Raw genomic sequence first — 115,343 nt, 5'->3', positions numbered from 1 at the left:
CCGGCGGAACCCGTGTACCAGCTCCAGCCGCCGCGACCTGCAAAAGCGCCCTCACCATAGACATCGGCGGTCACCACATAAGGTTCGACCCGATAGGTTTCGGACGATGCCGCGTCGAGCGCATGGTTGACCGGGTTGAGCAGCTTGAAGCAGTTCCACGCCTCCTGCGCACGCCCCTGCTTGGCAAGGGCAAGCACTACCCAGGTCGCCGCGTGGGTATATTGTCCGCCGTTTTCGCGCACACCCGGCGGATATCCCTTGATATAACCCGGATCATGCGGCGCCCGCGAGAATGGCGGGGTGAACAGACGGATGATACCGGCCTTTTCATCGACCAGATGCTCAATGACGGCGTCCATCGCCTGCCGTGACCGGCCTTCTTCACCCTCGCCGGAAAGAACGCTCCAGCTCTGGCCAAGTGAATCGATCTGGCATTCCTCGCTGGTGGCGGAACCGAGCGGCGTGCCGTCATCGAAATAACCGCGACGGTAGTAGCTGCCGTCCCAACCCGCAGTTTCGAGAGCATTGCGAAGCTTTTCGCGATGCGCCGACCACCTGCCGGCACGGCCTGTATCACCGCGCTTTTCGGCGATCGCTATGAAATCGCGAAGCGCTCCGGCCAGGAACCAGCCAAGCCAGACACTGGTGCCCTTGCCGCCGATGCCGACACGGTTCATGCCGTCGTTCCAGTCACCGCCGAGGATCAGCGGCAGACCGTTTTCGCCGGTGCGATGGATCGCGAGATCAAGCGCCAGAGCCGCGTGTTCGTAGAGGCTAGCGGATTTGTCGCTCGTCTCCGGCTGGAAGAAGGCATCGTGCTGCCCCGGCATCAATGCCGGTCCCTTGATGAAGGGGATGCTTTCATCAAGGATGGCCGCATCGCCCGTAGCTGAGACGTACTGATTGATCGCATAAGCGAGCCAGACCACGTCATCAGAGATCGTCGTGCGGACACCTGCACCGGTCAAAGGCAGCCACCAATGCTGGACATCACCTTCAGCAAACTGGCGGCCTGCCGCACGCAGGATCTGCTTGCGAGCGAGATCCGGCTGGTAGAGCAGGAATGCCAGCGTGTCCTGAAGCTGGTCACGGAAGCCGAAGGCGCCGCTCGACTGATAGAAGGCCGTGCGCGCCAGGATGCGGCACGCCAGCGCCTGATAGGGCAACCAGCTATTGACCATGTGGTTGAAGCCGGCATCGGGCGTGGTAACCTGCAACTGGCCGGTAAAGCCAGTCCAGAACGCCTTGCTGCCCTCCAGCACCGACTGGAAATCCGCCGCGCGGACTTGTTCGACCAGCGTTGCCGCCTCCTCCGCATTGTCGGCATCGCCGAGAATGAAGGTCATATGCCGTTCTTCGCCCGGCTTCAGATGGATTTCCTGCATCAAGGCGGCGCAGGGATCGCCGTCCACCTCGGTGCTGCCACTGAGCGCCGCACCAGACACAATGCCCTGCGGAGCCTGTGCAGAACCGAAGCGGCCGATGAATTCACGGCGGCTGGTGGTGAAGCCGCTTGCCTCGCTGTCGAGCGTCAGGAAGGCAGTGCGGGTGCTATAGTCGATGCTGTAAGGGTTGGAAGCAAAAATCGCATTGCTGCCGGCATCGTGCCTGCTCAGGATGAACGGCGCAGATTTCTGGCCATTATTGCCCAGCACCCATTCCACATAAGCATAGACTTTCAGGCGGCGGCTTTTCGAACCCTTGTTGCGTACGATGAGCTGCGAGAACTTGACCGGCTTTTCACGGTCTACCGTCTGCGTCACCTCGACTTCAAGCTTATCCGTCTTGCCGGTCATTACGGAGTAACCGAGACCGTGACGGGTTTCGAACAGGGATTCCGGATCACGCGAAAGGGCAGCACAGGGCGTATAGAGCTTTCCTGTTTCCACATCGGCAACATAGAAGGCCTCGCCCGGCCGGTTGATGACCGGATCGTTGCTCCAGGGTGTCAGCTGATAGTCACGGGAATTGCGGCTCCAGGTGAAACCAGCGCCTTCCGCCGACACATGGAAGCCGAAACTTTCGTTCGAGATGACGTTGATCCAAGGATGCGGCGTGGATTGCCCACCATGCAGGCGCACGACATATTCCTCTCCGCTTTTGGCGAAACCACCAAAACCGTTCCAGAAATCGAGATCGCCCGCATCCTCGACAGCCTCAGCGACGGGGAACGCAGGCACCGGCAGGCGAGCCTGCGCGGCCTCAGTCGCGCCGTCAGGACCGCGATGCGCCGCAAAAAGCGACACGGCGCGGTTGATCTGGTCGACAATCTTGCCATTCCGCACATGCAGCACGACACGGGAGGCCGCCAGAAGCGCGCTCCAGGTCTCTTCGTCCATCAAGTCGCGGCGAACGGAGAACACATGCGGCCTACCACCATCGGCGGGATTGATGCGACGCTGTGCCTCGGAAATATGATCCAGCGCATGCTGCATATCCTGTGCATACGACGCGGCCCGTTCGTTGACGATGACGAGATCGAAGATCACGCCGCGCGAACGCAGATATTCGTGGGCGCTGAGCGCCTCACGGGCAATATCCATGTCCATATCGTCGTTGATACGCAGGCTGAAGATCGGGAAATCGCCCGAAATGGCAAGCGGCCAAAGCGCCCGCTGCGAAGCGAGGCCCGTTTTCAGCGTTTCCGAATCCGCGCGCAGATGCATGTCCGGATAGGTCAGATAACGGCCGAGATGCTGGAAAGCGGCGGCCTGCTGCGAAGTGACACCCACATGGCGCATCTGCACCTGCGTGCGCGTCCATGCATGCACGAGTTCATGGGCAAATGCGTCCGGATGGCGATAACGATCGATCGCCTTGTCGACTTCCTCGCGGCTCGGCGCGGCAATCGTCCAGAAAATCACGCTCACCTTCTTGCCGGCCGGTACGCGCACAGTGCGGCGCAACGACAGGATTGGATCGAGCGTGAAGCCGTCGGTGTTGGAAAGCGTGGCACCCGTATCGAATGCAGCCGCTTCACCGAGCGATCGGCCGCGGCCGATGAACTTGGCACGGTCCGTCTCGAACTCCGTCGGGCGCGATGGGCCGGCGTTATCGGCAGCAAGATGCGCGATGATCGTTCCGGGCTCATTCGGGCTGCGGCGGTTACGCCAGGCGCGGATGACATCGCCGCGCCGGCCGATCTCCGTCTGCACGAACATGCGCGAGAATAGCGGATGGGCGTTGTCGTCGTCTTCCGACGCAATAACCGGCTCCATATAGGAGGTCACTTCAATGTAGCGATCCTCGGAACCGACATTGAGCAGCGTGACGCGGCGGCCATCGGCATCGTGCTCGGTGGCGACGATGCATTCAACGACGCTCTGCAGATCGCCGACATTCTTGTGGAATTCGGCCTTGTCGTCGGTGAAGATCGTCTTGGTCTTTTCGCCTTCGATGACACGCGGCTCAGCCGTCGCACTCCACCATTGTCCATTGGTGGTATCGCGCAGGAAGATGAAGGTTCCCCAACGATCTTCGGTCGGGTCGGCCTTCCAGCGGGAAATCGCCTGACCGTTCCATTTCGAATATCCCGCACCCGTTGAGGTGAGCATCGTCGAATAATGGCCGTTCGACAGGAACACCACTTCGCGGTCGCGCACGGCCGGGTCGGCGATGGAGCGCACTTCCGCACGCAGCAGGTCTGCCTGTTCCTTGCCGGGGGTTTCCGGCTCGTATTTGGCGCTCATGACAGGCACTTCGCGCGGTGCCTTTTCCTGCAACAGGAGTTCGGCCGCCTCGATTACCGGGTCGGAATGGAATAGTTCGCGCAACACACCGTCAAAGGCGACGTTGGCGACAGCCGCGATCGACATGCCGTGGTGGTGGGCATAATAGTTGTAGACCACCGCGCAGACCTTGCCGTCAGGCACACGTGTCGGCGTGAAATCCACGGCATCATGGAAGCCGTACTGTCCAAGCGCGCCAAGCTTGCGCAGCTTGTCGAGGTTTTCCAGCGCACCGTCAGGATCGTACTGGCTGGCGAGGATCGACGCATAGGGCGCGATGACAGCATTCTGGCCGAGACCGCGCTTGAGGCCAAGCGTCGGCACACCGAAGTTGGTGTACTGGTAGTTCATGTTGTGATCGCGGGCATTGAACGCCGCTTCGGAAATGCCCCATGGCGTGCCGAGACGGCGGCCGTGGTTCATCTGTTCCTTGACGATCAGATTGTTGGTCTGGTTGAGAATGCCACCCTGACGCTCCTGCATGACGAGCGGAGGCATCAGATATTCGAACATCGAACCCGACCAGGAGACCAACGCGCCCTGCGCACCGATCGGCACGACCTGGCGGCCAAGACGGTACCAGTGCTCGGTCGGCAGATCGCCCTTGGCGATGGCAAACAGGCTGGTCAGGCGGCATTCGGACGCCAGAAGGTCGTAGCAGGCCTCGTCCAGTTCCTTGCTTTCGACGCGGTAGCCGATCGACAGAAGACGGCGGTCCTTGCGATAAAGGAACGTGAAATCCATCGAGAAAGCGAGGTTGCGGCTGCGGTCGCGCAGCGATGCAAGACGCTGGCGTAGCGGCTCCATATTGGTGAGGTCGATGGCGCTGTCTGAAATATGCGCCTCGCAGCAATCCACGAGCAATTGCGCCCAGCGGGTCACTTCCGCGCTCTGCGCAGACTTCACTTCGTGATCGACATTGGTAGCGAGCTTCTGGATGTCGCGCGCGAGTACCGCAAGATTGATGACGCGGATCGATGCGAATTCATGCTCGCGCTTGACCGAGGCAAGAGCGTTCGAAAAACCGATGATGCGTTCTTCGAGGCGGCGATGCAGCGGACGCAGGTTCTTGCGGTCGTCAGGCAGCGCTTTCAGCGTTTCGCGCAGAATACCGGCGAGATCGCCGATACCGTCGAGATTACCCTGAAGATGCGCGGAAGGCGCTTCTGCCCACTGGCGGCAGGCAGACGAAACCGCAATCAGGTGACCGGCGAGATTACCGCTGTCCACCGCCGAAACGTAACGGGGGCCAAGTGTCTGCAGCGTGTCCGTATGGTACCAGTTGTAGAGATGGCCGCGATGTTTCTCCATCTTCTCGACGGTCTGGATCGTGTTCTCGATCCGCTCCAGCGTATCGGCAAAGCTGATCCAGCCAAACTGGCGCGCCGAAATGATGGAAAGCAGGTAAACGCCGATATTGGTAGGCGATGTACGCGAGGCAACAATCGGCTCCGGCGTTTCCTGGAAGTTGTCCGGCGGCAGGTGGTTTTCCTGCGGCGTCACGAAGGCTTCGTAATAACGCCATGTGCGACGCGCGATCTTGCGAAGCTCGAAAGAGACGTGTTCCGAAACGAACAGCCGGTCTTCGGTTTCCGCCGACTGGCTGACATACCAGGCAACGGCGGGAGACAGAACCCAGAGCAGAGTAAAGGGAATGCCGATCAGGAAGGCATTGTCACCGGGCAGCGCCGCAAACAACAGGCCGAGCATGGCCACAACAGGCGCATGCCACATCTGGCGGAAATAATAGGTGATGCCGCCCTGGGCGCTAGACTGCATGCTGGCAGCGGTGCGCCATTCCAGCATCAGCTTGTGGCTGACGAGCAGACGGTAGAGCGAACGGACAATTGCATCCGTCATCATGCAGGCAGAATCGGCAATGAAGACGATACGCAGCGCAACCTGCGCATTGGTGGCGCGGATTTCCGACCAGATGGTGTGGAAATGGGCCTGCGGCACGATATCAGTGGAGCGCGGCACGAGGCCGGAAAGCAGCGAGAGCGTCGGAGCGACGAACAGCGAGAAGATCAGCAGGATCTGCCAGATCAGCGCACCGAGCGGGTCCATGAAATACCAGCCGAGGATCGAGGCAAAGAACCAGGCAATTGGCGTCAGCGAACGGCGCAGGTTATCGACCATCTTCCACCGGCCGATCGCGGTAACACCACGGGCGCGGTCGAGAATATAGGGAAGCAGCTGCCAGTCGCCACGCGCCCAGCGATGCTGGCGCGAGACTTCCACCTCGTAGCGGGTCGGGAAATCCTCGACCAGTTCCACATCGGTCACCAGCGCGCAGCGCGCAAAGGATCCTTCGAGCAAATCATGGCTGAGGATGGAGTTTTCCTCGATCCGGCCCTTAAGCGCCGCCTCGAAGGCATCCACGTCGTAAAGACCCTTGCCGGTGAAGGTGCCTTCGGAGGTCAGGTCCTGATAAACGTCGGAAACGGTGAAGACGTAAGGGTCGATACCGCGATTGATCGAGAAGACACGCTGGAAGACGGAGGCATCCTTGCCCGTCGTCAGCGAAGGCGTAACGCGCGGCTGCAACAGGCCATAACCTTCAACCACACGTCCCGAGACCGGATCGATGACGGGGCGGTTGATCGGGTGATGCATCTTGCCGACGAGCTTGGTCACCGCATCGCGCATCAGGCGCGTATCGGCATCAAGCGTCATGACGTATTTGACATCGGCCGGCACGATATTGGCGCCACCGAGGAATGTCGTGTCCTTGTCGCCGCGCAGCAGCATGTTCAGTTCATGCAGCTTGCCACGCTTACGCTCCCAGCCCATCCAGCAGCCTTCGGACGGGTTGTAGATGCGGCGGCGGTGCAGCAGGTAGAAACGCGTCTTGCCATCGAAGGCATAACGGCTGTTCAGCGCCGCCAGTTCGCGCTTGGCATATTCGAGAATCTCGAGATCGTCGCCGGACTGCTCATATTGGGCATCGCGCCAGTCGCTGACCAGCGCGAAATAAATCTCGCCATGCGGATTGGCGAGATAATGCACCTCGATATTGCGCATCATCTCGTCGACGCTGTCGCGGCTGGTCAACATGCAGGGCACGGCAACAAGCGTGCGGGCGTCCTGTGGAATACCGTTCTTGAACTCGTATCCCACCAAACGGAACGGCTTCACGAAGAAAGTGACGAGCGTGTTGAACAGACCGGTCGCGCCTTCCGAAGCAGGCAATGCAAACATCAAGAGGAATGCGGTCACCACATACCAGGGCATGCCCGCTTCGGCCAGGAACCAGCCGACGGCAAGCATGACGAGCGCGGTGATGAGAAACACTGGCGCCGCAATTGCGAGCCAGTTGAACTTGCGCATTGACCGGACGATATGCTGCGAGACCAGCGGCCTGTAAGCGAGCACCTTTTCAAGCTCGAACCGGCGCTCGCCGACGAGTACGGAGCCGACATTGACGCGATGGTTTTCAGACACCTCGGCAGGCTCGCCGGATCTCGCCATTTCCACGGCGGCACGCGCGACCTCTACCTCTGTCTTGGGGGAGCGACGCGCCAGAAGCTCGATCGTGTTGCGATAGGTGTTGCGAGAACCGAAATCGAGAATCTCGTAATCGGTTTCCTCGCGCAGAACCTTGTCGATATGGCTGACTTCCTCGAACCACACCGACCATTCGGTATCGTCGATTTCCCTCAGGCTCTTGACGATATTGCCCATCGTCACATTGCCGGAGGCCAGCCGGTTGTGTTCCGACATCATGACGTTTTCAGCGTCGGTGCCCGCAGCATGCAGGCGTTCTTCAAGCCAGGCCACCGCAAAACCCGAAGTCTGCGAGCCGTTTCTGAGGCGATAGAGGAACTGCGTCGCAAAGGTTGGGTCATCGACCAGCGAATCGACCTGCTTGAGAAGTGCCGCGGACGCTTCCGCATCGTTCAGGCGAATGATTTCGTCGACGACTTCATTCGCCTTCTGGCGCATGCGGCGCGAGCGTTCCACGCGAATGGAGATGCGGCGAAGATTTTCGATGAGGACAAAACGGATGATGGAGGGCAGCGCCCACAATTCGCCGATCTGCAGCGTCTTCGACGTCTGGTAGCCATCCACCAGCGCCGTCATATTCTCGCGCGAGACCGTGCTGTGGGTATGGGCGACATAAAGCCAGCCGAGGGCCATGACCCGCGGGATCGTCACGCCGCCCACCGTCATTGTCGGCAGCTGGCGATAGAACTTGCGAGGAAAATCGCGGCGGACTTCTTGGATCGCCTCTTCGATGACGTAGTGGTTGTCGAGCAGCCATTCCGCCGCCGGCGTTATCGTCGCGCCATTTTCCGCGTCGACGGCCGTTGTGCGGTAGACCCGCAGGATTTCCTTCTCGTTCTCACGGTGGCGCTCGAAGAAGTCGAACTCCATGAAGCCGGGAAGGGTATCGGCACCGTCGCGCGAAAGCGCGGCACCGGCATCATGCAGTTCCTCGACCGTCATATAGGACGCGCGGATCGAATCATTGTGATCGATCTGCTTCGTCTCGGAATCACGGGCGGCGGCGGTCGGGGTAATATGAAATGACATCGGCTCGTATTCTGAACTTTATGGAGAATTGTTCGACTTGACCGGCGTTTCGTCCGTGGCGGGAATACGCACGAAATCGGGCCACGCTATATTTATGACTTATCCTGAACCTTCGGTGAACCGGATCAGACGTTGTGTGCAACGCATCGTCAAACGGCGAATATCCGCAAGCACGGCGTTTTGCTGCGCGATCCCTCCGAGCATGCAAAGCCGGGGATCTCTGCGGAGAATGGATTTTCGACGACAGGAAAATTTCGCCCTATGGCCCGGCAATGCCGTTCCAACCGGATTTCGCACCTTCCCCCACGGCGAAAATTGTTCGCGCAACGTCAGATAGTCCCCCTTTGACACCTGAAGGGCAACGCGAGGCCGAGAAGGCCTGCGCCACATCCGAAACGCTAATGCCCCAGGACGTCTATAGTTCCATGCCACCTGTCGCGATACGATGCAAGCGATGAATTTCAAGGCATTCCGGCTCCGGCAACGCCCCTTACATGCCCGCGTATATGCTGCTATGAAATTTGCAAAAAGCGCTGGAAAAAAGCGGCGTAACCAGGGACTTCGAAAATGACCAGACAGACCGCAAACATTGCCTCCTTCGCCAACCATATGCCGGATGTGGTGGCAATCCGCCGCCACCTGCACCGGCATCCCGAAATCGGTCTTTCCGAATTCCAGACCTCGGATTTCATTGCCGGGCAGCTGGTGGAAATGGGTTACGAAGTAACGCGCGGACTTGCCGGAACCGGTATCGTCGCCACGCTCCGCAATGGCGACAGTGCCCGCACGCTCGGCATTCGCGCCGATATCGATGCCCTGCCGATCCGTGAGGAAACTGGAGCGGAATATGCAAGCGCCAATGATGGCGTCATGCATGCTTGCGGCCATGACGGACACACGGCCATGCTCCTGGGAGCCGCGAAGATCATCGCCGAACGCAGGAATTTCGATGGGACCCTGCATCTGATCTTCCAGCCGGCGGAGGAGAATTTCGGCGGCGCCCGCATCATGATCGAGGACGGACTGTTCGACCGCTTCCCATGCGATGCGGTTTTTGCCCTCCATAACGATCCCGGCGTACCCTTCGGACAATTCGTCCTGCGCGACGGCCCGATCCTTGCCGCCGTCGATGAATGCAGGATCACCGTCAACGGATATGGCGGCCACGGCGCCGAACCGCAGGATGCGGCCGACCCTATCGTTGCGGGCGCCAGTATCATCATGGCCTTGCAGACGGTGGTGTCCCGTAACATCCATCCGCAACTATCGGCGGTCGTCACTGTTGGCGCATTTCATGCTGGCGTTGCGAGCAACGTCATTCCCGAGAAGGCGGAAATGCTGCTCACCATCCGTTCCTTTGACGCGGGTGTGCGCGACGAACTGGAAAAGCGTATCCGGGCGATAGCCGAAGGCCAGGCGGCCAGCTATGGCATGAGTGTCACGCTCGATTACGAGCGCGGCTACAATGCGACAGTCAACCACAAGGCGGAAACGGACTATGTCGCCGGTCTGGCCCGTCGTTTTGCCGGGGCGGAAAAGGTGGTTGAAATGCAGCGCCCGTCCATGGGCGCGGAAGACTTCGCCTACATGCTTGAAAAACGGCCCGGCTGCTACTTTTTCCTCGGCACCGCGCGCACCGAAAACGACCCGCCGCTGCACCATCCGAAATTCGACTTCAACGACGATATCCTGCCAATCGGAACCGCCTTCTGGGTCGATCTGGCGGAGGATTATCTGAAGGTGTGAATGAATATAAAAAGGCCGGTCGGAGGAGCGACCGGCCTTTTTTTCTCAAGTTTCCTGATGAGAAAATCTGGGAGGATCAGGGAACGAGACCGAGTATGACCGCCGCGACAAAAGCCACGCACACGCCGACAAGAGCCGCGTGAACCGAATCTCTCCAGTTTCGCTGCGACTGGGGCTGCGAGACAAAGTCTTTTGCTTTTCCGGCCTTGGAATAAGACATTGTACAACTCCCTTCCCTGCTCGGCCCGTCAAAGCGGGCACTGCTTATTTCCCGTAAAGAATAGCTTTATTCCCCACTGTTTCAGTAGAGATAAAATTCCATAAGTTCGGCGCATTGGGAAAAATACGGATCGCGACTTGCCGCCGGACAAGCATCAATCTACCCATTGCGCAGGATCAACGTCGCAGACGGCATTTCCGTTCAAAATCATTGGCAGGCTCGGATAAGGACCATGACGGATATAGACGCCATCATCATAGGAGCCGGGGTGATCGGACTGGCGACGGCCCGCGAGCTGGCGATGCGTGGTCTTTCCGTCATCATCCTCGAAGGCGAAAAGGAATTCGGTTCCGCCACCTCTTCGCGCAACAGCGAGGTTATTCACGCCGGGCTTTATTATCCTGAAGGCAGCCTCAAGGCACGCCTTTGCGTTGAAGGCAGGGAGCGGCTTTATACGTTCTGCCAGAGCCATGGCGTTTCGCACCGCCGCTGCGGCAAACTCATCGTGGCAGCGAACGCGGACGAGACGGCTCTCTTGGCGACCCTCAAGGAAAAGGGTAACGCCAATGGCTGCGACGACCTCGAACTGGTCGATGCCACGCAGGCGCTGTCGCTCGAGCCTGCGCTCAACTGCGTAGCGGCCCTGCTTTCACCTTCGACCGGCATCATTGATAGCCATGGTTATATGCTGGCGCTGCTCGGCGACGCGCAAGACCACGGCGCAGCCCTCGCCCTGAATGCACCATTCGAAAGGGCGGAAGCGACCGGCAACGGTTTCCGCGTTCACGTTGGCGGCAAGGAACCTCTCAGCCTGACATGCCGGCTACTCGTCAACTCCGCCGGCCTTCTGGCACCGCTCGCGGCAAAACAGATCGAGGGATTGCCGAAGCACACGATCCCGGAGGCGCGTTTCGCCAAAGGCAGCTATTTTTCGCTGACCGGCAAGTCGCCTTTTTCACGGCTCATCTACCCCGCTCCGCACACCCACGGCCTTGGCGTGCACCTGACGCTGGATCTTGCCGGTCAGGCCCGTTTCGGGCCGGATGTGGAGTGGGTCGACACCATTGATTATGCCGTCGATCCCCGCCGCATGGAGGGTTTTGGCGACGCGATCCGCCGCTATTGGCCGGGCCTGCCAGAACACGCGCTGATCCCGGCCTATTCGGGCATCCGGCCGAAGATTTCAGGACCCGACGAACCAGCCATGGATTTTCGCATCGACGGGCCGGAAACCCACGGACTTGCCGGTCTCGTCAATCTTTTCGGCATCGAAAGCCCCGGCCTCACCGCCTCGCTGGCGATGGCCAACGAGGTTGCGGCACGGCTCTCGAGGCCTGATCCCACCTGATCTCAGCCGAAACGGGACAGCGCGCTCGCCATGATCTCCGGATCGACATTGCCGCCGGAGGCGACCGCAATCACCGTTTCGCTCTCCAGCTCCTTGCCGTGAAACAGCGCCGCCGCCAAGGCCACCGCGCCGCCCGGCTCGACGACGACTTTCAGCCTGTTGAAGGCGAGAACCATGGCCCGCAGTGCTTCCTCTTCGGTCACGGCAATGCCTTTTCCGCAAAGCCCAACCATAATCGGGAAGGTGATGTTACCGGGCTGAGGCGTGACGATTGCATCGCAGATCGAACCGGAAGTCGTTGCATTCCGCTCGATCCTGCCCGCTGCGAGTGAGCGCGCCACATCGTCGAACCGCTCCGGTTCTGACGTCCTGACCTTGTAGTTCGGCGCTTTCGCCGCAAGGGCAAGGGAGATGCCGGATGTAAGGCCGCCGCCGCCGCAGGGCACGAGAACCTCGGCCGCATCGATACCGAGTTCCAAGCCCTGTTCGGCGATTTCCAGCCCGACAGTCCCCTGCCCTGCAATCACCAGCGGTTCGTCGTAGGGCCTGATCAGGGTCAGTCCGCGCTCGCTCGACAGGCGGCCGCCAATGGCGTCGCGATCGTCATTCGCCCGGTCGTAGAGCACCACTTCCGCACCATAGTCGCGGGTATTGTCGATTTTGATTTTTGGTGCATCGGACGGCATGATGATGACGGAAGGCACGCCGTGCAGACGAGCAGCAAGCGCGACGCCCTGCGCATGGTTGCCCGAGGAAAAGGCGATCACGCCACGGGCGCGCACATCGGCCGGCAGACCGGATACCGCCGACCAGCCGCCGCGAAATTTGAACGAACCCGTTCTTTGCAGGCACTCGGCCTTCACGAACAGCTTTCGCCCGGCAATCTCATCCAGAAAATGCGACGACAGAAGCGGTGTCCGCACCGCATGTTCGCCGATGCGCTGGCGCGCTGCCTCAATCATCGAAATATCTGTCATGCCCTGCCCCTGTAATGCGGATGTTGGGTGTACATTAGGAGGTCGCAATTAATAGTGAAACCGGCTGGACAAGAAAAATCCCCGGTCTTGGCCGGGGATCTTTCGTCATGCGCTTGCAAATGAATGGTCAGTGGTTGTGCCGGGGCATCTTCTCGGCAATCCGGCGGAAATCCGCGGCCCCTTCCAGAACCGCACCGTCCGAAAGCTGGGTCACCGATTGACGATAGATGCGCTGCCAGGGCGTGGCATCCGCAGGAACCGCAGGAATGCCATCGGCCTTGCGGGCAGCAAGCTCTGCATCCGGTACCAACGCGTCGCACTTGCCCTGATTGAAGTCGATGCGGATCACGTCACCCGTGCGAAGCCATGCCAGCCCTCCACCGGCGGCACTTTCTGGCGAGGCATTGAGGATCGACGGGCTATCCGCGGTTCCCGATTGCCGGCCGTCGCCGATTGTCGGCAGGCTGGTGATGCCTTTTTTCAACAGCGCGTCCGGCGGCTGCATGTTGACGACCTCAGCCGAACCCGGCCAGCCGAGCGGTCCGGCCCCGCGAATGACGAGAATAGTGCGCTCATCGATATCGAGAGAAGGATCGTTGATACGGGCGTGATAGTCTTCCGAACCATCGAAAACCACACATTTGCCCTCGAAAATCCCCTCACGACCCGGCTCGCTCAGATAACGCTGCCGAAATTCCGCCGAAATCACGCTCGTCTTCATGATGGCGAAATCGAACAGATTGCCCTTGAGGACAAGGAAACCGGCCCGTTCCTTGAGCGGCTTATCGTAAGGCAGTATCACATCGCGGTCGGTCGATTCCCGCCCGTCCAGATTTTCCGCCACGGTCTTGCCGGTCACGGTCGGACAGCTCCCGTCAAGCTTGCCTGCCTTCAGAAGCTCCCACATGATGGCGGGCGTACCGCCGGCACGGTGATATTTCTCGCCCAGCCATTTTCCGGCGGGCTGGACATTGGCGATGAGCGGAATGTCATAACCGTGAACCTGCCAATCTTCCTCGCGAAGTTCGACGCCCGCATGTTTCGCCATCGCCGCCAGATGCGGCTGGGCATTTGTCGAACCGCCGATCGCCGAATTGACGCGGATCGCGTTCAAAAACGCCTCGCGCGTCATGATATCCGAAGGCTTGATATTCTCGACGACCAGTTCGACGGCGCGGCGGCCGGTGCGATAGGCCATCTGGCCGCGTTCGCGGTAAGCGGCCGGGATTGCGCCGCAGCCGGTCAGCGACATGCCGAGCGCTTCGGCAATGGCATTCATGGTAGAGGCCGTGCCCATGGTGTTGCAGTGACCGACCGAAGGAGCGGATTCGAGCGCCGCCTGCAGGAATTCCTCGCGGGTGATTTCGCCGGCGCCGTATTTGCGGCGCATGCGCCAGATGACCGTGCCGGAACCAACCAGATCGCCGTCATGATATCCGTCGAGCATCGGCCCGCCGGATAAGACGATAGCCGGAATATCAACCGTGCTTGCCGCCATCAGCGCCGAAGGCGTGGTCTTGTCGCAGCCCGTGGTCAACACGACGCCATCGAGCGGATAACCGTAAAGCACTTCCACCAGGCTGAGATAGGCAAGATTGCGGTCAAGTGCCGCTGTCGGTCGCTTGCAGTTTTCGAACATCGGATGGGTCGGAAACTCGATGGGGATACCGCCCGCATCACGGATACCATCGCGCACCCGCTTGACCAGCTCGACATGGACGCGGTTGCAGGGCGTCAGGTCGCTGCCGCTCTGCGCGATGCCGATGACCGGCTTGCCGGAACGCAGCTCTTCCGGCGTCACGCCATAATTCATGAAGCGCTCCAGATAGAGCGCCGTCATGTCGAGATGGTCAGGGTTGTCGAACCAGTCCTGGGATCGCAGCCGCCGCACGGGTGTCTTGTCGTCGCTCATGAGACCGCCTCAGCCCTGTTCCCGGTTGTTGAGTTTTTCGAGGTAAAGCAGGATACCGCTATGGTCGATATCGGCTCCACCATCGCTGACGAAATCATCGAACTCCCGCGTTACCTGCTGGGTCAAAGGCAACGTCAGGGACAAATCCTTCGCCGTCGCCAGCACCCCGTTCAGATCCTTGAGCTGGAACTTGGAGGGTCCGCCTGGCGCGAAATCGCGCTTCACCATGCGTTCGCCGTGCAATTCCAATATCCGGCTTTCGGCAAAACCGCCACGTATGGCGTTACGGAACCCTTCGCGGGATGCCCCGCCCGCTTCCACAAGCATCATCGCCTCGGCAACCGCGCCGATGGTGATGGCGACGATCTGCTGGTTTGCGAGTTTGCAAAGCTGGCCCGCACCGGAGGGGCCGACATAGGTGAGCCTGCCCATCGGCGCGAAGAAATCCGAAAGACCAGAGATCAGCGCCTCATCGCCACCGGCCATGATCGCGAGCGTACCCGCCGTTGCGCCCGGCACACCGCCGGAGACCGGCGCATCGACATGATGAATGCCCATTGCCCGTAGCCGGGAGGAGTGTTCGCGCGCAATAGGCGGCGCAATAGAGCTGCTGTCGATGACAACAGCGCCTTTTTCCAGCGCTTCGGCCACACCCGCCTCGAACAGCACCTCGCCCACGGCTTTGCCATCGCTCAGCATGGTGATGACGATATCGGCACCCCTGGCGGCTTCGGCCGGCGATGCCGCGAGAACCGCGCCATCGGCAACCAGCGCCTCAGCCTTTTCGACGCTGCGGTTCCACACCGCAACCGAAAAGCCCGCGCCCAGCAGACGCCGGGCCATCGGCCCGCCCATCAGGCCTGTGCCGATAAAGGCAACCGACCGCTTTTTCTCCTCCCCGCCGACACTCATTTCAGTGAACCTCCCAGTTCGTCCTCGATATGAACCTGAATGATCTCTTCGAAGGAGCTTTCAGCCGTAAAGCCAAGTTCACGGGCGCGCTTTGCTTCGAAACCGGGCGCCCAGCCTTCGCACATGCGCATGATCATCTCATTCGGCTCGCGGCGAATGAGGGCAACGGCCTTTTCGCCCGCAACCTTGCGCAGTGCTTCAATCTGTTCGCCAACGGTGGCGCTGAGGCCGGGCATGGACAGGTTGCGGCGCGGACCGACCTTTTCCACGTCGATCGTCGCACCATGAAGAAGGAAACCAACAGCGGAACGCGGCGAAGCGTGCCAATGGCGAATGCTTTCCGGCACCGGCAGAACCGCTTCCTGACCAACCAGCGGCTCGCGCAGGATGTTGGAGAAGAAGCCGGAAGCGGCCGCATTCGGCTTGCCGGGGCGAATGCAGATCGTCGGCAGGCGAATGCCGATACCGTCGAAGAAACCGCGACGGCTATAGTCGGAGAGCAGCAGCTCGCAGATCGCTTTCTGCGTGCCGTAGCTGGTCAGCGGCGTGGTGTGGAACTCATCCGGAATCGGATAGGGGAGCGGCGCACCGAATACGGCGATCGACGAGGTGAAGACCACGCGCGGCTTGTAACCGTCCTTGCCGTTGGCAATGCGGATGGCGTCGAAGAGATAACGCGTGCCATCGAGATTGATACGGTAGCCCTTGTCGAAATCAAGTTCGGCTTCACCGGATACGATGGCAGCAAGATGAAAGATCACATCGGGGCGGGCTTCGACCAGCTTTTCGGCTTCGCCCGGCGCGGACAGATCGGCTGCGCGCGCATCAACCGCACCGGAGAAGCCGGCGGGCGCTTCAGGCTGAAACACGTCGATAAGCGTGAATCTGTCAATCGACTTGCCGCCAAGCGATCCATCCTTGACGAGACGCTGCGTCAGCTTACGGCCAACCATGCCTGCAGCACCGATGATTGCAATATGCATATCTTCCTCCTCTTTGGCCCGGTCATTCTCCCGAGACCGAAAAAACATCATCGGCTCGTGAACCGATAAATTAGCTTGTAAGGTTGTCTGATAACCTTATATGGTTTGATTGAAAATAGTATTTTTTCACAAACCGGCAAAAGCAAGGGCGAAAGACCTTTGCCCGGATATTTTAGGGCGGATTGGACGGAGAGGGTGGAATGACGATCGTGAGCGAACACGATATCGAGGAATTGCGGTTCTCGCTGAAGAACAGGCTGGGCGAGGCATTGCTGCTGACATCGCAGGAAGACATGCTGCGCTATTGCCGCGACTGGCATGGCGACGTCACCAGTTCGGCGGTAGCCGTCATCCGCCCCCGTTCAACCAAGGAAGTCTCCGATACGGTTCGCGCCTGCGCCGAACTCGGTCTCGCCATCATCCCTCAGGGCGGCAATACCGGGCTGGTGCTCGGCGGCATTCCCGATGAGCCAAAGCGTCAGGTCGTGCTGAGCCTCGAGCGCATGAACGCCATCCGCACCATAGACAGCGACGATTTTTCGGCTGTCGTTGAAGCCGGCTGCATTCTGTCGGAATTCAAGGATGCGGTTCAGGACAAGGGAATGTTCTTTCCGCTGTCGCTCGGCGCGCAGGGCAGCTGCCGCATCGGCGGCAACGTCTCCACCAATGCTGGCGGCATCAACGTTCTGCGTTACGGCATGACCCGCGAACTGGTGCTGGGTCTCGAAGTGGTATTGCCTGATGGCACCATCTGGAATGGCCTGTCGACGCTGCGTAAGGACAATCGTGGCATTGACCTGAAGCAGCTTTTCATCGGCGCGGAAGGAACACTCGGCATCATCACGGCCGTGTCCGTAAAGCTCTACCCCAATCCAGAACATGTCGAGACGGCACTGCTCGGCCTCAATTCGCTGGATGACGCCATCAAGCTTTATCGCCGCGCCCGCCGCGAATGCTGCGACCTGATGTCCGCCTTCGAATTCATGCCGCCCGTCGCCTTCACGCTCGCAATCGAAGCAATCCCTGACCTTAAAATGCCGATCGCCGGAGATTATCCGGCCTATGTGCTGATGGAAATTTCCGGCTCGGGGCTAGTAGACACTGCCGACCTGATGGGACGGTTCCTCGAGGGCGTCATGGAAGACGGTCTGGTGCTGGACGGCGTCATCGCCTCCTCGCGAGCACAGGCGCAATCGCTGTGGCTTTTCCGCGAGGGCATGAACGAGGGTCAGGCGCTGCGCGGCAGCCATATGCGCACCGATATTTCCGTGCCGCTGTCAAAACTTGCGGCGTTCGTGGCCGAAGCAGAGGCTGAACTGGCGGAAAAACTGCCGGAATGCCTGGCGGTTTCCTATGGCCATGTCGGAGACGGCAACGTCCATCTCAACGTGCTGCCGCCAAACGGAGCAACGCCGCAGGAGCGCGAAACCTTCATCTACAAATCGAAAACCCTCGTCAACGAAGTCCTTGACCGTTACGTCGGCAGCATCAGCGCCGAGCACGGCATCGGCCGCCTGAAACGCTCTGATTTCGAAAGCCGGCTATCTGATGTGCAGCGCCGGATGATCACGGGTTTGAAAAATGCCTTTGACCCCGATTTGCGGATGAATCCCGGTTGCCAGATAACCCTGCAACCGGATAGCTAATCGAGAAACAGCAAAGGCGGCGGAATACGCCGCCTCTGAAAACCCCGCTGACGGCGAAGGAGGAAGTCGCCTGCTGCGGGAAAAAACGGACCAATCGTTTCTGTGGAACGGGAGCAATCATGACGCTGGAGTTCAGTCAGATACATCGCAACGATCATCTGCCGGGCCGGATCGCCGCGGAGATCGCCCGCGAAATCAATGATTCGAAACTCGGGCCGGGCGACAGGCTGCCGACGGAACATGTTCTGGCGAAAACCTTCGGCGTCAGCCGCTCGGTCATTCGTGAAGCGATCGCGCAATTGCGCAACGAAGGTTTTGTCGAAACACGGCAAGGCGTGGGCGCTTTCGTCACCGATCCCCGGCAGAGACTGTCCATTCGCATCGAGCGGTCCCGTCTGAACGATCCGGAAAATTTCCGCGATCTCTTCCAGCTTCGCATGCCGATGGAAATCGAGGCGGCGGGTCTGGCAGCACTCCACCGCAACCCGCAGCAGCTGGCGCGGCTGGCGGCGGCACTGGAAAAGATGCGAACGACCGACGACTGGTCGACGGAGGGCGTTGCGGCCGATCTCGACTTTCACCGTATTCTAGCGGAAGCGACGCAGAACGAATATTTCCTGATGTTTCTCGGCTTTATCGCAGAACGCATCAGCTCGGCTATCAACATCGCCTTCTCCCGTGCTATTTTCGGGGAAATCCTCGAGGTGACGATCGCCGAACACGTGGCAATCTTCGAAGCCGTCGAACGCGCCGATGCGACTGCGGCCAAGGATGCGATGCGCAAACATCTGCTCGGGGCAGCAAGCCGGGTCAATCTGGAACTGGATATCTTCTGAGCCGCAAACAGAAGCTTAAACGGCAAAGCTATAGGACAGGTTTCGCTGCTTTCCGGCAATCCAGAGGCGAAAGACGATAATTTTGTCTGCGGTGCCGCTAGACTCGCTGTAAAAGTCATACTAAGAAGAATGAGATTAGGTTGTCAGACATCCAGACAATATGACCGCAGGAGGCGGCTGTCGGAGGGCTGAAGGGGAGGATATATATGACCGGCTCAAGGTCCATCGACGCTACCGCTATTTTGCCTGAAGACTTTGAAAACGCCCTGCTCGTCGGCCGCGTATGGTCGAAAAGCGAAGGCGGCCCCTGCCCCGTTCTGCTCAAAGGCGGCGTGCTTTACGACCTCACCTCTCTTTCGCCGACCATGTCTGAACTTCTGGAAAAGACGGATCTGGTGGAGCTGCTTGCAGACACCGGCACATTCGTAGCGCTTGGCGCGCTCGAGGCCTTTCTGGATGGCTCCGCTGGTGAACTTCTCGCCCCCAACGATATTCAGGCCGTCAAGGCTGCAGGCGTGACCTTCGCCGACAGTATGCTGGAACGCGTGATCGAGGAGCAGGCCAAGGGCGATCCACTTCGCGCGCAGGAAATACGCGGACGGCTGGCGCCGGTTCTCGGCGACAATCTCAAGGGACTTGAGGCCGGGTCGGAAAAAGCAGCCGAAGTGAAGAAACTGCTGCAGGAAATGGGCCTGTGGTCGCAATATCTGGAAGTTGGCATCGGTCCGGATGCGGAGATATTCTCCAAGGCGCAGGCCATGGCCTCCGTCGGCTGCGGCGCGCTGATCGGCGTTCACCCGAAGTCGCAGTGGAACAACCCGGAGCCGGAAGTGGTGCTGGCCATTGCCTCCGACGGCCGTATCGTTGGCGCGACGCTCGGCAACGACGTCAACCTGCGTGACTTCGAGGGCCGCTCCGCCCTCCTGCTCAGCAAGGCAAAAGACAACAACGCATCCTGCGCAATCGGTCCCTTCATCCGCCTGTTTGATGGACGCTTTACCATCGAAGACGTGAAGAAGGCGCAGATATCGCTTCTGGTCGAAGGCGAGGACGGCTTCACCATGACCGGTGCAAGCGCAATGCAGGCGATCAGCCGCACGCCGGAAAACCTCGCTTCCCAGCTCTTGAACCGCAACCATCAGTATCCTGACGGCGCCGTCTTTTTCCTTGGTACGATGTTCGCGCCGGTAAAGGACCGCCATGGCCCGGGTCTCGGCTTCACCCACTCCAAGGGCGACCGTGTCGAAATCTCCACGCCCAAGCTCGGCAAGCTGATCAACTGGGTCACGACGACAGACGAATGCCCGGAATGGACATTCGGCACCGCGGCCCTCATGCGCAACCTGGCGAAACGCGGGCTGCTCTAGGCAATCCAGCAAAACTGCATCGCGGTTTTGCGCCCAGAATTGCGAAAACCCATAGGTGGAGCATTGAGGGCGATCCTTCGTCGAAAATGCTCCAGATATTTCTTCGGGAGGGGAAAATGCAAAAGACCATCAATCTCTTTTACCGGATTCTCGAAATCATTCTCGTCTTGCTGCTCGCCAGCATGTCGATCATGGTCTTCGTCAACGTTGTCATGCGTTACACGATGAATTCCGGCATCAATATCTCGGAAGAATTGTCGCGATACTTCTTCGTATGGCTGACCTTCATCGGCGCCGTACTGACCTTCCGTGAAAACAGCCATATGGGCATCGAAACTCTCGTGATGTTCCTGTCGCGCCGCGCCCGTGTCGTCTGCATGGTCTTGTCGAACATCATTATTCTGGGCTGTTCCGCCATCTTCTTCTGGGGAACATGGAAGCAGTCCGCCATCAACGCCAGCATGCATGCGCCTGTCACCAAGCTGTCGATGATCTGGGTCTACGGCATCGGCATGTTCACCGGCGGCCTGATGTTCATCATCGCTCTGGAACGCCTCTACCGTTATGTGACGGGCCGCGTGACAGAGGATGAAATCGCCCAGTTCGCCGGCGAGAACCTCACGATCGAACAGCTTTCGGAGCGCTGATACCATGACACTTTTCGTTTTTGTCGGCTCTCTTCTCGGAGCCATGGCGATTGGCGTTCCCGTCGCTTTCTCGCTGATGTTCTGTGGTGTCGTGCTCATGTGGTACATGGGCATGTTCAACACCGCGATCATCGCCCAGAACATGATCTCGGGCGCGGACACCTTCACGCTGCTCGCCATTCCCTTCTTCATTCTGGCTGGCGAACTGATGAACTCCGGTGGTCTTTCCCGCCGCATCATCGACTTTGCGATTGCGCTTGTGGGCCATATCAGGGGCGGTCTCGGCATCGTGGCGATTGTCGCGGCCATCATCATGGCCAGCATCTCCGGTTCGGCCGCTGCCGACACCGCAGCCCTTGCCGCAATCCTCATCCCGATGATGGCGAAAGCCGGTTACAACATTCCGCGCTCCGGCGGCCTCATCGCTGCAGGCGGCATCATTGCCCCGGTCATTCCGCCTTCCATGGCCTTCATCGTCTTCGGCGTCGCCGCCAACGTTTCGATCACCCAGCTTTTCCTTGCAGGTATCGTACCCGGCATTCTGATGGGCATTTCGCTGATAATCGCCTGGCTGATCGTGGTCCGAAAGGATAACATCAAGCCGCTGCCCAAGACCTCGGGCAAGGAACGTCTGGTTGCCACGGTCCGCGCCGGCTGGGCGCTTGGCATGCCGGTCATCATTCTGGGCGGCATCAAGGCAGGCATCATGACGCCGACGGAAGCCGCCGTTGTCGCTGCCGGCTACGCTCTTTTTGTCGGCATGGTGATCTACCGCGAACTGAAGCCGGCGGATCTGTTCCACGTTCTTCTGCGCGCTGCCAAGAGCACCTCGATCATCATGTTCCTTGTCTGCGCAGCCCTCGTCTCCGCATGGCTCATCACGGCTGCGAACATTCCAAACGAGGTCGCCGGTTATATCGAACCGCTGATCGATCGTCCGATGCTTCTGATGGTTGCCATGATGGTGCTGGTCTTCATCGTAGGAACCGCGCTCGACCTTACACCGACCATCCTGATCCTGACGCCCGTTCTGATGCCCATCGTCAAGCAGGCAGGCATCGACCCGGTCTATTTCGGCGTCCTCTTCATCATCAACAATGCCATCGGCCTGATTACCCCGCCGGTCGGTGTCGTGCTGAACGTCGTCTCAGGCGTCGGACGCATCCCGCTCGGCAAGGTCACGATCGGTGTCTGGCCTTTCCTCGTTGCAGAAACCATCGTTCTGGCGTTGCTCGTGATTTTCCCGGACATCGTGATGGTTCCGCTGCAGTACCTTCGTTAATCGCCACTTCTCAACCAAAATCCAAGGGAGGATATTATGAGAAAGCTTCTTCTGACCACCACGGCCATCGCTTTCGCGGTGGGCGCCGCAGCCCCGGCAATGGCTGAATTCAACAGCCGCAACATCCGCGTTTCGAACGGCATCAACCAGGACCACCCGGTCGGCAACGGCATCAAGGCCATGCAGGCCTGCCTCGACGACAAGTCGGGCGGCAAGCTGAAGCTGACGGCATTCTGGGGCGGCGCTCTCGGCGGTGACCTTCAGGCGACGCAGGCCCTGCGCTCCGGCGTTCAGGAAGCGGTTGTTACGTCCTCGTCACCGCTCGTCGGCCTGATCCCGTCGCTCGGCGTCTTCGACCTGCCGTTCCTGTTTTCCAATGCCAAGGAAGCCGATGCCGTGATGGACGGCGCCTTCGGCGACATGATGAACAAGAAGCTGGAAGAACAGGGCCTCGTAAACCTGGCCTACTGGGAAAACGGTTTCCGCAACCTCTCGAACTCCAAGCACGCCGTGAACAAGTGGGAAGACTTTTCCGGCCTGAAGGTTCGCGTGATGCAGAACAACATCTTCCTCGACACCTTCCAGAACCTCGGCGCCAATGCAACGCCGATGGCTTTCGGTGAAGTGTTCTCGGCACTTGAAACCAACGCGATCGACGCACAGGAAAACCCCTATGTGACGATCGACACCTCCAAGTTCTACGAGGTGCAGAAGTACATCACCGAGACGAACCACGCCTACACGCCGTTCCTCTTCCTCTTCTCCAAGCCGATCTTCGACAGCTACACGCCCGAAGAACAGACGGCCCTGCGCGAATGCGCAGTCGTCGGCCGTGACGAAGAGCGCAAGGTCATCCGCGAACTGAACCAGAAGTCGCTGGAAAAGATCAAGGCTGCAGGACTTGAAGTGAACTCGCTGTCTGCGGAAGAGCAGGCACGTATCCGCGAAAAGTCGATGGTCGTCTACGAAAAGCACAAGGCTGAAATCGGTGCCGACGTCGTTGACGCCGTTCTGGCGGACCTGAAGAAGATCCGCGGCCAGTAATCCTGTCTGGATAAAATTAAAACACCCGGAGGTCAGCCTCCGGGTGTTTTTGTTTATGCCAATACAGAAAAGAAAAAGGCTGCCAAAGCAGCCTCTTCCAGAAAATCAGGACGCCGTGCGGTTTTGCCGGTTGGCGATGAGATCTTCGACCACCGCGGGATCGGCAAGCGTCGATGTATCCCCAAGGGCGCCGAAATCATCCTCGGCGATCTTGCGCAGAATACGCCGCATGATCTTACCCGAACGGGTCTTCGGCAGGCCTGGCGCGAACTGGATCTTGTCTGGCGTCGCAACCGGCCCGATCTCGTTGCGGACGTGCTTTACCAGCTCCTCGCGCAGCGCATAGTCGCCGCTCTGGCCTGCCATCAACGTGACATAACAATAAATGCCCTGCCCCTTGATGGCATGCGGGTAACCCACGACCGCCGCTTCCGAAACCTGATGATGCGAAACAAGTGCCGACTCGACTTCGGCGGTGCCGAGGCGGTGGCCGGAGACGTTAAGCACGTCATCGACGCGGCCAGTGATCCAGTAATAACCGTCCTCATCGCGCCGGCAGCCGTCACCGGTGAAGTACTTGCCCTTATAGGTCGAGAAGTAGGTGTCGACGAAGCGCTGGTGATCCCCGTAAACGGACCGCGACTGGCCCGGCCAGCTGTCGATGATGCAGAGATTGCCGTCGGCCGGCCCCTCCAGCACGTTGCCTTCGGCATCGACCAGCTGCGGCTGCACGCCGAAGAACGGCCTTGTCGCCGAACCCGGCTTCAGGTCCGTCGCACCCGGCAGCGGCGAGATGAGAATGCCGCCCGTTTCCGTCTGCCACCAGGTATCGACGATGGGGCTCTTATCCTCGCCGACCACATGGTAATACCACTCCCACGCTTCGGGATTGATCGGCTCGCCCACCGTGCCGAGAAGCCGCAGGCTTTCGCGCGACGAACGCGTGACGAACTGGTCGCCCGCCCCCATCAGGGATCGGAGCGCCGTCGGTGCGGTGTAGAAGATGTTGACCTTGTGCTTGTCGATGACTTCCCAGAACCGTCCCTGATCCGGGAAGTTGGGAACGCCTTCGAACATCAGCGTCGTCGCACAGTTCGCCAGCGGCCCGTAGACGATGTAGGAATGGCCGGTGACCCAGCCGACATCGGCGGTACACCAGAAGACCTCCCCGTCCTTGTAGTCGAAGACGTATTCATGCGTCATCGACGTATAGACGAGATAGCCGCCCGTGGTGTGCAGCACGCCCTTCGGCTTGCCTGTGGAGCCTGACGTGTAGAGGATGAACAGCGGATCTTCCGCCCTCATCTTCACCGGCGGGCAATCCGGTTTCACCGTGGCGATCTCCTGATGGTACCAGATGTCGCGGCCGGGCGCCCAGCCGGTCTTGCCGCCGGTGCGGCGCACGACCAGAACCTTGTTGACGATGACATATTGCTTGGCAGCAATATCGATCGCCTTGTCGGTATTTTCCTTGAGCGGGATCGGCTTGCCGCCACGCACGCCTTCATCGCAGGTGATGACGAAGGTGGACTGGCAATCGACGATGCGGCCGGCCAGGGCTTCCGGCGAGAAGCCGCCGAACACGACCGAATGAATGGCGCCGATGCGGGCGCAGGCGAGCATGGCATAGGCCGCCTCGGGTATCATCGGCATATAGATGGTGACCCGGTCGCCCTTCTTGACACCATGCTTCTTCAGCACGTTCGCCAGGCGGCAGACATAGTCATAGAGCTGATTGTAGGTGATCTTCTTGTCGATATAGGGATTATCACCTTCCCAGATGATCGCCGTGCGTTCGCCATGCGTCTTGAGGTGCCGGTCGATACAGTTGTAGGAGACGTTCGTCAGGCCGTCCTCGAACCACTTGATCGGCACTCTTCCCTTGAAGGACGTGTTCTTGACCTTGGTATAGGGCTTGAACCAGTCGATCCGCCGGCCGTGCTTGTCCCAGAACTTCTCGGGATCCTCGACGCTCTCCTGATACCATTTCTGGTAACGCTCATTGTCGATGAGCGTGCGGGCTTTCGCCGATTTGAGCACGGGGTAGATTTTGGCAGACATGAACTCCTCCTGGAACCAGATATGGCTTGATATGCGCGACCTTGAGACTCCCACCTCAGGCATGTGTTGAATTCATAGCAGTTCAAATGCACACGGCAATTAGACAAAGGCATTTGTTTCGCAAAGAATTGCAATTATGATGCAATCCGGTTATAGAGCGCTAATATCCCGGAAATCAGTGGTTGATACCACGCCCGCGACCCCGGCGCGGACGGACAGAAGGACTGTATCTATGGCTCAACAATTGCTCATGCCAAAAGCTACGGCTGTATGGCTGGTAGACAACACCGCGCTGTCGTTCGATCAGATCGCCACGTTCTGCAAACTGCATCCGCTCGAAGTCAAGGCAATCGCCGACGGTGAAGCGGCGCAGGGCATCAAGGGCCTCGACCCGATCGCGACCGGACAGCTTTCCCGAGACGAGATCGCCCGCGCTGAAGGCAACCCGAACCACAAGCTCAAGCTTTCCGAGCCAAAGGTTCGTGTGCCGGAATCCAAGCGCCGTGGCCCGCGCTACACGCCGGTTTCCAAGCGTCAGGATCGTCCGAACGCCATTCTCTGGCTGGTCCGCAATCATCCTGAGCTGAAGGACGCGCAGATTTCGCGTCTTGTTGGCACCACCAAATCCACCATCGAGCAGATCCGCGACCGCACCCACTGGAACTCGGCAAACCTCACCCCGATGGACCCGGTAACGCTTGGTCTCTGCAGCCAGATCGATCTCGATCTTGAAGTTGAACGCGCATCGCGCGGCCGCCCGCTGCCGACAGCAGAAGAGCTTGGCAACACGCTGCAGCCGGCAACGGCGACTGAAGGTCTGGATTACAACTTCCAGCGCGACGAAGAAGAAAAGCAGATCGACGCGGACGCCGTCTTCAAGAAGCTCAGTTCGTTGAAATCGGCTCCGAAGGACGAAGACGAGGACGATCACTACTGATCGAAAGTCTTTCCGTTTATGAAAACCCGGCCGTCGTGCCGGGTTTTTTGTTTTCAGAGCTTCAGGGCACTTCCAGTAAACCGGCTATGCGCTTTTACCGGAAATGCTCTAGCGGGCACCGAAGATTGCCGAGCCGACACGCACGCTGGTGGCGCCGAATTCTATCGCTGTCTCGAAGTCCCCCGACATGCCCATGGAAAGCTTCTCGAGGCCGCATTGTCTGGCAAGCTTCGCCAGAAGCGCAAAATGCGGACCGGGATTTTCATCCGCAGGCGGAATGCACATCAGGCCCTCTACCGACAATTTCAGCTCGTCCCGGCAAAAAGCCACGAAGGCGACGGTCTCGCGTGGATCGATGCCAGCCTTCTGTGGCTCCAGCCCGGTATTGACCTGCACATAAAAACGAAGGCTGCGGCCCTGTTTGACGCATTCCTCGGAAAGCGCACGGGCGATCTTTTCCCGATCAACGCTCTGTACGACGTCGAACAGCGCAACGGCATTCGCCGCCTTGTTGGATTGCAGCGGCCCGATCAGGTGCAGCTCTATACCCGATGTCTTTTCTTTAAGCGCAGGCCACTTGCCCTGCGCTTCCTGTACGCGGTTCTCGCCGAACACGCGCTGGCCGCTGTCGATGACCGGCTGGATCTCTTGCGCATCGAACGTCTTCGAGACGGCGACGAGAGAAACATCCGTCGCCTTGCGGCCGGACTTTTCCGCTGTCTCCGCTATGCGTTGCCTGACATCCTCAAGACGTGCTTCGATTTCCATCACAGGACCTCTATTTGAAACATTCTGAACGCTAACTAGACGCCGATTGCCTTGATGCCAAGCGGGTTTAGCACCATTTGAGGCACGCTGGCCAAGATTGAACGCCCGGAGGCCCCGCCAAACTTGACGCCCCGGTCGTTTCATGGTGAAGGTCAGCGCAAATTTTTCCCCTCGATACCCGGAATTCTAAACAATGGCCATCGAACGTTACAATCCTCGCGACGCCGAGCCGCGCTGGCAGCAGAAATGGAACGAAGACAAGGTTTTCGTGACCGACAACAGCGATCCGCGCGAGAAGTATTACGTTCTAGAGATGTTTCCCTACCCGTCGGGACGCATTCACATGGGCCACGTCCGCAACTACGCGATGGGCGATGTCGTTGCGCGCTACAAGCGCGCGCGCGGCTTCAACGTTCTGCACCCCATGGGCTGGGACGCCTTCGGCATGCCTGCCGAAAACGCGGCTATGCAGAACAAGGTTCACCCGAAGGACTGGACCTATCAGAACATCGCCACCATGCGTGGCCAGCTGAAATCCATGGGCCTGTCGCTGGACTGGACCCGCGAATTTGCGACCTGCGATGTGGAATATTACCACCGCCAGCAGGCGCTGTTCGTCGATTTCATGGAAAAGGGTCTGGTCTACCGCAAGCAGTCCAAGGTCAACTGGGATCCGGTCGACCATACCGTTCTGGCCAATGAGCAGGTCATCGACGGCCGCGGCTGGCGTTCCGGCGCGCTGGTCGAACAGCGCGAATTGACGCAGTGGTTCTTCCGAATCACCGATTTCAGCCAGGATCTGCTGGACGAGCTGGACACGCTGGATCAGTGGCCGGAAAAAGTACGCCTGATGCAGAAGAACTGGATCGGCCGCTCCGAAGGCCTGTCGCTGCGCTGGCAGACCGTTGCTGGCACAGTGCCGGAAGGCTTTGCCGATATCACCGTTTATACAACGCGTCCCGACACCCTGTTCGGCGCATCCTTCCTGGCAATCGCCGCCGACCATCCGCTGGCAAGAGAGCTGTCGGAGAAGAACCCTGATATTGCCGAGTTCTGCGACGAGTGCCGCCGCCATGGCACGTCTCTCGCAGCGCTGGAAACAGCGGAAAAGAAGGGTATCGATACCGGCGTCAAGGTCGTGCATCCGCTGGACCCGACGTGGGAACTGCCGGTCTATGTCGCCAACTTCGTGCTGATGGACTACGGCACCGGCGCGATATTCGGCTGCCCTTCGGGTGACCAGCGCGATCTGGATTTCGCCCGTAAATACGATTTGCCGGTGGTGGCCGTCGTTGCACCGGAAGGCCCCGACGCTGCCAGCTTCACCATTCAAGACGTCGCCTTCACCGATGATGGCGTGATGATCAACTCCGGCTTCCTGAACGGCATGAACACGACTGACGCCTTTGAGGCGGTCGTGCAGAAGCTCTCTGCCCAGACGCTGGGCAACACGCCGCAGGCCGAGCGCAAGGTCAATTTCCGCCTGCGCGACTGGGGCATTTCCCGCCAGCGTTACTGGGGTTGCCCGATACCCGTCATCCATTGCGAAGTCTGCGGCGTAGTTCCGGTTCCGAAGAAGGACCTGCCGGTCAAGCTGCCCGACGACGTGACCTTCGACGTGCCCGGCAACCCACTGGATCGCCACCCCACATGGCGTCACGTTGCCTGCCCGCAATGCGGCCATGACGCACGCCGTGAAACCGACACGATGGACACATTCGTCGATTCCAGCTGGTACTACACGCGCTTCACCGCGCCTTGGGAAGATGAGCCGACGGATCCGAAGGCCGCAAACCACTGGCTGCCGGTGGACCAGTATATCGGCGGCATCGAGCATGCTATTCTGCACTTGCTCTATTCGCGCTTCTTCACCCGCGCCATGCGCGAGACCGGCCATGTCGGCGTCAAGGAGCCCTTCAAGGGCCTGTTCACGCAGGGCATGGTTGTGCACGAGACCTATAGCCACGGTGAAGGCCTGACCCGTGAATGGGTAGCGCCCGCCGACCTGCGCATCGAAGAGACTGACGGTGCCCGCCGGGCATTCCTCTTGTCCTCCGGTGCGGAAGTGAAGATCGGCTCGATCGAGAAGATGTCGAAGTCGAAGAAGAACGTGGTCGACCCGGATGACATCATCGCATCCTACGGTGCGGATACCGCTCGCTTCTTCGTCCTGTCGGATTCCCCGCCCGACCGCGACGTCATCTGGTCCGAAGCCGGTGTGGAAGGCTCAAACCGCTTCGTACAGCGCGTCTGGCGCATCATCGGCGAAGTCGCGACCGAACTGAAGAGCGTCACGCCGAAGCCCGCGAGCGAGGGCGAGGGCCTGGCGGTATCCAAGGCGGCCCACAAGACGCTGAAGGCCGTTCAGGAGGATCTGGACAAGCTTGCCTTCAACAAGGCGATCGCCCGCATCTACGAACTGGTCAACGCGCTCGCAGCTCCACTGGCGGATGTCGCGGCTGGTGGCAAGCCTGATGACGTCAAAGCGGCGGCGCGTGATGCCGTCGAAATCCTCATTCGCATCATTGCCCCCATGACGCCGCATCTGGCCGAAGAATGCTGGTCGGCGCTGGGCAACGAGGGTCTCGTCGCCCAGACGCCGTGGCCAACTTTTGTACCCTCGCTGGTCGAGGAAAACGATGTGGTCATGCCCGTTCAGGTCAACGGCAAGAAGCGCGGCGAATTGACAATCGCGCGCGATGCGGATCAAGATGCGGTCCGAGCGACTGCCCTTGCGCTGGATGCCGTCAAATCCATTCTTGCCGGTGGCGAGCCCAAAAAAGTCATCGTGGTTCCGCAGAGGATTGTGAACATTGTTGTCTGACGTTTTTTCGAGATGGAGCCGCGTTGCGGCAGCAGTTTCCGTCGTGATGATGGCCGGTCTTCTGGCAGGCTGCCAGGTCCGCCCGCTTTACGGCGAGGCTTCCGGAACCAAGGAGAGACTGGCGGCTGTCAGCATCTCGAATGCCGGCGACCGGATAACGCAGGAAGTGCGCAATCAGCTGATCTTCCTGGTGTCCGGCGGTGCGGGTGAACCGGCTACGGCTCAGTACAACGTCAAGTTATCCGTAAGCTCGAGCGCCACGTCCACGGAAGTCGAGAACTACGATCTGACGACCCGTACCAACAGCAATTATAACGGCCCTTACCCAGGCCGTGTTGTGATGAACGGTAATTACGTCCTGACGCGTATTTCCGACGGCCAGATCCTGCGCTCCGCGCGGCGTAGCGTAACGGCGCAGGTGGATCTGCCACAGCAGGAATTCGCCAAGATCAGGGCGATCCGCGACGCAGAAAATCGTGCGGCCCGGGAACTGGCTGAAATCATCCGTACCGATATCGCTGCCACCCTTGGCCGCTGAGAGCGGCGGCCGTGGCAGAGATAAAATCGCATGAATTTGAGCGCTTCGCCGAAAATCCGGCGGAGCGCTTTCGCGTTTTCGTGCTCTACGGCCCGGATCGCGGCCTCGTGTCGGAGCGGGCCAACCTCATCGCCAAAAAGACCGGCATTGACCCGGATGACGCCTTTGCATCGTTGAAGCTGAGCGCATCCGACCTGCAGGGCGATCCCGGCCGCCTTCTCGACGAAGTGAACGCCATCGGCCTTTTCGGTGGCGAAAAACTCGTCTGGATCAAAAGTGCCTCGGCTGAAAAGGCTCTGGTGGATGCTCTCCAGATTCTGGCTGAGACGCCGCCCGAAGCCAGCTTCCTCATCATCGAGGCCGGCGACATTAAAAAAGGCACGGGCCTGCGCAAGATCGCAGAACCCGCTCGCTCTATCGCAGCAATCCCGTGTTATGCGGATGACGCCCGTTCGTTGAATGCATTGATCGATCAGGAACTGTCTGCCGACAATCTGCGCATTGCCCCGGCCGCACGGCAGAGGCTGATCGAGCAGTTGGGCGGCGACCGGATTGCCTCGCGCAACGAAATCCGCAAGCTTGCGCTCTATTGCCGTGGCGCAGAGGTGATCGAAGAAGATGATGTGCTGGCAATCATCGGCGATGCCAGCACGGTTTCGGCTGACGACGCCGTCGATGCCATCCTGAAGGGCGACAGAAACGCCTTTTTCCACGCGACCCAGAAGATCGTCTCGTCGAAGACGCCGATCTTTCTCGTGCTTCAGGGATGCCTCAAGCAATTTCAGTTGCTGGATCAGATGCGTGCCGAAATGGATGAGAAAAAGCAGCAGGCCGGGCAGGTCATGCAAACGCTTGGACGCCACATCCATTTTCGCAGGAAACCGGTGATCGAGAGAGCGTTGCGAACCTGGCAGCCAGCGGCGATCGCCCGTGAGATGAACCGCCTGCAAGCGGCCATATTGCAAAGCCGCCAGCGCCAAAGCCTGGAAGACAGCGTGGCGCTTTTGACCCTGCTATCGACCACATTGCAATCAGGCCGCGGCGGATAACTCGCTGAAGGTCGGCAAAAAGCCCTCACGCTGACGCTGCGAGGGCTTTTAAAATCATGATACCAAGGACACCAGTCGTTGAGAACTCAGTCGCCCTTACCCGGCTCGGCAGAGAAATAAAGCTCGAGCTTGCCTGTCACGCCATCCATTTCCTTGGCTTCCGGCAAGGGGTCGCGCTTGATGGTGATATTCGGCCAGATCGCCGCATATTCCGTATTCAGCTTCAGCCACTTGTCGAGACCCGGCTCAGTGTCGGGCTTGATCGCTTCGGCAGGACATTCCGGTTCGCACACACCACAATCGATGCATTCGTCAGGATTGATAGCGAGGAAATTTTCACCCTCGTAAAAGCAGTCGACAGGGCAGACTTCAACGCAATCGGTGTATTTGCAGCGGATGCAATTGTCGGTCACGACATATGTCATGATGAACTCCAGAATATGCAGGCCGGGTCTGTGGGCTTCGGAACACAAGCCGTCGCCCGGAATTCAGACAGGGCAATTTTGCAAGTGAGGTAATGCCTTTGCCTTCAGATAGCAAGGATAAACAATTCTGAAAAACCGCTAAGACTTGAAGGTTTATTCTATTCTTTGTTTCCGTCGCTGTCCGACAGGAACCTGTCGAGCGCCCTGCGCTCTTTTTTGGTGGGGCGACCGCTTCCCGGCTGACGTATCGCCTGCTCCAGCGGGCTCAGCCTGTCGGAAGGCTCGCGCGGCGGCGTCAGATCGTCGTAGAGAAGTTTGGCCTCTTCATAGGGCCCGCGCCGCTCGCCCCCGGATTTGACGACAAGCACCTTGTCCATGCGCTCGAAACCGATATCGAGCCTGTCACCGGCCTTTACCAGATGGCTGGGCTGGCGAATGGAGACACCGTTGATCTTGACCTTGCCCGACTGAATGTAGCTCTGGGCAAGTGAACGGGATTTGGCCATGCGGGCAAAGAACAGCCACTTGTCCAGACGCTGACGCGTGCTTTCGAGTGGCTGTTCGTTGCTCCCCATAGCTTACTTCTTCAGCTGCTCCTTGAGAGCAGCAAGCTTGGCGAAGGGCGAATCCGGATCGATCGGCTTTTCCTTACGCGGCGGCTTGGCTTCGAAACGCTGCTGACCCTGCGGTTTCCCGCCACGGTCGTTGCGGTCCGGCCTGTCCTTGCGCTCCCCGCGATCCTGACGATCATTATTGCGGTTGTTGCCACGGTCGGGACGTCCGCCATCACGCTTGCGCTCGCCGTCACCGCCACGATTGGCAGCCTCGCGATTTGCTCCGTCACGATTATCGCGACGGCCTTCGCCACGACGTTCACCCTGTTCGCGTGGCGCCTGATCGCGACCCTCGCCACGGCCTTGACCGCGGTTGCCGGGACGACGGTTTTCACCACGCTGGTTTTCGTTGCGACCACCCGGACGCCAAAGAAGAACAGGCTTCGGCTCGGCAGCCTCGGCGCTTTCCGTCGGCGCAGCCTCGCTAACAGCAGCCTCTTGGCCCACAGCTTCCGCAACCGGCGCTTCTTCAGCAGTTTCGACAGTCGTCGTCTCGGAAACCTGCTCTTCCGAAGCCGGTTCCTCGTGTTCGGTCTCTGCGCTCTCGTCTTCCGTCACCGCTTCAGAAGCGGCCGGAGCGGCAGCACCAGTCTGGTTGGCGAGGAAGGCGTGCGCCTCTTCCGCCGTTACCTGATCGGCACGATAACCGAGACCCTTGAGGATTTCTTCCATGTCGTCGAGCGTTGCGCCGAGAATGGAAAGCATTGCGGTCGTCGTCGTGAAACGGCGGCCGTCATAAGCGCCTTCCGGACGCGGCTGCTGACCGGGCTTCCACTGCAACAGCGGACGGATGAGATCGGCCAGACGCTCGAGAATGTCGATACGCACGGCGCGCTTTCCGAGGAAACGGAAACCGGCGAGCTTGTAGAACATCCGCTCGAAAGTCGGATCCGTTACGACAGAGGTGCGACCGGCGGCCAGCACCGGAATGAGATCGCCGTAACCCGGCTTGCCGAGACCATCGTTCTTCAGCGCCCAGAGCAGCGTGACAAGCTCCGCCGGAGCGGGCTTGAGAAGCGCGGGCAGGAAGACGTGATAGGCGCCGAAACGCACGCCGTAGCGGCGCATGGAGGCACGCGCATCCTGATCCAGCGACTTCACGTCTTCGGTGACGTCACGGCGGAACAGGACACCGAGATTTTCGACCAGCTGGAACGCCAGCCCCTTCGCCAGACCCTGAAGGTCTTCGGCGCGCGAAATATCGTCCAGTGGCTTCAGCACGGTCGCAATCTGATGATTGACGAAACGTTCGACGCGCGCCAGCGCATGATCGCGGGCATTGCCGCTCAACTGCTCGTCGGCAAAGAGGATCACGCGCGGCTTCATGATATTGTCGCCTGCCGAAAGGCGGGCCACCGGTTCGCCCAACCAGCGAACCAGACCATCGGAGCTCAAAGCAAGATCACCGTTTCCGCTGGCGTGCAGACGCGCGGCACGCGCCTCGTATTCGAGCGCGAGCGCCTTCTGCGCAGCAGCCTGCACGGCCTTCTGATCCGGCCCTTCCATTCCCGGCACCGGCGTGAACCGGAACCCGGCCAACTGGCCGACGTGATGTCCTTCTACGAAGACATCACCATTTACACTGATTTCAGCTTCAAGCATCGCATTCTCTCTCAGGCGCCTCATGAGCACAGATGTCCTGCGATCAACAAAGCGTTTCGTCAACCTTTCATGTAGAGCATCGGACAATCGATCTTCGATTTCCCGCGTCTTTTCTTGCCAGTGTGTCGGATCGGCAAGCCATCCTGGGCGGTTCGATACATAAGTCCATGTTCTGATCTGCGCAATCCTTGCAGACAAGGTATCGATCTCTCCATCGGTACGATCGGCGCGGCGCACCTGTTCGCCCATGAAATCTTCGTTCACCGTGCCACGTTTTACCAGATCGAAATAGAGCGTTGAGATCAGATCAGCATGTTGAGCGGGCGCAATGCGGCGATAATCCGGAAGCGCGCAGGCCTCCCAGAGTTTTTCCACCCGCGCCTCCGTCGTCGCCACGTCGATGATTTCAGGGTAGCGCGACAGATATTCGAGCGCCTGCTGGTCGATCGCCGGCAAGGCCCGTGACAGTCCCTGGATCGCCGGGGCAGCTTCGAGGCTCAGACGCAGATTGGTGATGGAGGAAAAATCGAAATTTTTCGTCCGCCATTGCAGCACCTTCACCGAGTCGAACTGATGGGTTTCGATACGCTCCACCAACTCGTCGTCAAATGGATCGACGCGCCCCGTCACGCCAAAGGTGCCATCGCGAAGATGGCGGCCGGCGCGGCCGGCGATCTGGCCGATCTCGCCCGGATTGAGATTGCGGAACTGATAGCCGTCGAACTTGCGGTCCTGCGCAAAGGCGACATGATCGACATCAAGGTTGAGGCCCATGCCGATGGCATCAGTCGCCACGAGATATTCTACGTCGCCGGACTGGTAGAGCCCCACCTGGGCGTTGCGCGTACGCGGCGAAAGCGCGCCCATCACAACGGCTGCGCCACCACGCTGGCGGCGTACCAGCTCGGCAATGGCATAGACCTCTTCAGCCGAAAAGGCGACGATTGCCGTGCGTTGCGGCAGGCGGGTTATCTTCTTCTGGCCCGCATAAAAAAGCTGCGACAGGCGCGGACGTTCGACCACGGTAATTCCCGGCAGCAGCTTTTCGAGGATCGGGCGCATCGTGCCCGCACCCAGAAGCAGCGTTTCCTCCCGCCCGCGCAGATGCAGCACGCGGTCGGTAAAGATATGCCCGCGCTCCAGATCACCCGCCAGCTGCACTTCATCGATGGCGACGAATGCGGCCGTCGTCTCGCGCGGCATGGCTTCCACCGTGCAGACGGAATATTTGGCTTTAGGAGGGGCGATCTTTTCTTCGCCGGTTATCAGCGCCACATTCGGCGCGCCCACCTTTTCGACAAGACGGGTATAGACCTCACGCGCCAGAAGGCGCAGCGGAAGGCCGATGACACCGTTGCCATGTGCCACCATGCGCTCGATGGCGTAATGGGTCTTGCCGGTATTGGTGGGGCCGAGAACGGCCGTGACACCGCGGCCGCTCAGGATCATGGGGCGAAAATTCAACGTACTATCCGTGAATCGACTTCATCTGCTTGCTGTACCGCCCGCCATTCACTGATACGGGCCGCACACGCAACACACATGGCAACGCCCGCCGACAAAGGCAATAGGCCTTGTCCGCAAAGTGGTAACAGGTCCTTCCCCGCCGGAATTTTCCTTTTTGATTCAGATACTTGAAATATTAAAAAGAATCCGGCGAAACCGGAATTGATTCGGATACGGAACAGTCTGCGAACGAATCGAATACGAATCGCTGACTCCAATGGATTCAGCTTTTGTTCTCCGCAACATCTGGTTGGCAGATGCCTGCCCTATACCAGATCGTGAATCCGGGTAAGTCCTTGTCCGGATTCAGCTTTGCGGCACCGGCTTCCGGCGGAAAATACCGCAATCGACTGTCAAGCGGCAATCGCTGGAAAGCCGCTCCGGCACAGGCAGGAACGGCAGTATCAGAGCGCCTCGCCGGCGAGCAGGCGCGGCGCGCCGGCATCTGTCGTGCCGGCAGCCTGACCGATGAAATAGGATTTCAGACCCGGCAAACGATCGACCACACCCAGACCGAAATCACGCATGACGCGAATGGGACCGACATCATTGGAGAAAAGCCGGTTCAGCACATCCGTCGTCACACCCATCCGCAACGTGTCGAAACGCCGCCAGGACTGGTAACGGTCGAGAACGTTGAGAGAGCCGATATCAAGGCCGAGACGGTCGGCCTCGACCACGGTTTCGGCCAGTGCCGCAACATCTTTGAAGCCGAGATTGAGGCCCTGACCGGAAATCGGGTGAATTCCATGCGCCGCATCGCCGGCAAGTGCAAAACGTGGCGCGACGAAGGAACGCGCCAGCGTCAAGCCCAGCGGAAAGGCGCGACGGGGACCGACGGGACGGACCGGACCGAGCTTGTGGCCGAACCGGCGTTCAAGTTCCTCCTCGAACACCAGATCGTCGGCAGCAACCAGCCTGTCGGCATCGGCCGTACGTTCGGTCCAGACAAGCGAGGAGCGGTTCCCTTTCAAGGGAAGCACGGCGAAAGGCCCCGACGGCAGAAAATGTTCCTCCGCGCAGCCCTCATGCGGCCGCTCGTGTTCAACGGTGGTGACGATCCCGGACTGATCGTAATTCCAGTGCACGGTTTTTATTCCTGCCATATCCCGCAAAGCCGAGCGGACCCCATCGCAGGCTATGAGCAGTCGCGCCTCAAGCGACGAGCCGTCGGAAAGTGAAATAGCCGTCGATTGCGGGCCGGCGGAAAAGCCGGAAACACTGAGACCATGACGGATTTCGACGCCGAGGCGCTCACACAGGCCTCGCAGCGCACCCACCATCGCGACATTCGGGACCATATGAGCGAAGGGCCTGCCCTCGTCCACCGCGCCGTCAAATGTCAAAAACACCGGGCGAACCGGATCGGCGGTCTTCGAATCGGTGACGATCATCTTGTGGATCGGCTGGGCCTCCGGCTCGATCTCGTTCCATACGCCGAAAACGTCGAGCATGCGTGTGGCCGCCGCGATAATGGCGGAGGCGCGGACGTCCTTCTTCCAGACATCCTCGGGAGCGGCTTCAACCACCTGCACATTAAGATGTCCGGCTGCCTGCTTAATTGCGACAGCAACGGAAAGGCCGACATAACCGCCGCCTGCCACCACCACGTCCAGCATCGCGCTTCTCCTCAAATCTTGTGCACGCATCATCGGCGCACTATAGACCATGTGACGTCTTCCTACAGCCGGAGCAGGCCGAAAAAATGTCGCATCCCTCGCAAACGTCAGATCCGATGGCCAATCTGATCTCCACACTCGATCTCGAGAAGCTGGAAGAAAACCTGTTTCGGGGTGAAAGCCCGCAAATCGGCTGGCAGCGCGTTTTCGGCGGCCAGGTCATCGCGCAGGCATTGATCGCAGCTCAACGAACCGTGGATGACGACCGTTTCGTTCATTCACTGCATTCCTATTTCATGCGCCCCGGCGACCCGCTGGTGCCCATCCTCTACCAGGTGGAGCGCATTCGCGACGGTGCGAGCTTCTGCACCCGGCGCGTGGTCGCCATCCAGCATGGCAAGGCGATCTTTTCCATGTCGGCGTCATTCCAGATCGTCGAGGACGGCTTCGATCATCAGATAAAAATGCCGGATGTGACGCCGCCCGAAAGGCTGATGAGTGAAGATGAGATGCAGGCGGCCTTCCTCGCCAACGCACCCGCGTCGATCCGCAAATACTGGAGCAACAAGCGCCCGATAGAGATCCGGCCGGTTTCGCTGACCCATTATATTTCGAAGGAAAAGCTGGAACCGCAGCAGGATATCTGGGTTCGCGCTGTCGGCGATGTGCCGGACGATCCACGTTTCCAGTCGGCCATTCTCGCTTATCTCTCGGATATGACGTTGCTCGACACGTCGCTCTATGCCCACGGAACGACGATCTTCGATCCGGCCATTCAGGTGGCGAGCCTCGATCACGCCATGTGGTTCCACCGTCCCTGCCGGCTGGACGACTGGCTGCTCTACACGCAGGACAGCCCCAGCGCCTCGGGAGCACGCGGTCTGACCCGTGGCAATATTTTCACCAGACAGGGTGAACTGATCGCCTCCGTCGCACAGGAAGGTTTGATCCGCAAAAGGGCAAATGCCTAAATAATGCGCTTTTTTGAAAAATCGCACATTTAATAGACGAAAATTGCGCTACCCGATGCCCGTTTTTCAGACGTCTGTCATATAATTTTTATATTTCAATAACTTAGAGGCCGCATCAAAACTGGCACGCCCCTTGAATGTATGTCCGTAGTCGCTGTTACTGATCTGCCAGCGCGAGGAGAGTCGGCTCCGTGCCGAGGACAAACAAAGGATGGGAAACCAGATGAAAATTGTGATGGCCATTATCAAGCCGTTCAAGCTGGATGAAGTGCGCGAAGCGCTCACCGGCGTCGGCATCCAAGGCCTGACCGTGACCGAGGTAAAGGGTTACGGACGCCAGAAGGGACATACCGAGATTTATCGCGGCACGGAATATGCGGTGAGCTTTCTTCCCAAACTGAAGATCGAGATCGCGGTTGCATCAGACGTCGTCGACAAGGCTGTCGAGGCAATCGCGTCGGCTGCAAAAACCGGGCAGATCGGTGACGGCAAGATCTTCGTCTACTCTATCGAACAGGCCGTGCGCATCCGTACCGGCGAAACCAACACAGAAGCGCTTTGAAGCACGGCTGACAGGGAGTTTTCTAGCTATGCAACTCAACAAGTTTTCAACGCTCGGCAAACTGGGTGCCGGTGTGGCAGCCCTGATGGCCCCGGCAATCGCCTTTGCGCAGGATGCCGCGCCGGCAGTAGCAGCGGCGGCCCCCGTTCCGGAAAAAGCCGATACCGCATTCATGTATGTCGCGACGATCCTCGTGCTTTTCATGATCATTCCGGGTCTCGCCCTGTTTTATGGCGGCCTCGTGCGCACCAAGAACATGCTCTCCGTTCTCATGCAGTGCACGGTCATCGGCGCGGTCATGATGCTCGTCTGGGTAATCTACGGTTACTCCTTCGCCTTCGGCGGCGGCACCGGCCCGTATTTCGGCGGTTTCGGCAAGCTGTTCCTGTCCGGCGTTTCGCTTGACAGCACCTCGGCAACCTTCTCCCAGGGCGTCGTGATCTACGAATACACCTTCATCGCCTTCCAGATGACCTTTGCGGCCATCACACCCGCGCTGATCATCGGTGCATTCGCGGAACGCGTGAAGTTCTCGGCAGTCATCCTGTTCACCATCCTGTGGGCCACCTTCGTCTACTTCCCGATCGCTCACATGGTCTGGGACGCGAACGGCCTGATCTTCGGCATGGGCGCTCTCGACTTCGCCGGCGGCACGGTCGTTCACATCAATGCCGGTATCGCCGGTCTGATCGGCGCGATCATGGTTGGCAAGCGTACTGGCTTCGGCAAGGACATGATGGCCCCGCACTCCATGACGTTGACGCTGGTTGGCGCAGCCATGCTGTGGTTCGGCTGGTTCGGCTTCAACGCCGGCTCCAACCTCGAAGCATCTGGCGGTGCGGTTCTTGCAACCATGAACACCTTCCTCGCCACTGCAGCAGCCATCGTTTCCTGGTCGCTGGTTGAAAGCTTCACCCGCGGCAAGGCTTCCATGCTGGGCGCAGCTTCGGGCATGATCGCCGGCCTCGTCGCCGTAACGCCTGCGGCCGGTTCCGTCGGACCCATGGGCGCTATCGTTCTCGGCCTCATCGTCTCGCCGATCTGCTACTTCTTCGTCTCGGTTGTGAAGAACAAGTTCGGCTACGACGACACAGCTGACGTCTTCGGTGTCCACGGCATCGGCGGCATCATCGGCGCCCTCGGCACCGGCATCTTCACGTCGCCGCTGCTTGGCGGCACGGGCAAGGCGGACTTCTCCATCTCCTCACAGCTCTGGACGCAGTTCGTTGCCGTCGCCATCACCATCGTATGGTGCGCAGTCGTCTCGGCAATCCTCTACAAGATCGTCGACGTGATCGTTGGTCTGCGGGTTCCGGTCGAAGCGGAACGCGAAGGTCTCGACCTTGCGACCCACGGCGAAGCCGCCTACCACTCCTGATATCCGGGAAAAGGGGTTCTCCATCCCCTCTCCCAAAAGAAGGCCCGCTTCGGCGGGCCTTTTCTTTGCCGCAAATCCGGAAGCGGCTTTTAAAAAACCGCATGGTTAACACGACATTAACCAGCAAGCTGTTAGTTTTCCCTGTCAATCCGGGATCTGGTCAACTGCCGGATCTTGCCGAAACCACAAAAACTACGGGTTCAGGGACATGGGCAGAATGAATTCTCCGACATTCGACGGTCGTCACACGCGTTTCGTGCTGACGGCGTTTTTCGTGCGGCAGGTCATGGCTCTTGCCGGTTTTGCCTTGCTTGCCACGATTGCGCTGGGGATTACCGCACTTGCCACATGGAACGTGGCGGACCCGAGCCTGTCCTATGCAACAGGCAACCAACCCACCAATCTTCTCGGTTACGGCGGCGCAATCTTCGCCGATATCGTGATGCAGTTCCTCGGCCTTTCCGCAATCATCGCGCTTTTGCCGGTGATTGCCTGGGCGATCGCCCTGATCGCCGGTCGCAAGTTCAACCGGATACCCGCCCGCCTCGTCGCCTGGATCGCCGGCGCCATCGTCTGCGCCGCCTCGCTCGGCTGTTTTCCCGCGCCCGTGACATGGCCGCTGCCGAACGGCATCGGTGGCGTCATCGGCGATATGATCCTGCGCTTCCCTGCTCTCTTCATCGGCGCTTACCCCACCGGCACGATTGCGACGGTGCTGGGCGCTATATTCGCTGCTCCCGCCGCCTTGATGATGCTGTTTGCCGCCGGTCTCGTAGGACGCCCGGAAGATGACCTGGAACAGGAGGAACGCGCGCCGGTCGCAAACAAGGCCCGCGCCACCCGTCAGGTCGAGGAAGAAGACGATGACGAGGGCGAAGGCTTCTTCGCCAATATTCTCGCCTTCGGCGCAATCGCACATTACTGGTACATCTCGCAGGCCCGCCTTCGCCGCCTGTTCGGCCTGAAGTCGAAATCCCTGCACGGCGAATTCGAACACCCTTACGATTTCAACGAATATGAATTCGGCACGTTGAACGAACCCTCCCGCCTCAAGACGGCGATCAACCGCCTCGACCAGCGCGCGGAACCGTCTTTCGAAGAACGCGCCGCATCCCGTCGCCAGATGTCGCCTCCCTCCATCGCGCCCGATCATGATGCGGACGGGGACGACGAACCGTCGTTGGACGCAGACGGTCGGCGATTGCCCAACGGCATTCTCTCGGACGACCAGAGCCTGGACGAGAACGACCCGAAGTTCGTGGCAAGACAGGCACCTGGGCGCGGCCAACCCAGAATAACCGCCCCTTCCGCACGCCCGAAGCCCAGCGAGCGCGTGGCAAGGGAAGCGCAGGCCTCCTTTATTGCCGCAGACGGTTTCCAGCTGCCCACCGTGCATCTTCTGGCGGAACCCAAGAACGTCGTTCGCGACCATACGCTGAACGAGGAAGTGCTGGAGCAGAATGCCCGCCTTCTGGAAGGGGTTCTCGAGGATTTCGGCGTCAAGGGTGAAATCATTCACGTCCGCCCCGGCCCGGTCGTCACGCTCTACGAACTGGAACCAGCACCCGGCATCAAATCCTCGCGCGTCATTGGCCTTGCCGATGACATCGCCCGCTCCATGAGCGCGATCGCCGCGCGCGTTGCAGTCGTGCCTGGCCGCAACGCCATTGGCATCGAGCTTCCGAACCAGACGCGTGAAACCGTGTTCCTGCGTGAACTGGTCGGCAGCCGCGACTTTGAAAACAGCAAGGCCAAGCTCGCCATGGCGCTCGGCAAGACCATCGGCGGCGAACCCGTCATCGCCGATCTTGCCAAAATGCCGCATCTTCTCGTTGCCGGTACCACGGGTTCGGGCAAGTCGGTCGCCATCAACACCATGATCCTGTCGCTGCTTTACCGCATGTCGCCGGAGCAATGCCGCCTGATCATGATCGACCCGAAAATGCTCGAACTATCGATCTATGACGGTATTCCGCATCTGCTCTCCCCCGTCGTTACCGATCCGAAAAAAGCCGTCGTGGCGCTGAAGTGGACGGTGCGCGAGATGGAGGAGCGCTACAAGAAGATGTCGAAGATCGGTGTGCGCAACATCGATGGCTTCAACAGCCGTGTGCAGCAGGCCATCGACAAGGGCGAAATCCTCACCCGCACGGTGCAGACCGGCTTCGACCGCCAGACCGGCGAGGCAATGTACGAGACGGAAGAATTCGACTTGAAGCCCCTGCCCTATATCGTCGTCATTATCGACGAAATGGCGGATCTTATGATGGTGGCAGGCAAGGATATCGAAGGTGCCGTACAGCGCCTCGCTCAGATGGCGCGTGCCGCCGGCATCCATGTCATCATGGCAACCCAGCGTCCGTCCGTCGACGTCATCACCGGCACCATCAAGGCGAACTTCCCGACCCGCATCTCCTTCCAGGTTACGTCGAAGATCGACAGCCGCACCATTCTGGGCGAACAGGGCGCCGAACAGCTGCTCGGCATGGGCGACATGCTCTATATGGCCGGTGGCGGCCGCATCCAGCGCGTGCACGGTCCCTTCGTTTCCGATAATGAAGTGGAAGAGATCGTCGCCTATCTCAAGACGCAAGGCACGCCGGAATATCTGGAAGCGATCACCGAGGAAGACGATGAGGAAGGCAATGGCGGCGGCCCGGCCGGCGCCGGCAATTTCTCCGATTCGGAAGACCCCTATGATCAGGCCGTGGCTGTCGTGCTGAGGGACGGCAAGGCCTCCACCTCCTACGTCCAGCGGCGTCTCGGCATCGGCTACAACCGCGCCGCCTCTCTGATCGAACGCATGGAGCAGGAAGGCATCATCGGCCCCGCCAATCATGCCGGAAAACGCGAAATACTCGTACCAACGGAAGCAGACATCATCGAGCGGTAATGCACGTCGCCCAAAAGGCTGTCGTGGTTTCGGGATAACGACATGCGTGAGGCGAAGACGGCAACCAAGCGGGGCGAAGAAGCGTTAATACACGCTTTCAACGTCATGAAGCCGCCGCCTTTATGCGGAAAATCGCTGCGATGAAGGAGAACAGAATGAACGACCTCACCACCGGCGAGATCGCCACCGCAAACACACCAGAGAACGGCGTGACGCGACGTGGCGTGCTGACGGCGTTTTCCATGGCTGCGGTCATGGCCGGCCTGTCGCCGCTCAACGCATTTGCTCAGGCTGCCGGTAACAGCGCGACCGCGCAGAAAATTGCCAATCACTTCTCGTCGGTCAAAACCATGATGGGAGAGTTTGTCCAGTTTGGCCCGCGCGGTGAACAGACCGGCGGCAAATTTTACATCGAACGGCCCGGCAAGCTTCGCTTCAATTATGAAGACCCCTCGCCCATGCGGGTCATCTCCGACGGCAAGAATGTCGTCATCGGCAACATGAAGCTGAAGACATGGGATTTGTATCCACTGTCAAAGACCCCGCTCAGCCTGCTTTTGTCCGACAAGATCGATCTGAGCAACCAGAAGGTCCGGAACGTGAAGGAAGAGTCGGACCTGACCACCATCGTACTGGGTGACAAGAGCGTGTTCGGCGATTCCACCATTACCCTGATGTTTGACCCGAAAACCTTCGATCTGAGGCAATGGACGACGACCGATGCCCAGAACAAGGACACGACTGTCATGATCTTCAACGTGCAGACGGGCGTTAACCTCGACGAACGCGTTTTCAACATCAACTACGAAGAAGTCCGCAAACGCGGCTAAAGGCCGGGCGGTCCACGGCGACAGTTCAAAAGGCGGCCCTGCGGTCGCCTTTTTCATTTTGCCGCTAAAATGCATTCCCGTTTTCATCGCGATGTTATAAGCCTGCGCCCCGGAAACATGTCTCGGAACAATCGGCTTCGAGGCTACAGAAGCGGAGCACATGCATGTCGTTTTCGATAACCACCTGGAACATCAACTCGGTCAGGCTCAGAATGCCGATCGTGGAGCAGTTTCTGGTGCGTTACAAACCCGACATTCTCTGCCTGCAGGAAACGAAATGCCCGAATGGCGAGTTTCCGATGAAGCCGCTGAAGGCGCTCGGTTACGAGCACGTCATCATCCATGGCCAGAAGGGCTATCACGGTGTGGCAATCGCTTCGAAAATTCCGCTGACAGAAGATCACCGTCAGGACTATTGCGGTATAGGCGATGCACGACACATTTCCGCGATTTTTCAGGTTGGATCGCGCCGCATACGGCTGCATAATTTTTATGTTCCGGCTGGCGGTGACGAACCCGACCGGTCGATAAACCCGAAATTCGGCCACAAGCTGGATTTCATCGAAGAGATGAAGGCGCTTCGCGCCGACGGCGTGCCCGGCACCTCGTCCATTCTCGTGGGCGACCTCAACATCGCGCCGCTTGAAAATGACGTCTGGTCGCACAAGCAACTGCTGAAGATCGTTAGCCATACACCGGTGGAAACTGACGGCATGCTCGATATCATGAAGAAGGGCAACTGGCTCGACCTGATGCGGCTGAACGTGCCTGATAGTGAAAAGATTTATACCTGGTGGAGCTACCGCGCCAAGGATTGGGAAGCCGCAGACCGTGGCCGCCGTCTCGACCATATCTGGTCGTCGCAGGATCTCGGCCCTTCGCTTGAAAAGATCGATATCTTGCGCGAAGCACGCGGCTGGAACCGGCCATCCGACCACGTTCCGGTTACGGCCCATTTCCGTTTCTGAAGCGCTGGCTCTTTAAAATCAGGAGAAGCGGTTCTGCAAACGTGCCGCGCCCGCAGCGAGTGCGGCGATATTATCGCGAATGCGTGCCGTCACGATATCGGCAACCTCGGGAAACTCCTCCACCAGCCGGTGAAAGAGAATGCGCGTTATCCGGATGACCTCGGAATCCTCCGCGGCAATGGCGGTGAATTTCCTCTCACAGAGCGTGAAAAGCGCCAGCTCCGAAAGAAGCGCCCCCTTGCCCGGTGTCGCCTGCAACGCGGGTTTTCCATCCCGCCCGGCCGTAAATAGCTCGAAATGGCCTGACGTCACCGCAAAGGCGCACTCGGCCGGGGAATGTTCCCGGAACAAAGTCTGACCCGCCGCCACGCGGCGGCGTTCCGCGCCGAAGGCGATCAGCCGCAACTGATCGTCGCTGAAGCCCGCAAACAACGGCACTTGCCCCAGAAGCATGATGTCATCCGTCAAGGCCATGTCGATTGCTACTCCAAAAAACCGCCTGCACCACTATAGCGGTTTTCGGATATCGGCCTTCAAAATACAAGATGTTAGAATATTCTGCGTCCTCTCGGACGCAGAAAGGGCGTTCGTTCAGGGAACGATCTTGTATCCGCCGTTCTCGGTCACCAGAATTTCGGCATTGGAGGGGTCTCGCTCGATCTTCTGGCGCAGACGATACACATGCGTTTCGAGCGTATGCGTCGTCACTCCGGAATTATAACCCCAGACCTCTTCCAGCAAGACGTCGCGGGTAACGACGGCGCTCCCGGCGCGGTACAGATAACGGATGATCGCCGCTTCCTTTTCCGTCAGCCGGATTTTTTTGCCGTCTTCAGTCGTCAGCAGCTTCTGGCTGGGTTTGAACTGATAGGGACCGACGGTGAAAACCGCATCCTCGCTCTGCTCGTATTGACGCAGCTGCGCCCGGATGCGGGCCAGAAGGACGGCGAAGCGGAATGGCTTCGTCACATAATCATTGGCGCCCGCTTCGAGACCGAGAATAGTGTCAGAATCGGTATCGTGCCCGGTCAGCATGATGATCGGTGCCTTGAAGCCCCCCTTGCGCAGCAGCTTCACCGCCTCGCGGCCATCCATGTCAGGAAGACCGACATCCATGATCAGAAGATCGACCTGGGCAGTCTTTGCGGTCTGCATCGCCTGCGCAGCGTTTGCGCCGCTCAGAAGCGAGAATTCCTCATAGGGAGATAGTTGCTCAGTCAGCGTCTCCCGAAGATCGTCGTCGTCGTCCACCAAAAGGATAGTGCGAGCCGTCATTCGGATTCTAAGCCTTTCTTACTTTAGCGCATCGGCCCAAAAATCGCCGTTGATTTTCGGAAATCGCAATGCGTAGTTTAAAAGAGTTAGAGCATCCATTGTGCCTCCGAAATAAGGCACGGCGCTCTAATTGTCAGCCAATTCAGCGGTTTGCCGATAAAAGGTCAACCCATTGCCATGATATTACGAAGTGCTATGACTTCACGTTAGATAACCTGCAAAGCAAAATCTCGTGAAAAACATGAGCAGACAGCCCGTAAAGCAACATAAACGCGCATCGACGCTCATGGTTCGGCCGGCGCCTTTGAAAATAAGCCGGGCCATCGTTCAGCTCGGGCATCTCACCTTTCCTGCAGCGATCGGGCGCAACGGCCGTACCGTGCTCAAACGCGAGGGAGATGGAAAGTCACCGATTTCCGTCACGCGCCTGCTGCACGGATTTTATCGCGGCGACCGAACCCCCGCCATCGCCACGACATTGCCGATGCAACGGACGCAGCAATCCATGCTTTGGTGCGACGAGCCACGCAGCGCCAGTTACAACAGGTTGGTCAAGTCCCCTTTCGCACTGAGCCACGAGGAGATGATGCGAAAGGACGGCCTTTATGACGTTTGCCTCGTCCTCGATTGGAACATCACGTCGAGAAGTCGGAACCGCGGTTCGGCAATCTTCATGCATATGATCCGCCCGGGATATGAGCCGACCGCCGGCTGCGTCGCTCTCCATCCCCGCGACATGAGGCGCATTCTGCCTCATATGCGCAAGGGTACGAAAATTCGCATCCTGTAGATCAGGCACAAAAAAACCCGCCGTTCTTGGCGGGTTTTTTTAAAAAAGGAGAAAGCCGGTGATTACGCGGCTTCTTCCTGAGAATCGTCCTCTTCGACGGCCTTGCCGCGCTTCGGACCCTTTGCAAGGTTGACTTCCACCAGGCGAACAGCCTCGGTTTCAGACATCTTGTTGACAGCAGCAATTTCGCGCGCCATGCGATCAAGAGCAGCTTCGTAAAGCTGACGCTCGGAATAGGACTGCTCCGGCTGGTTTTCCGCACGGTAAAGATCGCGCACAACTTCAGCAATCGCGATAAGATCGCCGGAATTGATTTTCGCATCATATTCCTGGGCGCGGCGCGACCACATGGTACGCTTCACACGCGCCTTGCCCTGCACCACTTTCAGCGCCCGCTCGACAAAATCGCCTTCGGAAAGCTTGCGCATGCCGATGCTCACGGCTTTAGCGACGGGAACTTTAAGACGCATCTTGTCTTTTTCGAAATCGATGACAAAAAGCTCAAGCTTCATGCCGGCAACTTCTTGTTCCTCGATGGCAGAAATGGTACCGACACCATGAGCGGGATACACAATCGCTTCACCGGTTTTGAAACCGTGATGTGCTGGAGATTTCTTCTGCTGGGTCGTCATTCGTTCTAAAAACTCCCTGTTACATACCCGGCAACGCCGGGGTTGGGTCGGTCAGGCCCTGATGAGACGGGGGAACCGTCAGGTGACTCCGCACTGGTCCAGCCGTGCACGCAAAAACACACCTTCCCGCATTGCGGGCTTCGATAACGTAAACGCTCGATATGTCACGGAAACCGCGTGCAAAAGAGGTGTTGCTTTCGTGGTGTTTTTGGGCACACAAATGCCACGCTGTGGATCAGTATCGTTGGTGTACCACAAAAATAGGCACAAATCAATAATTTGCTTCGACCGTGGCCGCAACATCACATGGCGGCCAAAGAACCACCTATAAATGGGCTACCGGAATACTGTCAAATGCTTCGTAACCGGTCCCTACCGTATAAGAAGCAAAAAAATTTCACTTCCCAACTGAAGAAACACGAAAGCCTCTTAAACTCTTCGTAATTACACGCCAATATCCGATTCGAATGAAAAGGCAAAATCCGCAAATTGACGGTGCTTTTTTACGTTAAAGTGTGATTTTTGGAGGAATCCACATCAAATGGGCTACAGAAATAATCCAAAACGCGAAAAACAGATCGAAAAAGCACGACAGCAGGCAATCGCCGAAAACGCGCCATTTCTTGATCCGGGTATAGTCTATGGAAGAGCAAGCGCCGACGACATAGAATATTATTCCGCCGAAATGCTGGCCGCAAGCGCGGCGCACAGTTTCGAGGCTCTTTCGCGCTGGACTGGAGACGCGCCCCATATCAGCATCGCCCAGGTGGAGGGCGTCACCCCGCGGGATATTCCGGTAACGGTTCTGACGATTATCGGCCGCAATATGCCCTTCCTCTACGATTCCGTCATGGGTGAGGTCACAAGCAGCTATCGCGGCCTCTATCTCGCGGTCCACCCAATTCTGGTGCCGGATGCAACGGCGCAGGCGGGTTATCGCCTTGCGGAGCCTGATGACGATCCCACCGGGAATATCAGCCTCATCCAGCTGCACATCGCCCCACTGACCCAGCAGGCCGCAACGGCGCTGGAAGAAAGATTGCGTTTTGTGCTGGCGCAGGTTCAGTCCGCCTACAGAGACTGGCGGCCCATGCTGTCGAAACTCGACGAAGCCCTAGACGAATTGTCCAAACGCGGCTCCTCGCGGCGCAAGACCGAGCGCGCGGAAGCCGTCGAGTTTCTCAACTGGCTTCGCAACGACAATTTCACCTTCCTCGGCATGCGCGATTACACCTATTCCGGAACGGGAAAGAACGCGAAAATCGAACGCGGTGACGGCGTCGGCCTCGGCAGTTTGAGCGATCCGGATGTGCGCGTGCTGCGCCTTGGCAAGGACGCTGTGACGACGACGCCTGAAATCCTCGCCTTCCTCGACGGTCCGGATTTCCTCATCGTCACCAAGGCAAATGTGAAGTCCATCGTGCATCGCCGCGCTTATATGGATTATATCGGCATCAAGCGCTTCGACGAGGATGGCAATGTCATCGGTGAATTGCGCATCGTCGGCCTTTTCACCGCCACCGCCTATACGCGTTCGGTAAAGCACATCCCGCTGCTACGTGCCAAAATTGCGGATGTCGAGCGGCATTTCGGTTTTGATCCGAACAGCCACTCCGGCCGCATTCTGCAGAACACGCTGGAAGCCTATCCGCGCGACGATCTCTTCCAGATCGAAACAGATCTTCTGATCCGCTTCATCGAGCAAATCATGGAACTGAGCGACCGGCCACGCGTGCGCGTTCTCGCACGTATCGACCGTTTCGACCGCTTCGTCTCGGCCATCATCTTCGTGCCGCGCGAGGAATACAATTCCTATGTGCGCGAGAAGATCGGCGACTATCTTAGCAAGGTCTATGACGGGCATATTTCCGCCTATTACCCTGCCTTCCCCGAAGGCGCTGTCGCCCGCGTCCATTTCATCGTCGGCCGCACGGAGGGCAAGACGCCGCGTATCGCGCAGGACAAGCTGGAGGATGCCGTCAGCGATATCGCAGCACGCTGGATAGACCATTTCGTTGCCCTTTCCGAACCTGGTGCGCCGGTGCTGGAGGTGGATCAGGCCTATCAGGAAGCCTTCACGCCGGAAGAAGCGATTGGCGACATGGCGGATATTCTGGCCACTGTGAAGGGTGAGCCGGTCCGCATCGAATTTTACCAGCAGGAAGGCCAGTCAGCTGAGACGCTGTCGCTGAAGATCTTCCATCGGGATGGCCATCTGCCACTGTCGCGCCGTGTGCCGCTGCTGGAAAACCTCGGTTTCAACGTCATCAGTGAGCGCACCTTCGACATCGGTGTCATCTCGGATGGCGAAAAGCGCGACATCGTGCTGCATGATATGGAACTCGCCGTCGCCAAGGGCGTGACGCTCGATCTGCCGCAATACGGACAGAAACTCGAAGAAGCATTCCTTGCTGCCTTCTCGGGCAAGGTCGATAATGACAACTTCAACCGGCTGATCCTCGCCTGCGGCCTTACCGTGCGCGAAGTGTCCGTCCTGCGCGCCTATGCCCGTTATCTGCGCCAGACCGGAATCGTTTATTCCCAGGAGCATATTTCCGAAACACTCTTTAAATATCCGACCATTTCACGGAATATTTTCGCGCTGTTCAAGGCTGGCTTCGATCCGTCCATCGACGAGAAGAAGCGGCTGAAGAAACTGGCAGAGATGCACAAGACGATCGAAGCGGCATTAAGCGGTGTTCCCAATCTCGACGAAGACCGCACCTTGCGGCGTTATGTCAACGCCATCGACGCCACGCTTCGTACCAACTACTTCCAGAAAAACACCGATGGCACGCCGCGTGACCTGTTGGCGTTCAAGTTCGATCCCAAACATCTGGACGGCCTGCCCGATCCGCGTCCCTTCCGCGAAATCTTCGTCTACGGAACCGAAGTAGAAGGCGTGCATCTGCGCTTTGGCAAAGTGGCGCGCGGCGGTCTGCGCTGGTCGGATCGCGGCCAGGATTACCGCACGGAAGTGCTCGGTCTCGTCAAGGCGCAGCAGGTCAAGAATGCGGTGATCGTTCCCGTTGGCGCCAAGGGCGGCTTTTTCCCGAAGAACCTGCCTGTTGGCGGCTCCCGCGACGAGGTCTTCAATGCAGGCCGTGAAGCCTACAAGACCTATATCCGCACTCTTCTGTCCATCACCGACAATATCGTCGACGACGCCGTCGTACCGCCGGCCGATACGTTGCGGCTTGATGGTGACGATCCCTATTTCGTCGTCGCCGCCGATAAGGGGACCGCGACATTCTCCGATACGGCAAACGGCCTCGCCCACGACGCCGGCTTCTGGCTGGACGATGCCTTCGCATCGGGTGGTTCCGCCGGTTACGACCACAAGAAGATGGGCATCACCGCGCGCGGCGCCTGGGAAACGGTAAAGCGTCATTTCCGCGAAATGGACACCGACATCCAGACCACGCCCTTCACAGTGGCGGGTGTCGGCGACATGTCCGGCGACGTTTTCGGCAACGGCATGTTGCTGTCGGAAAAGATCAGGCTGATCGCAGCCTTCGATCACCGCGATATCTTCATCGATCCGGATCCCGATACCGACAAATCCTTCGCTGAGCGCAAGCGGCTTTTCGAATTGCCACGCTCAAGCTGGCAGGATTACGACCGTTCAACGCTCTCTAAAGGGGCAATGATCATCTCGCGTTCCGAAAAATCGGTGACGCTGACGCCGGAAGCCGTCGCTGCCATCGGCATCGACAAATCCGTTGCCACACCCTTCGAGATCATGACTGCCATTCTGAAGGCGCCAACCGATCTTCTGTGGTTCGGCGGCATCGGCACCTATATCAAAGCGGCGGTGGAAACCAACGCCGAGGTGGGTGACAGGGCGAACGACCCCATCCGCGTTAACGCCACCGAGCTGCGCGCCAAGGTCATCGGCGAAGGCGCCAATCTCGGCATTACCCAGAAGGGCCGTATCGCCTATGCACTGGCGGGTGGGCGTTGCAATTCCGACGCCATCGACAACTCGGCCGGCGTGAATTCCTCCGACGTCGAGGTCAATATCAAGATCGCCCTCGCCTCCGCGGTCAATAGCGGTCGCCTGACGATGCCGAAGCGCAACCAGCTTCTTGCCTCCATGACGCCGGAAGTGGCGCAGCTGGTGCTGCGCAACAACTACTTGCAATCGCTGGCAATCTCGCTGACGGAGCGGCTTGGGCTTGCAAACCGGGAAGAACTCGGCCGCCTGATGAGCGCGCTGGAGGCAACCGGCCAACTGAACCGCAAGGTCGAAACCTTGCCGAGCAATGCCGAGCTAAGCGAAAGATATGCCACCGGCAAGCCGCTGACCCGGCCGGAAATCGGCGTGCTGCTTTCCTATGCCAAGCTGACGCTGTTCGACGCTCTGGTGGCAAGCCCGCTGCCCGACGAACCCTATCTCCAGCATCTGCTCGCAGACTATTTCCCGGCCAAGATGCAGAAGAACTATGCAGACGATATCAAGGCGCATCGCCTGCACCGCGAAATCGTTGCGACAGCGCTCGCCAACGCCGTGGTGAACCGCGGCGGCCCTGGCTTCGTGCAGAAACTCGCCGATGCGAGCGGCCTCTTGTCGGCTGATGTCGTCAAGGCAGCGGTGATCGTGGAGGATGGTTTCGGCCTCAAACGTCTTTGGAGCGAGGTCGACGCGCTTGACGGAAAGATCGGCGGAGAAGTCCAGAACGGACTTTATGCCACGATCACCCGCATCTACTCCGATGCAAGCAGGCTTTATCTGCAAACCGGGAGCGTGGGCGCTGGAACGAGCGACATGGCAACCGAAATCGAGCGCCTGAAAACTGCCATCAAGACGCTATCGCCGGCAGCGGCGAAATATCGCCGCGAGCTTGGCGTCACGGAAATCGACGGTGTTCCCTCTGGCCTTCTGGAGGAGCTGGATACGCTTTCCCTGCTAGTCTATGTGCCTGAAATCATGCGTATCGCCGAAAATGCGGGCACGACGCTTGCCCGCGCCGCCGAAAGCTACGCCACGGTCTCCTCGACCTTCCGTGTCGCGCGGCTGCTGGATGCCAGCCAGCGCATCACGCCGGCCGATCACTACGAGAGCCTGGCTCTTCTGCGCAGCCAGGACCAGATCGCCTTGTCGAGACGCCGGATCGTCATCTCGGCCCTCACCGAGTATGCGAAGGAAAAGGACCCGGTTCAGGCCTGGTATGCGGCCGACCGCGTGCGCGTCAATCGCATCGTCTCGGAACTCGGTGCACTGAGCGAAAGCGGCGATACCAACCTCGCCCGCATGACAGTGGCGGCGGGGCTGCTTGGTGATATCGTTCAGACGCGCTGATCGACCATTCGACAAACGCCATCCGGGTGATTGGCCCGGATGGCCATAAATGAAGCGTTTGCGCCGGCATCACGCATTTTATCCCCCATATCCGATAGGACGATGAATGACTGTCCCCTCCCCAAATGCGGAAACAGTGGTTGCCAAACGCGGCATCTGGGGCTGGGTCATGTTCGATTGGGCGGCACAGCCCTTTTTCACGGTCGTTACGACCTTCGTTTTCGGACCCTACTTTGTCGCCCGCCTCACCGATGATCCTATTTCGGCGCAGGCGACATGGAGCAACATGGCGACGGTCTCCTCGATCATCATCGCCCTCTTCTCGCCCATCCTCGGCTCCATTGCCGACCAGTCCGGCGCGCGCAAACCGTGGATCGCCTTTTTTGCCGCCATCAAGATCGTCAGTCTTTTATTACTCTGGTTTGCAGCACCGGGTTCGCCGCTCATCCTGCCCATCGTCTGCATGATATTCGCATCCATCGCGGCGGAGTTTTCGATCGTCTTCAACGATTCCATGATGCCGCGACTGACCAATCCGCAGAATGTCGGACGCATTTCCAATCTCGCCTGGGGGCTCGGTTATCTCGGCGGCACGGTGGTGCTGATTGCCGTTGTAACGCTTCTGGCCGCAAATCCACAGACAGGACTGACTATCGCCGGTATCAAGCCGCTTTTCGGTCTCGATCCCGCAACCGGCGAGGACGCCAGAATAACCGGCCCAATAGCCGCAATCTGGTATTTGCTCTTCATTCTGCCGATGTTTCTGCTGACCCCGGATGCGGACAGGGGCCTACCCTTCGGAGCGGCGATCCGCTCTGGTCTTGCGGAGCTCAAGACAACCCTGCGCGAACTTCGAGACAGACCCGTCCTGTTGCGGTTCCTGATTGCACGTATGCTTTATCAGGACGGCGTCAACGGCGTGATCATTCTGGGTGGAGTATTTGCGGCGGGAATGTTCGGCTGGGCGACGATGGAAATCGGCCTCTTCGGCATCCTGCTCAACGTCGTCGCCATCGTGGGTTGCTTTGCGGCCGGGCGCGTCGATCAGAAACTTGGCTCGCGGATCACCATCCTCATCAGCCTGGTTCTTCTGCTCATCGCGACGGTCGGCATCGTCTCGACAGAAAAGGCCTCGACACTGTTTGGCTGGATCCAATTGCCGACAGCGGATAATGGCGGCATCTTCGCAACCGGCGCGGAAAAGGCCTATCTGCTCTATGGCATATTGATTGGCCTCGCCTTCGGTCCCGTTCAGGCCTCGTCGCGTTCCTATCTGGCGCGCAACATCACCATTGCCGAGGCGGGACGCTATTTCGGCATCTATGCGCTATCGGGCCGCGCCACCAGTTTCATGGCGACGCTGTCCTTTTCAATAGCAACCTACCTTAGTGGCTCCGCACATATCGGCATGGCCACCCTCATCGTTTTTCTGGGGTTGGGGTTTGTTCTGTTGCTGCGCGTCCCGGAACGGGCGGCAAACTGAAGAACCGGAGAGAGCATTTGAGGGGTCTCACTCGAAATGCTCCAGCCTCCTTCAGAGCTGATCGAGTTTTTGCTGCAATGCGCGCAGCTGCGACTTCAGCTCATCGATTTCGGATGCATTCGGCTTGCGCGTTTCCTTGGGCGCCTGCGGCATTGCAAAAGGCGTGAACCCCTGCATTGCCTGCCGGAACAGTTCCGTATTGCGGCGAATCTGCTCTTCCATCATTTGCAATGGAGCCTGGAAATTCCGGGCAAGCGACCCGTCACCGAACGCCTTGGCCATATGCTCCTGCATCTGGCTCTGCTGATCGGAGAAGGTTTTCATCGAATGTTCGAGAAATGTCGGAACGACCATCTGCATCTGGTCACCGTAATAGGAGATCAACTGCCGCAGAAACGCCGTTGGCAAAAGCGTATTGCCGGTTTTGGCTTCCTGTTCAACAATGATCTGCGTCAGAACCGCATGGGTGATGTCTTCGGATGATTTGGCGTCCTGAACCTTGAAGTCCTCGCCGCGTTTAACCATCTGCGCCAGATCATCCAGCGTCACATAGGTGCTGGTTCCGGTGTTGTAGAGCCGCCGGTTGGCATATTTTTTAATGATTGTTTCGCCGTCGTGTTTTGCCATGCCCGCCTCCTCGCGATGATGGTATTTTCTTGTTTTTTGGTGTTATTGCTCTTCCCGCGCGAAGTGTATGCGCAAAACAAGCCTCGTGACAAATGTTTTGTGCATCGCAACAGTTTGTTTTTTGCGCAGCAATTTTCCGCAAGATTCCGGCTTGATTTAGCAACATCTTTTAAAGCAACTTTCGGCATTTGACTTGTATTCAAAGCTTTGCCAGTCTCCGCCCGCAAGTGAGGAGAAACAGATGACGCCTTCAATCGTGATTGCCAGCGCTGCGCGCACTGCCGTCGGTTCTTTCAATGGTGGCTTTGCCAATACGCCCGCCCACGAGCTTGGGGCAACCGTCATCAACGCCGTCCTGGAGCGCGCCGGTGTCGCAGCCCATGAGATCGATGAGGTCATCCTCGGTCAGGTGTTGACGGCAGGCGAAGGGCAGAACCCGGCGCGGCAGGCGGCGATGAAAGCCGGCATTCCGCAGGAAGCAACCGCCTTCGGCATCAATCAGCTATGCGGTTCCGGCCTGCGCGCCGTCGCACTCGGCATGCAGCAGATCGTTACCGGCGACGCGGCCATCATCATTGCCGGCGGGCAGGAATCCATGTCCATGGCGCCCCATTGCGCGCATTTGCGCGGTGGCGTGAAGATGGGCGATTTCAAGATGATCGACACCATGCTGAAAGACGGCCTGACGGATGCCTTTTACGGCTACCACATGGGCATAACCGCCGAGAACATCGCCCGGCAATGGCAGCTTTCCCGTGATGAACAGGACCAGTTCGCTGTCGCATCGCAAAACAAGGCCGAAGCCGCGCAGAGCGCCGGCCGTTTTGCAGATGAGATCGTGGCTTTCTCGGTCAAGGGCCGCAAGGCAGATATCATCATCGATGCTGACGAACATATCCGTACCGGCGTCTCGCTGGAAACCATGGCAAAGCTGCGCCCCGCCTTCGACAAGGAGGGCACGGTAACGGCCGGCAACGCCTCCGGCCTCAATGATGGCGCGGCTGCCACACTTCTGATGTCGGAGCAGGAAGCGGCAAAGCGCGGTATCAAACCGCTGGCGCGCATCGCCTCCTGGGCGACGGCGGGTGTCGATCCGCAGATCATGGGAACCGGCCCCATCCCCGCCTCACGCAAGGCGCTGGCCAAGGCAGGCTGGTCGATCGGCGATATCGGCCTCGTTGAGGCCAACGAAGCCTTTGCCGCACAGTCCTGCGCTGTCGTGCGTGAGCTTGGTCTTGATCCTGATATCGTCAACGTCAATGGCGGTGCGATTGCCATCGGCCATCCGATTGGCGCATCCGGCGCCCGTGTGCTGAACACGCTGATTTTCGAGATGCGTCGCCGCAACGTATCGAAGGGGCTCGCGACGCTCTGCATCGGCGGCGGCATGGGTGTTGCCATGTGCATCGAGGCGCTCTGAAAACCGCCGTGCGGCCTTCCAAAAAGCAATTCCGGTTCAGCGGCCAATAGGGTAGAAGCGGTCTCCCATTGGCCGCATTTCTGTGGCCGTTGAGCACGGCTAAAACAGTTCAGGAAATGGAGGCCATATGAGCCGGGTTGCGTTGATTTCGGGCGGGACAAGCGGCATAGGCGCAGCAATAGCCCGCGCCTTGCAGGCAGCCGGCTACCAGGTGGCCGTCAACTACGCCTTCACGACCGATAGGGCAGAGGCCTTCCAGAAAGAAACCGGCATCCCCGCGTTTCAATGGGACGTGCGAGACTATGATGCCTGCGTAAAAGGCATAGCCCAGGTTGAAGAGGTCTTCGGCCCCGTCGAGGTTCTCGTCAACAATGCCGGCATCACTCGCGATGCGATGTTTCACAAGATGACACCGCAGCAATGGCGCGAGGTGATCGACACCAACCTCACCGGCGTCTTCAACATGACGCATCCCGTCTGGCCGGGTATGCGCGACCGCGGCTTCGGTCGCATCGTCAATATTTCCTCCATCAATGGCCAGAAGGGCCAGGCTGGCCAGGTCAACTATTCAGCCTCAAAGGCTGGCGATATCGGCTTTACCAAGGCGCTCGCCCAGGAAGGCGCAAGCCGCAACATTACCGTCAACGCCATCTGCCCCGGTTACATCGGCACGGAGATGGTGAGGGCTATACCGGAGAAAGTGCTGGCCGAGCGGATCGTGCCGCAAATCCCGGTCGGGCGCCTGGGCGAACCGGAAGAAATCGCGCGCTGCGTCCTGTTTCTCGTGTCGGACGAGGCTGGTTTCATAACCGGCTCCACGATGACCGCAAATGGCGGGCAATATTTCGCCTGAGATCGGCACCCTTCTAACGGGAAGGAAGCAGGTAAACTTTTCGTGATATTTGCCCTGATGATATCGCCACGCACGAAAACTTGATCGAAAAATACCGCAATATAGGAACTGCTAAACTAATGAAAATACGACAGTTTTCGTATAGTTTAGAATGAATCCAGAGTTCACTTTCGGATATCCTCGGAGGTTTTTCTTGACAGTGGGTGTCCTGTTTTGGTTTAAGAACGAAAACAACGTGTTGCGTCATACAGGCAGTCGATCATGCTGGTTTGCAGCTGCAATTACATCACCGACCACGATATCCGGGACGTCATTAACGAGCTCCTCGATGAGGACTGTTGGCAGCTTATCGTTCCGGCAAAAGTGTATCATGCCATGGAAAAACGTGGCCGCTGCTGCGGCTGTTTCCCGACTGTCGTCGACCTGATCATACAGACAACCGAAGAATATCACGCCCGTCGCCACTCGACGGAAGCAGATGTTTTTGATTTTATGTCCCGCTTGAAGCGATTCCATGAAGAGAACAGGAGAGCGGACATTGAAAGGCGACACAAGAGTCATCGAGCGGCTTAACGAAGCCCTTTTTCTAGAACTCGGTGCGGTAAACCAGTATTGGCTTCACTACCGACTTCTGAATGACTGGGGCTACACCAAGCTTGCAAAGAAGGAGCGTGCGGAATCCATCGAAGAGATGCAGCACGCGGACAAGATCATCGATCGTATCATTTTCCTGGAAGGTCATCCCAACCTCCAGACCCTGGCTCCCCTGCGCATCGGTCAGAACGTCAAGGAAGTGCTCGAAGCCGATCTGGCGGGCGAATATGACGCACGGACGTCCTATAAGAAATCGCGCGACATCTGTTCCGAGGCCGGAGACTATGTCTCGATGAAGCTGTTCGAAGCACTGCTGATCGACGAGGAAGGTCACATCGACTTCCTTGAGACCCAGCTCGAACTGCTCGGCAAGATCGGTGCGGAAAAATACGGCCAACTCAACGCCGATTCCGCCAACGAGGCAGAATAAGCTTTCGCAATCGACCAAAGAAAAGGCGGCCAGTGGCCGCCTTTTTTATTACTTGCCGGCAAGGTGCCGGAATTCCGCAACCACTTTCTCGTAGACCGCGCGCTTGAAGGGCACGATGAGCTCTGGCAGGCTTTCCATCGGCTTCCAGTCCCAGGCGTCGAATTCAGCCGTATGCCCTGTTGGAGGTGGGTCGATCTGGATTTCGCTTTCGTCGCCATCGAAACGGAAGGCAAACCAGCGTTGCGCCTGCCCGCGATACTTGCCTCTCAGGCCGATGCCGATCAGTTCGGGCGGCAGATCATAATGGATCCAGTCGCTCGCTTCCGCCAGCAACGTCACCGTTTTCATCCCCGTCTCTTCGTAAAGTTCGCGAATGGCGGCCGTCAAAGGCCGTTCACCGTCATCGATGCCGCCCTGCGGCATCTGCCACAATTGCGGTGAACCGTCATATTCCGAATTGCCTTCCCTGATGCGCCGGCCGGCCCAGACAAGGCCTTCGGCGTTCAGAACCATAATCCCCGCACAGGGACGGTAAGGCAAATCTTCTGCTTTGATTGTCATTGGAAACCCGCACTGTCTGCGCGCCGAAAAGGCGCTAAGGAATGGCCGCGCAGAAGGTTTACTGCCCCGCCTGCTGCGAAACAAGCGCAGAAACACCAACGATCTCAATACCACGACCGCCCGCCTCCCGCGACCACTTCGAGATTGCAGCGATGCTTTCGTCAAAAGCCGAGGCAACGCCGATCGCCTGACCGTTACGTCGCGCGATCCGCTCCAATTCGTCCAGCTTGTGCAGGATAGTGGCTTCGGTGACCTCACCGTCAAGCAGAACATCGGCAAAGCCCTGCGGCGCGGAAATGGCTTTGGCAATCCCGCCGCTCAGCGACTGCGCCGAAGAGGCATCGTCCAGAAAAAGCAGCCCGCGCTTGCCGATATCGCGCATGACCGGCTCGAGCGCCGCCTGCTCGGAAAGGAAACGCCCGCCGAGATAATTCATGATGCCAGTATAATTGGTAATTTTCGCCATGGAGCGATGCAGCCGGTCGATATTGACCTTCGCGGGATCGCCCGCCAGCAGCGTGTCCGGGCCGGGATTGGTGCCGGGATACCCGAAGGGCTCCAGCGGTATCTGGAGAAGGATTTCATGCCCCTCACGGCGTGCTTCCTGCATCCAGCGCTGCAGGCTGTTACCGCTTGCAGCAAAACCGAGCGTCACCTCCGGCGGCAGTTCCCGGATCGCCTTTTGCGAACCCGTCTGGCTGAGGCCGAGACCACCGACCACGATCGCCACCCGGGTGCCGCGTGCGCCGGACCATGGCCGGGCATATTGCTCCATCGGCCGCAAACCATCGGCACCGACGACCGGCAATCTGCCGAATGCGGTTTCTTCCAGCAATGCATCATTCGGCCGCGTGGCCATGCGCGGATCCTGACCGTAGGTCTGGCCGCTCATCAGCACCGGTCCGTCGCTGTCACGGGGGCGAGGAGAATAGACCGATACCACATTGCCATCCGGCATCGTCGCCCGATTTATATTCGCGCCGGAGCGGCCGCTTTCCGGCTTCAGACCAGCCGTATCGTTGGGATCCGCCACATCGGCTGCTGCCGTTTTCGGAGCATCTTCGGGGAGCTGGGGCTGGGTGTCCGGCCCGGAAGCCGTCTTCTGCAGATTGCCGGGCGACAGGGCCGTATAGACGGAAAGCCCGCCGATCGTCAGAACTGCAAGCGCGGACAGAACCATAATGACGGAAAAGCGCCGGTTGATACCGGCGCTTTTTTTCTGTCGACCCAGAAGCGGTTTTCGCAGGTCAGAAGGCAATGAACGATCCGTCCAAACGGTTAGGCAATCGAGAAAATGCGCCGGCTGGCCGGCGCATCCATCTTACTGCTTGTTGACCACAGCCTTGTCCGGGTTCGGCGGGAACGACGGATCGGTCTTGGCACCGCGCAACAGGTCCAGCGCATAATTCAGCTGGATATCGTCCTTGGCTTCCGGCGGAACGTAAGCTGAAGAACCCGAACCTTCGTCCGTTTCGCTCTGGCCCTTTATATGGCCGGTCAGGCTGGATTCACCTTCGGTCGTGACACGGCCCTGCAATTCCGGCGGCAGCGGCTGTTCGACCTTGATATCAGGCGTAATGCCCGTGCCCTGGATCGATTTGCCAGACGGCGTGTAATAAAGCGCCGTGGTCAGACGCAGCGCGCCGGCCTCGCCGAGCGGGATGATCGTCTGGACCGAACCCTTGCCGAAGGAGCGCGTGCCGACCACAGTCGCGCGACGCAGATCCTGCAGCGCACCGGCGACGATTTCAGACGCCGAAGCAGAGCCACCGTTGATGAGCACGATAACGGGCTTGCCATCGGTCAGATCGCCAGCCGTTGCATTGAAGCGACGGGTCTCGTCCGGGTTACGGCCACGGGTCGAAACGACTTCGCCACGCTGGAGGAAGGCGTCGGAAACATTGATCGCCTGATCGAGCAGACCACCGGGGTTGAGACGCAGATCGAGCACGTAGCCCTTCAGCTTGTCAGCCGGCACATCCGTCTTGATCTTCTTGATCGCCTTTTCGAGATCGTCATAGGTCTTCTCGGTAAATGAGATGACGCGGAGATAACCGACATCGCCCTCGACACGGGACTTGACCGCGCGTACGGCAATGACATCACGCATGACGGTGAATTCGAGCGGTTTGTCGGCGCCCTGGCGGATGATCGTCAGCTTGATCGGCGTCTTGACCGCGCCGCGCATCTTCTCGACCGCCTGCTCCAGCTTCAGACCGCGAACCGGCGTACCGTCGATTTCCGAAATATAGTCGCCGGCAAGAATGCCTGCGCGCGAAGCCGGCGTGTCGTCCATCGGCGAGATGACTTTGACCAGTTCATTTTCCATGGTCACTTCGATGCCGAGACCGCCGAACTCACCCTTGGTCTGGGTGCGCATGTCGTTGGCGTCCTTGGCATTCATGAAGCTCGAATGCGGATCAAGCGAGCTGAGCATGCCGTTGATGGCGTTTTCGACCAGCTTCTCGTCATCCGGCGGCGTCACATATTGCGCACGCACACGTTCGAACACGTCGCCAAAGATTGACAGTTCCTTATAGGTCGAAGGCCCGGCCGCCTGTGCCGGCATGCTCGCCGAATAAATCACACTCATCGCCGTGGCGCCCATAAGCCCACCGATAAGGAGAAGCGAAACCTTACGAATCATTGTGCGCCCTTCCGGTATTTTTTGCGGTCCACCAAGGTTGGGAATCAACCGGCACACCATCTTTCCTGAACTCAATGTAGAGCGTTGGCCGGTCGGTTTCCAGCGCCAATGCTGCTGCACTCGCTACTCTTTTTGCACCCATGGAGGCGATTGGCTCTCCGGAGAACACAAACATTCCCTGTCGTGTCCTCACATTGTCCATTCCCGTCATGACCACATGGTATCCGTCACCCGTATTGAGGATGATCATTCGGCCGTAACTGCGAAAATCTCCGGCAAATACAACAAAGCCGTCTGCGGGTGCCGTCACGATGGCCTCAGGTCCGGTCGCGACGACAATTCCCTTGGAAAAGTGGCCCGTACCATCCGCATCGCCGAACCGGCGCAACACATCTCCAGCCACCGGCAGGTCCAGCTTTGCCTTCAAACTCGCGAAGGGATATGCGGGCGCAATACGGTTTTTATCGGGCATTCCCGCCTCGGCTGCGGCACGCTCCTTCTCACGTTCCGCTTCGGAAAGACGGGCCACGCGCTGCTCTTCCGCACGCGCCCTTTCCATAGCTTCCCGCACCGAACTGATCTCACTTTCAAGCGAACCGACCAGACCCTCAAGGCTGGTCGCCTTGCTTGCAAGCTCCTCGGATCGCTTACGTTCCGCCTCCAGCGCCGCGGCCGTCTGCGAATTTCTGCGGTCGTTTTCAGCAAGCAGCAGGTCGAGGCGTTTTTCCTCTTCCAGACTTGCCGTCATCATACCCGTAAGATCGTCCTTTTCGCGAGCGATTGCCTGCCTGACGTCGGTCAATTCTTTGAGAGCAGAAACCAGCTTGTCGGTCTCACCGCGAATGCCGGGCACGACGGCGCCGAGAAGAATGGCGCTGCGCACCGAAGCCAGCGCATCATCAGGCGAAACGAGAAGGGCGGGGGGAGGGTTTCTGCCCATACGCTGCAGCGCCGCCAGAACCTCCGCCAGCACGCCACGCCTCTCGCGCAGTGATGCCTTGACGCCATCTTCGCGGACCGAAAGCTTGGCCAGACGATCCTCGCCATCGCTGATCTTGGTTTCCAGTGCCTTGCGGCGCGCAGCCGACGCTATCAGCTCGTCGCGGATACGGGCGCTATCCTGATTAAGGGAAGCAATGCTTTCCTCGAGATTTCGCGTCTTGTCTTCCGAAAGTCCGATGCTGTCGACCAGTTCTTCCAGATCCTGGCGGTTCTGATCACGGCGCTTTTCCAGCGTCTGAAGCGCCTCCGGCGACGAATCACCCTCACCAGCAGGCGCAGCACCCGCATCATCACGCGAAAAGGCGCGTTCAACGGGGGAAATCCCCAGGACAAGGACAGCGAAAACCGCGCCCGCAAGGGCAGCGTGGCGTTTTCGTTGAGACCTCTTGTCCATTTGAACTTTCTTTGATGCCGAAGCAGGAGCGCCGATATTAGGGATTTTGCCCCAATCTTCCAAGAGGCCAGAAACAGGCTGGCTTCAAAGCCTTCACGCCTTTCCGTCTCGCGAAGCTTCATGTTGAAATTGAGACAATTTTCCACATGAAGATCACGCTCAAACGCGATGATAGGGATGACCGGAGAGAATGGTGACGGCGCGGTAAAGCTGTTCGGCGATCAGAATACGAACGATCTGGTGCGGCCATGTGAGCTTGCCGAGATTAAGAACGGCCGCCGCTCTGTCGTAAAGTGCAGGATCTAGGCCGTCGGCGCCACCAATCGCAATCACGAGGTCGCGCTTGCCGCTATCACGCAGATCGCCAAAAAATGAGGCAAAGGCCGGGCTATCCAGCGCCTTGCCGCGCTCGTCCAGCAGCACGAGCACGGTACCATCAGCCAGATGTTTTTCCAGCATCGCCGCTTCTTCGCGCTTGCGCGTCTCCGCGTTCGATGCCCGGCTTTCCGCGACCTCGATCACGCGCAAAAACTCCAACCCGATCGCCGGGCCGGTCTTGGCAAGGCGTTCGATATAACGGGTCGCAAGATCCTTTTCCGGGCCGGATTTCAGCCGTCCCACCGCAAAAATCGAAATCCGCATCGCAAACCTGCATCCATCGTGACCCAACAGGGTCACGCTCTTAACAGCATAGCCTACGGATTCCTATGCGGCCGGCTTGCTTTCCGACCACGCACATCGATCCGAAATCAAAAATGATATTCGGGAGGCCCGATGTGCGACGTCAAAGGCTCACCGCATCAATGCAGCGTGTCTTCCGGCATTTCCGGCGTCGCCCACATTTTTTCAATGTTGTAGAAGACACGGATTTCCGGACGGAACACATGAACGATGATATCGCCGGTATCGATCAGCACCCAATCTCCGGTCTCCAGACCTTCGACGCGGGCGCTTCCAAACCCTTCATCCTTCATATCCTTGAGAAGATGCTCGCAGATCGCCGAGACATGCCTGTTCGATCGCCCGGAGACCACCACCATGTAGTCCGCAAGCGCCGATTTTCCGGCAATGTCGAGAGATACGATATCTTCAGCCTTGGAGTCCTCGAGGCTCGCGAGGACGGTTTCGAGGGCGTGGTCGGCGGCATCGGCGCCACTGTCCTGACCCTTCGGGATAGCAACAAATGCTCTTCCCTTGGCGTGTACTGTTGTCAGAGGTTTTCCCTTTCCAAGAATGACAAAACAGGCACTGGCGACGCGAATCTGTGCGTCACCAGATTAAGGTGGCACCAAAGCATTAACTTTTCAAGATATGGAGCCTTCAACGGCTGTCGCATACATCATTTGTGATTATTGCGGAGCGCCGTCGAACTGAGCGTGGAACGCGGACCATGGATAAAGACCCAGGCAGGCGCCTTTTTTTTCCACAAAACACCCGCATCATCCTCATCGATCCGCGCCTGGCTATAGGCCTGCGCCATGGTGGAGGAGAGGTAGGAGAGGGTGGAACCCGGCCGGTCGATCACCGCAATCGGAAAGGTCTCGGCGATCCTTCGCCATTGTTGCCAGCGATGGAAGCTTTTCAGATTGTCGGCTCCCATGATCCAGATGAAGCGGACATGCGGATTTTTTGCTTTCACCTTGGCAAGCGTATTGGCCGTGTAGCTGATCCCCAGCGATTTTTCAAAAGCCGTCACCTTGATGCGGGGATCGCTGACCAGCCTTTCGCAGGCAGCGATACGATCCTCCAGAGACGCCAGTTCCGAGCGGCTTTTCAGCGGATTGCCTGGCGTCACCATCCACCAGAGCTGGTCTAGACCCAGCCTGCGAAGCGCTATTTCGGCAACAAGGGCATGGCCGGCATGCGGCGGATTGAAGGAGCCGCCAAACAGCCCGACGACCATGCCGCGCTCCGCATGCGGCATGGTGAGATAACGTCTGTCGAGGCGTGTTTCGACCAGCAACTATCAGGTCCGCGTCTGACCGGTGCCATGCACGCGGTATTTGAACGACGTGAGCTGCTCGACACCAACCGGGCCGCGTGCATGCATCTTGCCCGTGGCGATGCCGATTTCCGCACCCATTCCGAATTCACCGCCATCGGCAAATTGCGTGGAAGCGTTATGCAGCAGAATGGCCGAATCGAGTTCGTTGAAGAAACGCTCGACCACCGCTGGGTCCTCGGCGATCACCGCCTCCGTGTGGTTGGACGAATAGGTGCTGATATGGTCGATCGCGCCTGAAATACCGTCCACGACAGCAACCGAAATGATCGCATCGAGATATTCGGTGCGCCAGTCATCTTCCGTTGCGGCTTTCAAGCCCTCGACAACATTACGCACGGCCTGCGAACCGCGTACTTCACAACCGGCCTCGATCAGGCCCTTGACGAGCGGTTCAAGATGCGTGGCAACAACAGCGGCATCCACCAGCAGCGTTTCCGCCGCGCCGCAAATGCCGGTGCGGCGCATCTTGGCATTCACGACGATGCGTTTCGCCATGTCGAGATCGGCCGATCCGTCGACATAGATATGGCAAATACCTTCCAGATGCGCAAAGACCGGAACCCGCGCCTCAGACTGCACCCGCGCAACCAGGCTTTTGCCGCCGCGCGGCACAATCACATCAACCGTGCCATTCAATCCACCAAGAAGCGCGCCCACGGCAGCGCGGTCGGTGACCGGCACCAGCTGAATGGCATGCTCGGGAAGACCGGCGATCTTCAGGCCCTCGACGAGGCAGGCATGGATAGCACGCGATGAATGTTGCGAATCCGAGCCGCCGCGCAGGATGACCGAATTGCCCGCCTTGAGGCAGAGCGCGCCGGCATCTGCAGTCACATTCGGGCGGCTCTCGTAAATCACGCCGATGACGCCAAGCGGCGTGCGCACGCGCTCGATCTTCAGACCGTTCGGGCGATCCCAGACGGCAATAACTTCGCCAACCGGATCAGGCAGCGCGGCAACCGAGCGGATGCCTTCGGCGATACCGGCGATCCGCGCATCGTCAAGCGTAAGCCTGTCGATGAAGGAAGCGGCAAGGCCGCTATTATCCGCCGCCGCCAGATCTTTCCTGTTGGCGGCAAGGATCGTTTCCCTCGACGCCTCGATGGCGGACGCCATGGCGAGAAGCGCACGTTTTTTCTGATCCGTACCTGCGATGGACAACGGTCGCGAAGCAGCTTTTGCCTGTGCACCGATGGTCATCATCAGTGCATCAATATCATGGCTCTGCTTCACGGCCTGTTCAGGCATGGACCTCATCCTTTTCAGTATTTTTAACTTTCACGGCGGCACCCGCCATCACCAGATCGTCACGATGGATCATCGCCGCACGCCCGACATAGCCAAGTATCGCCTCGATCTCGTTGGACTTGTGACCGATGATAAGACGCGCCTCTTCCGCATCGTAGCCTGCAAGGCCGCGCGCGACCTCTCGGCCTTCAACGCCGATAATGGCAATCGCATCGCCGCGTCCAAAATTGCCCTTCACCACCCGCACGCCCGCGGGAAGCAGGCTTTTACCGGCATAGAGCGCTTTTTCCGCACCCGCATCCACATGAATCTCACCTGCCGGCTGCAACTGACCGGCAATCCAGGTCTTTCGCGCCGTCACCGGTGTGCCTGATGGCGCAAACCACGAGGAGCGGGCGCCGTTTTCGATGGCCTTCAACGGATTGAGCGTCTTGCCGGAAGCGATGATCATGCCGCAGCCGGCAGCGGTCGCGATCTTGCCGGCATCGATCTTGGTGCGCATGCCGCCGCGTGAAAGCTCGGAAGCCGCACCGCCTGCCATGGCCTCAATCTCGGGCGTAATATCTGCAATCGTCTCAAGGAACTTCGCATCCGGATCAAGATGCGGCGGAGCCGTGTAAAGCCCGTCGATATCAGACAGCAATACCAGAAGATCGGCACCGGTCATGGTGGCCACGCGGGCGGCCAGACGGTCATTGTCGCCGTAGCGGATTTCGGTGGTTGCCACCGTGTCGTTTTCATTGATGATCGGAATGGCACCGATCTTCAGCAGCTGGTTGATGGTGGCGCGCGCATTGAGGTAACGGCGGCGCTCCTCGGTGTCGGACAGCGTCAGCAGAATCTGGCCAGCGACGATCTCATGCCGCGACAGGCTTTCCGACCATGCCCGCGCCAGAGCGATCTGGCCGACGGCCGCCGCTGCCTGGCTTTCCTCCAGCTTCAATGCGCCGGAGGGCAGACCGAGCACCGTGCGGCCGAGCGCGATGGCGCCAGAAGACACCACCTGAACATCTGCGCCGTTTTTCTTCAGCGCAGCGATGTCCTCGCAAATGGCGTCGAGCCAATCTTTCTTGAGCCCGCTTTTCCGGTCCACCAGAAGTGCCGAACCGATCTTGATGACGATCCGGTGGTGGCTACCCAGCGGTTTGCGGGTGAGGCTCATAGGCGATCGTCCTCTTCCTCGGCCTCGCTATCCACAGGCATTGAGCGGTCGGGAAGGGCGGTCTCGCCGCCATTGCTTGCCGAGACGATGATATCGCGAAGGGCGCGCAGCGCCTCCGTCATACCAATGTGGGCAGCGGCAGACAGAAGGAGCGGAGGACGGCCGCAGGCCTTTTCCAGTTCCTTTGCCTTCTTTTTCAGTTCTTTTTCGTCCAGCACGTCGATCTGCGAAAGCGCCACGATTTCTGGCTTGTCGGTCAGCCCGCCACCATAGGCATCCAGTTCGGCCTTAACAGTCTTATAGGCCTGCCCGACCTTTTCTTCCTGCGCGGAGACGAGATGCAGAAGCACACGGGTGCGCTCCACGTGGCCGAGGAAACGGTCGCCGATGCCCACACCCTCATGCGCGCCTTCGATCAGGCCGGGAATGTCGGCCAGCACGAATTCACGGCCGTCGATGGTCGCGACGCCGAGATTCGGATGCAGGGTCGTGAATGGATAATTGGCGATCTTCGGCCGCGCGCGCGTCACGGTCGCGAGGAATGTCGACTTACCTGCATTCGGCAGACCAACGAGACCGGCGTCAGCGATCAGCTTCAGGCGAAGCCAGAGCGTCTTTTCTTCGCCCGCAAGGCCCGGATTGGCATGGGTCGGCGCCTGATTGGTCGAAGACTTGAAATAGGCGTTGCCGAAACCGCCGTTACCGCCAGCGGCAAGACGAAAACGCTGGCCTTCCTTTGTCAGGTCGACGATCAGCGTCTCGTTGTCTTCCTCGAAAATCTGCGTGCCGACAGGCACTTTCAGAACCACGTCGGAACCCTTGGCGCCGGTGCGGGTCTTACCCATGCCGTGCTGTCCGATCGAGGCCTTGAAATGCTGCTGAAAGCGGAAGTCGATCAGCGTGTTCAGACCGTTGACCACCTCGATCCAGACGTCGCCGCCGCGTCCGCCATCGCCGCCATCAGGGCCGCCGAACTCGATGAATTTTTCGCGTCGGAAGGAAACGGCGCCCGCGCCGCCATCACCGGACTTGATATAGATTTTTGCTTCATCGAGAAATTTCATCGGACTGCCGTTCTGTCGGTTTGCGGGCACATCAGCTCAAGGCGTTGTGCCAAACAAAAATATCGTCGTTTCGAATACAAGCGCTTCTCCACAAGGTCAAAGACTATCGTGCGGGAAGCGCCTGCGTGAGACAAGGCCGGTTTGCGGCAACCGGCCTTGTTTTGATTGTCAGCGGTGCTGCTGAACGAAATCCTCAGCCGTGATCGCCGTATCGATATGCGCCACCATCGCAGCACGCGCCGTGGCGTAAATCTGGTGGCAGCCGGTCACCCGGAAGCCCAGTTTTTCCTGCACGCGCAGCGAAGCCGGATTATCCGCAAACACACCGGAATGGAGAACCACACCGGGCATGCGGCGGAAGAACCGCTCGACCACGGCGGCCACCGCCTCGGTCATATAACCCTTGCCCCAGTAGAACCGGTTCAGCCAGTAGCCGAGATGCCACTCGCCGTGCCGCAATTCGACCGAGACGACGCCGATGAGTGTATCGTCACCGCTTGTGATGGCGAAATCCCAATCGGGCAGGGTGCCTGAAGTACGCAGGACCAGCCATTCCAGCGCATCCTGTCGATGATACGGCGCGGGAACACGGGCCAGCATCCTGGTCACGGCAAAATCGCCAAGCGATTCCGCAATGCTGCCGGCATCGGAAAGCCGCTGCGGACGCAGCACCAGACGCGACGTCTCGATGACCGGGCAGGGGCCGGGCGGCGCGACCGTCGCAGTTGCACGGTGACGGGTAAGCTCGATCGTGCTCATCCCATGTCCCCCCAGCTCTTCAGCGAAACCCAGGTCTTGCGGTCCAGCCTGTACCATTCTACCGGTACCATACCACCCAATGCCAGCGAACCGACCATGCCGGAGCCCTGGAACTGGAAACCGCACTTCTGGATGACCCGGCGCGAGGGGATGTTGGTGACCCGGCAGCGGGCATCGATCTGGTCGATTTCACGCGTGCGGAAGGCCATGTCGATCAGCGCATGCGTGGCTTCGGTCATGTAGCCCCGGTTCCAGTAGGGTTCCCCCAGCCAGTAACCGATTTCCAGCGTCTTTTCGTCTTCCTGCGGTTCAAGCGCGCAGCAACCCAGAAACTCGCCATTGTCCATGCGGGTAATCGCATAGACGCACTTGCCGATCTCGCCAGCATTGGTGCGTCGCACGAAGTCCGCGGCGTCTTTGGCCGTGTACGGGTGCGGCATACGCGACACCATGGTCGCGATATTGGCATTGTTGGCAAGATGGGCAAGGGCGTCGATGTCTTCTTCGTGAGGCTTGCGTAAAACCAGCCTCTGCGACAGTAAAACGGGGCAATCGCTCCTCGACCGATCGGGCCTCGGCCGCTCTTCGGGTGACCGTGATTGGTCAACCCTCAACAATTCAGCTTGCATGGTTCAGTCCCTCCTGGGGGTTAAAGAAAAAGGGGAGTTGGGTGGTACCCCATCTCCCCTGTTTTCTTGACTGAACCTGATACGTCTCAGCCGGGTCGATGGGACACCGGCTGCATATGACGCTTACCGGCTTATTCTGCGGCTTCCGCTTTCGGGGCCACGGATACGAATACGCGGCCGTTGGCCTTCGTACGGAAGTTCACGTTACCTGCGGTCAGTGCGAAAATCGTGTGGTCCTTGCCGATGCCAACGTTGGCGCCCGGATGCCACTGGGTTCCGCGCTGACGCAGAATAATGTTGCCTGGAATGACAGCTTCGCCGCCGAACTTCTTTACGCCAAGGCGCTTGGATTCGGAATCGCGACCGTTACGCGATGAACCGCCAGCTTTTTTGTGTGCCATTGGAGTTCTCCTTTAAACCTTGTTTCCCGTGTCGCGCCTATCAGGCAGCAACGATGTCCGTGATGCGGACGACAGTGTGATGCTGACGATGGCCGCGCGAACGCTTGGAGTTCTGACGACGACGCTTCTTGAAGGCGATGACCTTCTTGCCGCGATTGTGCTCGACAACTTCAGCCTTGACGATGGCACCCTTGACAAAGGGAGCACCGAACTGAGCGTCGGCGCCTTCGCCGATCACGAGAACTTCGGTGAATTCTACGGTTGCGCCTGCCTCTGCTTCCAGCTTTTCGATGGTCAGCACGGCATCGGCCGCTACGCGGTACTGCTTACCGCCGGTCTTGATGACTGCGAACATTTGTTATCCTTTCATGTTCGTTCCGGCTCTGCCCGCCAAAGCAAGCTGGCCGTCTTTTTATCAGTCGGAGTAGCGGAAATCCGTCAGGACTGAATGCCCTTTTGAAAGTCTGCCGGTGAAGCCGCCTTTGAGGGGCGGAATAAACAGAAGGCGCAATACGCCATCAATTTGGGTGCGAATTACGCGAGACATCAGTTTATGTCAAGATGACGGATGTTTGAAAAGTAACTCTAACGCCAAGAATTTCATGCTTTTTTGGCAAGCGAAGCAGTCAGGTCTCGAAATTTGCGCAGCAAGTGTTTATATGGGCCTTCAACAAGGAGCAGAAATGGCCCGCATAGACCAGACCGACGATTGGCGGGACCGCCATGCGCCGACACTTTCCGCCTTCGAGTCGCTTGCGATCGAGGCATATGGGCACCTGCCAGAAGAATTCCGTGCATTGACCAAGGATCTCGTCATCGAGATCTCTGATTTCCCAACAGACGAAGTGTTCGAGGACATGGCGCTCGAAACACCGTTCGACTTGCTGGGATTGTTCGAGGGGCGCGGTATCTCCGAACGTTTCACCATGGAAACCGGCGAGATGGTGAACCGCATCACGCTTTATCGCCGCCCCATTCTCGACTACTGGGCCGAGAATGAGGAAACGCTAGGCGACATCATCACCCATGTCCTCATCCACGAGATCGGCCATCACTTCGGCCTGTCGGATGACGACATGGAGCGGATCGAAGAAAGCGCCGACGAGGCCGCGGCGGAGCGCTGAGCCCGCCGGCAGCCACTCCTCTTATTGCTCGCCGAGCTTCATATCCGGGTGGTATTCCTTGCCCTCGACCACCTTGGTCACGGCCTGGCCGCAATGCATGACGCCGCTTGCGGCGTTGAAGGCGTAGCTGGGTGAACCGGCAAGTTCCCACCCCTTGTTCAGAGCTTCGGTGACCCGGTGACAGAACTTCGCGTCATCGGGACCTGTAATGAAACGATAGACCTTCACGTCTTTTGCGCCTTTCGTTGTGCGATGATATCGGCCATGGCGACCAGCCTTTCGGCTTGGCTCACATGCAGCCGTTCGATCATCCGCCCGTTCATGTTGATGACGTTCAATTCCACAGATTCGGGTTTTGCGAAAGCGTCAATAATCACCCTGGCTTCAGCGACAGCGGCCTCATCGGGGCCGAAGTGACGATTGGCGGGCTCGATCTGGGCCGGGTGGATCAGCATCTTGCCATCGAAGCCCATGGCGTGGCCCTGCTCGCACTCGGTGCCAAAAGCCGCGATATCGCGAAAATCATTCGACACGCTATCGATGACATCAAGCCCATAGGCGCGGGCGGCAAGCACCACCTGCATCATCCACGGCACGAGGTAGGTTCGCCCGGGCACGGAAGGAACCCGTGTCTCCTTGCGCAGATCGTTGAGTCCGAGGACGAAAGCGGCAAGCCGTCCATCCGGCGTATGGGCAGCGTCAGCAATGGACGCTGCGTTCAACACACCGAGCGGCGTCTCGATCATCGCCCAGATTTTCAAGCCCTGGGGCGCATCGGCCTCCGCCAGAAGATCGGCCACATCGTTAATATCGGCGGGCTGCTCTACCTTCGGTAATAATACCGCATCCGGCCGGCAGGAAAGCACGAGCTTTAAATCCTCCATACCATCCGGCGTTGACAGCGGATTGATACGGATAATGATCTCGCGTCCCGCAAAGTGCGCATCCGAAAACAGCCTGCCCAGATTCTCTCGCGCTTCGCCCTTCACATCGGGTGCAACGGAATCCTCCAGATCGAGAATAACCCCATCGCAATCGAGATCGCGGATTTTTTCGAGCGCCCTGACATTGATGGCCGGAACCGACAGCAGCGAACGGCGCGGTCTCACAGGAATATTTTCGAAAAAATTAGTCATGCCGCACTTGTGTCAAGCTTTTGTGACATCTGCAACACGACAATCCACTGAATCCTCTTGCAAGCCGGAAGAAGAAGGCCCACATTCGTCTGGAAAGAAAGGTTGAATCATGCAAGGCATCCGTTCATTTTTCATTGCCGCATCCGGCATCGCACTTCTGGCTTTGGTGGCTCTTTTTACCGCCTCGCTTACGGTCGCTTTTATCGGCGTGCTCGCCGTTCTCAGCGCTGCCCGTCTGCTTTCGGCGCGTATGAAGCCGGCACCCATTCCGGTCAAGCCCCGCAACCAGCGCGACATGCGCGTTTGGAACGACGGCAAAGGCACGATCATCGATCTTTGAGATCGTTAATCCTGTCAAAATGCGAGAACGCTGCACGCGGCGTACCGAAGAATGCGGGTTTGCGCTTCTAAAGCGATCCGTTTTGCAGTATTTCCCGACAGAAAATATCCGGCGGGCGTCAGTCCACGCCGGATTTTGTGACCAGGGAAACACGGGAAGCGACAGATGGAAAAATTCACCAAGCTGACGGGCGTTGCTGCGCCCATGCCGGTCGTCAATATCGACACCGATATGATCATTCCCAAAGACTATCTTAAGACCATCAAGCGCACGGGTCTTGGCACCGGCCTTTTTGCCGAGTCGCGTTATCTCGAAGATGGCTCGCCCAATCCAGATTTTGTGCTGAACAAGCCCGCTTACCAGAACGCCCAGATCCTCGTCGCGGGCGATAATTTTGGCTGCGGCTCTTCGCGCGAACATGCACCATGGGCGCTTCTCGATTTCGGCATCCGCTGCGTGATCTCCACCAGCTTCGCCGATATCTTTTATAACAACTGTTTCAAGAACGGCATCCTGCCTGTCGTCGTCAGCCCCGAGAATCTCGAAAAGCTGCTGGACGACGCCTCGCGCGGCTCGAACGCCGTTCTGTCCATCGATCTGGAACGTCAGGAAATCAGCGGCCCTGATGGCGGCACGATCACCTTCGAGATCGATGAATTCAAGCGCCATTGCATGCTGAACGGCCTCGACGACATCGGCCTGACACTGGAGCATTCCGGCGCCATCGACACGTTCGAAAAGGCAAATGCCTCGGTCCGCCCCTGGGCCTGACCGCACTTCTATCCTCTTTTAAAAGCCGATCCCGTACAAAACCGTACCGGATCGGCTTTTGCTTTGCTTGAAAAGCCGTTGAGGCGGGGATAAGAAGCCCCCGATCCCGTTCGGCTGGCGACGTGACTTGTGAGGCGGCAGGACGGAAACGAGTTTGACGCCGCGCTCGCCGCAATCGAAAACCCTTTATGATGGTTTCCGGCGCGCCGCCCAAGGAGGGTTTTCATGACAGTCCGCACGCTTTTCCTTCTGCCCGGTGACGGTATCGGCCCCGAGGCCATGGCCGAAGTCCGCAAGCTGATCGACTATATGAACAGCGCGAAAAATGCCGGCTTCACCACGCAGGAAGGTCTGGTCGGCGGCTCCGCTTATGATGCCCATGGCGTCGCGATTTCCGACGCAGATATGGAAAAGGCCCTTGCCGCCGATGCGATCCTGTTTGGCGCCGTGGGCGGCCCGAAGTGGGATGGCGTTCCCTACGAACACCGCCCGGAAGCCGGCCTGCTTCGCCTGCGCAAGGATCTCGAACTTTTCGCCAACCTGCGCCCCGCCATCTGCTACCCGGCACTTGCCGAAGCCTCCTCACTGAAGCCGGAGCTGGTAGAGGGTCTCGATATCCTCATCGTCCGCGAACTGACGGGCGGTGTCTATTTCGGCGAGCCCAAGCAGATCATCGACCTCGGCAACGGCCAGAAGCGCGGTATCGACACGCAGATCTACGACACCTTCGAGATCGAGCGCATCGCCAGCGTCGCTTTCGAACTGGCACGCACGCGCGATAACCGCGTCTGCTCCATGGAGAAGCGCAACGTCATGAAATCTGGCGTTTTGTGGAACCAGGTCGTCACCGAAACCCACGCTGCGAAATACAAGGACGTTCAGCTGGAGCATATGCTGGCCGATGCTGGCGGCATGCAGCTGGTGCGCAAGCCCAAGCAGTTCGACGTGATCGTGACCGACAACCTCTTCGGCGACATGCTTTCCGACGTCGCTGCCATGCTGACGGGCTCGCTCGGCATGCTGCCGTCGGCATCGCTTGGTGCACCGGATGCCAAGACCGGCAAGCGCAAGGCCATGTACGAGCCGGTGCACGGTTCGGCACCTGACATTGCCGGCAAGGGCATCGCCAACCCCATTGCCATGATCGCGTCCTTCGCCATGTGCCTGCGCTATTCGTTCAATATGGTAGATGAGGCAACGAAGCTCGAAACTGCAATTGCGAACGTGCTCGACAAAGGCATCCGCACCGCCGACATCATGTCTGACGGTTCCCGTCAGGTCAGCACCTCCGAAATGGGTGACGCGGTTCTCGCAGAATTCAAGGCGCTTTCGGCGTAACACTCACCGAAACCGGTTGGGCAGGCGGCACGGTCGCTTGCCCATCTTCCTTTGGCAAAAGATGTTCATATCTTTTGTCAGTCAGTGTCTTCAAAAAGGCGACGATGGCGTCCACACGCTTGTCGTCCAGCGCCGGTGCGGAAGTCAGCTCTGTCATGGCGATATTATCAGGCACTTCCGGCGCATCCCAGGTTTTACCCGTTTCAGGGTTGATCTGCCGGCTGGGTTTCTTGCTTTTGTATTTCACGTAAAACAGCACCACCGTGCGCAGATCCTTAAACACGCCATTGTGCATGTAGGGACCAGTGACAGCGACGTTTCTAAGGGTAGGCACCTTGAACTTGCCGCGCTGAGCCGGATCGCCGGCCACGGCGGGATTTTGCGCCAATCCGAGATCGACCGCATCCGGCTTGGAGCCGTTGGCTGCCCTGACCGACGTGTTGGCCGGAACACCGATGTTGAAATATTTGTGGTTGGTGAAGAGGCCATCTTCCAAACCCTTGGCGCCACGGATTTCATGGCAGGTATTGCAATTGGTGAACTGCGTCGAGGAGATAAGAACCCGGCCCAGCTCCTCCTGATCGGTCAGCTTTTCTTCGCCGCGCAGGAAACGGTCATACCTGGAATCGAAGGTGGAGAATTCATCGGAACGCTCGAAGCTCGCCAGCGCCTTGGTCATCGCAGCAAAGGCGCCTTCGTCACTCTGGAAAACATCGCTGCCGAACTGTGTGCCGAACGCCGCAACATAATCAGGGTTTTCCTTGAGCCGTTTGACGACAGAGGCTTTATCCGGCATGCCCATTTCGATCGGGTTGAGCGGTGGTCCACCCGCCTGGTCTTCCAGCAGGGAGGCACGACCATCCCAGAATTGCCCGCCGACATACTCTCCCGCAGCGTTCTTGCCGAAAGGCGGCGTGAACCGGGCATAGGCTGCAGTCGGCGCATTACGGTCGCCCAGCGAAATCCCGTCATCGCCGAGAGAGACGTCCCGGCCGACCTTGTCGCTTTCGCGCGCATCGGAAAAACCCGCCGCCTGCATATGGCAGGTGGAACACGCCATCGTGCGGTTCATGGAGAGATTGGCATCATCGAACAGCGCCGCGCCGAGTTTTTCAAGCGTTGCATAATCTTCGCCGCCGTGAGCCTGCATTTGACCAGCACCGATCTCGAGCGGAACCGGTATCATGGCCACGGCAAGGGCGGCAGAAATGAATAGGCGCAGTCTTTTCATTGAAATAGCGTTTCGGAAACTCGGGACGACAGTGGTTATATAGCACTTACCTATCGCACCAGACTACAAACTTTCTCAGCCCGCTCCACTTTGACGCAACCCCGCATCCGGACGCCAAATTGCTTACCCGGCTTTGGCTATCGCGTGGAAGAAAGTGCCTGAAACAAGACCCCGCCTGCCACCGGAGGGGCCGAGCGGACGACCCTGTCCGTCAGCGATCTGAGCGAAAGGCTCATCGTGACCCGGATCGATAACACGCGCATAGTGAAACTCGTGGCCGCGCAGAACTTCGCCCGCTTTGCCCAGCGGCCCATCTGCCACGATTGCAGCCTGCCGGTAACCGAGGTTCATCTTGCGCGTGGCGAAACTGGTGGCATGTGACAGAAGCCCGGTCATGGCGTGGGTGACACCATCGGCATCTTCCAGCGCCGCTCCCAAAACCATATAGCCGCCGCACTCGCCATGCACCGGCTTCGTCTCGGCAAAACGGACAATGCCTGCCTTGAACACGGCAGCATCGGCAAGCCTTCCAGCGTAAAGTTCGGGATAACCACCTGGCAGCCAGCAAATGTCGCAGGTGTCATCGGGCGCCTCGTCGGCCAGCGGTGAGAAGGGCACGATCTCCGCCCCCGCTGCATGCCAGTGGTTCTTGAGGTGCGGATAAAGAAAGGTGAACGCCGCGTCGTCTGCAAGCGCGATGCGCTGGCCGGGCGGCGCAATCGCTGCCTCCACCGAGCCGGAGGGCACATCTACAGGCGCAGCGAGCGAAAGCAAGGCATCGAGATCAATGGACCTTTCCATCACATCCGCCAGCCGTTCTATATGCGCGTCGATTTCCGGATGTTCGCTGGCCTGCACCAAGCCCAGATGCCGTTCCGGCAGGATGAGTGACGGATCACGCAGGACGCATCCTGCGACAGGCAGACCGATTTTTTCGATGGCCTCCGTGCACAGCGTCCGGTGTCTTTCGCTGCCGGCGCGGTTCAGCACCACCGCCGCCATGGTGACAACAGGATCATAGTGGGCAAAACCATAGGCAACAGCAGCGGCTGTCTGCGATTGACCCGACACATCCAGCACCAGCAGCACGGGAATGCCGAACAGCCGGGCCAGATCCGCCGCAGAACCAGTGCGGTTTTCCGCCACGGGGATACCGTCGAACAGGCCCATGGCGCTTTCGATCAAAACGAGGTCGGCACCATCAGCCTGTTGCAACAACAGGTGTCGAAGCAATTCCGGCTGCATGGCCCAGCTGTCGAGATTGAGGCCGGATGTGCCGGTGGCGAAGGCATGGAAGCCGGGGTCGATATAATCCGGCCCCGTCTTGATGCCGCGCACCTTGATGCCGCGCCGGGCAAAGGCCCTGAGCAAGCCGATTGTTACGCTGGTCTTGCCGGAACCAGAGCGCGGTGCGCCGATGATGATCGCCCGTGTGGTCATAAGGTCGGCACCCCAAGTCGGTCGCGCATCGAAACGATCTCGCCAATAACGATCAGCGCCGGCGCCTCGAATTTTTCCCGTTTTGCATCGTCAGCTATGCTTTCCAGTGTGCCGATGAAAATCCGTTCTTGCGCGGTCGTTGCCGACATGATGACGGCGACCGGCGTCTTGCCCGAACGACCGCCCTGCATCAGAAGACCGGCGATCGAGCCTATGTTCTTAAGCCCCATATAAACGACAATGGGTTCCTGTGTCTTCGCCAGTGCCAGCCAGTCCAGATCCTCTTCGGTCCCGGCGGCATGGCCGGTGGCAAGCGTGACAGCGCGGCTGATACCGCGCATGGTGGCGGGAATGCGCGCTGAAGCAAGGGCTGCAAGCGACGAGGTCATGCCCGGCAAGATACGAAATGGGATGCCGGCGCGGACAAGCGCCTCCGCCTCTTCGCCGCCACGCCCGAAAATAAACGGATCGCCACCCTTAAGCCGCAACACCTTCTTACCCTGTCGGGCGAGATCAATCAGCGAGGCAGTGATGTCGTCCTGAGTTGCCGACGGCTTGCCGCCGCGCTTGCCGGCAAACACGATTTCAGCCTGAGGCCCCAGGGAAACGACATCGTCGCTCACCAGCGCGTCGCGCACGATCACATCGGCCTGCGAAAGCGCGAGCGCCACTTCGAGCGTCAGATAACGCACATCGCCCGGACCCGCGCCTGCGAGCCAGACATGCCCGGCCTCAAAGACCGGACCTTTTGCGGCGATGCTGTTCAAAACCTGCGCTATCGACATTCTTCTCGGCTGCTTTTTTAACGATGACGGAAATAGCCGTCCCGGCTATAGGAATTCATATGGAAACGGATGGAAAGACCCTTCGCCGCGGCTGGACCACGGGCACTTGCGCGGCAGCCGCCACGAAGGCGGCCTGCGCTGCCCTTCTGACCGGCGAGTTTCCTTACCCTGTCGAAGTCGAACTTCCAAGCGGCGCGAGGCCGGCATTTTCTCTCGCCACCGAGGAAAAAGGTGAAAACTTCGCAAGAGCCGGCGTCGTCAAGGATGCAGGCGACGATCCCGACGTGACCCATGGTGCGCTGATCGAAAGCACCGTGCGACGGGGAAAGCCCGGCAGCGGCATAACCTTCAAGGCCGGAAAAGGCGTCGGCACCATCACCCGGCCTGGATTGCCCCTGCCGCCGGGCGAACCCGCGATCAACCCCGTACCGCGCAAGATGATCGAAACCGCCATTCGCGAAGTAGCCGGAGACGGTGCAGATTTCGAAGTCGAGATCTCCGTTCGGGACGGCGAGAAAATCGCGGAAAAGACCCTGAATGGCAGGCTCGGTATTGTCGGCGGCATTTCCATCCTTGGCACCACCGGCATCGTCATCCCATTTTCCTGCTCGGCATGGATCCACTCCATCTGGCGCGGCATCGATGTGGCGCGCGCCACCGGCTGCACCCATCTGCTCGGCGCGACCGGCAACACCTCGGAAAAGGCGGGGCAGGCAGTGTACGGCCTGCCAGAGACCGCACTGATCGACATGGGTGATTTTATCGGTGGCATGCTGAAATATCTGCGCAGCCACCCCGTCGAACGGGTAACCATTGCCGGCGGCGTCGCCAAGATGACCAAGCTCGCCCAGGGCATGCTCGACGTGCATTCCAAGAAAGGCCTGGCCGATCTTGATGCGCTGGCGGTACTCGCAACCGAGGCTGGCGGAGATGAAAATCTTGCCCTCGCCATTCGTCAGGCCAACATGGTTGCGCACGCCTTTGAGCTGGCCGAACGCGCGGGGATAGACCTCGGCGCGATCGTTGCGGAGAAAGCCTGGGTAACAGCGGCTGCCGCTTTGAAGGTGCCCGGCATCGAGCTTGATATTCTGGTGTTCGATCGTCAGGGCACGCTCAAGGGACGCACCGCCTCCACGCCGTCGCATCAGCCCTTCGCATCTTCCTTCGGGGAGCGGAACCGTCGGACATAATCGGTACTATAAAGTGCGCTCTCGCGAAAATCCGTCGAGGCAAGCCCGTGCCCGACGAAGATCAGCGCCGTCCGCTCCACCGGTTCGGCCGCCAGTTTTCCTTCGATGTCGAACAACGTGCCGCGAATGACCCGCTCATCCGGCCAGGAGGCGCGGACAACGATGGCGACTGGGCAATCGGAACCATAAAGCGGCGTCAGTTCTTCCACCACCTGGCCGATGGCATGGATGGCGAGATGGATGGCAAGTGTCGCCCCGGTCGCACCGAAGGCTTTCAGCGTCTCGCCCTCGGGCATTTTCGAAGCGCGGCCCGAAATACGGGTCAGAACAAGGCTTTGCGCCACTTCTGGCACCGTCAATTCCCGCTGCAGGGTGGCAGCGGCAGCAGCGAAAGAGGGCACACCTGGAGTCACGGTATAATCGAGACCCAGCCGTTCCAGCCGGCGGATCTGTTCACCCATGGCGCTCCAGACGGACAGATCACCGGAATGCAGCCGTGCCACATCCTTGCCGGCCTTTGCCGCCGCAACGAATTCCGCCTCGATCTCATCAAGCGACAGTGCTGCCGTATCGACAATGCGTGCATCCGTCGGGCAATACTCGATCAGCGCCTTCGGCACCAGCGAGCCGGCATAAAGGCAGACCGGGCAGGCAGCGATAAGATCGCGCCCGCGCACCGTGATGAGATCGGCGGCGCCCGGACCGGCGCCGATGAAATGAACCGTCATTGTTGTTCTCCATGTTCGATGGCGCGGCCATTTCGCGCGTCGCTCGTCGTGGCGATGGCTACCGTCACATCGCCAACCACGAGACGCGCCGCGACCAGCCGCGCATTTTCTCCGGCGGCAGCAAGTGCCGCCGCTTCACTGACGCTGGGCGTCCCGGCATGATCAAGGCTTGCCTGTGAAAATGTCATTGTTTTCGAAGCAGCCGCCTCGAGCTGTTCCTTCGATACGATTTCAAGGGGCAGCGCCAGACGTTTCGCCGCTTCCACAAGACCAGCTTCTTTTGCCTTGAGCGGCGCAGTCGCCAAGCATTCAACGGTCATGCCAAAAGCAAGCTCGGCAGCGTGCACGGCTGCAATAATTGCATCTGAACCCGTGCCCTTGCGGCAGCCTATGCCAGCGACAGTCACCATGGCTTGACCCAGCTCCATTGCGTCACCGGCATGGCCGGACGCCAGCCCGACATGGAGCCGACAGCAACAACGCGCGACACATCGAGACGGATCATCGAACCGCCGAATCTGGCATGGGCCGCAAGCAGCACCGCTTCCATTTCAAGCGTCACCGCATTGGCAACCAGCCGCCCGCCTGGCTTCAAGGCCTCCAGAGCAGCCTCAAACACGCCCGTTTCGCTGCCACCACCACCAATGAAGATCGCATCCGGTTGAGGCAGGCCTTCAAAAGCCGCAGGTGCTGCACCGATCATGACTTCAAGCCCCGGAACGCCAAATGCCTCGGCATTGCGGGCGATACGCTCCGCCCTGTCGGGATGCTGCTCTATGGCGATGGCACGGAGCGAGGGGTGCGACAGCATCCATTCAATACCAATCGAACCCGAACCGGCACCGATATCCCACAGCAGCTCGCCCCGGCGCGGAGCCAGCGATGAAAGAGTCACGGCACGGATTTCACGCTTGGTGATCTGCCCGTCATGTTCGAACAGGCTGTCATCCAGCCCCTGCACAAAAGGCAGGACGCGTGCGCCCTCAGCAGCAACGACATCGATAGCCACGACGTTCAAAGGATCGATGTCGTCAAAGGTAAAATCGACCGCCCTGATTTGCCGCCGCCTCTCCCGCTTTCCGCCCAAAGCTTCGAGCAGGACAAATTCCGACTGGCCGAAACCGGATTGAGACAGCAATTCCGCGATGAGAGCGGGCGCGCGCTCATCAGAAGTAAGCGCGATGATCCTCGCTCCGGGATGCAGATGCGGTCGCAAAAGATCGATGGAACGCCCGTGCAACGACACGCATTCGATCGACTGCAAGGCCCAGCCAAGCCGCGCCGCGGCCTGGGAGAAAGCTGAAGGTGAGGGATAGCAGACTGTCTCCTCCGACGGTATCCGCCGCAGAAGTGTGACGCCGGCGCCATAAAAGAACGGATCGCCGGAGGCGAGCACGCAGACCCGTCTACCGCGCAACGCCACGACATCGCTCATCTCCGCATCGAACGGCACCGGCCAAGGGCGCGCCTCACCACGAATGGCTGCAGCCGCCAGTTCCAGATGGCGTTTGCCACCGAAAACAATCTCGGCCGCCTCTATTGCCGCCACTGCATTCCGACCGAGCCCATCCAGCCCATCTTCGCCTATGCCGACGATGAAAAGCCATGGCTTGCCTTTCTTTTCAGTGGAAGCCTTCTTTTGAGTGGAAGCGTTGCCCGTTCCGGAATATTCAGACGTCATGACACGCTCCATACTCATCCTTGGCGGCACGGCGGATGCTCGCATTCTGGCCGGCAAGCTGGCGGTGGACTCCGGCTACCGAATCCTGCTCTCCATGGCCGGTCGTACGCTTTCGCCAGTGGAACAGCCGGTGCCGATGCGCAGTGGCGGGTTCGGCGGTGCTGCGGGTTTGGCGGATTTCATCCGCACCGGGAATTTCGATATTCTGGTCGACGCCACCCATCCCTATGCGGCGAGGATTTCCGCCAATGCCATCGAGGCGGCACGACTTGCCAAAGTTCCGCTCATCATGCTTTCGCGCCCCGCCTGGGAGCGCCAACCGAATGACAAATGGCAGAGGGTCGATACCATCGAACAGGCTGTTATTGCGCTCGGCGCTGAAGGCAAGCGGGTGTTTCTGGCGCTCGGCCGGCAGGAACTTCTTCCTTTCGAGGCCGCACCCCAACACAGCTATCTCATTCGCAGCGTTGATCCGGTAGAGCCGCCGCTGAAGGTGCCGGATGCTCGCTATATTACAGCGCGCGGCCCCTTTGCGCTGGATGAAGAGATCCGCATGCTGGAGGAAAACCGTATCGGCACCGTGGTTTCCAAGAACTCCGGCGGCAACGCCAGTTACGGCAAGATCGAAGCGGCGAGGCGGCTCGGTCTGCCGGTTATCATGATCGAGCGGCCGCCACAGCTGAACGCCGCAATCCTCAATGGCGCGAACGTGCCGGATATAGCGACTGCGCTCACCGCCATCCGCCATCAGCTTTCTCTTTTCGAAAAACGCGGCGAGTAAACCAGCGGATCTTTGTCCGAACGCTCGATCAGACGGGTTTCCACCGAACCGACGATGATGCAGGTGGCCATATCCGCCATGTCGCTCGATGCTTCCGACAAAGGCACGACCCGGATGCGCTCATCCGCACGGCCTGCCGCACGGCCAAAGATCACCGGCACCGAGCCGGGCAGATGTGCCCGCAAAAGATCGAAGGCGGTGCCAAGCTGGTGCGGGCGCGCCTTGCTGACGGGATTATAGAAAGCCATCACGAATCCGGCTTCCGCAGCCGCGATCAGCCGCTTTTCAATAATGCCCCAGGGCTTCAAATTGTCCGACAGCGAGATAGCGCAGAAATCATGCCCGAGCGGCGCGCCGGCTCGTGCGGCAACCGCAAGCATGGCCGTCACGCCCGGCACGACCGAAAAGTCTATTTCGCGCCACTCGCGCGGGCCATGTTCAATCGCCTCGCAAACAGCCGCCGCCATGGCAAAAACGCCGGGATCGCCGCCCGAAACCACGCAGACCTTGCCGCCCCCGGCTGCAAGCCGCAGAGCCTGTTCGGCACGGGAGATTTCCTCGCGATTGTCAGAGGCATGGCGACGTTGGTCGGGTCTGAGCGACAGCCGATCAAGATACGGAATGTAACCGAAGAAATCCTCCGACGCCTCAACCGCGGCGAGCGCCTCCGGTGTCACCTGCGCAGAACTGCCAGGGCCAAGGCCAACAACGACCAGCCTGCCGTTCATGACGCTTCACCGCCAGCGGGTCTGGTTTTCCAGCCAGGTACCAGAACCAGCGAAAAATAGGGGGCGGGCGATGCGTCCCGCTCGATCAGCGGCACCGCATGGCTGTTCGCCATGGTGCCGCGCTCGACATACAGCGCTTCATTAAGCTTGCCGGCCTTTTCCAGCGCCCGGCGGATTTTCGGCAGGTTGCGCCCGACCTTCATGATCACGGCGCCATCCGTGCCGGACAGACGCTCTGTCAGAACATCTTCTGCCAGCGTGCCGGGAAGCACGCTCAAGATATCGTCACCCTGCACCAGCGGTAGACCGGCCATCGACCAGCAGCCGGACATGGCGGTAATGCCGGCAACGACCTCCGCCTCATAGGAAGGCGCAAGCCGCAGATGAAGATGCATATAGGAGCCGTAAAATAGCGGATCGCCTTCCGACAGCACGGCGACATTCCGCCCGGCATCGAGATGAGCGGCAATATCCATGGCCGACTGATCAAAAAATGCGGCGATCGCACCGCGATAATCCTCGCCATTTTTGTCGCTCTCGACGGTTACCGGATAGACCAGCGGCATTTCCAGTGTGCCCGGACGAATGAAGGCCTCAACGATACCGCGACCATTGCCGCTGCTGCCTTTCTTGCAGAAGAAGGCGAGGACATCGGCATTTTCGATGGCGCGCACGGCTTTCAGCGTCAGAAGCTCTGGATCGCCGGGGCCGGTGCCGACGCCCACGAGTTTACCCTTGGAATTTTCGAAAAGAGCCGCGCTCACAGACCTGCCCTCGCAACGGCGTTGACGGCAGCGGCCGTCATGGCCGATCCACCCATGCGTCCCTTGACGATGGCATAGGGAATGCCGAGCAAACTAGCCTCCAGCGCATCCTTCGATTCCGCCGCACCGACAAAACCGACCGGCATGCCGATGATGGCAGCTGGACGTGGAGCGCCTTTTTCAAGCATCTCCAGAAGATAGAACAGCGCTGTGGGCGCGTTGCCGATAGCAACGAGAGCACCGTCCAGCTTTTCCGCCCAGAGATCGAGCGCGGCGGCGGAACGGGTATTGCCAATCGTTTTCGCAAGCTCAGGGGTGCGCGGATCGCGAAGGGTGCAGATCACGTCATTATTGGCCGGAAGGCGGGCGCGGGTCACGCCGTGGGCGACCATTTCCGCATCGCACAGAACGGGCTTGCCCGCCAGCAAAGCACCACGTGCAGCGACAACGAAATCCGGAGAAAAACGGAAATGGCTGGCCGCTTCCACCAGCCCGCAGGCATGGATCATGCGAATGGCGATATCCGCCTGATCTTCGGTAAAGGCGGACAAATCCGCTTCCTCGCGAATGATGGCGAAGGAGCGCTCGTAAATCGCATTGCCGTCGCGAATATAATCATGGTCGGTCATCGGTCATCCTGTCGAAGCGCGGCAACGATTGCCTCCTTACCCAGACGGGCAAGCAGGTCGGCAGCGTTTTCCCCGGGCTTATGTTCTTTTTCGCAAAGACGGGCAAGCCGCGAAAGCGCCGTCCTCTGTTGCTCGAAAGGTAAAATACCGTCCTGCGGGTCGCAGGCGCGGCTCGAAAACGAAAAGGCCAGACCATCGGCGGTGCCGGAAAAGGTCAAAAACGAGGGGGCGGGATGCGCGCAACCCTTTCCGCAGCCGGAGAGATGCAGTGTGAAGGAGCCATCGAGCATGGAAGCTAGTTCCCGCGATGCAAAGGCCGCCAGATCATGTGTGGGAAAGAAAGCCGAAGCGCATCCCGGCGTGCCGGGACAGACAGCGATGGAAGACCGCGCATCACCTGCCCTTGTGATGAAACCGGCACTGTCCGCAGTTTGCATCAGCGCATCGCAAGCATTCCGCGACCCGAAAAATAGCAGGCTATGATTGAGCGACGGCCGCAATGTTTCGATATCAAATGCGCGCGCCAGTCCACAGAGCCGCGACAGATCGGAAGCACGAACTTGCGCGAAAGCAGGAGTGATACCGGCAGCAAAGGTACCATCACCGGCCGCCATCAGCCCCAGGGGCGAGGAAGGCGCAGGCATCTCGCCTTGGCTCTCGCTATCTACCAGGCGGTCTCCGCAAATCGCCTTTATCGTCCGCAAATCCAGATCGCGGCCACGGGCAAGCGGTCCTTTGCCGGCCAGATGGACGAGCAGCAACAGGACCACATCGGCTGCCTTGTCGGCCTCAACAAATCCCGCGCGCAACGCCTTGCTCTCCGGACCTCCGACAAGCAATTGCCAGAAAACTCGATGATCGAGCCGCACCGCCTTCAGACGGATATCGGCCAGCAAATCGCACATGGAAAGACGGCCGCCCCCATCGATGATGACGGACATTTTGGCGGCGAGCTTTTCATGCAGCGCCAGCGCAGCAGCCTCTCTGCGAATCTCATCCGCAATGGCGCTGCCATCGGCGATTTCCCGATCGTCCCGACCGGCAAGAGGTGAGGTCTCGACTGCCAGCCCGTCGCGAAGCGGCAAACCGAGCGCCAGAACATCATTCTCCAGGTCGCAGGCGCTTTCCCGCGTCAGGCCGCGAAATTGCAGGCTGCCGCGTGCCGTGATGTCTATCAGACCGTTGCCGTGCTGCTCGGCAAGTTCGCAAAGTGCTATCATATCATGGGGCGCAATATCCGCCTCGAATGCGATGCGCGACAGGTATCCGTCACCGGTCAGCATCGGGGTCGATAAGGCCGGACACGTCCCACGGCGGCCAAACGGCTGGACCGGATCGGAAGGGGCCGTCCTCATGCGCCGACCCTTTCAGAACGGGGCAGGATCAGCATTTCAAGTTCCGCATCCACCGCATTGCGGCGGCTGTGCCACAACCCGCGACGACGGGCGGATAAAAAGCGCGTCGCCATGACCTCCGCCGCCTTCGGATTTTCCCGCAGGATGAAATCGCGCACGTCCTCATTGCCGAAATAGGCGTCGTAAAGCGCCTCGATCAGCGAGGAAGATACCGCATGGGTGGTTTCCGCAAAACCGATCAGCCGGTCAACCGTCTCGGCAAATTCCGCCGCCCCGCGCGGGCCGTGCCGCATCTGGCCGGCAATGAAGCGCGGATTGACGGCGCGGGCCCGAACAACGCGCGTCAGCGCCTGCGAAATGGATCGCGCGCGCGGACGCGCGGGATCGGTCGTATCCAGCGCCACAATATCGGCAACGCCGCCAAGGAGTGCTTTTGCGGCGGAAAACCCACCGATGAAGGCGACATCGGAAGAGCCGTCGAGAAGATCGCGGCCCGGATCGTCACCGGTGTGAACGAGAAGATCGGCACGGCGCACCAGCTCGACAAAACCGGCATCCTCGAAAATCTCAAGCCCATCCGCACCACCAAAGGCATGGCTTGCCGCATCCAGATACGCCTGGCCCAGTTCCTCGCGTTCTTCCCATTTTCCGCTGGCGAGTTTCTCCTCAGTGCCCGCACCATAGGTGCCGGGTGCCGAACCGAAGATGCGTGCGGGTATATGCCCGAGTGCCACCGCCTCTTCCGCCAGCGGATTGTCACCCGGCGCTTCATCCCGCCGCGCGACAGCCTTGGCGGCGGCGTCTAGAAGAGCGATCAACGCCGGAAACATGTCGCGGAACAGGCCGGAAATCCGGAATGTGACGTCGACACGCGGCCGCCCGATACTGGCCGGCGGCAGAACCTCGATGCCTGTGACGCGGCCCGTCGCCAGGTCATGGATCGGTCTCGCTCCCATCAGATGCAGCGCCTGCGCCACATCCTCGCCGCCATTGCGCAGGCTGGCGCTGCCCCAGAGATCAAAAACCAGATGTTTCGGCCAGTCGCCATGGGATTGCAGATGGTGCCGAAGCGCTTCTTCGCCCGCCATGCGGCCCAGCTCGAAAGCCGTCGGCGTCGGCATGGTGCGCGGATCGGCAGCATAAAGATTGCGGCCCGTCGGCAGGACATCGAGACGCCCGCGCGCGGGTGCGCCGGAAGGACCGGGGACAATATGGCGGCCATCGAGCGCGGCAAGCAGCGCCGTTTTTTCCGCCGCAGCACTTTCAAGCCTCAGAAGATCGGTCTCGCCTTCGGGGCTGCGGCCAAAAACATGCTGGCCATCCTTGATAGCGAAGTCCTTGAGGTCGCAGAGGAAGGCGTCGATGCGCGACAGCGCCGCATCGGCATCGTCCTTTGCACCGACACCGGCATCCGCCGCAAGACCGGTTTCCAGCGCCTTCTCTACGATCAGTTTCGCCAGCCGGTCGCGGCGGCGGCGGTCGAGCCCATCTGCCTGCGCATATTCGTCGACGAGCTGTTCAAGAGCCGATTGTTCCGGCGAAAGCCCGGCATCTACCAGCACAGGCGGAACATGGCCGATCGTGACAGCAGCGATCCGCCGTTTGGCAACCGCCGCTTCGCCCGGATTGGAAACGATGAACGGATAGACCACCGGCAAAGACCCGGTGACGATTTCAGGAAAACAATCGCGGGAAAGCGCAACTGTCTTGCCGGGCAGCCATTCCAGCGTGCCATGCGCACCGACATGCACAATGGCATGCGCCCCTGCGACACGCTGCATCCAGGCGCCGAAAGCGACCAACGCATGACGTGGCGGCAGGGCAGGGTCATGGTAATCCACCCGCCGATCCTCATTTCGCCCACGATCCGGTGCCAGGGCCACGAATATCTGGCCGAAACGGGCGACGCGAAAACGGAATGCGCCGTCGGCTAGTGCGTCGTCCTGTTCGGCCGAACCCCACGTGCTATCCACGGAGGCGGCAACCCCTTCAGGCAAACCCAAAAGAAAATCACGATAGTCTAAAAGTCCGACAGCCGCTTCCTGCTGCTCGACACAATCCAGCAAAGCCCGCGCCGTTTCGGGAATATCCGAAACCACATATCCTGCCGCGGCCAGATCGCGCAGCATTTCAAGCACGCTTTGCGGCACATCGAGACCAACGGCATAACCCGTGCGCCCCGGCGCAGCACCGGGATAATCCGGCATCAGAATGACGATCCGCCGTTCCTGTGGCGTGGACTGTTTTAATTGCAGAAAGGCAGCGATTCGGTTTGCCACCTGTTCGACGCGATCAGCCTCCGGTACATTGATGAGGCTGATACCGCCATCAGTCCGCACCTGCTTGAACGAGATTGCGCCAGCAAGAATCCGGCCATCGAGTTCCGGCAGAACCACATGCATGGCAAGATCGGAAGGGTTGAGACCGCGCGCATTTTCCGCCCAGCCGTCCCGTCGCGTCGTCGCCATAACCACCTGAAACACCGGCACGCCGAGGCGGTCAAACAGGGTTTTACCGCTGTCGTCCATTTGACTGGCAAAAGCCGTGGCGGCAACGATGGCGGCGGGCTGGAGTTCGGGCAGTACGGTTTCGAGAAAGCGGATCGCCTCCCCATCCTTGAGGCCGCTGACGAAAATCGGCAATGGCGCAAAACCGCGCTGAGAGAGCGCGTGAAAAAGCGCATCCACGGGCGCCGCATCGGCAGCAAGAAGCATGGAGCGGTAAAAGAGAATGGGAAGGACAGCTGCACCGGCGGGAAAACCGGCGCAGGCTTCCGCCTGATCCACGACGCCGTTACCCGGCCGGTAAAAGCCGGCTTTCGGCAGCGGTTGAGCCTCGATATCTGGCCATGCGCCACCACTTACAAGGGCAGCAAGACCAATGGCAAGCCGGTCCATATTTTCCCGCCCACCCTCGCGGAAGAAGGCGAGGACAGACGCCAACGTCTGGCGATCAACAGTCGAGGCTGCTTCGAGCTTTTCGTCTCTCTCACTGCATTCACCCGGCAGGAGCATAAGTTTTATGCCACGTCGCCGCGCCATCGTGCTGAGCTGATCGACGCCATAGCGCCAGCGTTCCGCGCCGCCGAGAATCCGGATAAGGATGACACGGGCATGTTCGGCCGTCTTTTCAATCCACAGATCGACCGACATCGGATGCCGAAGCTCGGAGAGGTTGGCGGCGGACAGGGACGGAAGCGCGCCCTCTGCCTGCCGCCATGCCTGTTCCAGCCCGGCAAGATCGCTTGCCGAAAAAGACAGCATCACCACATCCGATCGCGGCTGGTTGAGATCAACCGGCTCGATCAGGTCGTCCAGAGACGAAGATGTGGTGGCGAGAATGTGCATTTCTATCAGGCGGCCAGCATCTGTTCGATCTTTTCGCGGTTGAGGCCCTTTTCGCCTATGACGACGAGGCGGCTGCGGCGCTCTTCACCGGCCGCCCAGGGACGGTCATAATAATGGTTGACGCGGCTACCGACTGCCTGCACCTGCAGGCGCATCGGCTTGGTGGATACTTCGACGAAACCTTTGATGCGCAGAACATTTTCCGCAGCCGCTGTCTCAGCGATACGAGCCGCCAGCGCTTCCGGATCGGTCACGGCCGGCAGGTCGATGACGAAGCTGTCGAAATCGTCATGTTCGTGGTCGAGTTCACCATCGTGATGGGTGCGGCGGTTTTCGATATCCTCTTCAACCGCAAGACCGAGGCCGATCAGCACGGCCGGATCGATGACGCCATTCGAGGCGACGACGATCTTTGCGGCTCGCGGCAAATGCACGAGAATATGAGCCTTCGCCTTGTCCAGACCGGCGCTATCGAGCAGATCCGCCTTGGTCAGCACGATAAGATCGGCACAGGCGATCTGGTCCTCAAAAACCTCTTCGACCGGATCGTCGTGATCGAGGGCTTCGTCATTTGCGCGCTGGGCGGCAAGGGCTTCCATGTCATGCGCCACCTGACCCTCGGCAAGGGCAGCGCCATCCACAACAGCCACCACAGCGTCAACCGTCACGCGGCTCTTGATGGCCGGCCATTGAAATGCCTGCACCAGCGGCTTGGGCAGGGCAAGGCCGGAGGTCTCGATGAGGATATGCTCCACCTTCGGCTGCCGGCTTAGAATCTGTTCGATGGCCGGCTGGAAATCATCCGCCACCGTGCAGCAGATGCAGCCATTGGCCAGCTCAACGATGTTTTCCTCCGGGCAGCTCTCAATGCCGCATCCCTTGAGGATATCCCCATCGATGCCGATATCACCGAATTCGTTGACGATGATGGCAAGCCGCTTGCCATCTAGCTTTTCGAGAAGACCGCGCAGCAGCGTGGTTTTTCCAGCCCCCAGAAAGCCAGTGACGATGGTGCAGGGAACGCGGTCCAGAAGGGTGCTCATGATCTCTCCTCGGTAAAATCGAATGGGGGAATGCGCGCCACCATGCCGCGCTTCAATGTGTCGGGGCGGCCGCGCCAGGGCATCAGGCCGTCTGCGGAGGAGGCCAGCATTTGCGCGCCCGTGAGCAGGTCTTCCGCATCGTTGGGCGTCAGCCCGCCGAATACATAGGACCAGCCATCGGCACCGCGCAGCACGGCACTGAGGCCGCGTTTGCAATTGGCAAGGCAATTGACGGAGCGAACATCGATGCCGGAGTCACGCGCTTTTGCGATGGCAGCTTCCGCAAGGATGGTGCCGGGGCGCGGCTCCGCATTGGGATCGGTGTCGTCGCGACAGCTTCGGCACACAAAAACGACCACGCCAGAAGCTGTGTTGGCTTCCATTGTCCCGTCCGCACAAGAAGATGTTGTGGTAATATCCAAACCGTTCCGCTTTCCGCGCCTTTAAACTCATCGGGGTGCGGATGTCGAAAACAGCGCACTGAAAAGCGCGGCTGCAAATCAATTCGACCGGCTGACCGGAGCACCCCGCCCGGGAGACGTTTTTTCCTGAAACGGCAGGTCTCCTGGCTTGCGGCTTTAAAACACCCTGCACCACCTTCCCGGGCCAATTTTATGGTCCAGTGGCTTCATAGTGCGGGCTTACCGCTTACAGTTGCGGGGGCAGCCACGGAATGACCCGATATGGGGTGGAACCGTGTTCCCTCTTAGCTTTTCCCGTTGCCGGGAAAAGACCGTCAGTGCCTTACCCTTAGGCTGAACGGGCGTGACGGTCAATGCTGCCGGCTTGTCGATTGCCGGGTGCGGCAAATTGAGTATAGTCGCCGCTCCGAATGGCGGGGGGATACGGTCCCGCGCCTCTGGACGAGAAGGAAAACGCGATGACACGCGATATCAGCGACAGCGAAGCCGAACGCCACCGGCAGAAAATGGTCAACCGCAAGACGGTTCAGGATGCCGAAGTCGCGGAAAAGACCATCGAAAAAGGTCTGCTGATGATCAATACCGGCCCTGGTAAAGGCAAATCCACGGCCGCTTTCGGCCTTGCTTTGCGCATGCTCGGTACCGGTCGGCGGGTCGGCGTCGTCCAATTCATCAAGGGCGCTTGGTCGACGGGTGAACAGCAGGCCCTGACTTTGTTCGGCGACAGGGTGGAATGGCGCACCATGGGCGAGGGGTTTACCTGGGACACGCAGGACCTGAAGCGCGATGTCGCGGCAGCTACAAAGGCGTGGGAGGAAGCGAAAGCACTGATGGCCGACGAGACGATCGGATTGCTGGTTCTCGACGAAATGAACATTGCGCTCCGCTATGATTACCTGCCGCTGGAAGAGGTCGTCGAAACGCTTTCCAACCGTAGATCCGATCTGCATGTCATCGTTACCGGCCGCAACGCCAAACAGCCGTTGATCGACGCTGCCGACATGGTGACGGAAATGACCCTCGTCAAACATCACTTCAAGGCGGGCGTAAAGGCGCAGGCCGGGATAGAATACTGACATGACTGCACGTGTGCTGATGTTTCAGGGAACCGGCTCGGATGTCGGCAAATCGCTGATGGTGGCTGGCCTTGCCCGCGCCTTCGTCAGGCGTGGCCTGTCCGTCATGCCGTTCAAGCCGCAGAACATGTCGAACAATGCGGCGGTCACCGCCGATGGCGGCGAGATCGGTCGCGCGCAGGCGCTGCAGGCGCGGGCAGCAGGCGTTTCGCTGTCGGTTCACATGAACCCGGTGCTTTTAAAGCCGCAGAGCGAAACCGGCGCACAGGTCGTCGTACAGGGTAAAATTGTCGGCAATGCCAAAGCTGCCGATTATCAGCACATGAAAGCCGGGCTGATGCCGCGTGTGCTGGAGAGCTTCGAGCACCTGAAACAACAGGCCGATCTGGTGCTGGTGGAAGGGGCGGGAAGTGCTTCCGAAATCAACCTCCGCGCCAACGACATCGCCAATATGGGTTTTGCCCGCGCCGCAGATGCTCCCGTGATTCTGATCGGCGATATCGACCGGGGCGGGGTCATCGCCAGCCTCGTGGGCACAAAAACCGTTCTCGAACGCGATGATGCCGCGATGATAGAGGGCTTCATCGTGAACCGCTTTCGCGGTGACCCTACGCTGTTTTCAGACGGCATGCGGATGATCGCGGAAAAGACCGGCTGGGCGTCCATCGGGCTATTGCCGCATTTTTCCGATGCTGCGAAATTGCCGGCGGAGGACGCCCTTGGGCTTACCGGCCCGGCGCAACAAAAGCCCGGCGCGAAAATCCGCATTGCGGTGCCGATCCTGCCGCATATCTCCAATTTCGACGATCTGGATCCGCTCGACATGGAGCCGGATGTGGAACTGATCCGAGTGCGGCAGGGCGAGACCATTCCCGCCGATTGCCGGCTGGTTCTGCTCTGCGGTTCGAAATCCACCATAGCTGATCTCGCCGTGCTGAAAAATGCAGGCCTCGACATCGACATCAAGGCACATGTGCGCCGCGGCGGTTATGTTCTCGGTCTCTGCGGCGGATACCAGATGCTTGGAAAAACCGTTGCCGACCCTGACGGCATCGAAGGACCACCAATGACGGTCGATGGGTTGGGCCTGCTGGATGTGACGACGGTTTTGACGGGCGACAAGAGGCTCGTTTCTGTCCAGGGACAGAGTTTCGACGGAATTCCCTTATCCGGCTATGAAATGCATGTTGGCGAAACGACGGGTGCTGCGGGCAACCTGCCATTTTCGACTATTGACGGGCATGCCGATGGCGCAATTTCGCCCGATGGCCGCATCCTAGGCACCTATATCCACGGCCTGTTTGCGGATGACCGCCAACGCGGGGCGTGGCTTGAGCGCCTTGGTGGGCAGGGCACGCAACTGAACTATGATGCGCAGGTAGATGCCGTTCTTGATCGCCTGGCGGCCCATATGGAGAACCACCTCGATCTCGACAGACTGCTTTCTATAGCGCGATAAGGATTGCCAGCAATCCGAACAGCGCGATCAGCAAGAAGTCTGCGATCCTCGCCAGCCTTAGCGCTGTGCGAATATCGCCAGCAACCAGTGTCGCTCTTCCGCCTTCGCCCATGAAACGAGCCTCGATCATCTGCCCGCCATAGGAGCGCGGCCCGGCCAGCGCAAAGCCCAGTGCCCCGGCCAATGCCGCCTCCGGCCAGCCGGCATTGGGAGAGCGGTGATGCCGCGCATCGCGGCGTATCGCGGCAATTGCCCCTTTCGGTGATGCACCCTTCACGAAAAACGCGGCGACCACGAAAAGACCGCCGCTCAGTCTCGATGCCGGCAAATTGACCAGATCGTCCAGCCGGGCCGACGCACAACCAAAGGCCTCATGGCGTGGCGAGCGATGACCGATCATGCTGTCGGCCGTGTTGATTGCCTTATAACCCGCACCGCCTGGCAGCCCCAGAAGACCAAGCCAGAGGGAAGGGGCGACAATGCCGTCAGAGAAATTTTCAGCCAGGCTTTCAATCGCCGCCCGGCAGATTGCCGCCTCATCCAGCGCCTGCGGATCGCGCCCGACGATCATGGAGACAGCTTTGCGCCCGCCGTCAATCCCCTCGCGTTCCAGCGCAATGGCGACGGCCTCCACATGCTGTTCCAGACTTTTTTGGGCCGGAAGTGACGCCCCAAGCACCGCAACAAGCAACAGACCAAGGGGCAATAAAAGCAGAACCGATTGCACTAACCATGCAACAAGCACCGTCAGCGCCAGAAAAACGGAAAGCGCCACGACGCCTGCCGCCTTGCGCTGCGAAAATGAAGCACTCTCCCGGTTCCATTTTTTGTCCAGCAGCGCGATAAGCGAACCGATCCAGGTGACGGGATGACCGATGCGTTTGAACAGCCAGTCCGGATATCCAGTCAGGCGTTCGATCAAGAGCGACAGAAAAGCGAGAGCGAAGAACATGGGCGATAAGGTACCGGAAAAAGCGCAGGCTGCGATCCGTCACGGCGGCAATCTCGGCAAGGCGCGCCTGATGTTTCCTGAAGCGCCGGAACCGTGGATCGACCTGTCGACCGGGATCAATCCGCACTCCTACCCGCATTCTCCCGTTCCCGCCAGCGCATTTGCCCGCCTGCCGGAGCCTGACGCGGCCGAAGAATTGAAAAGGCTGGCCGTCGCCTCTTTCGGCGCACCATCAGCCGGGCATGTGGCTCTGTCCCCCGGCACCCAGATGCTGATGCCATTGCTGGCTCAGCTGGCACTCGAACGCGGAGCGAAAAGCGGAGCCGTGCTCTCCCCCGCTTATGCCGAACATGCCCGAACCGCGCGCATGGCCGGACTGACCGTGACCGAGGTAGACCATATCAGTGGTCTGTCAGCTTACGACTATGCGGTGGTGGTCAATCCCAACAACCCCGATGGTCGCATCACGGATCGAGAAGCTTTGTTGTCGCTGGCCGAGGCGATGCGCCGCAAAGGCGGCCTGCTCGTCGTAGACGAGGCCTTTATCGAGACAGGACATACGGAAAGTCTTGCAAATGTCGCAGGGCGCGACGCGCTGGTGGTACTGCGATCCTTCGGCAAGTTCTATGGCATGGCAGGGGTCCGGCTCGGTTTTGCGCTTGCGCATCCCGACATCGCTGCGGAACTGGAGGCAAGGCTTGGCCCCTGGGCAGTATCCGGGCCGGCGCTCAATATCGCGACGCAGGCTTTGGCGGATAGGGAATGGCAATCAGCCATGCGCCTCCGGCTTGCGGCAGAAGCACAGCGTATGAGTGAATTGCTGGAAAAAGTGGGCCTGAAGATTGCCGGCGGTACGCCCCTGTTTACCCTGGTGCGGGACCACCGGGCCAAAGAACTGTTCGATCACCTTGGCCGGCACGGCATTCTGGTGCGCATTTTTGATGAAAGGCCGAACGACATGCGTTTCGGCCTTCCCGGCGGCGAAGCGGAGTGGCAGCGCCTCACGGAAGCGCTGTTATCCTTCAATCATCCCTTGAACGTGTAGGTCGCAATAGAATCCGGCTTCATTTCAATGGAGAAACCGGGCAGCTTCGGCGGCATGTACGCGGCATTGCGAATATCGCAGGGTTCGATGAAATGCTCGTGCAGATGGTCGACATATTCGATCACGCGGCCTTCCTTGGTGCCGGAAACCACGAGATAGTCGATCATCGACAGATGCTGCACATATTCGCAAAGGCCGACGCCACCGGCATGCGGCCAGACCGGCAAATTGTATTTGGCAGCAATCAACAGAACCGCCAGCACCTCGTTGAGACCACCCATGCGGCAGCTGTCGATCTGCACGACGTCGATTGCACCTTCGGCGATGAACTGCTTGAACATGATACGGTTCTGGCACATTTCGCCGGTTGCCACCTTCACGGAGCCGATGGCTGCACGGATCTTGCGATGGCCGGCGACATCGTCCGGGCTGGTCGGCTCTTCAATGAAGAAGGGCTTGGCGAAGGCAAGTTGCTTGACCCATTCAATCGCCTGATCCACTTCCCACACCTGGTTGGCGTCGATCATCAGATAACGGTCGGGGCCGATCACCTCGCGGGCGATGGTGAGGCGGCGGATATCGTCTTCGAGATCACGGCCAACCTTCATCTTTACATGGTTGAAACCGGCATCGATCGCTTCCTGGCAAAGACGGCGCAGCTTGGCGTCGTCATAACCGAGCCAGCCGGCTGATGTGGTGTAGCAGGCGTAGCCTTCGTTCTTCAGCGTCTCGATACGTTCCTTTTTGCCGCTTTCGGCTTTTTTGAGGATCGCAAGTGCATCGTCCTTCGTCAGCACGTCAGTCAGATAACGGTAATCGACGATATCGGCGATTTCTTCCGGGCTCATATCGGCAACAAGCTGCCAGACCGGCTTTCCCGCCTTTTTGGCCAGCAAATCCCAGACAGCATTGACGACAGCGCCGGTGGCGAGATGCATCGCGCCCTTGTCCGGGCCGATCCAGCGCAGCTGGCTATCACCAGTCAGGTGGCGCCAGTATTTGCCGGGGTTCTCGGTGACCGTCGCCAGATCGGTTCCCACCACCAGATGGCGCATCGCCTTGATGGCCATGCAGCAAATCTCATTACCGCGGCCAATGGTGAAGGTCAGCCCGTGGCCTTTCAGTTCCGGTTCATCGGTGTCGAGAATGACGTAAGCCGCCGAATAATCCGGGTCGGGGTTCATCGCATCCGAACCATCAAGGCTCTGGGAGGTCGGAAAACGCAGGTCGAAAACTCGCAGATCAGTAATTTTGGTCATGGCCGTTCACTCGCGGTCAGTGTCAAAGGAAATCGTTCAGTCGTGATGGAAGGTTTCTTCCATCATTGCCCACCACTCGCCTTCCTTGCGGCTTTCGAGTGGTTGCTGGCAGGGAATGGTGAAAGACCACCATTCCTGGTTCTTTGGGCTTGCCGCCATCTTCGCCATATCGGCGCTGAAATCGGTGCCGTGATATTCCCAATATCCGAACAGCAGATTTTCCGGTTCGCGCAGGAAGATCGTGTAGTTGCGGATGTTGCAATCGCTGATGAGCGCCAGAATTTCGGGCCAGACGGCGGCGTGCAGTCTTCTATATTCCGCAATCATGTCCGGTTTGACGCCGATGACCATTCCCATGCGCTGCATACAAAACTCCGTTATTGCTTGATGGTGGCGAGCGCCGCACGCAGTTTCCGCTGCGGCACGTTCAACCCCAGACGTTCCGCCGCAGCGATGACCGGGACAAAACGACGGCGTTTTTTTTCATCGTGATTGCCTGAAATGTCCGCGAGCCGGTGGGCGAGAAAGGGGTTCAGGAAACGCTCCCGCACCGCACGGATATAGGCTTGCGCTTCTTCTCCCATGCCTTCTGCGGCAAAGACCGGCAGAACCTCGTCCCGCCAGAGCGTTTCCAGATCTCCCGAAAGCGCATCGTCGGCCATTGCCTGCCGCACCGTCTCGTCTTTCTCACGGGCATCCCGCAACCATCGCTCCGCCAGATAGGAATGGCCAAGATTGAGCAGGAACAGCTTCAGCTTTTCATAGCGGTCGAGATCATCAGTCAGCACCACCGCAGGGTGGGTGCAGGGCAGAACAAGGCCCTCCTGCTTCTCGATTGCCCAAAGCGCATAGGGCTCGGCAACTGCGCCAACCGGATCGATCGGCTCGGAAACGATGCGGTCTACAAGGCTGTTGGCAAAACGGCATTTCTCATTCAGGTAGAAGCCGAAACCCGCTGGCAGCTGCCATTCGTCGGCAAGCTGGCGAACAACCTCTTTCAACCGGTCGCCGTTGCGCGGAACAAGCTCGCAAGGAAAGATCGATACAGGGGCTTCCGGATTGGTCTGAAAACGTTCCAGCAGCAACAGGCAGAGCTTTGCAGGAAAACTCTTTGGTACAAGCGTGAAGTCGTCGGCAAGACCCGGCCCGTCGAACGAATCCAGCTCATAACCGCGGTCACCCGTATTGGACAGAATGACCCCTGCCCCGCAGGCGATGCGCCGCACCTCGGCCCAGTCGGCCGCCGCCGTCAGCGCGCGCGCGACAGCCTTACCTGGAATTTCCTCATCCACCTCTTGCCCATCGCGAATGCCGCGAATGCGCACCGGATAGGGCGTGCCATCGTTCAATGCTGCCACACGCTTCAGGCTCTCCGCATTGCCGGTCGTCTGGACGATTGCGATGCGCCCGAGGGCCTCGCCTTTTTCCAGCGCCTGCGAAATGAACAAATCCGCATGCGCCAGAAGAAAGCGGCTGGTACCGAATTGCAGGATGGGTGTGTCGGTCGTCATGCGACCTCCACCATGCCCTTGATGACTCCGGCTTTCGGATCGGTCAGCCCGGCGAATTTGGAAGGCACCTCGGCAAGTGTCATGCGGTGAGTGATGAGTGCCTCCGGTACCTTGCCTTCCCGCAGCGCCTGCAACACCCGCTCGAAATCCTCCGGCGTGGCGTTGCGGCTGCCGAGCAGCGTGGTTTCGCGCTTGTGAAACTCCGGATCGTTGAAGGAGATGTCGCTGGCAACGATGGAAACCAGTACATAGGAACCGCCGTGGCCGACGAAGGAAAAGCCACGCTCCATGGCTTTAGGATTACCGGTCGCATCAAAAACGGCATCGAAGAAATCACCGCCGGTGATATCCGACAGGCGATCCTTGTCGCCCTCGCCAAGCGTCACCGTATGGGCAACGCCGAGATGGTCCTTGCAGAAATCCAGCCGGTCGGTGCGCCCGTCAATCATCGTCACCTCACCGCCATCGAGAACGGCGAAAACCGCAACCGCCATGCCGATCGGACCGGCGCCGACGATCAGGACCTTCTGACCCTTTTCCACCGACCCACGACGCACGGCATGCGCGCCAATCGCCAGAAATTCGGTCATTGCCGCCTGATCGAGGCTCAATCCCTCCGCCTTCAGCACGAATTGCTGCGGAACGCTCAGATATTCGACCATGCCGCCATCGCGATGAACGCCAAGCACACCGATGTTGCGGCAGCAATTGCTCTTTCCTTTGCGGCAGGCGCTGCACTCACCACAGGAAATATAGGGTATGACGGTAACGACATCGCCCGCCGAAAGACGGCTGCCTTCCGGCGCCTCTTCCACCGTGCCGGAAAGCTCGTGGCCCATGATGCGCGGATAAGAAAGATAAGGCTGATTACCGGTGAAAATATGCAGGTCCGTGCCGCAGACACCAATGCGACGAATACGCACCAGCACTTCACCTTCGCCACGGGCGGGCTTTGGTAGTTCCTTGGGGACAAGTTGACCGGGGGTCTCGCAGAAAATCGCCAGCATGCATCACCTGTTGGGAAGGGAATAAAAACGAACGGCGTTGCCGCCAAAGACGGCCGCATGGTCGTGCTCAGGCACGATTTCGCGGCAGAAGTCCAGCCATTCCTGATAGTCGCCAGCCAGCCGCAATACCGGCCAGTCGCTGCCGAAGATCACGCGTTCGCCGCCGAACAGTTCCAAAATGGTTTCGGCATAGGGCCTGACGGCTTCCGGTCTCTGCTCGCCACGCTCGGTCAACAGGCCGGACAGCTTGCAATGGAGGTTGGGAAGGGCCGCCAAAGCTGCCATGTCCCTGCGCCAGTCGCCATATTGGCCCGTGGCGATAAGCGGCTTCGCCCCGTGATCGATGACAACAGGCAATTGCGGATGGCGGCGCGCGAAGGCGAGAAGATGCGACAGATGCGGCGGCAGGACCAGCGCATCGAACACCAGTGCATGTTTCACCAGCGCATCCACAGCGGCATCGAGCGCGGGATCGTCGATCCAGCTCACATCTTCCATGCCTTGCAGCATCGGCCGTACGCCCTTGAAGGCCGGATGTTTTGCCCGCCGGGAGATTTCCGCCGCAGCATCCACGGACTTCATGTCCACCCAGCCGACAACGCCCTTGATGAAATCGGTGCTGCCAGCCAGATGGAGCATGAAATCCGTATCGGCCGCACTTTCCATCGTCTGCACCAGCACCGTTCCGGAAACTCCGGCCTTTGCCAGCAGAGGAGACAGATCCTGCGGAAGAAAATCCCGGTAGATGGCAGCCAGAGACGGTGGCGGCCATTGCCCGGCACGATCCTTCATCAGCCAGAAATGCTGGTGGGCATCGATGATCATCGCTTCAGGCCTTTGTGCCAGGCACAGGTGCGCCTTCGGAAATCAGGCCACGCTTTTGCAGCTCCGACCAGAATTCGTCCGGAACAACCTGTTCGAACCATTCGATGTTTGCGGCAAGTTGCTGCGCATTGCGCGCGCCGGATACGACCGTGACCGAAGCCGGATGCCCGAGCGGAAACTGCAGCGCAGCCGCCTGCAATGAAACACCAACGTCGTCACAAACGCCCTGAAGCGCATTCACCCGCGTGATGATGTCGGCAGGCGCATCGGCATAGTTGAATTTGCGGTTGCCTGCCAGAATGCCTGAATTGAAAGCACCGGCGACCACGATCGCAACACCGGTTTCCGCGCAGCGGTTCATGAAGGCAAGGCTCTGCTGCTCCAGAAGCGTATAACGGCCGGCAAGCATGGCAACGTCGATGTCGAAAACATCCATGGCGTCGCCGACGATTTCCCACTCGTTCACGCCGAGGCCGATAGCACCCGTCGACCCTTCCTCGCGCAGCTTGCCGAGTGCCCGGAAGCCGCCGCCGGTGGTCAGCTGCTCCCAGTAGTGCTGGTGCTTTTCGCCATGCGTGAAAGAGCCGATATCGTGCACATAGAGAATATCCGGCTTCAGAACGCCGAGCCGCTGCTGGCTCGCTTCGAAGGAGCGTAGAATACCGTCATAGGAATAATCATAGACCGGGCGGAAAGGCAGCGGCGCAATATAGGCGTCCTCTTCCGGGCCCACAGTTTCATCAGGAACCATGACGCGACCGACCTTGGTGGAGAGGGTGTATTCGCTTCGGTCATGCTCCGTCACCATGGTTCCAAGACGACGCTCCGAACGCGTGTAACCGTAAAAAGGTGCGGTATCGAAATAGCGAATGCCGCTTTCCCATGCCTTGTCAAACGCGCCTTTGGATTCCTCGTAGGGCGTAACGCGGTAGAGATTACCCATCTGCGCGCAACCAAGACCCATGATCGTGACTTCAACGGCACGGCGCGGCAATTTACGTGTATCGGAGACTTTCATCGCAAGGGCTTCCTGAATTTTTCGGTAGAGCGGATGTTGAAAACCGTATGCGGTATTGACTGAAATCCCGCTTCTGAAATTTGTGATGCGCGCCGCTCAAAGAGCGGCGCGCCGTCATGCGTTAATAAAGAACGTTCTTGGCTTCCGGCTTCTCGATATTGTCCTTGGTGACAACAACAACGCCGGTGTCGACGAACTTTTCGACCTTTTCCTTGCTGATGAGCTTGGAAACGGTCTGGATGCCCTTTTCGCCCATCTGATACGAACCCTGAACGACGATGCCGGCCAGCGTGCCGTCCTTGACGAAGCCCTGAAGGTCCTGGTTACCGTCAAAGCCGATGCCGACAACCTTGCCTGCCTTACCGGCCTGGGCGAGCGCGCGGCCTACACCGATTGCGGTGGGTTCGTTGGCGCCGAAGATGCCCTTGAGATCGGAATTGGCGGCCAGAACGTCGGTTGTCTGGTTCAGCGCCGTCGCCATCTGCGACTGCGAATAGAACGGACCTACGATCTTGAGGTTGGAATGCATCTGGATATAGTCGGTGAAACCGCCAACGCGTCCGATTTCCGAACCGGCACCGGCGACGTAGGACATCACGGCGATCTTGCCTTCCTTGCCAACCTTGTCGATCAGCGCCTGAGCAGCCAGTTCGCCGGCTTTCTTGTTATCGGTCGCCAGGAAGGACTGATAATATTGCTCGGAACCCTTGGCGAGCTGTGAGTCGATCAGAACCACGGGAATGCGGGCTTCCCAGGCTTTCTTGACAGCCGGAACCAGCGCATCAGGATCGGAAGGAGCAAGAACGATACCCGAAACCTTACGGTTTACAGCGTTTTCAACCATGTTGACCTGATCGGCGATGGCCGATTCAGAAGCCGGACCCTGGAAGGTCATGGTGTTGCCGGCAGAGTCCTTCATCGCCGCATCGGCGCCCTTCTGAACGTTCTGCCAGAAGGTGGAGTTGACGGTCTTGACGATGACGGCGATTTCGCCGGCCTGCACGGTGGAGACGCTCCACAGCGCGATTGCGGATGTCAGAAGGGCGGTCGTAAGCTTGTTCATTTCTTCCTCCGTGATGTCGGCATACCGGGCCTCCCGTGCCGATCTTGTTTGCGGATAGGGTCCGCAGCCCTGTATCAGCGACGGTTGCGCAGCTGGTCGATCCAGACGGTGACCAGAATGACAAGACCGATGATGATCTGTTGCGTGAAGGCGGACACGCCATTCATATTGAGACCGTTGCGCAGGATGCCTATGACGAAGGCACCGATTGCCGTGCCTGAAATCGTACCCACGCCGCCGATGAGCGATGTGCCGCCGATAACGGCGCTGGCAATGGCGTCCAGCTCATACATCACGCCCTCATTCGGCTGGGCTGTGACGAGGCGCGACATCAGCACGCAACCGGTCAACCCGGCGAGCGTACCGGACAGGATGTAGGTGAAATTGGTGACGCGTGCGACGTTTACCCCGGACAGACGCGCAGCATCCGCATTCGAACCGACGGCATAGATGTGACGGCCAAGGATGGAGCGGTTGAGCATGAAGGAAACAGCCAGCGCAATAACCACCATGAGGATGACGGGGTAGGGAATGCCCGGAAACACTACGTTCGGAAAACCGTCATCACCGATATTGACGATGCGGAAGAGGGCGCCGTTGCCGAGTTCACCGAAGGATTCGCCGAGGCCGGAAACCGCTCGCGCGCCGGTGATCTGCAGTGCCACGCCACGGGCGATCAACATCATGCCGAGTGTCGCGATAAACGGTGGCAGCTTGAAGCGCGTGACCATGAGGCCATTGATGAGACCGCAAAGCGACCCCGTCAGAATGCCAAGCAGCATGCCGACCGGCACCGGCATACCCAACTCCTTCACCGCAAGCGCGGCAACGACACCGGCCAGAGCAAGCACCGAACCAACGGAAAGATCGATGCCGCCGGTGATGATGACGCAGGTCGCACCAATGCCGAGAAGGGCGATGGAGGTCACCTGAAGCGCAATGGTCATGGCATTGTTGACGGAGAAGAAGGCGCTGCTGGTGGCGGAAAACACCATAACCAGCACAACGAGACTGCCAAGAGCCGCAAACTTCTGGATGATGTCCTTCTGGCGGTCGCTGAAAGCGAAGCTCTTCTTGGGTTCTGCAATATTAGCCATGTCGTTCCTCACTGCGCGGCCCGGCCGTAACCGGACGCGTACCGCATGATTTCTTCCTGATTGGTCTTGGCGGTCTCAAGCACGCCCGTGATCCGGCCCTGGTGGAAAACGGCGATACGATCCGTCAGTCCCAGAATTTCCGGCAGTTCCGAACTGATGAGAATGACGCCGATGCCCTGTGCAGCCAGCTCGTCCATGATCTTGTAGATCGCGAATTTTGCGCCGACATCGATGCCGCGCGTCGGCTCGTCGAAAAACAGCACGCGCGACTGCCGGAACAGCCATTTGCCAATGATGATTTTCTGCTGATTGCCACCTGAAAGCAGCCGCACCGTCTGTTCGATCGAAGGGGTACGGATGTTGAGGAGATCGACGTAACGTCTGGCGACATCGTCGTGCTTCTTGAAGTCGATCAGCCCGAAGCGGTTGGAGACCTCGCCGATATTGGCAAGCGTCGTATTGGCCGCAACCGACATCTTTATCGCAAGACCATCGCTTTTGCGGTCTTCGGACAGATAGGCGATACCCTCTTCGATGGCATCTCGCGGGGAACTGATGGAAAGCTCCCGCCCGTTGAAAACGACCTTGCCAGCATCCAGAGGATCGGCACCGAAGATCGCCCGTGCGACTTCCGTGCGACCCGCACCCATCAGTCCGGCAAAGCCGAGAATCTCACCGCGCCGCAGCGAGAAACCGACATCGTGGAACACACCCTTGCGCGTCAGCCCTTCCACAGAGAAAATAACATCATCCGTAGGGCGCGACGTGCGTTCCGGGAACTTCTCCTCCAGCGAACGCCCGACCATGCGCGTGACGATATCGTCAACGGTGATCGATGCAAAATCGTCGGTGGAAATATAACGCCCGTCCCGCAAAACCGTCACGCGGTCGACGATTTCGGCCATTTCATCGAGCCGGTGGGAAATATAGACGATGCCGACGCCAGAAGCCTTGAGATCGCGGATCACCTTGAACAATAGCCGCGTTTCCTGCTCGGTCAGCGAGGAGGTCGGCTCATCCATGATGAGGACTTCAGCATCCAGGGAAAGCGCCTTGGCAATTTCCACCATCTGACATTGAGCGACCGAGAGGCCTCGGACAATCTGGTCAGGGTCGATATCGACGCCCAGCCGATCGAGACAGCGCTTTGCATCAAGCCGCAGTTTCTTGCGGTCGACGAGGAAACCACGGCGCGGCTCGCGGGCGAGATAGATGTTCTCGGCAACGGAAAGATGCGGAACGAGGTTGAGTTCCTGATGGATGATGGCGATGCCGGCGGCTTCGGATTCCAGCGGCGATGCATATTGCACTTTGACGCCCTTGTGCAGGATGGTTCCGTCGCTTGGCTGGTAAACGCCGCTGATGATTTTCATCAGGGTGGATTTTCCGGCACCGTTTTCGCCGCAGACAGCGTGAACCTCGCCGCTGCGCAAGTCGAAATGCACATTCGACAACGCTTTGACGCCCGGAAATTCCTTGCTGATGTTTTCGAGACGCAGGAGGCCTGAACCAAGGCCGCGCGCCGTCTCCTCAGGCGAAAAATCGCCTCGAATTGTCGATGCGCCCTGCGACATCAAGAAACCTCCACCCGCGCTCCCCGCTCCACCGGGGGCAATAATGAGCCAAATGGTTAGGCCGCTTTTTTAAAATGGTCAAGCCAATTAGCCCAAAATTTGAATCCCGCGTCTGGTACATGCAAAATCATCTCAAAAGACTTCTTGAAATAACACTGTGAATTCATGTATTTAAGTAATTTCTTGCGTATTGATGCGCTTGGCGCTACGGTAAGGCCAAATTCAGATAACAGACAAGGTTCGTCAGAAAACACATGAATGGTCAGGCCAAAATAGCGGAACCACGCAGGCTTTATCAGCAGATTGCGGACCAGATACGCGAGCTGATCGATCTGGGAGAGTTTCTGCCTGGAACACGACTTCCCGCCGAACGGGAACTGGCACAGAAGCTCGGGGTTTCGAGACCATCACTGCGCGAGGCACTGATTGCGCTTGAAATCGACAACACCGTCGAAATCCGCATGGGTTCCGGTGTCTATGTGTCCACCGAGGCCCTTCAGACAACCCACAACACCAAATCCTTGGGCGACAGCCCCTCCGAACTGATGCAAGCGCGCGCAGCGCTGGAAGGCGCAACAATCGTACTGGCGGCGAGCCGCATGACCGATGAAACGATTGCAAACCTTCGCCAGATTCTCAACACGATGCAGCAGGAAATCGAGGCCGCGCGCAAACCTCTCGATCAGGACCGGCTTTTCCACGTCACCATTGCCGAACAATCCGGTAACAGCGTTCTGGCCCGGCTGGTGGCAAACCTCTTCGATGAGCGCCACAGCCCGATTTCGGCACAATTGCGTGTGAAATTTGAGGATCGCGATACCTGGACCCACGCCCTTCAGGAGCACGAGGCGATTTTGGCGGCCCTGGAGTTGAAAGATCCGCTGCTGGCGCAGGCGGCCATGCATACCCATCTGGAAGGTTCCAAGAGACGCTGGGTAGACGGCTGAATTCAAAACATAGCAGGCAATGTACCGGGGAGGAGAAAAACCCGTGAGTGAGAATTCCGAGGCAACCATTTTGCTGAACGCCAACGACAATGTCGCGGTGGCACGCCGGTCGATACCGGCCGGTGGTGCGACGGGCAGAGGCGATCTGACAGCCCGGGAGCTGATCGGACGCGGCCACAAGGTGGCCCTGACGTTTATCAGATCCGGAGACGAGGTCCTGAAATACGGACAGGTGATCGGCATCGCGACACAGGATATCGAGCCTGGCCGGCATGTGCATCTGCACAATCTCGCCATGGTGCCTTCCGAACACACGCATCAGTTCAGTGTCGATATCGAGGAAAAAGGCATGCTGCCCGAGGGCGAGCGCCGGACCTTCAAGGGTTTTGACCGGGGTCTCGGTGGCGTTGGCACACGCAACTACATCGGCGTCATCGCATCCGTGAACTGTTCCGCCACCGTGTCGCGTTACATCGCCGATTATTTTAACAAGCAGGGCGGCCTTGAAGGGTTCGACAATGTCGACGGCGTTGTGGCACTGACCCATGGCGGCGGCTGCGCGCTCAATACGAAATCGGAAGGTTATCGTCTTCTGATCCGCACCATTCAGGGTTATGCCCGCCACCCGAATTTCGGCGGTATTCTGCTGATCGGCCTCGGCTGTGAGACCAACCAGATCGCCCCCATCCTCGAACATTACAAGATGGAGGAGGGCGAACGGCTGCGCACCATGACGATCCAGCAGCACGGCGGCACACGAAAAACGATCGATGCCGCCATTGCCGAGATTAAGGCGATGCTGCCAATGGTCAATGCTGCCCAGCGCACTGAACAGCCGCTTTCGAAACTGAAGGTGGCGCTGGAATGTGGCGGTTCGGATGGTTACTCCGGAATATCGGCAAACCCGGCCCTGGGATATGCATCAGACCTCATCGTCCGCAACGGCGGTACAACGGTTCTTGCCGAAACGCCGGAGATTTACGGTGCTGAACACCTGCTGACGAAGCGTGCCGTCACGCCTGCTGTTGCCGAAAAGCTTTTGCAGCGCATCGACTGGTGGCGGGATTATACCGCTCGCAACGGCGATGAGCTGAACAACAACCCATCGCACGGCAACAAGCTTGGTGGACTGACCACCATTCTGGAAAAATCGCTGGGCGCAGTGGCCAAAGGTGGCTCCATGCCACTGAAAGCGGTCTACGAATTCGCGGAAACCGTTACTGAGCAGGGCTTCGTCTTCATGGATACGCCCGGTTACGATCCTGTTGCCGTCACCGGCCAGGTCGCCGGCGGCTGTAACGTCATCTGTTTCACCACCGGCCGCGGCTCCGTATCGGGATTCAAGCCGGCACCCTGCATCAAGATCGCCACCAATTCCGAAATGTATGAACACATGAAGGAAGACATGGACCTCAACTGCGGCGAGATCGTTACCGGCGCGGAAACCATCGAGGAATCCGGCAAACGAATTTTCGAGCACATTCTTGCAGTCGCTTCGGGAGACAAGACCGTCAGTGAGATTTACGACTACGGCGACAATGAATTTGTGCCGTGGCAGGTGGGCGCGGTTACCTGACCCGCTTCCAATATGTGCATCGGACTGTCCCACGTGAAACAAAAGGCCCGGAAATCACTTTCCGGGCCTTTTAAATTCTGTGCGCCGTTTCTGCTTAATGGCGGAAGTGACGCATGCCGGTAAAGACCATCGCCACATTGTGCTCATTGGCCGCATCGATCACGTCCTGGTCGCGCATGGAACCACCAGGCTGAATGACTGCGGTGGCACCTGCTGCAATAGCTGCAAGCAAACCATCGGCGAAGGGATAAAACGCTTCAGAAGCCACAGCAGAGCCGCGCGTCAGCGGCTCAGCAAGGCCGAGTGCCTTGGCCGCATCTTCCGCCTTCTGGGCGGCGATACGGGCGGAATCCACCCGGCTCATCTGTCCGGCGCCGATACCTGCCGTCTGGCCGTCCTTGGCATAGATCACCGCATTGGACTTCACGTGCTTGGCAATCTTGAAGGCGAACTTCATGTCTTCAAGTTCCTGAGGTGTCGGCACACGCTTGGTGACCACCTTCAGTTCCAGATCCTCCACCATGCCGTTGTCACGGCTCTGAACCAGAAGACCGCCGGAAACCGTCTTGGCCGTAATGCCGGCAGCGCGCGGATCTGGCAGGCCACCAGCTGCCAGCAGTCGCAGATTGGGCTTGCGGGCGATAATGGATTTTGCCTCTTCCGTCACATCGGGTGCAATGATGACTTCGGTAAAGAGCTTGACGATCTCTTCTGCCGTTTCCGCATCGAGCGTGCGGTTCAAGGCGATGACGCCGCCGAAGGCCGAAACGGAATCGCATGCCAGCGCGCGCCGGTAGGCTTCTGCAAGTGTTGGACCCGTCGCAACACCACAGGGGTTGGCGTGTTTGATGATCGCTACAGCCGGCGCATTCTCCGGCAGGAATTCCGCTACCAGCTCGTAGGCTGCATCCGTATCATTGATGTTGTTATAGGAAAGCTGCTTGCCCTGAAGAAGCGTCGCCGTGGAAACACCGGGGCGCTTTTCGCCGGTCAGGTAAAAACCGGCGCTCTGGTGCGGGTTCTCGCCGTAACGCATTTTTTCCTTCAGCGCACCGCCGATGGCACGGTAATCCGGCGTTTCGATAGCCAGCGCCTCAGCAAACCAGTTGGAAATCACCGCATCATAAGCCGCAGTGCGGGCATATGCCTTGGCGGCGAAGGTCTGGCGCAGCGCGTAGGAGGTTTGACCGTCATCGGCCTGCAGGGCTTCCACCAGCGCAGGGTAGTCGGACGGATCGGTGACAACAGTGACATAGGCGTGGTTCTTGGCCGAAGCGCGGATCATTGCCGGGCCGCCAATATCGATATTCTCGACCGTCGTGGGGTAGTCGCCACCCTTGGCGCGAACCTCCTCGAAGGGATAGAGATTGATGACGGAGAGATCGATCGCCTCGATACCGTGAGCCTTCATTGCCTCGACGTGATCAGCATCATCCCGGATAGCCAGAAGTCCACCATGCACGTTGGGATGCAGGGTCTTGACGCGACCATCCATGATTTCCGGGAAATTGGTCACATCAGAAACATCCGTTACCGGCAGTCCCGCGTCAGCGATGGCCTTTGCCGTGCCACCCGTCGACAGCAGCTTGACGCCAAGTTTGGACAGGACAGTTGCCAGCTCGATAATGTCCGTCTTGTCAGAAACGGAAAGAAGGGCTGTACGGATTTTGACTTTATCGGGAGCGGGGATTTTTTTGGAAACGACAGCCATCGGGCATACTCCGTTTAACGGGGAGGACAGGCTGGACTGGGATTGATCCAGCAATTGCCGCCGCGTTAACACAGCTTGCCATATTAATAAACAGCGGGGACGCGGAACGGCGAAAACTATGGCGGTTTTTGCCTGAAACCCGCCAGGAATCCTCTACGCCTTGCGTTCGATGATCCAGCGGATTTCCCGAGTGTTCGCCAGATTGAACGGCAGCTCGATCTGCTGCGAAGGCCGCATGCCGGATGCATCCGCCATAAAAACATCCTCGGTCACGAAAAGCTCCAGTCCCGGCGCAGAAAACAGCCAGGTGGTTCCATCCGCTGCCTCCAGATAAACCGACTCCTCGTCCTGTTGGTAAAGCTGGATGTGGGGATGGATATGGAACCGCGATACCGCCGATATGGATTGCAATTGCGCCTTCACCACATTCTCGTCGGCCCGAAGCAGATCACGGCCCTTTATCTTCGTACCGGCAACATTCAGCTCAATTTCCCGATCGTGATAGCAACCGAAATTCTGCAAATAACCGTCATGCGACGCCCACAGGACATCATTGCCATTTGCATCCGTTCCGCGGCGGCTCTCCACCTGACTGACACCGGAAACCATGATCGGCCCGAGCAGTCTCGAGCGGGATAGTCTGCAAGACGACGTGTCGGCGAGCGTGACCGTTGAATGGGCCGCCGTCGAGCGGCTCGCCCGCTGATATTCGGGTGCTGCGTTTTTCGGGAAGCCCGAATTGACGATGAACCGGCTCTTGCCACAGGACATCTCAAAGGACAGGCAGCCCGAATGGGCGTTACGCGAAAGCTCCGCGGAGCTGGGATGACCAGTATCGACGATGATGACCGTCTCATCGGTTGCAAGACGATGATAATTGACATCCGGCAGCATTTTGGACGGCCGGCCGGCTGTCTCATCATAACGAAGTACCGACACAAGTTCATTGGCAAGCGTGGCGGTGGCGCCATTGAACAGCGCCAGATCGCCGCCCTGGTGGCGGAAAAACCGGATGGCCGGAAACATCCTGTCAATCGCCGGCACCAGCCCCGAGGGCAGATCGTGACCGAGATTGATGTAACTTTGCCTAAGCGGCAAAAGATCGAGCAGCAAATCCAGCATGACCCGCGGATTGCGGGAAACATGCCCGCCATCTGGAAGAATCTGGCGTTCCATTTCCTGCGCCAGCTTCATTCCGTGCCGAGTAATATGGGACAGGCGGGTCGGCATGGCGATGGACGCTACGGCCAGCGCAATCCTGATCCGCAGCCTCGCTTCCCCATCCGGCGCATGTTTGACGATCCTGTCGAGATAACGCACGTGAAACGCAAGACTTTTCAGGAAACGACGATAAAAACCCGCATCGGCCTCATGTAAAACGACGGGAGAATGGGACAGCCAGGCAATCAGCCTCTGTGCCGCGATCTCCGGAGACCAGGCAATCCCCGCAACCCGCTTGCCGTGTATAGTCATCCATTCGGCGACGATACGGCGCGCCCGCTTGCTGGCCTCACTCGATCTATCGGAACGGATATGCCGCAGCCAGCCAAAGGCATGCAGCCGCTCTTCAAAAACCAGCGAGGGATAGTCCACCTGAAATGGCGATAGACCGCCGGTTTCGACGACGCGGCCGGCGAGCGCAATCCGGCCCCGCAGCAATTCCTCGGCAAAATATGGATCGATTGCCCTCAGATCAGTCGGCGCCGCCACCAGTCCATCGGGAACGCGATTGGCAAACCGGGATATGCGAAGGCGCAAAGGAGCGAGGCCCACACACAGATGACGATACGCCATCCGCGAGAGAAGACCGGCGGCATTGATGCTGCCTGCAAAGGACCCTGACAAGCTGTGTTTCCCGTTTCACATGTTTTGTTTTTATGAGTGAACCGTGATGATCGGAACGTATCGGCAATTATCCAATGATTCGCGGAAGCTTGGCTTTTTTCTACTTCTTACGCAAGACACTGCTAAAAAACCCGTCGATGCCGCCGAACATATCCGGCGTTGTACGAAGATCGCCTTCGGCAGTGACGGCGGCTTCCATTCCTGGCCAATCGTCCTTGCGAACGGCAACACGCTCGAAGTCCGGGTTTTCCGCCAGGACCTGTGCAATCATCGCTTCCCCTTCAGAGGGATCGAGCGAGCAATTGGAAAACACCACAATGCCGCCGGCTCCCACCAGCGTGAGCGCGTGTCGCAACATCTGGCCCTGAAGAGCGGCAAGCTTGGCAATATCATTCTCGTCCTTCGTCCAGCAGACATCGGGATGTTTACGCAACGTACCGGTAGACGAGCAGGGGGCATCCAGAAGAACGGCGTCGAAAAGCTGTTCCGGCTGGTACTTCAGCATATTGGCTTCAACGGTTTCGGCGTGAAGACCAAGCCGGTCGAGATTTTCCCTGAGGCGGCGAAGACGATTGCCGGACTGGTCCAGGGCAGTCACCTTCGCACCGGCAAGCGCGAGCTGGGCGGTCTTGCCGCCCGGAGCTGCACAGAGATCGGCAACACGTTTGCCGGAAATATCGCCCATCAGCTTCACAGGCATGCTGGCCGCGAGATCCTGAACCCACCAGGCACCCTCGGCAAAGCCTTCAAGCGAGGGAATCTGGCCTTCAAATTCACCGAGACGGACACTGCCATTCGGCAAAACCGTACCGCCCAGCTTTTCCGCCCAGACAGCCGGATCGGTCTTCACCGTGAGATCGATGGAAGAGGGCGTCAACTGCGCTTCGGAAATCCGTTTGGCAACCTCATCTCCGTAAGCCGAAACAAGCCGAGCGTAGAACCAGTCCGGCAGCACGGGCACATCCGCGATCGCCTTTTCGATTTCTGCTTTTTCCCGGCCCAATCGCCTGAGAACGGCATTCACCAGCTTGGCAAAACGCCTGTTGCGCGGATCGCGGTGTGCCTGTTCCACGGCAAGATCGACCGCAGAATGATCGGGGACATCAAGGTAAAGCACTTGCGCTGCGCCAACGACAAGGACGTGATGAAGCGACCGGGCGCCCTGCGGCAACGGTCCGTCAAGCAGCATCGACAAGGCGGCTTCGATACGCGGAAGGTGGCGAAGCGCGCTGTTGACGATCGCTCTCACCAGCGCCCGGTCCGCGAGGGATAGCGCGCGATAGACGGGATTGCCGTTTTCGCTGTCCAGCATACCGTCCAGCGAGGTTTTCTTTTCCAGAACGGCCGCCAGAATGCGGGTTGCGGCAACGCGTGCAGCAAGGCCGGGTTTATCCTGGAAAGACGAAGGGCCGTCTTCGCGGCCCCTTGCATGGTCCTGTCCCGGTTTTTTAGACCGCGACGGCTTATTTTGAGTATCGGATGTCAAGACCACGGTCCCTTGCGCTCGTTTTCTTTGCCTCGTCCCCAGCCCGTATTGGGAACGGAGCCTGATTTGCGCTGAGGTCTATCACCCGATGGCGCTGGCGTCGATCCTCGCGGGGAAAACTCCCGCGCCATGGCGTGAAGTGCCGCCACCCGGTTTTCCGTATTCGGATGCGTGGAAAACAGGTTGTCCATGCGCTCACCGGACAGGGGATTGATGATGAACATGTGCGCCGTCGCCGGGTTACGCTCCGCATCCTCATTATGAATGCTCTGCGCCATGCCCGAAATTTTCTGCAGTGCCGAAGCAAGCCAGAGCGGATTGCCGCAAATTTCCGCGCCCCGGCGGTCCGCAGAATATTCGCGGGTGCGGCTGATGGCCATCTGCACAAGCATCGCGGCGAGCGGCGCCACGATCATCGCAACAAGTACGCCGATAAAGCCCAGCGGATTATTGTTGTTTTCACGATTGCCACCAAAGAAAAACGCGAAGTTGCCGAGCATGGAGATGGCGCCTGCCAGCGTCGCGGTCACAGTCATCGTCAGCGTATCTCGGTTCTGCACATGGGCCAGCTCATGCGCCATGACACCAGCCACTTCTTCAGGGGTGAGGCGCTCCAGCAGGCCCGTCGAGGCGGCGACAGCGGCATTCTGCGGGTTTCTTCCCGTCGCGAAGGCGTTCGGCTGCGGGCTGTCATAAATATAAACCTTGGGCATCGGAAGATCGGCATTATGCGAGAGATCGCGGATCATGTGGAAAAATTCAGGCGCATTCGCCTCATCGATCTCGCGTGCACGATAGGCCGACAGGACCATCTTGTCCGAATTCCAGTAGGAGAAAAGATTCATACCAGCGGCAATAAGCAAGGCAATCATCATGCCGCCCTTACCGCCGATCAGAAAACCGACACCCATGAACAATGCCGTCATGAAGGCCAGAAGCATTGCCGTGCGCATCATGTTCATATGTCAAATTCTCCTTGTTACCACTCAGGAAATATTCCGGGGTTTATAAAGCCCATCTGTTTATATAATCTGGTGAACGGCAAACATATTTCAATATCCCGTCATAGGGAGGATTACTCATGCAGGATGCGGATAATGACAACGGCGCGGAAATGCTCAAGCGGCTTTCGCCGGCGGCGGAACGTGCGTTGAAGGAAGCGGAAGAACGGCGCAAACAACAGGCGGATCTTCAATTGCCGCAGGAAACCGGCGGTCGCGGCGGCGCGGAACCTGTTCGTTTCGGTGACTACGAAATAAACGGCCGCGCTATCGACTTTTGAGCACCACAGCATAAAAATACCCGCTAAACGCGGGTATTTTATCAATTAAAACAGATACTTGCTTATTTTTGCTCCAGAAGCCGGCATACGGCTTCCAGTTGCTCAAGCGTGCGGTATCCGATGCGGATTTGTCCCGATCCGCCTTTGTGGCTAATCTTCACGTCCAGACCGAGAGCATCCGACAGGCTGCGTTCAAGCGCGACCGTATCGGAATCCTTCTCAGCCGAAGGCCGCTTCTCCAAGACGTCACCCTGCGACTTTATGTCGTTTTGCGCCAGGCGCTCGGCATCACGCACCGAAAGACCCTTGGAAACGATAGTCCGAGCCAGACCTGACGGATCGGAAGTGGAAACAAGCGCGCGCGCATGGCCAGCGGAAAGCGAACCGTCCGCCAACATGTCCCGAACCGGATCGGGAAGTTTCAGAAGACGAAGGCTGTTTGCAACATGGCTTCGGCTCTTGCCGATGATTTCACCGAGGTCGTTCTGAGTGTAGCCATGTTCGGCGATCAACTGCTCATAGCCCATCGCTTCTTCAAGCGGATTGAGATCGGAACGCTGGACGTTCTCGACGATAGCCAGCTCCAGAGCCGTGCGGTCGTCTACATCCCGAACTATGACAGGAACGTCCGTAAAACCGGCCAGCTGTGCCGCGCGCCAGCGCCGTTCACCAGCGATTATCTCGTAACGGTTGACGCCAATCGTTCGCACGACCACAGGCTGAACAATCCCGTGCTGACGAATGGACGAGGCAAGATCCTGCAACTCATTTTCGTCAAAGTGACGACGTGGGTTTCTCTGGCTGCGAGCGATGAACTCGATCGGGATGGCGCGATCCGCACTAACGGCGCGCTGCGGTTCACCCACCGGCACAGGCTGATCCATTTCGCCGATCAACGCCGCAAGACCGCGTCCGAGTCGACGCTTGGAAAGATCATCACTCATAAGATATTACTCCATATAGTCCGGCAAAACGTCAGGCCGCCTTGCGCAGACGCTCTCTCTGGATCACTTCGGACGCCAATTGCAAATAAGCCTGGCTGCCAGCGCATTTCAGATCATAAAGAATTGCCGGTTTACCATAAGACGGCGCTTCGGAAACCCGAACATTGCGCGGAATGAGAGTGTGGTAAACCTTTTCTCCCAGATGCATCCGCACATCGGAAACCACCTGCTGCGCAAGATTATTGCGCGCATCGAACATCGTGAGAACGATACCCTGAATATCAAGCTGCGGATTGACGGAGCCGCGTATCTGGCTAACCGTATCCAGCAGCTGGCTGAGGCCTTCCAGCGCAAAGAACTCGCACTGCAACGGTACCAGCACCGAATGGGCGGCGGTCATGGCATTCATCGTCAAAAGATTAAAAGAGGGCGGGCAATCTACCAAAATATAGGAATAGTCTCTCGCTTCCTGCGTCTCCATGGCGGCACGCAAAAGAAAGACGCGGTTGGTAACATTCGCAACCTGCATCTCAAAGCCCAGAAGATCCATCGTCGACGGCACGATATCGAGGTTCGGAACTGCTGTCGGAACCGCAACTTCGGAAACGGTATGATCACCCACCAGAAGATCATAGGAAGAAAGCTTGCGCTCTTTGCGGTCGATTCCCAAACCTGTGCTGGCATTACCCTGCGGATCAAGATCAATGATCAGCACCCGCTCACCAATAGCCGCCAATGCAGTAGCCAGATTGATGGCCGTCGTTGTTTTGCCAACGCCACCCTTCTGGTTCGCGACTGCGATAATCCGGTTTTTTTCAGAAGTCAT

The 115,343-nt window shown here is 59.0% G+C and carries 96 protein-coding genes, 1 pseudogene and 1 riboswitch (1 of these 98 running past the window's edge); of the genes and pseudogenes, 37 read left to right on the top strand and 60 right to left on the bottom strand.

Annotation, left to right across the window (positions count from 1 at the left end):
• Nucleotides 1-8,264, bottom strand: partial view of a GH36-type glycosyl hydrolase domain-containing protein gene (locus tag J5276_RS00485; protein ID WP_112153912.1) — the 5' portion only. 232 nt of this gene lie to the left of the window's left edge; only the first 8,264 of its 8,496 coding nucleotides appear in the window; its start codon is at nucleotides 8,262-8,264; its stop codon lies beyond the left edge, outside the window.
• Nucleotides 8,265-8,831: 567 nt separating this feature from the next.
• Between J5276_RS00485 and J5276_RS00480 the strand changes: the two genes are divergently transcribed.
• Nucleotides 8,832-10,010 carry a M20 aminoacylase family protein gene (locus J5276_RS00480; RefSeq protein ID WP_162632944.1) on the top strand — a complete coding sequence of 393 codons (1,179 nt, stop codon included), beginning with the start codon at nucleotides 8,832-8,834 and terminating at the stop codon, nucleotides 10,008-10,010.
• Between the two features lie 452 nt (nucleotides 10,011-10,462).
• Nucleotides 10,463-11,578 (top strand): NAD(P)/FAD-dependent oxidoreductase, encoded by a 1,116-nt coding sequence (locus tag J5276_RS00475; protein WP_112178778.1) that lies wholly within the window; start codon nucleotides 10,463-10,465, stop codon nucleotides 11,576-11,578.
• Between the two features lie 2 nt (nucleotides 11,579-11,580).
• Here the strand turns inward: J5276_RS00475 and J5276_RS00470 are convergent, their stop codons facing one another.
• The 4 genes from J5276_RS00470 to denD form a co-directional block, all read right to left on the bottom strand.
• A complete protein-coding gene (locus J5276_RS00470; protein ID WP_112153914.1) occupies nucleotides 11,581-12,555 on the bottom strand; it encodes a threonine/serine dehydratase in 975 nt (324 codons plus the stop codon).
• Between the two features lie 127 nt (nucleotides 12,556-12,682).
• Nucleotides 12,683-14,467 (bottom strand): IlvD/Edd family dehydratase, encoded by a 1,785-nt coding sequence (locus tag J5276_RS00465; protein ID WP_003516539.1) that lies wholly within the window; start codon nucleotides 14,465-14,467, stop codon nucleotides 12,683-12,685.
• Nucleotides 14,468-14,476: 9 nt separating this feature from the next.
• Nucleotides 14,477-15,379, bottom strand: a complete 903-nt coding sequence (locus J5276_RS00460) for an NAD(P)-dependent oxidoreductase (RefSeq protein ID WP_065688697.1) — start codon at nucleotides 15,377-15,379, stop codon at nucleotides 14,477-14,479.
• Nucleotides 15,376-16,362 carry a D-erythronate dehydrogenase gene (gene denD / locus J5276_RS00455; protein WP_003516536.1) on the bottom strand — a complete coding sequence of 329 codons (987 nt, stop codon included), beginning with the start codon at nucleotides 16,360-16,362 and terminating at the stop codon, nucleotides 15,376-15,378. The genes J5276_RS00460 and denD overlap by 4 nt, the downstream gene beginning before the upstream one ends.
• A 200-nt stretch (nucleotides 16,363-16,562) precedes the next feature.
• Here denD and J5276_RS00450 point away from each other — a divergent pair, with 200 nt between their 5' ends.
• The 6 genes from J5276_RS00450 to J5276_RS00425 all read left to right on the top strand — a co-directional run bounded on the left by J5276_RS00450 (nucleotide 16,563) and on the right by J5276_RS00425 (nucleotide 23,184).
• Nucleotides 16,563-18,008, top strand: coding sequence for an FAD-binding oxidoreductase (locus J5276_RS00450; protein WP_038492498.1), 1,446 nt, complete (start codon nucleotides 16,563-16,565; stop codon nucleotides 18,006-18,008).
• A gap of 119 nt (nucleotides 18,009-18,127) precedes the next feature.
• Nucleotides 18,128-18,844, top strand: coding sequence for a FadR/GntR family transcriptional regulator (locus tag J5276_RS00445; protein WP_003516533.1), 717 nt, complete (start codon nucleotides 18,128-18,130; stop codon nucleotides 18,842-18,844).
• Between the two features lie 206 nt (nucleotides 18,845-19,050).
• The gene (locus J5276_RS00440) at nucleotides 19,051-20,211 is read left to right on the top strand and encodes a fumarylacetoacetate hydrolase family protein (protein ID WP_025594629.1); all 1,161 of its coding nucleotides are present in this window, start codon (nucleotides 19,051-19,053) and stop codon (nucleotides 20,209-20,211) included.
• A 116-nt stretch (nucleotides 20,212-20,327) separates the two neighbouring features.
• Nucleotides 20,328-20,858, top strand: a complete 531-nt coding sequence (locus J5276_RS00435) for a TRAP transporter small permease (protein ID WP_112153915.1) — start codon at nucleotides 20,328-20,330, stop codon at nucleotides 20,856-20,858.
• A 4-nt stretch (nucleotides 20,859-20,862) separates the two neighbouring features.
• Nucleotides 20,863-22,140, top strand: coding sequence for a TRAP transporter large permease (locus J5276_RS00430; RefSeq protein ID WP_003516526.1), 1,278 nt, complete (start codon nucleotides 20,863-20,865; stop codon nucleotides 22,138-22,140).
• A 36-nt stretch (nucleotides 22,141-22,176) separates the two neighbouring features.
• Nucleotides 22,177-23,184, top strand: coding sequence for a TRAP transporter substrate-binding protein (locus J5276_RS00425; RefSeq protein WP_003516523.1), 1,008 nt, complete (start codon nucleotides 22,177-22,179; stop codon nucleotides 23,182-23,184).
• A gap of 105 nt (nucleotides 23,185-23,289) precedes the next feature.
• On the opposite strand, the gene acs is transcribed toward J5276_RS00425, so the two are convergent.
• Nucleotides 23,290-25,245, bottom strand: a complete 1,956-nt coding sequence (acs, locus tag J5276_RS00420) for an acetate--CoA ligase (RefSeq protein ID WP_003516521.1) — start codon at nucleotides 25,243-25,245, stop codon at nucleotides 23,290-23,292.
• Between the two features lie 232 nt (nucleotides 25,246-25,477).
• Between acs and J5276_RS00415 the strand changes: the two genes are divergently transcribed.
• On the top strand, nucleotides 25,478-26,182 hold the full coding sequence (locus J5276_RS00415; protein ID WP_003516519.1) for a DUF1013 domain-containing protein: 705 nt from the start codon (nucleotides 25,478-25,480) through the stop codon (nucleotides 26,180-26,182).
• Between the two features lie 108 nt (nucleotides 26,183-26,290).
• Here J5276_RS00415 and J5276_RS00410 read toward each other — a convergent pair whose 3' ends face one another.
• The gene (locus tag J5276_RS00410) at nucleotides 26,291-26,950 is read right to left on the bottom strand and encodes a YggS family pyridoxal phosphate-dependent enzyme (RefSeq protein WP_112153916.1); all 660 of its coding nucleotides are present in this window, start codon (nucleotides 26,948-26,950) and stop codon (nucleotides 26,291-26,293) included.
• Between the two features lie 193 nt (nucleotides 26,951-27,143).
• On the opposite strand from J5276_RS00410, the gene leuS reads away from it, so the two are divergent.
• Genes leuS through holA form a run of 3 tightly spaced genes read left to right on the top strand, consistent with a single transcriptional unit; the run spans nucleotide 27,144 to nucleotide 31,361 of the window.
• The gene (gene leuS, locus J5276_RS00405; protein WP_112153917.1) at nucleotides 27,144-29,774 is read left to right on the top strand and encodes a leucine--tRNA ligase; all 2,631 of its coding nucleotides are present in this window, start codon (nucleotides 27,144-27,146) and stop codon (nucleotides 29,772-29,774) included.
• A gap of 46 nt (nucleotides 29,775-29,820) precedes the next feature.
• Nucleotides 29,821-30,312 carry an LPS assembly lipoprotein LptE gene (lptE, locus tag J5276_RS00400; RefSeq protein WP_003516512.1) on the top strand — a complete coding sequence of 164 codons (492 nt, stop codon included), beginning with the start codon at nucleotides 29,821-29,823 and terminating at the stop codon, nucleotides 30,310-30,312.
• Nucleotides 30,313-30,323: 11 nt separating this feature from the next.
• Nucleotides 30,324-31,361 carry a DNA polymerase III subunit delta gene (gene holA / locus J5276_RS00395; protein ID WP_003516510.1) on the top strand — a complete coding sequence of 346 codons (1,038 nt, stop codon included), beginning with the start codon at nucleotides 30,324-30,326 and terminating at the stop codon, nucleotides 31,359-31,361.
• A gap of 86 nt (nucleotides 31,362-31,447) precedes the next feature.
• Here holA and fdxA read toward each other — a convergent pair whose 3' ends face one another.
• The 4 genes from fdxA to J5276_RS00375 form a co-directional block, all read right to left on the bottom strand.
• On the bottom strand, nucleotides 31,448-31,786 hold the full coding sequence (fdxA, locus tag J5276_RS00390) for a ferredoxin FdxA (protein ID WP_003516508.1): 339 nt from the start codon (nucleotides 31,784-31,786) through the stop codon (nucleotides 31,448-31,450).
• Nucleotides 31,787-31,944: 158 nt separating this feature from the next.
• Nucleotides 31,945-32,361 (bottom strand): RNA-binding S4 domain-containing protein, encoded by a 417-nt coding sequence (locus J5276_RS00385; protein ID WP_111782548.1) that lies wholly within the window; start codon nucleotides 32,359-32,361, stop codon nucleotides 31,945-31,947.
• Nucleotides 32,362-32,364: 3 nt separating this feature from the next.
• On the bottom strand, nucleotides 32,365-35,451 hold the full coding sequence (locus J5276_RS00380; protein ID WP_112153918.1) for a helicase-related protein: 3,087 nt from the start codon (nucleotides 35,449-35,451) through the stop codon (nucleotides 32,365-32,367).
• A 461-nt stretch (nucleotides 35,452-35,912) separates the two neighbouring features.
• Entirely contained in the window at nucleotides 35,913-37,265 is a 1,353-nt protein-coding gene (locus J5276_RS00375; protein ID WP_370647577.1) for a ubiquinone biosynthesis hydroxylase, read from the bottom strand.
• Here J5276_RS00375 and tesB point away from each other — a divergent pair.
• From tesB to J5276_RS00345, 6 genes are all read left to right on the top strand, one after another.
• Nucleotides 37,214-38,098, top strand: coding sequence for an acyl-CoA thioesterase II (tesB, locus tag J5276_RS00370; RefSeq protein ID WP_026330899.1), 885 nt, complete (start codon nucleotides 37,214-37,216; stop codon nucleotides 38,096-38,098). The genes J5276_RS00375 and tesB overlap by 52 nt on opposite strands.
• Nucleotides 38,099-38,309: 211 nt before the next feature.
• Entirely contained in the window at nucleotides 38,310-38,660 is a 351-nt protein-coding gene (locus tag J5276_RS00365) for a P-II family nitrogen regulator (protein ID WP_019565993.1), read from the top strand.
• Nucleotides 38,661-38,688: 28 nt separating this feature from the next.
• On the top strand, nucleotides 38,689-40,038 hold the full coding sequence (locus J5276_RS00360; RefSeq protein ID WP_003516494.1) for an ammonium transporter: 1,350 nt from the start codon (nucleotides 38,689-38,691) through the stop codon (nucleotides 40,036-40,038).
• A gap of 217 nt (nucleotides 40,039-40,255) precedes the next feature.
• Nucleotides 40,256-42,931: a DNA translocase FtsK gene (locus tag J5276_RS00355; protein ID WP_162632945.1), complete on the top strand. Its 2,676-nt coding sequence runs from the start codon at nucleotides 40,256-40,258 to the stop codon at nucleotides 42,929-42,931.
• Nucleotides 42,932-43,086: 155 nt separating this feature from the next.
• Nucleotides 43,087-43,761 carry an outer membrane lipoprotein carrier protein LolA gene (locus tag J5276_RS00350; RefSeq protein WP_013636963.1) on the top strand — a complete coding sequence of 225 codons (675 nt, stop codon included), beginning with the start codon at nucleotides 43,087-43,089 and terminating at the stop codon, nucleotides 43,759-43,761.
• A gap of 164 nt (nucleotides 43,762-43,925) precedes the next feature.
• Entirely contained in the window at nucleotides 43,926-44,729 is an 804-nt protein-coding gene (locus J5276_RS00345) for an exodeoxyribonuclease III (protein ID WP_013636964.1), read from the top strand.
• Nucleotides 44,730-44,747: 18 nt separating this feature from the next.
• On the opposite strand, the gene J5276_RS00340 is transcribed toward J5276_RS00345, so the two are convergent.
• Both J5276_RS00340 and J5276_RS00335 read right to left on the bottom strand, forming a co-directional pair.
• A complete protein-coding gene (locus tag J5276_RS00340; RefSeq protein WP_013636965.1) occupies nucleotides 44,748-45,203 on the bottom strand; it encodes a cyclic nucleotide-binding domain-containing protein in 456 nt (151 codons plus the stop codon).
• A gap of 117 nt (nucleotides 45,204-45,320) precedes the next feature.
• Nucleotides 45,321-46,004: a response regulator transcription factor gene (locus J5276_RS00335; protein ID WP_003492637.1), complete on the bottom strand. Its 684-nt coding sequence runs from the start codon at nucleotides 46,002-46,004 to the stop codon at nucleotides 45,321-45,323.
• Between the two features lie 286 nt (nucleotides 46,005-46,290).
• Between J5276_RS00335 and J5276_RS00330 the strand changes: the two genes are divergently transcribed.
• Complete coding sequence (locus J5276_RS00330) at nucleotides 46,291-46,794, top strand: L,D-transpeptidase (protein ID WP_111782624.1); 504 nt, start codon at nucleotides 46,291-46,293, stop codon at nucleotides 46,792-46,794.
• A 62-nt stretch (nucleotides 46,795-46,856) separates the two neighbouring features.
• Here the strand turns inward: J5276_RS00330 and J5276_RS00325 are convergent, their stop codons facing one another.
• Nucleotides 46,857-47,426 (bottom strand): CarD family transcriptional regulator, encoded by a 570-nt coding sequence (locus J5276_RS00325; RefSeq protein ID WP_003492641.1) that lies wholly within the window; start codon nucleotides 47,424-47,426, stop codon nucleotides 46,857-46,859.
• A 541-nt stretch (nucleotides 47,427-47,967) separates the two neighbouring features.
• On the opposite strand from J5276_RS00325, the gene J5276_RS00320 reads away from it, so the two are divergent.
• Nucleotides 47,968-52,728, top strand: a complete 4,761-nt coding sequence (locus J5276_RS00320) for an NAD-glutamate dehydrogenase (RefSeq protein ID WP_112153919.1) — start codon at nucleotides 47,968-47,970, stop codon at nucleotides 52,726-52,728.
• Between the two features lie 106 nt (nucleotides 52,729-52,834).
• The gene (locus tag J5276_RS00315; protein WP_112178781.1) at nucleotides 52,835-54,211 is read left to right on the top strand and encodes an MFS transporter; all 1,377 of its coding nucleotides are present in this window, start codon (nucleotides 52,835-52,837) and stop codon (nucleotides 54,209-54,211) included.
• A 51-nt stretch (nucleotides 54,212-54,262) separates the two neighbouring features.
• Here the strand turns inward: J5276_RS00315 and phaR are convergent, their stop codons facing one another.
• The gene (phaR, locus tag J5276_RS00310) at nucleotides 54,263-54,838 is read right to left on the bottom strand and encodes a polyhydroxyalkanoate synthesis repressor PhaR (protein WP_003516476.1); all 576 of its coding nucleotides are present in this window, start codon (nucleotides 54,836-54,838) and stop codon (nucleotides 54,263-54,265) included.
• 241 nt (nucleotides 54,839-55,079) lie between these two features.
• Between phaR and J5276_RS00305 the strand changes: the two genes are divergently transcribed.
• The 4 genes from J5276_RS00305 (at nucleotide 55,080) to bfr (ending at nucleotide 58,135) form a co-directional block, all read left to right on the top strand.
• A complete protein-coding gene (locus J5276_RS00305) occupies nucleotides 55,080-56,258 on the top strand; it encodes an acetyl-CoA C-acetyltransferase (protein WP_038492527.1) in 1,179 nt (392 codons plus the stop codon).
• 127 nt (nucleotides 56,259-56,385) lie between these two features.
• Nucleotides 56,386-57,111 (top strand): acetoacetyl-CoA reductase, encoded by a 726-nt coding sequence (phbB, locus tag J5276_RS00300; RefSeq protein WP_112153921.1) that lies wholly within the window; start codon nucleotides 56,386-56,388, stop codon nucleotides 57,109-57,111.
• A gap of 261 nt (nucleotides 57,112-57,372) precedes the next feature.
• Nucleotides 57,373-57,684 carry a bacterioferritin-associated ferredoxin gene (locus tag J5276_RS00295; RefSeq protein WP_013636971.1) on the top strand — a complete coding sequence of 104 codons (312 nt, stop codon included), beginning with the start codon at nucleotides 57,373-57,375 and terminating at the stop codon, nucleotides 57,682-57,684.
• Nucleotides 57,650-58,135, top strand: coding sequence for a bacterioferritin (gene bfr, locus J5276_RS00290; RefSeq protein WP_003516472.1), 486 nt, complete (start codon nucleotides 57,650-57,652; stop codon nucleotides 58,133-58,135). Before J5276_RS00295 ends, bfr begins: the two co-directional genes overlap by 35 nt.
• 48 nt (nucleotides 58,136-58,183) lie before the next feature.
• Here the strand turns inward: bfr and J5276_RS00285 are convergent, their stop codons facing one another.
• From J5276_RS00285 to rplU, 14 genes and pseudogenes are all read right to left on the bottom strand, one after another.
• Nucleotides 58,184-58,696: an RNA pyrophosphohydrolase gene (locus J5276_RS00285; protein ID WP_013636972.1), complete on the bottom strand. Its 513-nt coding sequence runs from the start codon at nucleotides 58,694-58,696 to the stop codon at nucleotides 58,184-58,186.
• 58 nt (nucleotides 58,697-58,754) lie between these two features.
• A complete protein-coding gene (locus J5276_RS00280; RefSeq protein ID WP_065705111.1) occupies nucleotides 58,755-59,954 on the bottom strand; it encodes a divergent polysaccharide deacetylase family protein in 1,200 nt (399 codons plus the stop codon).
• Nucleotides 59,955-60,017: 63 nt separating this feature from the next.
• Nucleotides 60,018-61,343 carry a S41 family peptidase gene (locus J5276_RS00275; RefSeq protein WP_003516467.1) on the bottom strand — a complete coding sequence of 442 codons (1,326 nt, stop codon included), beginning with the start codon at nucleotides 61,341-61,343 and terminating at the stop codon, nucleotides 60,018-60,020.
• Nucleotides 61,333-62,739 carry a murein hydrolase activator EnvC gene (locus J5276_RS00270; protein WP_065660031.1) on the bottom strand — a complete coding sequence of 469 codons (1,407 nt, stop codon included), beginning with the start codon at nucleotides 62,737-62,739 and terminating at the stop codon, nucleotides 61,333-61,335. Before J5276_RS00270 ends, J5276_RS00275 begins: the two co-directional genes overlap by 11 nt.
• Nucleotides 62,740-62,898: 159 nt before the next feature.
• Nucleotides 62,899-63,381, bottom strand: a complete 483-nt coding sequence (rlmH, locus tag J5276_RS00265; RefSeq protein ID WP_111782541.1) for a 23S rRNA (pseudouridine(1915)-N(3))-methyltransferase RlmH — start codon at nucleotides 63,379-63,381, stop codon at nucleotides 62,899-62,901.
• A gap of 158 nt (nucleotides 63,382-63,539) precedes the next feature.
• Nucleotides 63,540-63,984, bottom strand: a pseudogene (gene rsfS, locus J5276_RS30755) (ribosome silencing factor).
• Nucleotides 63,985-64,078: 94 nt separating this feature from the next.
• Nucleotides 64,079-64,663, bottom strand: coding sequence for a nicotinate-nucleotide adenylyltransferase (locus J5276_RS00255; protein ID WP_075807713.1), 585 nt, complete (start codon nucleotides 64,661-64,663; stop codon nucleotides 64,079-64,081).
• Nucleotides 64,664-64,705: 42 nt separating this feature from the next.
• Nucleotides 64,706-65,992, bottom strand: coding sequence for a glutamate-5-semialdehyde dehydrogenase (locus tag J5276_RS00250; RefSeq protein WP_162632946.1), 1,287 nt, complete (start codon nucleotides 65,990-65,992; stop codon nucleotides 64,706-64,708).
• Nucleotides 65,985-67,154 carry a glutamate 5-kinase gene (gene proB, locus J5276_RS00245; RefSeq protein WP_111782540.1) on the bottom strand — a complete coding sequence of 390 codons (1,170 nt, stop codon included), beginning with the start codon at nucleotides 67,152-67,154 and terminating at the stop codon, nucleotides 65,985-65,987. The genes J5276_RS00250 and proB overlap by 8 nt, the downstream gene beginning before the upstream one ends.
• Nucleotides 67,151-68,218, bottom strand: a complete 1,068-nt coding sequence (obgE, locus tag J5276_RS00240; protein WP_003516456.1) for a GTPase ObgE — start codon at nucleotides 68,216-68,218, stop codon at nucleotides 67,151-67,153. The genes proB and obgE overlap by 4 nt, the downstream gene beginning before the upstream one ends.
• A 168-nt stretch (nucleotides 68,219-68,386) precedes the next feature.
• Complete coding sequence (locus tag J5276_RS00235) at nucleotides 68,387-68,977, bottom strand: GNAT family N-acetyltransferase (RefSeq protein ID WP_065662945.1); 591 nt, start codon at nucleotides 68,975-68,977, stop codon at nucleotides 68,387-68,389.
• Nucleotides 68,974-69,606, bottom strand: coding sequence for a GNAT family N-acetyltransferase (locus J5276_RS00230; protein WP_003516453.1), 633 nt, complete (start codon nucleotides 69,604-69,606; stop codon nucleotides 68,974-68,976). The genes J5276_RS00235 and J5276_RS00230 overlap by 4 nt, the downstream gene beginning before the upstream one ends.
• A gap of 131 nt (nucleotides 69,607-69,737) precedes the next feature.
• Nucleotides 69,738-70,007, bottom strand: coding sequence for a 50S ribosomal protein L27 (rpmA, locus tag J5276_RS00225; RefSeq protein ID WP_003492686.1), 270 nt, complete (start codon nucleotides 70,005-70,007; stop codon nucleotides 69,738-69,740).
• 40 nt (nucleotides 70,008-70,047) lie between these two features.
• Nucleotides 70,048-70,362 (bottom strand): 50S ribosomal protein L21, encoded by a 315-nt coding sequence (gene rplU / locus J5276_RS00220; protein ID WP_003516451.1) that lies wholly within the window; start codon nucleotides 70,360-70,362, stop codon nucleotides 70,048-70,050.
• A 328-nt stretch (nucleotides 70,363-70,690) separates the two neighbouring features.
• Here rplU and J5276_RS00215 point away from each other — a divergent pair, with 328 nt between their 5' ends.
• The gene (locus J5276_RS00215; protein ID WP_003516449.1) at nucleotides 70,691-71,131 is read left to right on the top strand and encodes a metallopeptidase family protein; all 441 of its coding nucleotides are present in this window, start codon (nucleotides 70,691-70,693) and stop codon (nucleotides 71,129-71,131) included.
• A 21-nt stretch (nucleotides 71,132-71,152) separates the two neighbouring features.
• On the opposite strand, the gene J5276_RS00210 is transcribed toward J5276_RS00215, so the two are convergent.
• Together J5276_RS00210 and J5276_RS00205 are read right to left on the bottom strand one after the other, a co-directional pair.
• Nucleotides 71,153-71,359, bottom strand: coding sequence for a DUF1737 domain-containing protein (locus J5276_RS00210; protein ID WP_003505258.1), 207 nt, complete (start codon nucleotides 71,357-71,359; stop codon nucleotides 71,153-71,155).
• Nucleotides 71,356-72,267 carry a CoA ester lyase gene (locus tag J5276_RS00205; protein WP_065705106.1) on the bottom strand — a complete coding sequence of 304 codons (912 nt, stop codon included), beginning with the start codon at nucleotides 72,265-72,267 and terminating at the stop codon, nucleotides 71,356-71,358. Before J5276_RS00205 ends, J5276_RS00210 begins: the two co-directional genes overlap by 4 nt.
• 109 nt (nucleotides 72,268-72,376) lie before the next feature.
• On the opposite strand from J5276_RS00205, the gene J5276_RS00200 reads away from it, so the two are divergent.
• The 3 genes from J5276_RS00200 to leuB all read left to right on the top strand — a co-directional run bounded on the left by J5276_RS00200 (nucleotide 72,377) and on the right by leuB (nucleotide 74,716).
• Complete coding sequence (locus tag J5276_RS00200) at nucleotides 72,377-72,607, top strand: hypothetical protein (RefSeq protein WP_003516445.1); 231 nt, start codon at nucleotides 72,377-72,379, stop codon at nucleotides 72,605-72,607.
• A 165-nt stretch (nucleotides 72,608-72,772) separates the two neighbouring features.
• A complete protein-coding gene (gene leuD / locus J5276_RS00195; protein ID WP_025594665.1) occupies nucleotides 72,773-73,378 on the top strand; it encodes a 3-isopropylmalate dehydratase small subunit in 606 nt (201 codons plus the stop codon).
• Nucleotides 73,379-73,603: 225 nt separating this feature from the next.
• Nucleotides 73,604-74,716 carry a 3-isopropylmalate dehydrogenase gene (gene leuB / locus J5276_RS00190; protein WP_003516442.1) on the top strand — a complete coding sequence of 371 codons (1,113 nt, stop codon included), beginning with the start codon at nucleotides 73,604-73,606 and terminating at the stop codon, nucleotides 74,714-74,716.
• On the opposite strand, the gene J5276_RS00185 is transcribed toward leuB, so the two are convergent.
• From J5276_RS00185 to cobA, 3 genes are all read right to left on the bottom strand, one after another.
• Nucleotides 74,697-75,947, bottom strand: coding sequence for a cytochrome-c peroxidase (locus J5276_RS00185; RefSeq protein WP_019565978.1), 1,251 nt, complete (start codon nucleotides 75,945-75,947; stop codon nucleotides 74,697-74,699). The genes leuB and J5276_RS00185 overlap by 20 nt on opposite strands.
• A gap of 123 nt (nucleotides 75,948-76,070) precedes the next feature.
• Nucleotides 76,071-77,387 carry a cobyrinate a,c-diamide synthase gene (locus J5276_RS00180; RefSeq protein WP_019565977.1) on the bottom strand — a complete coding sequence of 439 codons (1,317 nt, stop codon included), beginning with the start codon at nucleotides 77,385-77,387 and terminating at the stop codon, nucleotides 76,071-76,073.
• Nucleotides 77,384-78,172 (bottom strand): uroporphyrinogen-III C-methyltransferase, encoded by a 789-nt coding sequence (gene cobA / locus J5276_RS00175; RefSeq protein ID WP_019565976.1) that lies wholly within the window; start codon nucleotides 78,170-78,172, stop codon nucleotides 77,384-77,386. Before cobA ends, J5276_RS00180 begins: the two co-directional genes overlap by 4 nt.
• A 59-nt stretch (nucleotides 78,173-78,231) precedes the next feature.
• Here cobA and J5276_RS00170 point away from each other — a divergent pair, with 59 nt between their 5' ends.
• Nucleotides 78,232-79,362, top strand: a complete 1,131-nt coding sequence (locus tag J5276_RS00170; RefSeq protein ID WP_019565975.1) for a cobalt-precorrin-5B (C(1))-methyltransferase — start codon at nucleotides 78,232-78,234, stop codon at nucleotides 79,360-79,362.
• Here the strand turns inward: J5276_RS00170 and cobM are convergent.
• From cobM to cbiE, 3 genes are read right to left on the bottom strand one after another with little or no spacing between them, the layout of a single operon-like run.
• Nucleotides 79,317-80,090 carry a precorrin-4 C(11)-methyltransferase gene (cobM, locus tag J5276_RS00165; protein ID WP_038492561.1) on the bottom strand — a complete coding sequence of 258 codons (774 nt, stop codon included), beginning with the start codon at nucleotides 80,088-80,090 and terminating at the stop codon, nucleotides 79,317-79,319. The genes J5276_RS00170 and cobM overlap by 46 nt on opposite strands.
• Complete coding sequence (locus J5276_RS00160) at nucleotides 80,087-80,500, bottom strand: cobalamin biosynthesis protein (protein ID WP_162632947.1); 414 nt, start codon at nucleotides 80,498-80,500, stop codon at nucleotides 80,087-80,089. Before J5276_RS00160 ends, cobM begins: the two co-directional genes overlap by 4 nt.
• Complete coding sequence (gene cbiE, locus J5276_RS00155) at nucleotides 80,494-81,771, bottom strand: precorrin-6y C5,15-methyltransferase (decarboxylating) subunit CbiE (protein WP_112153923.1); 1,278 nt, start codon at nucleotides 81,769-81,771, stop codon at nucleotides 80,494-80,496. The genes J5276_RS00160 and cbiE overlap by 7 nt, the downstream gene beginning before the upstream one ends.
• Between cbiE and J5276_RS00150 the strand changes: the two genes are divergently transcribed.
• Nucleotides 81,770-82,552, top strand: coding sequence for a cobalt-precorrin-6A reductase (locus J5276_RS00150; RefSeq protein ID WP_112153924.1), 783 nt, complete (start codon nucleotides 81,770-81,772; stop codon nucleotides 82,550-82,552). The two genes, cbiE and J5276_RS00150, sit on opposite strands and share 2 nt — an antisense overlap.
• On the opposite strand, the gene J5276_RS00145 is transcribed toward J5276_RS00150, so the two are convergent.
• Genes J5276_RS00145 through J5276_RS00115 form a run of 7 tightly spaced genes read right to left on the bottom strand, consistent with a single transcriptional unit; the run spans nucleotide 82,519 to nucleotide 90,801 of the window.
• Nucleotides 82,519-83,280 carry a precorrin-3B C(17)-methyltransferase gene (locus J5276_RS00145; protein ID WP_013636988.1) on the bottom strand — a complete coding sequence of 254 codons (762 nt, stop codon included), beginning with the start codon at nucleotides 83,278-83,280 and terminating at the stop codon, nucleotides 82,519-82,521. The two genes, J5276_RS00150 and J5276_RS00145, sit on opposite strands and share 34 nt — an antisense overlap.
• Nucleotides 83,277-84,044 carry a precorrin-2 C(20)-methyltransferase gene (locus J5276_RS00140; protein WP_019565970.1) on the bottom strand — a complete coding sequence of 256 codons (768 nt, stop codon included), beginning with the start codon at nucleotides 84,042-84,044 and terminating at the stop codon, nucleotides 83,277-83,279. Before J5276_RS00140 ends, J5276_RS00145 begins: the two co-directional genes overlap by 4 nt.
• Complete coding sequence (locus J5276_RS00135; RefSeq protein ID WP_003516424.1) at nucleotides 84,041-84,673, bottom strand: precorrin-8X methylmutase; 633 nt, start codon at nucleotides 84,671-84,673, stop codon at nucleotides 84,041-84,043. Before J5276_RS00135 ends, J5276_RS00140 begins: the two co-directional genes overlap by 4 nt.
• The gene (gene cobG / locus J5276_RS00130) at nucleotides 84,670-86,028 is read right to left on the bottom strand and encodes a precorrin-3B synthase (RefSeq protein ID WP_112153925.1); all 1,359 of its coding nucleotides are present in this window, start codon (nucleotides 86,026-86,028) and stop codon (nucleotides 84,670-84,672) included. Before cobG ends, J5276_RS00135 begins: the two co-directional genes overlap by 4 nt.
• Entirely contained in the window at nucleotides 86,025-89,375 is a 3,351-nt protein-coding gene (gene cobN / locus J5276_RS00125; protein ID WP_112153926.1) for a cobaltochelatase subunit CobN, read from the bottom strand. Before cobN ends, cobG begins: the two co-directional genes overlap by 4 nt.
• Before the next feature lie 5 nt (nucleotides 89,376-89,380).
• Nucleotides 89,381-90,418: a cobalamin biosynthesis protein CobW gene (gene cobW, locus J5276_RS00120; protein WP_112153927.1), complete on the bottom strand. Its 1,038-nt coding sequence runs from the start codon at nucleotides 90,416-90,418 to the stop codon at nucleotides 89,381-89,383.
• A complete protein-coding gene (locus J5276_RS00115) occupies nucleotides 90,415-90,801 on the bottom strand; it encodes a DUF1636 family protein (protein WP_162632948.1) in 387 nt (128 codons plus the stop codon). Before J5276_RS00115 ends, cobW begins: the two co-directional genes overlap by 4 nt.
• A 154-nt stretch (nucleotides 90,802-90,955) precedes the next feature.
• Nucleotides 90,956-91,171: riboswitch (cobalamin riboswitch) on the bottom strand.
• Between the two features lie 127 nt (nucleotides 91,172-91,298).
• Between J5276_RS00115 and cobO the strand changes: the two genes are divergently transcribed.
• Complete coding sequence (gene cobO, locus J5276_RS00110; RefSeq protein WP_112153929.1) at nucleotides 91,299-91,916, top strand: cob(I)yrinic acid a,c-diamide adenosyltransferase; 618 nt, start codon at nucleotides 91,299-91,301, stop codon at nucleotides 91,914-91,916.
• Between the two features lies 1 nt (nucleotide 91,917).
• On the top strand, nucleotides 91,918-93,375 hold the full coding sequence (locus tag J5276_RS00105; protein ID WP_112153930.1) for a cobyric acid synthase: 1,458 nt from the start codon (nucleotides 91,918-91,920) through the stop codon (nucleotides 93,373-93,375).
• Here the strand turns inward: J5276_RS00105 and cbiB are convergent.
• A complete protein-coding gene (gene cbiB, locus J5276_RS00100; protein WP_065705079.1) occupies nucleotides 93,362-94,327 on the bottom strand; it encodes an adenosylcobinamide-phosphate synthase CbiB in 966 nt (321 codons plus the stop codon). The genes J5276_RS00105 and cbiB overlap by 14 nt on opposite strands.
• Here cbiB and cobD point away from each other — a divergent pair.
• Nucleotides 94,326-95,372, top strand: a complete 1,047-nt coding sequence (cobD, locus tag J5276_RS00095) for a threonine-phosphate decarboxylase CobD (RefSeq protein ID WP_112153931.1) — start codon at nucleotides 94,326-94,328, stop codon at nucleotides 95,370-95,372. The two genes, cbiB and cobD, sit on opposite strands and share 2 nt — an antisense overlap.
• On the opposite strand, the gene J5276_RS00090 is transcribed toward cobD, so the two are convergent.
• From J5276_RS00090 to J5276_RS00050, 9 genes are all read right to left on the bottom strand, one after another.
• Nucleotides 95,354-96,631: an L-fuconate dehydratase gene (locus tag J5276_RS00090; protein WP_003516405.1), complete on the bottom strand. Its 1,278-nt coding sequence runs from the start codon at nucleotides 96,629-96,631 to the stop codon at nucleotides 95,354-95,356. The two genes, cobD and J5276_RS00090, sit on opposite strands and share 19 nt — an antisense overlap.
• Nucleotides 96,632-96,667: 36 nt before the next feature.
• Complete coding sequence (locus tag J5276_RS00085; protein WP_003516404.1) at nucleotides 96,668-96,997, bottom strand: L-rhamnose mutarotase; 330 nt, start codon at nucleotides 96,995-96,997, stop codon at nucleotides 96,668-96,670.
• 11 nt (nucleotides 96,998-97,008) lie between these two features.
• Nucleotides 97,009-98,142 carry a mannitol dehydrogenase family protein gene (locus J5276_RS00080; protein ID WP_111782525.1) on the bottom strand — a complete coding sequence of 378 codons (1,134 nt, stop codon included), beginning with the start codon at nucleotides 98,140-98,142 and terminating at the stop codon, nucleotides 97,009-97,011.
• Complete coding sequence (locus J5276_RS00075) at nucleotides 98,139-99,149, bottom strand: zinc-binding alcohol dehydrogenase family protein (protein WP_112153932.1); 1,011 nt, start codon at nucleotides 99,147-99,149, stop codon at nucleotides 98,139-98,141. The genes J5276_RS00080 and J5276_RS00075 overlap by 4 nt, the downstream gene beginning before the upstream one ends.
• Before the next feature lie 3 nt (nucleotides 99,150-99,152).
• Nucleotides 99,153-99,974 (bottom strand): amidohydrolase, encoded by an 822-nt coding sequence (locus J5276_RS00070; RefSeq protein ID WP_112153933.1) that lies wholly within the window; start codon nucleotides 99,972-99,974, stop codon nucleotides 99,153-99,155.
• A gap of 4 nt (nucleotides 99,975-99,978) precedes the next feature.
• Nucleotides 99,979-100,992 carry an aldo/keto reductase gene (locus J5276_RS00065; RefSeq protein WP_112153934.1) on the bottom strand — a complete coding sequence of 338 codons (1,014 nt, stop codon included), beginning with the start codon at nucleotides 100,990-100,992 and terminating at the stop codon, nucleotides 99,979-99,981.
• A gap of 121 nt (nucleotides 100,993-101,113) precedes the next feature.
• Complete coding sequence (locus J5276_RS00060; RefSeq protein ID WP_003516397.1) at nucleotides 101,114-102,055, bottom strand: ABC transporter substrate-binding protein; 942 nt, start codon at nucleotides 102,053-102,055, stop codon at nucleotides 101,114-101,116.
• Nucleotides 102,056-102,129: 74 nt separating this feature from the next.
• Nucleotides 102,130-103,152 carry an ABC transporter permease gene (locus J5276_RS00055; RefSeq protein WP_003516396.1) on the bottom strand — a complete coding sequence of 341 codons (1,023 nt, stop codon included), beginning with the start codon at nucleotides 103,150-103,152 and terminating at the stop codon, nucleotides 102,130-102,132.
• Between the two features lie 8 nt (nucleotides 103,153-103,160).
• Nucleotides 103,161-104,726: a sugar ABC transporter ATP-binding protein gene (locus tag J5276_RS00050; RefSeq protein WP_013637002.1), complete on the bottom strand. Its 1,566-nt coding sequence runs from the start codon at nucleotides 104,724-104,726 to the stop codon at nucleotides 103,161-103,163.
• 254 nt (nucleotides 104,727-104,980) lie between these two features.
• Between J5276_RS00050 and J5276_RS00045 the strand changes: the two genes are divergently transcribed.
• Together J5276_RS00045 and J5276_RS00040 are read left to right on the top strand one after the other, a co-directional pair.
• Nucleotides 104,981-105,673: a FadR/GntR family transcriptional regulator gene (locus tag J5276_RS00045; RefSeq protein ID WP_013637003.1), complete on the top strand. Its 693-nt coding sequence runs from the start codon at nucleotides 104,981-104,983 to the stop codon at nucleotides 105,671-105,673.
• Between the two features lie 43 nt (nucleotides 105,674-105,716).
• A complete protein-coding gene (locus J5276_RS00040; RefSeq protein ID WP_025594703.1) occupies nucleotides 105,717-107,249 on the top strand; it encodes a UxaA family hydrolase in 1,533 nt (510 codons plus the stop codon).
• A 94-nt stretch (nucleotides 107,250-107,343) separates the two neighbouring features.
• Here J5276_RS00040 and purH read toward each other — a convergent pair whose 3' ends face one another.
• From purH to htpX, 4 genes are all read right to left on the bottom strand, one after another.
• Entirely contained in the window at nucleotides 107,344-108,960 is a 1,617-nt protein-coding gene (gene purH, locus J5276_RS00035) for a bifunctional phosphoribosylaminoimidazolecarboxamide formyltransferase/IMP cyclohydrolase (protein WP_013637005.1), read from the bottom strand.
• 153 nt (nucleotides 108,961-109,113) lie between these two features.
• Complete coding sequence (locus J5276_RS00030; protein WP_112153949.1) at nucleotides 109,114-110,754, bottom strand: heparinase II/III family protein; 1,641 nt, start codon at nucleotides 110,752-110,754, stop codon at nucleotides 109,114-109,116.
• A 151-nt stretch (nucleotides 110,755-110,905) separates the two neighbouring features.
• Nucleotides 110,906-112,291, bottom strand: a complete 1,386-nt coding sequence (locus J5276_RS00025) for an RsmB/NOP family class I SAM-dependent RNA methyltransferase (RefSeq protein ID WP_111796788.1) — start codon at nucleotides 112,289-112,291, stop codon at nucleotides 110,906-110,908.
• The gene (gene htpX / locus J5276_RS00020; RefSeq protein WP_111790444.1) at nucleotides 112,288-113,253 is read right to left on the bottom strand and encodes a zinc metalloprotease HtpX; all 966 of its coding nucleotides are present in this window, start codon (nucleotides 113,251-113,253) and stop codon (nucleotides 112,288-112,290) included. Before htpX ends, J5276_RS00025 begins: the two co-directional genes overlap by 4 nt.
• 119 nt (nucleotides 113,254-113,372) lie before the next feature.
• Between htpX and J5276_RS00015 the strand changes: the two genes are divergently transcribed.
• On the top strand, nucleotides 113,373-113,573 hold the full coding sequence (locus J5276_RS00015; RefSeq protein ID WP_003516384.1) for a DUF1674 domain-containing protein: 201 nt from the start codon (nucleotides 113,373-113,375) through the stop codon (nucleotides 113,571-113,573).
• A gap of 62 nt (nucleotides 113,574-113,635) precedes the next feature.
• On the opposite strand, the gene J5276_RS00010 is transcribed toward J5276_RS00015, so the two are convergent.
• Both J5276_RS00010 and J5276_RS00005 read right to left on the bottom strand, forming a co-directional pair.
• A complete protein-coding gene (locus J5276_RS00010) occupies nucleotides 113,636-114,517 on the bottom strand; it encodes a ParB/RepB/Spo0J family partition protein (protein ID WP_013637009.1) in 882 nt (293 codons plus the stop codon).
• A gap of 31 nt (nucleotides 114,518-114,548) precedes the next feature.
• Nucleotides 114,549-115,343 carry a ParA family protein gene (locus tag J5276_RS00005; protein WP_112153935.1) on the bottom strand — a complete coding sequence of 265 codons (795 nt, stop codon included), beginning with the start codon at nucleotides 115,341-115,343 and terminating at the stop codon, nucleotides 114,549-114,551.

Origin of the sequence: Agrobacterium sp. S7/73 (assembly GCF_019355535.1) — a bacterium.
Lineage (GTDB): Bacteria > Pseudomonadota > Alphaproteobacteria > Rhizobiales > Rhizobiaceae > Agrobacterium > Agrobacterium tumefaciens.
The sequence above is the reverse complement of the archived record's forward strand: the minus strand, read 5'-3'. Positions and strand labels throughout refer to the sequence as shown.

What these genes read in the sequence shown, in the direction of transcription:
- J5276_RS00480 (WP_162632944.1), top strand. Translation starts at nt 8,832, where the DNA reads ATGACCAGACAGACCGCAAACATTGCCTCCTTCGCCAACCATATGCCG.
- J5276_RS00475 (WP_112178778.1), top strand. Translation starts at nt 10,463, where the DNA reads ATGACGGATATAGACGCCATCATCATAGGAGCCGGGGTGATCGGACTG.
- J5276_RS00470 (WP_112153914.1), bottom strand. Translation starts at nt 12,555, where the DNA reads ATGACAGATATTTCGATGATTGAGGCAGCGCGCCAGCGCATCGGCGAA.
- J5276_RS00465 (WP_003516539.1), bottom strand. Translation starts at nt 14,467, where the DNA reads ATGAGCGACGACAAGACACCCGTGCGGCGGCTGCGATCCCAGGACTGG.
- J5276_RS00460 (WP_065688697.1), bottom strand. Translation starts at nt 15,379, where the DNA reads ATGAGTGTCGGCGGGGAGGAGAAAAAGCGGTCGGTTGCCTTTATCGGC.
- denD (WP_003516536.1), bottom strand. Translation starts at nt 16,362, where the DNA reads ATGCATATTGCAATCATCGGTGCTGCAGGCATGGTTGGCCGTAAGCTG.
- J5276_RS00450 (WP_038492498.1), top strand. Translation starts at nt 16,563, where the DNA reads ATGACGATCGTGAGCGAACACGATATCGAGGAATTGCGGTTCTCGCTG.
- J5276_RS00445 (WP_003516533.1), top strand. Translation starts at nt 18,128, where the DNA reads ATGACGCTGGAGTTCAGTCAGATACATCGCAACGATCATCTGCCGGGC.
- J5276_RS00440 (WP_025594629.1), top strand. Translation starts at nt 19,051, where the DNA reads ATGACCGGCTCAAGGTCCATCGACGCTACCGCTATTTTGCCTGAAGAC.
- J5276_RS00435 (WP_112153915.1), top strand. Translation starts at nt 20,328, where the DNA reads ATGCAAAAGACCATCAATCTCTTTTACCGGATTCTCGAAATCATTCTC.
- J5276_RS00430 (WP_003516526.1), top strand. Translation starts at nt 20,863, where the DNA reads ATGACACTTTTCGTTTTTGTCGGCTCTCTTCTCGGAGCCATGGCGATT.
- J5276_RS00425 (WP_003516523.1), top strand. Translation starts at nt 22,177, where the DNA reads ATGAGAAAGCTTCTTCTGACCACCACGGCCATCGCTTTCGCGGTGGGC.
- acs (WP_003516521.1), bottom strand. Translation starts at nt 25,245, where the DNA reads ATGTCTGCCAAAATCTACCCCGTGCTCAAATCGGCGAAAGCCCGCACG.
- J5276_RS00415 (WP_003516519.1), top strand. Translation starts at nt 25,478, where the DNA reads ATGGCTCAACAATTGCTCATGCCAAAAGCTACGGCTGTATGGCTGGTA.
- J5276_RS00410 (WP_112153916.1), bottom strand. Translation starts at nt 26,950, where the DNA reads ATGGAAATCGAAGCACGTCTTGAGGATGTCAGGCAACGCATAGCGGAG.
- leuS (WP_112153917.1), top strand. Translation starts at nt 27,144, where the DNA reads ATGGCCATCGAACGTTACAATCCTCGCGACGCCGAGCCGCGCTGGCAG.
- lptE (WP_003516512.1), top strand. Translation starts at nt 29,821, where the DNA reads ATGATGGCCGGTCTTCTGGCAGGCTGCCAGGTCCGCCCGCTTTACGGC.
- fdxA (WP_003516508.1), bottom strand. Translation starts at nt 31,786, where the DNA reads ATGACATATGTCGTGACCGACAATTGCATCCGCTGCAAATACACCGAT.
- J5276_RS00385 (WP_111782548.1), bottom strand. Translation starts at nt 32,361, where the DNA reads ATGGGGAGCAACGAACAGCCACTCGAAAGCACGCGTCAGCGTCTGGAC.
- J5276_RS00380 (WP_112153918.1), bottom strand. Translation starts at nt 35,451, where the DNA reads ATGATCCTGAGCGGCCGCGGTGTCACGGCCGTTCTCGGCCCCACCAAT.
- tesB (WP_026330899.1), top strand. Translation starts at nt 37,214, where the DNA reads ATGTCGCATCCCTCGCAAACGTCAGATCCGATGGCCAATCTGATCTCC.
- J5276_RS00365 (WP_019565993.1), top strand. Translation starts at nt 38,310, where the DNA reads ATGGGAAACCAGATGAAAATTGTGATGGCCATTATCAAGCCGTTCAAG.
- J5276_RS00360 (WP_003516494.1), top strand. Translation starts at nt 38,689, where the DNA reads ATGCAACTCAACAAGTTTTCAACGCTCGGCAAACTGGGTGCCGGTGTG.
- J5276_RS00355 (WP_162632945.1), top strand. Translation starts at nt 40,256, where the DNA reads ATGAATTCTCCGACATTCGACGGTCGTCACACGCGTTTCGTGCTGACG.
- J5276_RS00350 (WP_013636963.1), top strand. Translation starts at nt 43,087, where the DNA reads ATGAACGACCTCACCACCGGCGAGATCGCCACCGCAAACACACCAGAG.
- J5276_RS00345 (WP_013636964.1), top strand. Translation starts at nt 43,926, where the DNA reads ATGTCGTTTTCGATAACCACCTGGAACATCAACTCGGTCAGGCTCAGA.
- J5276_RS00340 (WP_013636965.1), bottom strand. Translation starts at nt 45,203, where the DNA reads ATGGCCTTGACGGATGACATCATGCTTCTGGGGCAAGTGCCGTTGTTT.
- J5276_RS00335 (WP_003492637.1), bottom strand. Translation starts at nt 46,004, where the DNA reads ATGACGGCTCGCACTATCCTTTTGGTGGACGACGACGACGATCTTCGG.
- J5276_RS00330 (WP_111782624.1), top strand. Translation starts at nt 46,291, where the DNA reads ATGGTTCGGCCGGCGCCTTTGAAAATAAGCCGGGCCATCGTTCAGCTC.
- J5276_RS00325 (WP_003492641.1), bottom strand. Translation starts at nt 47,426, where the DNA reads ATGACGACCCAGCAGAAGAAATCTCCAGCACATCACGGTTTCAAAACC.
- J5276_RS00320 (WP_112153919.1), top strand. Translation starts at nt 47,968, where the DNA reads ATGGGCTACAGAAATAATCCAAAACGCGAAAAACAGATCGAAAAAGCA.
- J5276_RS00315 (WP_112178781.1), top strand. Translation starts at nt 52,835, where the DNA reads ATGACTGTCCCCTCCCCAAATGCGGAAACAGTGGTTGCCAAACGCGGC.
- phaR (WP_003516476.1), bottom strand. Translation starts at nt 54,838, where the DNA reads ATGGCAAAACACGACGGCGAAACAATCATTAAAAAATATGCCAACCGG.
- J5276_RS00305 (WP_038492527.1), top strand. Translation starts at nt 55,080, where the DNA reads ATGACGCCTTCAATCGTGATTGCCAGCGCTGCGCGCACTGCCGTCGGT.
- phbB (WP_112153921.1), top strand. Translation starts at nt 56,386, where the DNA reads ATGAGCCGGGTTGCGTTGATTTCGGGCGGGACAAGCGGCATAGGCGCA.
- J5276_RS00295 (WP_013636971.1), top strand. Translation starts at nt 57,373, where the DNA reads ATGCTGGTTTGCAGCTGCAATTACATCACCGACCACGATATCCGGGAC.
- J5276_RS00285 (WP_013636972.1), bottom strand. Translation starts at nt 58,696, where the DNA reads ATGACAATCAAAGCAGAAGATTTGCCTTACCGTCCCTGTGCGGGGATT.
- J5276_RS00275 (WP_003516467.1), bottom strand. Translation starts at nt 61,343, where the DNA reads ATGATTCGTAAGGTTTCGCTTCTCCTTATCGGTGGGCTTATGGGCGCC.
- J5276_RS00270 (WP_065660031.1), bottom strand. Translation starts at nt 62,739, where the DNA reads ATGGACAAGAGGTCTCAACGAAAACGCCACGCTGCCCTTGCGGGCGCG.
- rlmH (WP_111782541.1), bottom strand. Translation starts at nt 63,381, where the DNA reads ATGCGGATTTCGATTTTTGCGGTGGGACGGCTGAAATCCGGCCCGGAA.
- J5276_RS00255 (WP_075807713.1), bottom strand. Translation starts at nt 64,663, where the DNA reads ATGCCGCATGCGGAGCGCGGCATGGTCGTCGGGCTGTTTGGCGGCTCC.
- J5276_RS00250 (WP_162632946.1), bottom strand. Translation starts at nt 65,992, where the DNA reads ATGCCTGAACAGGCCGTGAAGCAGAGCCATGATATTGATGCACTGATG.
- proB (WP_111782540.1), bottom strand. Translation starts at nt 67,154, where the DNA reads ATGAGCCTCACCCGCAAACCGCTGGGTAGCCACCACCGGATCGTCATC.
- obgE (WP_003516456.1), bottom strand. Translation starts at nt 68,218, where the DNA reads ATGAAATTTCTCGATGAAGCAAAAATCTATATCAAGTCCGGTGATGGC.
- J5276_RS00235 (WP_065662945.1), bottom strand. Translation starts at nt 68,977, where the DNA reads ATGAGCACGATCGAGCTTACCCGTCACCGTGCAACTGCGACGGTCGCG.
- J5276_RS00230 (WP_003516453.1), bottom strand. Translation starts at nt 69,606, where the DNA reads ATGCAAGCTGAATTGTTGAGGGTTGACCAATCACGGTCACCCGAAGAG.
- rpmA (WP_003492686.1), bottom strand. Translation starts at nt 70,007, where the DNA reads ATGGCACACAAAAAAGCTGGCGGTTCATCGCGTAACGGTCGCGATTCC.
- rplU (WP_003516451.1), bottom strand. Translation starts at nt 70,362, where the DNA reads ATGTTCGCAGTCATCAAGACCGGCGGTAAGCAGTACCGCGTAGCGGCC.
- J5276_RS00215 (WP_003516449.1), top strand. Translation starts at nt 70,691, where the DNA reads ATGGCCCGCATAGACCAGACCGACGATTGGCGGGACCGCCATGCGCCG.
- J5276_RS00205 (WP_065705106.1), bottom strand. Translation starts at nt 72,267, where the DNA reads ATGACTAATTTTTTCGAAAATATTCCTGTGAGACCGCGCCGTTCGCTG.
- J5276_RS00200 (WP_003516445.1), top strand. Translation starts at nt 72,377, where the DNA reads ATGCAAGGCATCCGTTCATTTTTCATTGCCGCATCCGGCATCGCACTT.
- leuD (WP_025594665.1), top strand. Translation starts at nt 72,773, where the DNA reads ATGGAAAAATTCACCAAGCTGACGGGCGTTGCTGCGCCCATGCCGGTC.
- leuB (WP_003516442.1), top strand. Translation starts at nt 73,604, where the DNA reads ATGACAGTCCGCACGCTTTTCCTTCTGCCCGGTGACGGTATCGGCCCC.
- J5276_RS00185 (WP_019565978.1), bottom strand. Translation starts at nt 75,947, where the DNA reads ATGAAAAGACTGCGCCTATTCATTTCTGCCGCCCTTGCCGTGGCCATG.
- J5276_RS00180 (WP_019565977.1), bottom strand. Translation starts at nt 77,387, where the DNA reads ATGACCACACGGGCGATCATCATCGGCGCACCGCGCTCTGGTTCCGGC.
- cobA (WP_019565976.1), bottom strand. Translation starts at nt 78,172, where the DNA reads ATGTCGATAGCGCAGGTTTTGAACAGCATCGCCGCAAAAGGTCCGGTC.
- J5276_RS00170 (WP_019565975.1), top strand. Translation starts at nt 78,232, where the DNA reads ATGGAAACGGATGGAAAGACCCTTCGCCGCGGCTGGACCACGGGCACT.
- cobM (WP_038492561.1), bottom strand. Translation starts at nt 80,090, where the DNA reads ATGACGGTTCATTTCATCGGCGCCGGTCCGGGCGCCGCCGATCTCATC.
- J5276_RS00160 (WP_162632947.1), bottom strand. Translation starts at nt 80,500, where the DNA reads ATGGTGACTGTCGCTGGCATAGGCTGCCGCAAGGGCACGGGTTCAGAT.
- J5276_RS00150 (WP_112153924.1), top strand. Translation starts at nt 81,770, where the DNA reads ATGACACGCTCCATACTCATCCTTGGCGGCACGGCGGATGCTCGCATT.
- cbiE (WP_112153923.1), bottom strand. Translation starts at nt 81,771, where the DNA reads ATGACGTCTGAATATTCCGGAACGGGCAACGCTTCCACTCAAAAGAAG.
- J5276_RS00145 (WP_013636988.1), bottom strand. Translation starts at nt 83,280, where the DNA reads ATGAACGGCAGGCTGGTCGTTGTTGGCCTTGGCCCTGGCAGTTCTGCG.
- J5276_RS00135 (WP_003516424.1), bottom strand. Translation starts at nt 84,673, where the DNA reads ATGACCGACCATGATTATATTCGCGACGGCAATGCGATTTACGAGCGC.
- cobG (WP_112153925.1), bottom strand. Translation starts at nt 86,028, where the DNA reads ATGAGGACGGCCCCTTCCGATCCGGTCCAGCCGTTTGGCCGCCGTGGG.
- cobN (WP_112153926.1), bottom strand. Translation starts at nt 89,375, where the DNA reads ATGCACATTCTCGCCACCACATCTTCGTCTCTGGACGACCTGATCGAG.
- cobW (WP_112153927.1), bottom strand. Translation starts at nt 90,418, where the DNA reads ATGAGCACCCTTCTGGACCGCGTTCCCTGCACCATCGTCACTGGCTTT.
- J5276_RS00115 (WP_162632948.1), bottom strand. Translation starts at nt 90,801, where the DNA reads ATGGAAGCCAACACAGCTTCTGGCGTGGTCGTTTTTGTGTGCCGAAGC.
- cobO (WP_112153929.1), top strand. Translation starts at nt 91,299, where the DNA reads ATGACACGCGATATCAGCGACAGCGAAGCCGAACGCCACCGGCAGAAA.
- J5276_RS00105 (WP_112153930.1), top strand. Translation starts at nt 91,918, where the DNA reads ATGACTGCACGTGTGCTGATGTTTCAGGGAACCGGCTCGGATGTCGGC.
- cobD (WP_112153931.1), top strand. Translation starts at nt 94,326, where the DNA reads ATGGGCGATAAGGTACCGGAAAAAGCGCAGGCTGCGATCCGTCACGGC.
- cbiB (WP_065705079.1), bottom strand. Translation starts at nt 94,327, where the DNA reads ATGTTCTTCGCTCTCGCTTTTCTGTCGCTCTTGATCGAACGCCTGACT.
- J5276_RS00090 (WP_003516405.1), bottom strand. Translation starts at nt 96,631, where the DNA reads ATGACCAAAATTACTGATCTGCGAGTTTTCGACCTGCGTTTTCCGACC.
- J5276_RS00085 (WP_003516404.1), bottom strand. Translation starts at nt 96,997, where the DNA reads ATGCAGCGCATGGGAATGGTCATCGGCGTCAAACCGGACATGATTGCG.
- J5276_RS00080 (WP_111782525.1), bottom strand. Translation starts at nt 98,142, where the DNA reads ATGACGACCGACACACCCATCCTGCAATTCGGTACCAGCCGCTTTCTT.
- J5276_RS00075 (WP_112153932.1), bottom strand. Translation starts at nt 99,149, where the DNA reads ATGCTGGCGATTTTCTGCGAGACCCCCGGTCAACTTGTCCCCAAGGAA.
- J5276_RS00070 (WP_112153933.1), bottom strand. Translation starts at nt 99,974, where the DNA reads ATGATCATCGATGCCCACCAGCATTTCTGGCTGATGAAGGATCGTGCC.
- J5276_RS00065 (WP_112153934.1), bottom strand. Translation starts at nt 100,992, where the DNA reads ATGAAAGTCTCCGATACACGTAAATTGCCGCGCCGTGCCGTTGAAGTC.
- J5276_RS00060 (WP_003516397.1), bottom strand. Translation starts at nt 102,055, where the DNA reads ATGAACAAGCTTACGACCGCCCTTCTGACATCCGCAATCGCGCTGTGG.
- J5276_RS00055 (WP_003516396.1), bottom strand. Translation starts at nt 103,152, where the DNA reads ATGGCTAATATTGCAGAACCCAAGAAGAGCTTCGCTTTCAGCGACCGC.
- J5276_RS00050 (WP_013637002.1), bottom strand. Translation starts at nt 104,726, where the DNA reads ATGTCGCAGGGCGCATCGACAATTCGAGGCGATTTTTCGCCTGAGGAG.
- J5276_RS00045 (WP_013637003.1), top strand. Translation starts at nt 104,981, where the DNA reads ATGAATGGTCAGGCCAAAATAGCGGAACCACGCAGGCTTTATCAGCAG.
- purH (WP_013637005.1), bottom strand. Translation starts at nt 108,960, where the DNA reads ATGGCTGTCGTTTCCAAAAAAATCCCCGCTCCCGATAAAGTCAAAATC.
- J5276_RS00030 (WP_112153949.1), bottom strand. Translation starts at nt 110,754, where the DNA reads ATGGCGTATCGTCATCTGTGTGTGGGCCTCGCTCCTTTGCGCCTTCGC.
- htpX (WP_111790444.1), bottom strand. Translation starts at nt 113,253, where the DNA reads ATGAACATGATGCGCACGGCAATGCTTCTGGCCTTCATGACGGCATTG.
- J5276_RS00015 (WP_003516384.1), top strand. Translation starts at nt 113,373, where the DNA reads ATGCAGGATGCGGATAATGACAACGGCGCGGAAATGCTCAAGCGGCTT.
- J5276_RS00010 (WP_013637009.1), bottom strand. Translation starts at nt 114,517, where the DNA reads ATGAGTGATGATCTTTCCAAGCGTCGACTCGGACGCGGTCTTGCGGCG.
- J5276_RS00005 (WP_112153935.1), bottom strand. Translation starts at nt 115,343, where the DNA reads ATGACTTCTGAAAAAAACCGGATTATCGCAGTCGCGAACCAGAAGGGT.